The sequence below is a fragment of the Streptomyces sp. LaBMicrA B280 genome (assembly GCF_049222185.1).
Lineage (GTDB): Bacteria > Actinomycetota > Actinomycetes > Streptomycetales > Streptomycetaceae > Streptomyces > Streptomyces murinus.
Genome location: NZ_JBMJCT010000052.1, coordinates 1 through 114,827 on the forward strand (window position 1 = coordinate 1; position 114,827 = coordinate 114,827).

95 protein-coding genes and 3 pseudogenes (1 of these 98 running past the window's edge) are annotated in these 114,827 nt (G+C 71.5%); 42 read left to right on the forward strand and 56 right to left on the reverse strand.

Annotated features, from left to right (window positions below; genetic code table 11):
* On the reverse strand, positions 1–428 hold a 428-nt coding region (locus ACLF5H_RS30365), incomplete at its 3' end, for a helix-turn-helix domain-containing protein (protein ID WP_421679205.1).
* Between the two features lie 92 nt (positions 429–520).
* Here ACLF5H_RS30365 and ACLF5H_RS30370 point away from each other — a divergent pair.
* The gene (locus tag ACLF5H_RS30370) at positions 521–721 is read left to right on the forward strand and encodes a hypothetical protein (RefSeq protein ID WP_421678113.1); all 201 of its coding nucleotides are present in this window, start codon (positions 521–523) and stop codon (positions 719–721) included.
* Positions 722–834: 113 nt separating this feature from the next.
* Here the strand turns inward: ACLF5H_RS30370 and ACLF5H_RS30375 are convergent, their stop codons facing one another.
* The 5 genes and pseudogenes from ACLF5H_RS30375 to ACLF5H_RS30395 all read right to left on the reverse strand — a co-directional run bounded on the left by ACLF5H_RS30375 (position 835) and on the right by ACLF5H_RS30395 (position 3,768).
* Positions 835–1,323, reverse strand: coding sequence for a hypothetical protein (locus ACLF5H_RS30375; RefSeq protein ID WP_421679406.1), 489 nt, complete (start codon positions 1,321–1,323; stop codon positions 835–837).
* A gap of 18 nt (positions 1,324–1,341) precedes the next feature.
* Positions 1,342–1,686, reverse strand: a pseudogene (locus tag ACLF5H_RS30380) (chromosome condensation regulator); the annotation flags it as partial.
* A 60-nt stretch (positions 1,687–1,746) separates the two neighbouring features.
* Positions 1,747–2,496: an IS5 family transposase gene (locus ACLF5H_RS30385; RefSeq protein ID WP_421679206.1), complete on the reverse strand. Its 750-nt coding sequence runs from the start codon at positions 2,494–2,496 to the stop codon at positions 1,747–1,749.
* 68 nt (positions 2,497–2,564) lie between these two features.
* A pseudogene (locus ACLF5H_RS30390) lies at positions 2,565–3,155 on the reverse strand (transposase); the annotation flags it as partial.
* Positions 3,156–3,219: 64 nt separating this feature from the next.
* Positions 3,220–3,768, reverse strand: coding sequence for a GNAT family N-acetyltransferase (locus tag ACLF5H_RS30395; protein ID WP_421679207.1), 549 nt, complete (start codon positions 3,766–3,768; stop codon positions 3,220–3,222).
* A 283-nt stretch (positions 3,769–4,051) separates the two neighbouring features.
* On the opposite strand from ACLF5H_RS30395, the gene ACLF5H_RS30400 reads away from it, so the two are divergent.
* Both ACLF5H_RS30400 and ACLF5H_RS30405 read left to right on the forward strand, forming a co-directional pair.
* Entirely contained in the window at positions 4,052–4,588 is a 537-nt protein-coding gene (locus ACLF5H_RS30400) for a DUF4232 domain-containing protein (protein ID WP_421679208.1), read from the forward strand.
* A gap of 155 nt (positions 4,589–4,743) precedes the next feature.
* Complete coding sequence (locus tag ACLF5H_RS30405) at positions 4,744–5,112, forward strand: hypothetical protein (protein WP_421679209.1); 369 nt, start codon at positions 4,744–4,746, stop codon at positions 5,110–5,112.
* Positions 5,113–5,264: 152 nt separating this feature from the next.
* Here the strand turns inward: ACLF5H_RS30405 and ACLF5H_RS30410 are convergent, their stop codons facing one another.
* On the reverse strand, positions 5,265–5,639 hold the full coding sequence (locus tag ACLF5H_RS30410; protein WP_421679210.1) for a VOC family protein: 375 nt from the start codon (positions 5,637–5,639) through the stop codon (positions 5,265–5,267).
* A 285-nt stretch (positions 5,640–5,924) separates the two neighbouring features.
* Positions 5,925–6,287, reverse strand: a complete 363-nt coding sequence (locus ACLF5H_RS30415; RefSeq protein WP_421679211.1) for a hypothetical protein — start codon at positions 6,285–6,287, stop codon at positions 5,925–5,927.
* Between the two features lie 187 nt (positions 6,288–6,474).
* Here ACLF5H_RS30415 and ACLF5H_RS30420 point away from each other — a divergent pair, with 187 nt between their 5' ends.
* Both ACLF5H_RS30420 and ACLF5H_RS30425 read left to right on the forward strand, forming a co-directional pair.
* The gene (locus ACLF5H_RS30420) at positions 6,475–7,290 is read left to right on the forward strand and encodes a class I SAM-dependent methyltransferase (RefSeq protein ID WP_421679407.1); all 816 of its coding nucleotides are present in this window, start codon (positions 6,475–6,477) and stop codon (positions 7,288–7,290) included.
* Between the two features lie 517 nt (positions 7,291–7,807).
* Positions 7,808–10,657: a PKD domain-containing protein gene (locus ACLF5H_RS30425; RefSeq protein WP_421679212.1), complete on the forward strand. Its 2,850-nt coding sequence runs from the start codon at positions 7,808–7,810 to the stop codon at positions 10,655–10,657.
* A 162-nt stretch (positions 10,658–10,819) separates the two neighbouring features.
* On the opposite strand, the gene ACLF5H_RS30430 is transcribed toward ACLF5H_RS30425, so the two are convergent.
* Both ACLF5H_RS30430 and ACLF5H_RS30435 read right to left on the reverse strand, forming a co-directional pair.
* The gene (locus tag ACLF5H_RS30430; RefSeq protein ID WP_421679213.1) at positions 10,820–12,355 is read right to left on the reverse strand and encodes an AMP-binding protein; all 1,536 of its coding nucleotides are present in this window, start codon (positions 12,353–12,355) and stop codon (positions 10,820–10,822) included.
* A gap of 365 nt (positions 12,356–12,720) precedes the next feature.
* A complete protein-coding gene (locus ACLF5H_RS30435; RefSeq protein WP_421679214.1) occupies positions 12,721–14,109 on the reverse strand; it encodes an alpha/beta hydrolase family protein in 1,389 nt (462 codons plus the stop codon).
* Between the two features lie 474 nt (positions 14,110–14,583).
* On the opposite strand from ACLF5H_RS30435, the gene ACLF5H_RS30440 reads away from it, so the two are divergent.
* Positions 14,584–15,123, forward strand: a complete 540-nt coding sequence (locus tag ACLF5H_RS30440) for a hypothetical protein (RefSeq protein ID WP_421679215.1) — start codon at positions 14,584–14,586, stop codon at positions 15,121–15,123.
* Here the strand turns inward: ACLF5H_RS30440 and ACLF5H_RS30445 are convergent.
* The 4 genes and pseudogenes from ACLF5H_RS30445 to ACLF5H_RS30460 form a co-directional block, all read right to left on the reverse strand.
* The gene (locus tag ACLF5H_RS30445; RefSeq protein ID WP_421679216.1) at positions 15,082–15,525 is read right to left on the reverse strand and encodes a TraR/DksA family transcriptional regulator; all 444 of its coding nucleotides are present in this window, start codon (positions 15,523–15,525) and stop codon (positions 15,082–15,084) included. The genes ACLF5H_RS30440 and ACLF5H_RS30445 overlap by 42 nt on opposite strands.
* 83 nt (positions 15,526–15,608) lie before the next feature.
* Entirely contained in the window at positions 15,609–16,502 is an 894-nt protein-coding gene (locus ACLF5H_RS30450) for an SDR family oxidoreductase (RefSeq protein WP_421679217.1), read from the reverse strand.
* Positions 16,503–16,543: 41 nt separating this feature from the next.
* A pseudogene (locus ACLF5H_RS30455) lies at positions 16,544–16,969 on the reverse strand (NAD(P)H-dependent oxidoreductase); the annotation flags it as partial.
* Positions 16,970–17,269: 300 nt separating this feature from the next.
* Entirely contained in the window at positions 17,270–17,995 is a 726-nt protein-coding gene (locus tag ACLF5H_RS30460; protein ID WP_421679218.1) for a TetR/AcrR family transcriptional regulator, read from the reverse strand.
* A gap of 121 nt (positions 17,996–18,116) precedes the next feature.
* Here ACLF5H_RS30460 and ACLF5H_RS30465 point away from each other — a divergent pair, with 121 nt between their 5' ends.
* Both ACLF5H_RS30465 and ACLF5H_RS30470 read left to right on the forward strand, forming a co-directional pair.
* Complete coding sequence (locus tag ACLF5H_RS30465; protein WP_421679219.1) at positions 18,117–19,340, forward strand: saccharopine dehydrogenase family protein; 1,224 nt, start codon at positions 18,117–18,119, stop codon at positions 19,338–19,340.
* Positions 19,341–19,525: 185 nt separating this feature from the next.
* A complete protein-coding gene (locus ACLF5H_RS30470) occupies positions 19,526–21,040 on the forward strand; it encodes a class I adenylate-forming enzyme family protein (RefSeq protein WP_421679220.1) in 1,515 nt (504 codons plus the stop codon).
* Between the two features lie 56 nt (positions 21,041–21,096).
* On the opposite strand, the gene ACLF5H_RS30475 is transcribed toward ACLF5H_RS30470, so the two are convergent.
* The 3 genes from ACLF5H_RS30475 to ACLF5H_RS30485 form a co-directional block, all read right to left on the reverse strand.
* Positions 21,097–21,522: a PaaI family thioesterase gene (locus ACLF5H_RS30475; protein ID WP_421679221.1), complete on the reverse strand. Its 426-nt coding sequence runs from the start codon at positions 21,520–21,522 to the stop codon at positions 21,097–21,099.
* On the reverse strand, positions 21,519–22,691 hold the full coding sequence (locus ACLF5H_RS30480) for an aromatic ring-hydroxylating oxygenase subunit alpha (RefSeq protein ID WP_421679222.1): 1,173 nt from the start codon (positions 22,689–22,691) through the stop codon (positions 21,519–21,521). Before ACLF5H_RS30480 ends, ACLF5H_RS30475 begins: the two co-directional genes overlap by 4 nt.
* A 119-nt stretch (positions 22,692–22,810) precedes the next feature.
* Entirely contained in the window at positions 22,811–23,374 is a 564-nt protein-coding gene (locus ACLF5H_RS30485) for a TetR/AcrR family transcriptional regulator (RefSeq protein WP_421679223.1), read from the reverse strand.
* Between the two features lie 278 nt (positions 23,375–23,652).
* Here ACLF5H_RS30485 and ACLF5H_RS30490 point away from each other — a divergent pair, with 278 nt between their 5' ends.
* Positions 23,653–25,071: a purine-cytosine permease family protein gene (locus ACLF5H_RS30490; RefSeq protein ID WP_421679224.1), complete on the forward strand. Its 1,419-nt coding sequence runs from the start codon at positions 23,653–23,655 to the stop codon at positions 25,069–25,071.
* Positions 25,072–25,120: 49 nt separating this feature from the next.
* Here the strand turns inward: ACLF5H_RS30490 and ACLF5H_RS30495 are convergent, their stop codons facing one another.
* From ACLF5H_RS30495 to ACLF5H_RS30525, 7 genes are read right to left on the reverse strand one after another with little or no spacing between them, the layout of a single operon-like run.
* A complete protein-coding gene (locus ACLF5H_RS30495) occupies positions 25,121–26,062 on the reverse strand; it encodes an urease accessory protein UreD (protein WP_421679225.1) in 942 nt (313 codons plus the stop codon).
* Positions 26,059–26,769 (reverse strand): urease accessory protein UreG, encoded by a 711-nt coding sequence (gene ureG, locus ACLF5H_RS30500; protein ID WP_421679226.1) that lies wholly within the window; start codon positions 26,767–26,769, stop codon positions 26,059–26,061. The genes ACLF5H_RS30495 and ureG overlap by 4 nt, the downstream gene beginning before the upstream one ends.
* A gap of 51 nt (positions 26,770–26,820) precedes the next feature.
* Positions 26,821–27,507: an urease accessory protein UreF gene (locus ACLF5H_RS30505; protein ID WP_421679408.1), complete on the reverse strand. Its 687-nt coding sequence runs from the start codon at positions 27,505–27,507 to the stop codon at positions 26,821–26,823.
* Between the two features lie 39 nt (positions 27,508–27,546).
* A complete protein-coding gene (gene ureC / locus ACLF5H_RS30510) occupies positions 27,547–29,271 on the reverse strand; it encodes an urease subunit alpha (protein ID WP_421679227.1) in 1,725 nt (574 codons plus the stop codon).
* Complete coding sequence (locus ACLF5H_RS30515) at positions 29,271–29,681, reverse strand: urease subunit beta (protein ID WP_421679228.1); 411 nt, start codon at positions 29,679–29,681, stop codon at positions 29,271–29,273. Before ACLF5H_RS30515 ends, ureC begins: the two co-directional genes overlap by 1 nt.
* A 33-nt stretch (positions 29,682–29,714) precedes the next feature.
* A complete protein-coding gene (locus ACLF5H_RS30520; protein ID WP_421679229.1) occupies positions 29,715–30,020 on the reverse strand; it encodes an urease subunit gamma in 306 nt (101 codons plus the stop codon).
* Between the two features lie 4 nt (positions 30,021–30,024).
* Positions 30,025–30,975 carry an urea transporter gene (locus ACLF5H_RS30525; protein ID WP_421679230.1) on the reverse strand — a complete coding sequence of 317 codons (951 nt, stop codon included), beginning with the start codon at positions 30,973–30,975 and terminating at the stop codon, positions 30,025–30,027.
* Between the two features lie 507 nt (positions 30,976–31,482).
* Here ACLF5H_RS30525 and ACLF5H_RS30530 point away from each other — a divergent pair.
* Complete coding sequence (locus tag ACLF5H_RS30530) at positions 31,483–31,833, forward strand: hypothetical protein (protein ID WP_421679231.1); 351 nt, start codon at positions 31,483–31,485, stop codon at positions 31,831–31,833.
* An 808-nt stretch (positions 31,834–32,641) separates the two neighbouring features.
* On the opposite strand, the gene ACLF5H_RS30535 is transcribed toward ACLF5H_RS30530, so the two are convergent.
* Positions 32,642–33,064 (reverse strand): RidA family protein, encoded by a 423-nt coding sequence (locus ACLF5H_RS30535; protein ID WP_421679232.1) that lies wholly within the window; start codon positions 33,062–33,064, stop codon positions 32,642–32,644.
* Between the two features lie 61 nt (positions 33,065–33,125).
* The gene (locus ACLF5H_RS30540; RefSeq protein ID WP_421679233.1) at positions 33,126–33,800 is read right to left on the reverse strand and encodes an HD domain-containing protein; all 675 of its coding nucleotides are present in this window, start codon (positions 33,798–33,800) and stop codon (positions 33,126–33,128) included.
* Between the two features lie 71 nt (positions 33,801–33,871).
* Here ACLF5H_RS30540 and ACLF5H_RS30545 point away from each other — a divergent pair, with 71 nt between their 5' ends.
* Entirely contained in the window at positions 33,872–34,882 is a 1,011-nt protein-coding gene (locus tag ACLF5H_RS30545; RefSeq protein WP_421679234.1) for a GlxA family transcriptional regulator, read from the forward strand.
* 114 nt (positions 34,883–34,996) lie between these two features.
* The gene (locus ACLF5H_RS30550; protein WP_421679235.1) at positions 34,997–35,503 is read left to right on the forward strand and encodes an SRPBCC family protein; all 507 of its coding nucleotides are present in this window, start codon (positions 34,997–34,999) and stop codon (positions 35,501–35,503) included.
* Positions 35,504–35,590: 87 nt separating this feature from the next.
* On the opposite strand, the gene ACLF5H_RS30555 is transcribed toward ACLF5H_RS30550, so the two are convergent.
* The gene (locus tag ACLF5H_RS30555; RefSeq protein WP_421679236.1) at positions 35,591–37,024 is read right to left on the reverse strand and encodes a CoA transferase; all 1,434 of its coding nucleotides are present in this window, start codon (positions 37,022–37,024) and stop codon (positions 35,591–35,593) included.
* A 235-nt stretch (positions 37,025–37,259) separates the two neighbouring features.
* Here ACLF5H_RS30555 and ACLF5H_RS30560 point away from each other — a divergent pair, with 235 nt between their 5' ends.
* The 4 genes from ACLF5H_RS30560 to ACLF5H_RS30575 all read left to right on the forward strand — a co-directional run bounded on the left by ACLF5H_RS30560 (position 37,260) and on the right by ACLF5H_RS30575 (position 41,417).
* A complete protein-coding gene (locus tag ACLF5H_RS30560; RefSeq protein WP_421679237.1) occupies positions 37,260–38,408 on the forward strand; it encodes a CaiB/BaiF CoA transferase family protein in 1,149 nt (382 codons plus the stop codon).
* A 4-nt stretch (positions 38,409–38,412) separates the two neighbouring features.
* Entirely contained in the window at positions 38,413–39,546 is a 1,134-nt protein-coding gene (locus ACLF5H_RS30565; RefSeq protein ID WP_421679238.1) for an acyl-CoA dehydrogenase family protein, read from the forward strand.
* Complete coding sequence (locus tag ACLF5H_RS30570; protein WP_421679239.1) at positions 39,543–40,430, forward strand: acyl-CoA dehydrogenase family protein; 888 nt, start codon at positions 39,543–39,545, stop codon at positions 40,428–40,430. Before ACLF5H_RS30565 ends, ACLF5H_RS30570 begins: the two co-directional genes overlap by 4 nt.
* 90 nt (positions 40,431–40,520) lie before the next feature.
* Positions 40,521–41,417 (forward strand): LysR family transcriptional regulator, encoded by an 897-nt coding sequence (locus tag ACLF5H_RS30575; RefSeq protein ID WP_421679240.1) that lies wholly within the window; start codon positions 40,521–40,523, stop codon positions 41,415–41,417.
* Positions 41,418–41,437: 20 nt separating this feature from the next.
* Here ACLF5H_RS30575 and ACLF5H_RS30580 read toward each other — a convergent pair whose 3' ends face one another.
* Together ACLF5H_RS30580 and ACLF5H_RS30585 are read right to left on the reverse strand one after the other, a co-directional pair.
* On the reverse strand, positions 41,438–42,682 hold the full coding sequence (locus ACLF5H_RS30580) for a ThuA domain-containing protein (RefSeq protein WP_421679241.1): 1,245 nt from the start codon (positions 42,680–42,682) through the stop codon (positions 41,438–41,440).
* 54 nt (positions 42,683–42,736) lie between these two features.
* Positions 42,737–44,125: a ricin-type beta-trefoil lectin domain protein gene (locus ACLF5H_RS30585; RefSeq protein ID WP_421679242.1), complete on the reverse strand. Its 1,389-nt coding sequence runs from the start codon at positions 44,123–44,125 to the stop codon at positions 42,737–42,739.
* A gap of 391 nt (positions 44,126–44,516) precedes the next feature.
* On the opposite strand from ACLF5H_RS30585, the gene ACLF5H_RS30590 reads away from it, so the two are divergent.
* Positions 44,517–46,247, forward strand: coding sequence for a ricin-type beta-trefoil lectin domain protein (locus tag ACLF5H_RS30590; protein ID WP_421679243.1), 1,731 nt, complete (start codon positions 44,517–44,519; stop codon positions 46,245–46,247).
* A gap of 116 nt (positions 46,248–46,363) precedes the next feature.
* Here the strand turns inward: ACLF5H_RS30590 and ACLF5H_RS30595 are convergent, their stop codons facing one another.
* The 3 genes from ACLF5H_RS30595 to ACLF5H_RS30605 form a co-directional block, all read right to left on the reverse strand.
* Positions 46,364–47,113, reverse strand: coding sequence for a ricin-type beta-trefoil lectin domain protein (locus ACLF5H_RS30595; RefSeq protein ID WP_421679244.1), 750 nt, complete (start codon positions 47,111–47,113; stop codon positions 46,364–46,366).
* A 171-nt stretch (positions 47,114–47,284) separates the two neighbouring features.
* Entirely contained in the window at positions 47,285–47,737 is a 453-nt protein-coding gene (locus ACLF5H_RS30600; RefSeq protein ID WP_421679245.1) for a hypothetical protein, read from the reverse strand.
* 82 nt (positions 47,738–47,819) lie between these two features.
* Positions 47,820–48,767: a spherulation-specific family 4 protein gene (locus tag ACLF5H_RS30605; protein WP_421679246.1), complete on the reverse strand. Its 948-nt coding sequence runs from the start codon at positions 48,765–48,767 to the stop codon at positions 47,820–47,822.
* Between the two features lie 561 nt (positions 48,768–49,328).
* Between ACLF5H_RS30605 and ACLF5H_RS30610 the strand changes: the two genes are divergently transcribed.
* Positions 49,329–52,175, forward strand: a complete 2,847-nt coding sequence (locus tag ACLF5H_RS30610) for an AAA family ATPase (protein ID WP_421679409.1) — start codon at positions 49,329–49,331, stop codon at positions 52,173–52,175.
* A gap of 40 nt (positions 52,176–52,215) precedes the next feature.
* Here the strand turns inward: ACLF5H_RS30610 and ACLF5H_RS30615 are convergent, their stop codons facing one another.
* Complete coding sequence (locus ACLF5H_RS30615) at positions 52,216–53,028, reverse strand: DeoR/GlpR family DNA-binding transcription regulator (RefSeq protein WP_421679247.1); 813 nt, start codon at positions 53,026–53,028, stop codon at positions 52,216–52,218.
* 367 nt (positions 53,029–53,395) lie between these two features.
* On the opposite strand from ACLF5H_RS30615, the gene ACLF5H_RS30620 reads away from it, so the two are divergent.
* A complete protein-coding gene (locus ACLF5H_RS30620) occupies positions 53,396–55,609 on the forward strand; it encodes a hypothetical protein (protein ID WP_421679248.1) in 2,214 nt (737 codons plus the stop codon).
* A 32-nt stretch (positions 55,610–55,641) separates the two neighbouring features.
* On the opposite strand, the gene ACLF5H_RS30625 is transcribed toward ACLF5H_RS30620, so the two are convergent.
* On the reverse strand, positions 55,642–56,235 hold the full coding sequence (locus ACLF5H_RS30625; protein WP_421679249.1) for a TetR/AcrR family transcriptional regulator: 594 nt from the start codon (positions 56,233–56,235) through the stop codon (positions 55,642–55,644).
* 114 nt (positions 56,236–56,349) lie between these two features.
* Here ACLF5H_RS30625 and ACLF5H_RS30630 point away from each other — a divergent pair, with 114 nt between their 5' ends.
* Positions 56,350–56,745 (forward strand): nuclear transport factor 2 family protein, encoded by a 396-nt coding sequence (locus ACLF5H_RS30630; RefSeq protein WP_421679250.1) that lies wholly within the window; start codon positions 56,350–56,352, stop codon positions 56,743–56,745.
* 68 nt (positions 56,746–56,813) lie between these two features.
* On the opposite strand, the gene ACLF5H_RS30635 is transcribed toward ACLF5H_RS30630, so the two are convergent.
* Positions 56,814–57,494, reverse strand: a complete 681-nt coding sequence (locus ACLF5H_RS30635; protein WP_421679251.1) for a TetR/AcrR family transcriptional regulator — start codon at positions 57,492–57,494, stop codon at positions 56,814–56,816.
* A gap of 160 nt (positions 57,495–57,654) precedes the next feature.
* On the opposite strand from ACLF5H_RS30635, the gene ACLF5H_RS30640 reads away from it, so the two are divergent.
* The 6 genes from ACLF5H_RS30640 (at position 57,655) to ACLF5H_RS30665 (ending at position 62,340) form a co-directional block, all read left to right on the forward strand.
* The gene (locus tag ACLF5H_RS30640; protein ID WP_421679252.1) at positions 57,655–58,440 is read left to right on the forward strand and encodes an SDR family NAD(P)-dependent oxidoreductase; all 786 of its coding nucleotides are present in this window, start codon (positions 57,655–57,657) and stop codon (positions 58,438–58,440) included.
* 104 nt (positions 58,441–58,544) lie between these two features.
* Positions 58,545–59,309 (forward strand): glucose 1-dehydrogenase, encoded by a 765-nt coding sequence (locus ACLF5H_RS30645; protein WP_421679253.1) that lies wholly within the window; start codon positions 58,545–58,547, stop codon positions 59,307–59,309.
* Positions 59,310–59,458: 149 nt separating this feature from the next.
* Complete coding sequence (locus tag ACLF5H_RS30650) at positions 59,459–60,211, forward strand: SRPBCC family protein (RefSeq protein ID WP_421679254.1); 753 nt, start codon at positions 59,459–59,461, stop codon at positions 60,209–60,211.
* Positions 60,208–60,897, forward strand: coding sequence for a DUF4166 domain-containing protein (locus tag ACLF5H_RS30655; protein ID WP_421679255.1), 690 nt, complete (start codon positions 60,208–60,210; stop codon positions 60,895–60,897). The genes ACLF5H_RS30650 and ACLF5H_RS30655 overlap by 4 nt, the downstream gene beginning before the upstream one ends.
* Positions 60,894–61,544 carry a TetR family transcriptional regulator gene (locus ACLF5H_RS30660; RefSeq protein WP_421679256.1) on the forward strand — a complete coding sequence of 217 codons (651 nt, stop codon included), beginning with the start codon at positions 60,894–60,896 and terminating at the stop codon, positions 61,542–61,544. The genes ACLF5H_RS30655 and ACLF5H_RS30660 overlap by 4 nt, the downstream gene beginning before the upstream one ends.
* Before the next feature lie 346 nt (positions 61,545–61,890).
* Complete coding sequence (locus tag ACLF5H_RS30665; protein WP_421679257.1) at positions 61,891–62,340, forward strand: hypothetical protein; 450 nt, start codon at positions 61,891–61,893, stop codon at positions 62,338–62,340.
* Positions 62,341–62,429: 89 nt separating this feature from the next.
* Here ACLF5H_RS30665 and ACLF5H_RS30670 read toward each other — a convergent pair whose 3' ends face one another.
* Both ACLF5H_RS30670 and ACLF5H_RS30675 read right to left on the reverse strand, forming a co-directional pair.
* Positions 62,430–63,137, reverse strand: a complete 708-nt coding sequence (locus ACLF5H_RS30670; RefSeq protein ID WP_421679258.1) for a maleylpyruvate isomerase family mycothiol-dependent enzyme — start codon at positions 63,135–63,137, stop codon at positions 62,430–62,432.
* A 66-nt stretch (positions 63,138–63,203) separates the two neighbouring features.
* A complete protein-coding gene (locus tag ACLF5H_RS30675; protein WP_421679259.1) occupies positions 63,204–63,932 on the reverse strand; it encodes a GNAT family N-acetyltransferase in 729 nt (242 codons plus the stop codon).
* 134 nt (positions 63,933–64,066) lie between these two features.
* Here ACLF5H_RS30675 and ACLF5H_RS30680 point away from each other — a divergent pair, with 134 nt between their 5' ends.
* A complete protein-coding gene (locus tag ACLF5H_RS30680) occupies positions 64,067–64,651 on the forward strand; it encodes a sigma-70 family RNA polymerase sigma factor (RefSeq protein WP_421679260.1) in 585 nt (194 codons plus the stop codon).
* Positions 64,648–65,397 (forward strand): anti-sigma factor, encoded by a 750-nt coding sequence (locus ACLF5H_RS30685; RefSeq protein ID WP_421679261.1) that lies wholly within the window; start codon positions 64,648–64,650, stop codon positions 65,395–65,397. Before ACLF5H_RS30680 ends, ACLF5H_RS30685 begins: the two co-directional genes overlap by 4 nt.
* A 199-nt stretch (positions 65,398–65,596) precedes the next feature.
* On the opposite strand, the gene ACLF5H_RS30690 is transcribed toward ACLF5H_RS30685, so the two are convergent.
* Positions 65,597–66,244 carry a fasciclin domain-containing protein gene (locus ACLF5H_RS30690; RefSeq protein ID WP_421679262.1) on the reverse strand — a complete coding sequence of 216 codons (648 nt, stop codon included), beginning with the start codon at positions 66,242–66,244 and terminating at the stop codon, positions 65,597–65,599.
* 114 nt (positions 66,245–66,358) lie between these two features.
* A complete protein-coding gene (locus ACLF5H_RS30695) occupies positions 66,359–67,996 on the reverse strand; it encodes a molybdopterin-dependent oxidoreductase (protein WP_421679263.1) in 1,638 nt (545 codons plus the stop codon).
* A 402-nt stretch (positions 67,997–68,398) separates the two neighbouring features.
* On the opposite strand from ACLF5H_RS30695, the gene ACLF5H_RS30700 reads away from it, so the two are divergent.
* The gene (locus ACLF5H_RS30700) at positions 68,399–69,343 is read left to right on the forward strand and encodes a CapA family protein (RefSeq protein ID WP_421679264.1); all 945 of its coding nucleotides are present in this window, start codon (positions 68,399–68,401) and stop codon (positions 69,341–69,343) included.
* A gap of 105 nt (positions 69,344–69,448) precedes the next feature.
* On the forward strand, positions 69,449–69,940 hold the full coding sequence (locus ACLF5H_RS30705) for a hemerythrin domain-containing protein (protein ID WP_421679265.1): 492 nt from the start codon (positions 69,449–69,451) through the stop codon (positions 69,938–69,940).
* Positions 69,941–69,962: 22 nt separating this feature from the next.
* On the opposite strand, the gene ACLF5H_RS30710 is transcribed toward ACLF5H_RS30705, so the two are convergent.
* Complete coding sequence (locus ACLF5H_RS30710; RefSeq protein ID WP_421679266.1) at positions 69,963–70,976, reverse strand: YihY/virulence factor BrkB family protein; 1,014 nt, start codon at positions 70,974–70,976, stop codon at positions 69,963–69,965.
* 252 nt (positions 70,977–71,228) lie between these two features.
* On the opposite strand from ACLF5H_RS30710, the gene ACLF5H_RS30715 reads away from it, so the two are divergent.
* Positions 71,229–71,492: a GlsB/YeaQ/YmgE family stress response membrane protein gene (locus tag ACLF5H_RS30715; RefSeq protein ID WP_146464550.1), complete on the forward strand. Its 264-nt coding sequence runs from the start codon at positions 71,229–71,231 to the stop codon at positions 71,490–71,492.
* Between the two features lie 123 nt (positions 71,493–71,615).
* Here ACLF5H_RS30715 and ACLF5H_RS30720 read toward each other — a convergent pair whose 3' ends face one another.
* From ACLF5H_RS30720 to ACLF5H_RS30730, 3 genes are all read right to left on the reverse strand, one after another.
* Entirely contained in the window at positions 71,616–72,008 is a 393-nt protein-coding gene (locus ACLF5H_RS30720) for a DUF2267 domain-containing protein (RefSeq protein ID WP_421679267.1), read from the reverse strand.
* A gap of 74 nt (positions 72,009–72,082) precedes the next feature.
* Positions 72,083–72,580 (reverse strand): hemerythrin domain-containing protein, encoded by a 498-nt coding sequence (locus ACLF5H_RS30725; RefSeq protein WP_421679268.1) that lies wholly within the window; start codon positions 72,578–72,580, stop codon positions 72,083–72,085.
* 187 nt (positions 72,581–72,767) lie between these two features.
* Positions 72,768–73,814, reverse strand: a complete 1,047-nt coding sequence (locus ACLF5H_RS30730; RefSeq protein WP_421679269.1) for a LacI family DNA-binding transcriptional regulator — start codon at positions 73,812–73,814, stop codon at positions 72,768–72,770.
* Between the two features lie 218 nt (positions 73,815–74,032).
* Here ACLF5H_RS30730 and ACLF5H_RS30735 point away from each other — a divergent pair, with 218 nt between their 5' ends.
* The 9 genes from ACLF5H_RS30735 (at position 74,033) to ACLF5H_RS30775 (ending at position 86,955) form a co-directional block, all read left to right on the forward strand.
* On the forward strand, positions 74,033–75,319 hold the full coding sequence (locus ACLF5H_RS30735; RefSeq protein ID WP_421679270.1) for an extracellular solute-binding protein: 1,287 nt from the start codon (positions 74,033–74,035) through the stop codon (positions 75,317–75,319).
* A gap of 6 nt (positions 75,320–75,325) precedes the next feature.
* A complete protein-coding gene (locus tag ACLF5H_RS30740) occupies positions 75,326–76,270 on the forward strand; it encodes a carbohydrate ABC transporter permease (protein WP_421679271.1) in 945 nt (314 codons plus the stop codon).
* Complete coding sequence (locus ACLF5H_RS30745; protein WP_421679272.1) at positions 76,267–77,175, forward strand: carbohydrate ABC transporter permease; 909 nt, start codon at positions 76,267–76,269, stop codon at positions 77,173–77,175. Before ACLF5H_RS30740 ends, ACLF5H_RS30745 begins: the two co-directional genes overlap by 4 nt.
* 75 nt (positions 77,176–77,250) lie before the next feature.
* The gene (locus ACLF5H_RS30750) at positions 77,251–78,507 is read left to right on the forward strand and encodes a glycoside hydrolase 5 family protein (RefSeq protein ID WP_421679273.1); all 1,257 of its coding nucleotides are present in this window, start codon (positions 77,251–77,253) and stop codon (positions 78,505–78,507) included.
* Positions 78,504–80,522, forward strand: a complete 2,019-nt coding sequence (locus ACLF5H_RS30755; protein WP_421679274.1) for an endo-beta-N-acetylglucosaminidase — start codon at positions 78,504–78,506, stop codon at positions 80,520–80,522. Before ACLF5H_RS30750 ends, ACLF5H_RS30755 begins: the two co-directional genes overlap by 4 nt.
* A 54-nt stretch (positions 80,523–80,576) precedes the next feature.
* Positions 80,577–83,603 carry an alpha-mannosidase gene (locus ACLF5H_RS30760; RefSeq protein ID WP_421679275.1) on the forward strand — a complete coding sequence of 1,009 codons (3,027 nt, stop codon included), beginning with the start codon at positions 80,577–80,579 and terminating at the stop codon, positions 83,601–83,603.
* A 64-nt stretch (positions 83,604–83,667) separates the two neighbouring features.
* The gene (locus tag ACLF5H_RS30765) at positions 83,668–83,949 is read left to right on the forward strand and encodes a hypothetical protein (protein WP_421679276.1); all 282 of its coding nucleotides are present in this window, start codon (positions 83,668–83,670) and stop codon (positions 83,947–83,949) included.
* 304 nt (positions 83,950–84,253) lie between these two features.
* Positions 84,254–85,720 (forward strand): AMP-binding protein, encoded by a 1,467-nt coding sequence (locus ACLF5H_RS30770; RefSeq protein ID WP_421679277.1) that lies wholly within the window; start codon positions 84,254–84,256, stop codon positions 85,718–85,720.
* Positions 85,717–86,955, forward strand: a complete 1,239-nt coding sequence (locus ACLF5H_RS30775; protein WP_421679278.1) for a hypothetical protein — start codon at positions 85,717–85,719, stop codon at positions 86,953–86,955. Before ACLF5H_RS30770 ends, ACLF5H_RS30775 begins: the two co-directional genes overlap by 4 nt.
* On the opposite strand, the gene ACLF5H_RS30780 is transcribed toward ACLF5H_RS30775, so the two are convergent.
* A complete protein-coding gene (locus tag ACLF5H_RS30780) occupies positions 86,882–87,775 on the reverse strand; it encodes an NADP-dependent oxidoreductase (RefSeq protein WP_421679279.1) in 894 nt (297 codons plus the stop codon). The two genes, ACLF5H_RS30775 and ACLF5H_RS30780, sit on opposite strands and share 74 nt — an antisense overlap.
* Positions 87,776–87,845: 70 nt before the next feature.
* Here ACLF5H_RS30780 and ACLF5H_RS30785 point away from each other — a divergent pair, with 70 nt between their 5' ends.
* The gene (locus tag ACLF5H_RS30785; protein WP_421679280.1) at positions 87,846–88,451 is read left to right on the forward strand and encodes a TetR/AcrR family transcriptional regulator; all 606 of its coding nucleotides are present in this window, start codon (positions 87,846–87,848) and stop codon (positions 88,449–88,451) included.
* Between the two features lie 57 nt (positions 88,452–88,508).
* Here the strand turns inward: ACLF5H_RS30785 and ACLF5H_RS30790 are convergent, their stop codons facing one another.
* The 6 genes from ACLF5H_RS30790 to ACLF5H_RS30815 all read right to left on the reverse strand — a co-directional run bounded on the left by ACLF5H_RS30790 (position 88,509) and on the right by ACLF5H_RS30815 (position 95,152).
* Positions 88,509–89,159 carry a class I SAM-dependent methyltransferase gene (locus ACLF5H_RS30790; protein WP_421679410.1) on the reverse strand — a complete coding sequence of 217 codons (651 nt, stop codon included), beginning with the start codon at positions 89,157–89,159 and terminating at the stop codon, positions 88,509–88,511.
* A gap of 172 nt (positions 89,160–89,331) precedes the next feature.
* Entirely contained in the window at positions 89,332–91,056 is a 1,725-nt protein-coding gene (locus ACLF5H_RS30795; protein ID WP_421679281.1) for an acyl-CoA dehydrogenase family protein, read from the reverse strand.
* A 77-nt stretch (positions 91,057–91,133) separates the two neighbouring features.
* Positions 91,134–91,712, reverse strand: a complete 579-nt coding sequence (locus ACLF5H_RS30800; protein WP_421679282.1) for a PadR family transcriptional regulator — start codon at positions 91,710–91,712, stop codon at positions 91,134–91,136.
* Between the two features lie 78 nt (positions 91,713–91,790).
* Entirely contained in the window at positions 91,791–92,558 is a 768-nt protein-coding gene (locus tag ACLF5H_RS30805) for a thioesterase II family protein (protein ID WP_421679283.1), read from the reverse strand.
* Between the two features lie 116 nt (positions 92,559–92,674).
* Positions 92,675–94,285: a GMC oxidoreductase gene (locus ACLF5H_RS30810; protein ID WP_421679411.1), complete on the reverse strand. Its 1,611-nt coding sequence runs from the start codon at positions 94,283–94,285 to the stop codon at positions 92,675–92,677.
* A 234-nt stretch (positions 94,286–94,519) separates the two neighbouring features.
* On the reverse strand, positions 94,520–95,152 hold the full coding sequence (locus tag ACLF5H_RS30815) for a LuxR C-terminal-related transcriptional regulator (protein WP_421679412.1): 633 nt from the start codon (positions 95,150–95,152) through the stop codon (positions 94,520–94,522).
* A gap of 347 nt (positions 95,153–95,499) precedes the next feature.
* Between ACLF5H_RS30815 and ACLF5H_RS30820 the strand changes: the two genes are divergently transcribed.
* Positions 95,500–99,075 carry a BTAD domain-containing putative transcriptional regulator gene (locus ACLF5H_RS30820; RefSeq protein WP_421679284.1) on the forward strand — a complete coding sequence of 1,192 codons (3,576 nt, stop codon included), beginning with the start codon at positions 95,500–95,502 and terminating at the stop codon, positions 99,073–99,075.
* A 21-nt stretch (positions 99,076–99,096) separates the two neighbouring features.
* On the opposite strand, the gene ACLF5H_RS30825 is transcribed toward ACLF5H_RS30820, so the two are convergent.
* From ACLF5H_RS30825 to ACLF5H_RS30850, 6 genes are all read right to left on the reverse strand, one after another.
* Positions 99,097–99,291, reverse strand: a complete 195-nt coding sequence (locus tag ACLF5H_RS30825) for a ferredoxin (protein ID WP_421679285.1) — start codon at positions 99,289–99,291, stop codon at positions 99,097–99,099.
* Between the two features lie 44 nt (positions 99,292–99,335).
* On the reverse strand, positions 99,336–100,550 hold the full coding sequence (locus ACLF5H_RS30830; protein WP_421679286.1) for a cytochrome P450: 1,215 nt from the start codon (positions 100,548–100,550) through the stop codon (positions 99,336–99,338).
* Between the two features lie 70 nt (positions 100,551–100,620).
* Entirely contained in the window at positions 100,621–101,820 is a 1,200-nt protein-coding gene (locus ACLF5H_RS30835; RefSeq protein ID WP_421679287.1) for a cytochrome P450, read from the reverse strand.
* Positions 101,821–101,865: 45 nt separating this feature from the next.
* Positions 101,866–103,122, reverse strand: coding sequence for a crotonyl-CoA carboxylase/reductase (ccrA, locus tag ACLF5H_RS30840; RefSeq protein WP_421679288.1), 1,257 nt, complete (start codon positions 103,120–103,122; stop codon positions 101,866–101,868).
* Positions 103,123–103,180: 58 nt separating this feature from the next.
* Positions 103,181–113,224, reverse strand: coding sequence for a type I polyketide synthase (locus ACLF5H_RS30845; protein WP_421679289.1), 10,044 nt, complete (start codon positions 113,222–113,224; stop codon positions 103,181–103,183).
* A 46-nt stretch (positions 113,225–113,270) separates the two neighbouring features.
* Positions 113,271–114,827, reverse strand: partial view of a type I polyketide synthase gene (locus ACLF5H_RS30850; RefSeq protein WP_421679290.1) — the 3' portion only. 17,049 nt of this gene lie beyond the right edge of the window; only the last 1,557 of its 18,606 coding nucleotides appear in the window; the start codon falls outside the window, past its right edge; its stop codon occupies positions 113,271–113,273.

Consider the following 114,827-nt stretch of genomic DNA (forward strand, 5'->3'; position numbering starts at 1 on the left):
TGCCACGCCTTGCAGTCGTTGCGGTTGCCGGGCAACGGCCGGCCGACCGCGACGACCAGCCGAGTATCGGCGTCGATGACGACCTGGTGGTTGGTCGAGTAACCGTCCACGATCAGCACGGTGCCCTTGTGGAACCGCTTGCGTTGCTGGAGCGCGAGCGCGGGTCCGAGGTGGTCGATGATGCGGTCGGCTGCGGACTTGGACACCCCGAACAGCGGCGCCAGTTGGCGGAGGGTGAGGTTCGTTCGCCAGTACGCGGCGACCAGCAGCACGCGGTCCTCCACCGGCAGGCTCCACGGCCTGCCCTTGCGTACCGGATCTGCACCCTCGCGCCGGAGCGCAGTGATCAGCTTGCCGAACTGCCGCGGGCTGAGCCCGCTGAACGGGGCTGTCCAGGAAGGCTCCGATACTGTGATCACACCAGCCACAACAAGATCATCCTACGGTGGCCGGCCTGCTCAAGCACCTCGCAGTCTTCACTCGCTGATACATCTCGCGATCAAGCCCTACCATCGCCGCCATGACATTCGATGTCCTCGCCGAGGACCTCCAGCCCGGTGACCTCTTGGAGCTCTCGACAGAGTCGGGCACCGTGGTCCTCCGGCTGACCCACGTGGAGCGGCGTACCCGAGGCATCAAGTTCATGGGTCGCAATCAGCAGGGGTCCCTGTACTCCAGCGGCATGAAGTACGGCGAGTTGGCACGGTGCGTCAGGCCATAGACCGCTGCACGGACTGCCGGCGGCAGCTACGAGACAGCCCTTAGGACTGGAATCAGAATAAGGTCGGCTCGGGAATGACGACATGTCAGTTCGCGTTGGCGCGGCCCGGAGGCCTATGGAAGCTGGACTCCGGACCAGGCATCGACTTCGCACTGTCTGTCGGCATTGTTCCCTGCGGTCACGACTGTGCCGTTGGCACGCAGGCCAAGGGTGTGCATTGAACCGGCCGCCACGGCGACAATGTCGCGCCAATCGCCGACTTCGCACTGTCCGTAGCTGTTGTCTCCCGCTGTGAGGACCCGCCCGGACGCAGTGACCCCGACGGTGTGATAGCTGCCCGCGTCGAGCGCCACCACGTCTTCCCACTCATCGACCTCGCACGCTCCGGTTGCCCGGTCGCCGGTCGCTACTGCACGCCCGTCGGCTCTGAGGCCGACGGTGTGGAGATACCCGGCCGAAATGGCGACCAGGTCACGCCACTCTTCAACGCCACACTGCCCTCGTCGGTTGTTCCCCGCGGCCAGTGCAGAACCGTCCGACCGGACGCCGACCGAGTGCCAGTCACCACACGAGAGGACGATCACCTCGCGCCAGGACTTCACGTCACACTGTCCTTCTGAACTCCGGCCAATTGCTAGCACGCGGCCATTCGCGAGTAGCCCGAGCGTGCGGCGCCAGCCTGCGGCCACGGCCGTGACGCCTCGCCATCCGGCGACATCACATTGTCCATAACCATTCCACCCCGTTGCCAGCACCGTGCCGTCCGACCGGAGTCCCACCGTATGAGACCTGCCCGTGTTCGTGGCGGCATGGACGTTTCCGGCTGCCACCGCGACGACGTCTTCCCATCGCTCGACACGACATTCCGCGGCTGCGGTCCTGCCCACGGCGAGAACGGTTCCATCCCAGCGCCGTCCGACCGAATGACGCCTTCCGGCCGCCAGCGCCGACGAGTTAGCGAGCACGTGCGCCTCCTTGTGCTTGGCGCGTTCGCGACATGGGATCCACCTTACTGTCGCCTGGAATCAGAGCGTGGTCCTCAGTCGCCGCCAGCAGATGACGGCACAACCGAGTGTGATGAAGGCCTGGTGGATGTCGTCGCGGACCTCCCAGCGGATGCCGCGCCGGGCGATGTGCCGGGTGATTTCGAACCGCCGGACCTGGTCGCGGTAGCTCTCGTGGTCGTAGCCGCGGTCGGCGTAGAGGTGCTTCGGGCGGCGCAGCGGTTGGCCGCGTTTGCCTCGGATCGACGGGACGGCTCGTATCAGTGGGATCAGCTGGGTCACGTCGTTTCGGTTGCCGCCGGTCAGCGTGACGGCCAGCGGGATGCCGTGGGCCTCGACGATCACGTGGTGCTTACTGCCGGTCTTACCCCGGTCCACCAGGGACGGGCCGGTGACCGCACCACCTTTCATCGCCCGCAGATGGCTCGAGTCGACCGACGCCCGGGACAGATCCAGTATGCCGGCCGCCCGCAGTTCGGCCAGCAGCATCTCGTGCAGGCGCTGCCAGACCCCGGCCTCGTTCCACTCCCGCAGTCGCCTCCAGCAGGTCATCCCGGAGCCGAAGCCGAGTTCCTGCGGGAGGTAGCGCCAGGGGATGCCGGTGTAGAGCACGAACAGGATGCCGCACAGAACCCGCCGGTCATCGAGCCGACGACGCCCCGGGTACGGGAAGCGCCGCTCAATCACCGGCAACAGCGGCTCGATACGCTTCCACAGCCCATCGTCTACCTCCCACGGCTTGCGCCGACCACGAGTCTCGGTCGCGACCACCCCCTCCGGGCCGCATCAACGCGAACTGACGCGCCGTCATTCCCAACCCTCAGAGTCCTCATTCTGATTCCAGTCCTTAGTGCGACGAGGTGCGATTCGGCTGCGAGTAGGTCCAGCAGTGTCTCGCGCTCGTCGGCCTTGGCTCCGGTCAAGGCGAACGTGACGGGCAGGCCCTGGAGGGTGCACACCAGGTGCAGACGCAAACCCCAGAAGAACCGGCTGTGGCTGGCGCAGTAACCGTATTGGGCCCACCCCGCCAGATCGGAGCGTTTTACGGTTTCTCGGGAGCGGCCGCATTCCACGGGCGTGGAGTCCGCGATCCACACGTCGTCGTTCCACGTCGAGGTGCCGGCAGCCAGGATCCGGGTGACCTGACGGAGCAGCTCGGCTGCCTTGCGCAGTCGTTTGTTGTAGCCGGGTTGCTGCGGCAGGTACCGGAAGAGGTGCCGCAAGTGGGTCAGGGCGTACCGGACCCACTTGGCCTCGGAGGTGAACCCGAGCATGGACTGCATGGCCGCAAGGGTGACCAGTTCGGCGTCGGTGAGTTTCGGCGCGATCCCCATGGCAGGCCGCCATGGTGCCAAGTCCGGACGCGCCTTCAGCAAGTCGTCGGTTGCCACGAAGAGTGCTGTCGCGAGGGTGTCCAGGTCGTTCGTCACACAGCGATCTTGGACAGCCGCGTACTTGCCTCCACCAACACCCCAGGGAAGGGCATCCACGACGTCACGCGGGGTCCGCCCACTCCTCACGAAGCATGCCAAACAGCACGCTGTCGTAGCGCTCCCCCTCCACCAGCACAGCCGACCGGCGGCGGCCTTCCTCACGGAAGCCCATCCTGGTGAAGGCGCGCACGGCGCGCTCGTTGCCGCTCCAGGTGTCCAGCTCCAGCCGGTTCAGGCAGTACGCACCAAACAGGTGGCCCACGAGCAACCGCAGCGCGTCACTGCCGTAGCCGCGGCCCCAGAACTCCCGCTCGCCGATGGTGACTCCCAGCGTGGCCACTCCGGCGTAGGGGTCCAGGTCCCGATAGTCGGCCATGCCTATCACCGTCCCGCCTGCCAGGTCCTCGACCGTGAACACGGCCGACTCCCTCGGGATCAGTCGCAGCATGGTGTCGAAGCCGAGCTGGATCGCTTCCGCCGTGACCGGGCCGAACAACGGGTCACCGCCCGCGGCCCAACGCACCACCTCGGGGTCATTGCGCCACCGGAAATGGTGTTCAGCGTCCTCGGAGCGCAGCGCGCGCAGTCTTACAAGTCTTCCTTCGAACATTGAGCAACCCTAATCGATTGGAGGGATCACTCAGGACTGGCGGCGTATACGCGGGCGTCCACTGCTCACCCGCTCGCTCGGTTCACGCGGCCCCACTGCCCCCTTGGAATCGATCATCTAGACCTCGCCCAGAGGCTTCGACGTCGATTTCAGCGGGAGCGCCCTGCGGCTGTGAAGGACTGCCCTCCCCCACCGAACCTTCTCCGGTCTTCGTGCATCTTCAGGTGTGCAGGCGCGCATTGACCTCGCGCGCCGATTCGTAGTCGAAGGGGACCGAATCTTCATGAAGCACAAGCTGACCGCCGTGGCTCTGGCAGCCGTTGTCGTCGCCGGCACCGCCGCTGCCACCGTCCCGGCCTCGGCCGCGCCCGCCGCGCCGGCCCGCTGCCACACCGCCGACCTCAAGGCCGGCTTCGCCACGGGGGGCGACGCGAAGCCGGAGATGGGGCAGACCAAGAAGCAGACCCAGGCGTTCATCTGGTTCACCAACAAGAGCAAGCACGCCTGCACCCTGGCGGGCTTCGCCGGTGTCGACATGGTCGGCGCCCAGAAGACCGACGGCACCTGGTCGCTGGTGCGTTCCGCCAAGAAGCCCCCGAAGATGACCCTCCAGCAGGGCAGCACGGTCGACTTCAGCATCACGCTGCTCCCCGTCGCCAAGTCCACGGCCCCGAAGGAGAAGTTCGTCCCGGCGAAGTTCCTCGTCACGCCGCCGAACGAGACGACGCACTTCACTCTGAAGTGGCCGTTCGGCGGTCAGATCCTCAAGCAGGACGGCGCCACCCACCCGGGCACCTACATCAACCCGGTCGGGCTGTAACCGGCAGCGGACAGCCACAGGCCCGGGGTACCCCACTCCCCCGGGCCTGTGGCCGCTTCCGTACTCATCCCCCGGCGGTCGGCAGGCCGACGGGGTCGCGGTGAACCCCCGCTGTTGACGTCATGCCCATGATGCGCCCAGGCAGAATTGGTCGTGTGATCGTCTTTCACTGCATGAACTGTCAATGGCCTCTGACGGGCGAGGTGGAGTCCGGGGAGCCGACGAGAGACCCTGAGCGCCCGCCCGGCCACCAGATCGCTTCACCGCGGATGGCGCGGGGAACCTTCAAGGTCAACTTCGACGGTTCCCTTCTGATCCTTCACCCCGATGACGTTCCGGGGACGGCACTCCATTCCGATGCTCGCCGCCTCACCGGTTGCTGCGGCCTTGCGGGCCAGGACGGCCCCAACCTCGTCTGTTCCGGCTGCGGTCTCGAGGTCACGACGAAAAAGAGCGACTGCTGGACCGACAATCTGGTGGCCCTGGCCGCCACCGCGGTGAGTGAGGACCCCCAGGCGAAGTAGGCCATCGCGTCGCTCCCGACGCCGACCGCCGGGATCGTCAGCACTCAGATCCTGCCGTCGGCCCCGCTGTGGAGGTAGCGGTCGAGCGTGACCGTGCTGCCCTTGTCTGGTCGGGCGCCGCGTTTCGGGTGCCCGACCAGACACTCCCTCAGTTACAGGTACGGGCGAGTGATCAGCTCAATCGCGTGCCCGGCGGGGTCCTTGAAGTACACCCCTCGGCCGCCGTGCTCGCTGTTGATCTCGCTCGGGCGGCGCATCTGTGGATCGGCCCAGTGCTCGATGCCGCGGTCGCACAGCCGCCGATAGGCCCGGTCGAACAGCTCGTCATCGATGAGGAACGCGTAGTGCTGCATCTGGATCTCCACCGGCGGCTCGGCGAACTGAAGCAGTACGCCGTCGGGGAGCTGAATGTTGGTGAACGGGCCCCAGGACGGCGCTTCGGGGAGTTCCAACAGTTCGCGGAAGAACTGAGCCGACTCGTTGCGGTCTTTGGCCGCGATGATGGTGTGGTTGAACGTGACTGACATTCAGACCTCATTGTGTTCGACACGAAGAACGGACTCGCAGTGCACGAGCGTTGGGAGGTCCGCGTGCCGAACTGAGGGGGTGCCTTCTACGCACCCGCTGTGCGATCAGCCCTCCACCGGACAGCCAATCCGTGTGTGGCGTAGCGCCGGTCCGGTGTTCATGCGGGTGACCTTACTAGTAAACAACTCGTGGTGGGAGTTCAGGGCTGTCGACGAATGCGTACTCGGCGAACTCCGGCGCCATTGCCCTGGTGCGACAGGCCTCTGCGCGGGGCGTCTGACCGTTCATCGGTCGCATGCGCACAGAATTCGGTGTGCGTCGGGCAGGGTCCGAAGTTCGTCGCTCCACGAGCAGACCTCAAGCCGCGACAGGTACCCGTCCGTGACGAACACCAGTACCTCGCCGACGGTCTCCCCACCCGCGCCGAACAGTTCCATCTCAGCCAGCACTCGCGTGCCCGTGAGCGCAGGGGCAGGAGCAACAGCAGCCGCGTCGATACTGAAGTCCGCCGAACCGCAGCCGCATGCACAGTACGTCTGGACCCGGAGATGCCGCATCTGCAGAGAGAGTGCGAACCCCGGGTCGTTCACCATGCTCAGAATGGCGTCCAGCACGTGGGCAACGTCGGCAGGCAGGGCTTCGGTCATGAGTTCACCGTAGCTGACCTGGGCAGTTGCCAGATGGCTCCGTTCAACGGGCCGAAGCGTCCGGTCCGGGTGGGACCTCCGTACCGACGGCGTGGAGGAGCCGCGTTCAGGATCAGCTCCCAGGCACAGCCCATAGGCTGGCGCGGTGACTGATGAGCAGAAGCATGAGCGGGTGCGGCCGTCGGGAGTGTGGGCCACGGCGGTTGGGGTGGCCAGGGTGCGGGCGCTGGAGACCGAGCGGGAGAACGCGTTGTTCCGCGACCCACTGGCACAGGCATTCGCCACGGCCGGCGGTCTGGGGCCCTCCGCTCCGGCACTGCCCGGTGACGAGGCCGCGCGACGGCGTCGGTTGGGTGTGGCGTTCTCCATCGTCGTCAGGACGAAGTTCCTCGACGATCTGCTGCGGCAGGCCTCCGCGTCCGGGATACGGCAGGTCGTGCTGCTCGGCGCCGGTATGGACAGCCGGGCCTTCCGGATGGACTGGCCCGCGGGCACCCGGCTGTTCGAGGTCGACACCGCCGCGCCACTGGACTTCAAGGCTTCGGTGCTGCGCCAGGAGCGGGCCGTCGCACGCTGCGAGCGGATCACCGTCCCGGTGGATCTGCGGGAGGACTGGCCGGGCGCACTGGCCGCCGCGGGGCACGACCCGGCGGTGCCGACCGTGTGGATCGCCGAAGGGCTGCTGATCTATCTGCCCGAGGACGCGGTGGAGTTGCTGCTGGCCCGGATCAGCGCGCAGTCGGCGGCGGGCAGCCGGATGGGGCTGACCTTGGGCTCGCGCGGTGTGATCGAGCGCTTCGGCGCGGACGCCGCGCCGGGCTCGGCGGCGTCCATGTGGGTCTCGGAGATGCCCGACGATCCGGTGGACTGGCTGGCCGGGTACGGCTGGGCGGCCGACAGTCACACCCTGCGCGAGCGCGCCGCCGCCTACGGCCGCCCCATCAGTACTCCGCCGCAGCACGAGGAGCGACCGGGAGGGCTGATCTCGGCGGTTCGCCGGTAGAACGCCTCCTGGTTTGGCCATTTTCCAGTTGCGGACCGACTAGGCCTGGCGGCCACGGCATCGAGGACCTGGTCCAGGTCGGTCGCGAGGGACGTCCCCGGGGGGGGTCCGCGGTCTCGCCACCCCGTCCTGCACGTGCGGACGGTGAGGCCCGGAGAGGTGGCGTCAGTGTCTCGGCCACGTCTTCGGCTCGCCGTTCAAGTCGCCTTGAAACGCTGGTGACTTGAGGAAGGCAAGGTCGGATCGTGGCTGTTCCTTTGGAATAGTGCTGCGATCATGAAGGCCGTGTGCAGCCGCTGAGCGGAGCCGTCCGGGATCGGCAGGTCGTGCTTGCGACCCGACGCTCGCCCGCCCACCACACCATCGCCGCACGCGTCGTGGGCCGATGACCCGCGCACCAGGCCCCGGGCCCCGGTGCCGTCACCCGCACCCGCACCCGCACCCGCACCCGCACCCGCACCACCGATCCTTCCTTGGAGCTCAGATGCGAAGACCTCGCCCCGTATCCGGGGTGTCCGTGGCCGTTCTCGTGGTGGCCGGGGTGGTGAGCGGCTGGGGAACCGGTGAGGCGGCGGCGGACCCGAGCTCGGCCGGGACGCTGTATGTGAATCACGACGGAGCGTGCAGCGACACGGGAACGGGCTCGGCGAGCCTGCCCTTCTGCACGGTGCAGGCGGCGGCGGACGTGGTGTCGCCCGGGCAGACGGTTCGTATCGAGGCGCCGGACGAGCTGTCCTACGTCGAGTCCGTGACCCTGACCCGGTCCGGCACCGAGGACGCCCCCATCACATTCACCGGGGCCGCCCCCTCTCCTGGCGGCTCGCCGACGGTCCTCACACCGAAGGGCTCCGCACCGGCGCTGACGCTCAAGGCGGTGCACGACGTGCGCGTCCAGTCGCTGGGGATCGGATACCCGGGCGCGGACGCGGTGGCGGTGACGGGCTCCACGGGCGTCACCCTCGACCGGTTGTCCTTCCGTCGCCCGGTGCCGTCGACCGGTGGCACCGGTACGGCGGTCAGCGTGGACGGCGCGTCCTCGGACGTGACCGTGTCGCGCAACTGGATCCCGGACGGATACGCCTACGGTGTGCGGGCGCAGCCGGGAGCCTCGAAGGTCACCGTGACCACCAATGTGGTGACCACCCCGCGGCAGGGTGGGATCGCGCTGACGGGGACGTCCGGCGCGGCCGTGACCAGCAACACGGTCACCGCTCCGTGCGCCACCGGAATCTCGCTGGACGGCGCGAGCTCGGGGACCGTGGAGAACAATGTGGTCGCCTCCGCCCCGGCGAAGCAGTCCGACAGTTGCCCGGCACCCACGGCTCCGCTCTACTCCGTGTCCGCCGACTCCGCGGACCAGGTCACCAGCGACTACAACGCGGCGGCGAACGGCTCCGGTACCGCCGCCCGGCCGCGCCCCGAGTACGGGTGGGCCGACACCCCGTACAGCACCGCCGTATCGCTGCACGACGCGACCGGCCAGGGCGCGCACGACATCGACGGGCTCAATGTGCCCACCCTCACCGCGCCGCCCGAGCACTCCGCGCTCATCGACTCCGCCGATGCCGACGCACCGGGCGAGCTGCCCACCGACGTCGACGGCGCCCCGCTGGTGGACGACCCGCTCGTCGCCGACACCGGCACCGGCACGACGGGCCGCCCCGACCGAGGTGCCATCGAACGGCAGGACACCATCACCGTCCCCGGCGACGACATGCCGTCGCCGTCGAGGGGCGTCGCGCCGTTCGTCACCTCGGTGCGGACCGACGACGCCACCACTTCGTGGGGCAAGCCCATCGCGACGTACTCGGTCGACTTCGGGGACGGCAGCGCGCCGGTCACCCAGGCTCCGGGCGCCCCGATCACGCACACCTACACCGCGCCGGGCGTGTACGCCCCGGTCATCACGGTGACCGACGTCGGCGGGTCGAGCCGCACCGCCCGGCCCGCCGCCGTCGACGCGGGTACGACCGCGGCGCCGGCCACCTCGCTGTCCGGCGCCCTGGCCACCACCACCGACGGGCAGGTCGACGCCGGGGACGCGGTGTTCACCGTTCCGCAACCGGCGAACGCCTGGGAAGTCGCCCACCGGGTCCTGGCGTTCGGTGACGGTGACCAGGAGAGCCTGGCCGACGGCTCCCAGAAGACAGAGCACCAGTATCCGGCGGCGGGCTCGTACACCGCCACCCTGACGCAGACCGATCTGCTCGGCCGCACCACCACCGCCAAGGTGACCGTGCACGCCGCAGACGCCTTCCTGCCCGTCGCCGCTCGGTACGACGCCGAGCGGACGATCCCCGCCCACGGGGTGCTGAAGCTCTCCGCGGCCACCGTGCACGCCGACACCGACGGTGTGGACGCGGCGCGCCTGCGGGTCGTCGCCGGCGGTGCCAAGGCGAGCGGCACCCTCACCCTCTACGCCGACGGCACCCCCCGGCCGGGCACCTCGACCGTCACGTTCGGGCCCGGCCGGACGGTCAGCAACGAGGCGACGGTGAAGGTCACCCCCACCGGTGCGATCGACCTCTACAACAGCGGCTCCGGCCCGGTGACCGTCAACGTCGCCACGGTCGGCCTCCAGTCGCACGCGCAGTTCGGCCGCACCTACCATCCCGCCGCGCCGATCCGCCTGCTCGACACCCGCGGCGGCACCGGCGGCCACAAGGGGACGGTCGCCGGTGGCCACTCGCTCACCCTGACCGTCGCGGGCACCCACGGCGTCCCGGCCCAGGCGGACGCGGTGGTGCTCAACGTGGTGGCGACCACCACCAAGGGGTCCGGCAGCCTCACGGTGTCCCCCGACGGCATCCTCAACTCCGATGTGAGCGGCCCCTACTGGACCACCGGGCAGACTGTCTCCGCGCAGATCGTCGTATCCATGGTCTCGTCGGTCAGCGGCAAGGTCGTACTCCGCAACAACAGCAAGTCCTCGGCGAACCTCGTCGCGGACGTGGTGGGCTGGTACGGCCCGACCGCGAGCGGGTCGACGTTCCAGCCGGTCGGTGCCGTACGTATTCTCAACACCCGTACGGGGACCGGCGGGAAGGTCGCCAAGCTCGGCGCCCACGCCACGCTCAAGCTCAAGGTCACCGGCGCCCACGGGGTACCGGCGAGCGGGGTGAACGCGGTCGACCTCAATCTCACGGTGCCCTCGCCGACCGGCAGCGGCTACCTCGTCGCCTACGCCGACGGCACCGCCCGGCCGGACGTGCACTCGGCCGACTACACCAGCGGTCATCCCGCGGCCGGTGCCGCGCTGGTCAAGGTGGGCGCGGACGGCGAGATCGACCTGTACAACGCCGGCTCCGCCGCCGTCGACGTCGACACCGATCTCCTCGGCGACTACACCGTCGACACCGTGGGCTGACCGCGCGACAGGGACCGTCGAGTCCACCCGCGGATGCCCCGGAGTTCTCCGGGGCATCCGGCATCTCACGTCTCCCCGTCGTACCCGCTCGACCCGGCTTCCGGGCCGGGCCGGCGGTACGGCGGTACGGCGGTGACTGGCCGTCGGCTGTGTCGCGTGGCCTTACGGCCGGGCCGTGGCGCGGCGGCGCAGTTCCTTCTTGTCGGGCTTGCCCACGTCGGTGAGGGGCAGTTCGGCGGGGAAGGTGATGTCGGCCGGCTCGTACATCGCCCCGCGTTCGGCGCGTACGAAGGCACGCAGTCCGTCCGCGTCGACGGTGGCGCCGGGGGTGAGCAGCACGGCGGCGTGGACGCGTTCCGCGCGGTCCTCGTCGCGGACACCGAAGACGGCGCTCTGCCCGACCTGCGGGTGGCTGTTGAGCAGGTCCTCCAGTTCGGTGGTGTACACGTGGCCGCCGACCACCACGATCATGTCCTTCAGCCGGTCGACCACGGTCAAGTAGCCTTCGGCGTCCCGGAATCCGATGTCACCGGTGTGCAGCCAGCCGTCCTGGAGGACCTCCGCGGTGAGCCGCGGTTGCTTCCAGTAGCCCTCCATGACCATGTCCGAGCGCACCATGATCTCGCCGTGTTCACCGTCGGGGAGCACGTTGCCGTCCTCGTCCCGGATCTCGACGTCGACGCTGTCCAGGATCTTTCCCGCGCTGCGCAGCCGCTCGGGGTGGGTGTGGTCGTCCGCGGACAGGATGCTGATCAGGCCCGCCTCGTTCTGTCCGTACCCCTGGAGCAGTACGGGGCCGAGGCGGCGTACGGCGTCGGTCAGTCGTGCCGGGGACGCCTGGCAGCCGCCGTAGAGGACCTGGCGCAGTGTGGAGGTGTCGGTGTGCGCCATGCGCGGGTGGTCGAGCAACTGGTAGAGCAGGGGCGGCAGTAGCCACAGGTGGGTGATGCGCTCGCGCTCGATGGTCTCGAGCACCTGTCCCGGCTCGAAGTCGTCGAGCAGGACCACGGCGCCGCCGTACTCCAGCACGGCGTCCATGAGCATACCGGCGACATGGGCCATGGTGGTGGCGACGAGCTGGCGGTGCGTCAGGGCGGCGGTCTCGTCGACCGGGCGCGCGGAGCGCTGCGCGTGCACCTGCCGGTAGGTGGTGCAGATGCCCTTCGGGTGGCCGGTGGTGCCGCCCGTGTGCCGGATGGCGCATATGTCGTCCGGCTGCGCCTGGCTCGCGAAGGGCTCGTCGGGCTGGGTCGCGCAGAGTGCCAGCAGGTCCTCGCCCGTGTCGGTCGGGCCGAGCACCAGTACGGACTTGACCGGCACCGACTCGGTGATGTCAGCGGCGCGGTCGGTCATCCGCGGATCGACGACGAGCACCCGGCTCTCCACGTCGCGGACGATCGCGGCCTGTACGTCGGCGGCGAGCTTGCTGTACAGGTGATTGACGCGGGCGCCGATCAGATTGGCCGCATAGCGCACGGCCAGGGCCTCCGGCATGTTGCCGCTGAGCAGAGTCACCGTCTGGCCGCGCTCGACGCCCTGGGCCTGCATGGCCCAGGCCATCCGGCGCACCAGGGTGTGCAACTCGCCTGCGGTGACCCGCTGTTCGCCGTACACCAGCGCCTCGCGGTCGGGGTTCTCCCGCAGGGCGTCGAGGATGTCCTCCACATAGTTGCGGAAGCGTGGGGCGACATCGGACATGTGTGATCCTCCTGAGCCGGAACGCAGGGGTGCGCGGCCCGGCCTGATGGTTGTTCAGCTGTGGGGGGTGGGCAGGAGGCGTGCGCCTCATGACCTCGGTCGCGTGGGCGTCACTCCACGCGGGATGGCGGTACACCCGCAACAAAGGTTGCCTGGGCCAACCATGTGACGACTCTAGGCCGTTACGTCGATCAGCACGAAATTCGGCGGCCGCTCGGCGCGACAATCGGCCATTGCCTCGCGCGTGCCACATAGACCCTGGTCAGGGGTGGTTTTCGGTCATCTCGCGGGCACGGCGGGGGTCGGCCTGCCCTGGCTCGACTTCGCTCTCGTCTCTCCGCCGGAGGACCACGGGGTGTGTCGTCTCAGAGGGTCTCCTGGAGCCAGTCGAAGACCACCTCGCAGTGGAGTTGGGGAGCCATCGGCGAGCAGTGCAGTTGGGCGCCCTCGGCGGCGGTGAGTTTGACGTAGTCCTTCGGAGAGGTCAGCTTGTCGTACAGCTCGCGGGCCTGGCCGGGATAGAACTGCTCACCCTCGTAGTCGAGCACCAGCATCGGCGTCCTGATCCTGCTCACCACGTCCGTGACGGTGAGTGCCTGGACGGCTCGGGCCGGTGTGTAGAAGTCCGTGAACATCTTCCCCCGCCGGGCGGCGAGCATCGCCGGGACGGAGAACGGCTCGAAGCGTTTCTTCAGCGTCGCCGCGTCGGTTTCGGGCAGCTGCGGGACGACCTCCTTGTTCCAGATCTCGTTGGTCTCCGCCTTGCCCGGCCGCAGGATCTCCCGGATCTCCGGGGGAAAGCCCCGCCACGGTTCCACACAGCCGGGCATCGCGACGGCGGCGGCGAGCCGTGGCTCGAACGCGGCCGCCCGGGGCACCAGATCGCCCGCCATGCTCAGCCCGGTGAGCGCGATCTTCCCGGTGTCCACGTCCTGCCGCCGGGACAGCCAGTCGATCAGCGGCGCGACGACCTTCTCCCAGGTGGGCGTGAACGTCACCTGGTCGACGAACAGCAGCTGTCCCTGCCCGGGACCGTCGTAGACGAGCGCGTTCCAGCCCCGGTCCAGCGCCGCGGGCACTCCGTACGTCCACATGTCGACGTTCTGCCCGTCGCTGCCGTTGGTGAGGATGACCGTGGGCCGCCGTTCCCCGGAGCCGTCGGGCCGGAAGAACCACACCGGTAGCGGGGTGTTCCCGTACGGGACGCGGTCCGTCACCGGCGGCAGTTCGCACAGCGAGCAGAATTTGTCCCAGGCGGCGCGCCCCGCCCTGTACAGCCGCTCCTCGTCGCCGGGGGCGGCGGAGCCGAGGACGAAGAAGAGCGCCTGGCCGTAGTACTGCGCCGCGCGCAGGGCCCGGAAGCGTGTGGTCTGCCCGTCCGGTTCGCCGCCCTCCGGCGGGGCCATGAGCCGGTCGCCCAGTCGGCGGAACGTCGTGACGTACGACGGTGCGGACAGCCCCGCCTCGTTGATCGCGTTGACGGCGGTGAGCACCTCTCCGACCTCGGCCGCGCCCGCGCCGGACGCGCCGAGGGCGAGGAGCCCGTTGAAGTTGTACGACGGGTCCGTGAAGAGCGTCATCGCCGCGGGCGTCAGATCCGAGCCCGGGGCGGTGCCGGAGGGCGACGGGCTCGCCTGGAGGTCCGGGGCGGCCGCCAACCGGCTGCACCCGGTGGCGAGGACGGCTCCGGCGCCGACGGTCAGCAGGCTTCGCCTCGCGGTGCCCGCTGCCTGGCTGTTCGTTTCATGCGTCACACCGGCCGACAGTAGGAGCATCCGCGCCGGTGCCCGGCGCGCCGCACCCGGAGGTCCCCTCCACGGCTGTCCACCGCCCCACGGTCGGCCCAGTTGTGCGGACCGGACAAGTCCGGATGCTCCGCCATCGGTTCCGCGCCACCACCCGGCGGCCTACTGCCACTGCCAGGCATGGCGCCCATAGCCTTCAGGGCCTGGGGGCCGACCGGCTTCCGGGGGCGGACGGCACCGGCCCGACGTGATGCGGAGGCCACATCGGCCACATGAGAGGGTGGGCCGATCATGGATCTGAGGGGGAACAGACTGGTGCGCGCACATCATGTCGCGGTGGCCGCGGCCATCACGGCGGTCCTTGCCATCTCGGCTTGTTCGGCCGGCTCGTCGGCACGGCCGTCGTCCGCCTCGGTGCCGCCGCGGGGTCGGTTGCGTGACGGCCTGCTGACTCAGGCCCGGCTTCCACATGGCTTCAAGCTGATGACGGGACGGACCGACTCGACGACGACCGGCGCCCCGCACACCCCCTCCACCGTTCCGCTCACGTCGATGCCGTGCTCCCAGCTCACCGTCTCGTCCTTCATGACGGCTCACGCCCGCCCCGTCGAGGACGTGGCGGTCGCGGTGGAGCGGGAGCCCGTCGGCGGTGACGACTACGGCTGGTTCGGCCAGGAGTCCCTCGACCGGTACGCACCCGGCCGGGCGGCCGCGGTCATGGCCGCCGTCCGCGGCGTCGCGCGGCGCTGCACCACGTACACCGACGCCCTCGTCGACGGCACTCGCACGCGGAACACCGTGTCCGTGACGCGTGCCGATGCGAGGGCGGACGACAGCCTGGTGCTGCGGATCGCGTCGGCCTTCTCCGGTGATACGGACCCGTACATCACCGAGACGGGATTCGTCCGCGAGGGTGACGTGATCCTCATGGTGCAGAAAGTGGTCGAGAGGAAGCCGAAGTCCGGCGTGGAGACCGTCCTCTCACCGGCGGTCGCGGCGTACCGCGCGGCCGCGGCCGGGTGACGTACCCGTGCCCGCGGCCGGAGCGGCGCAGCGCACACACAGGGTGGCCGCCGGACGGATCTCCAGCCGTTCGGGAGGTATCGTTCCGCCGCAGCCTTCGCACTTCCCGTACCGCCCACGCTCGACTCGTTCCAGCGCTTGGTCGAGTTCTTCCAGGTGCTCGCGTGCACGCGCCAGCAGAGCGGCCACATGGGCCCGCTCGAAAGCGGTGCTGCCTCCCTCCGGGTCGTGTTCGTCATCGATCGCGACCAGGGCGTTCGCCGCGACGATCCCGTCGAATTCGCGGCTCAGCGCGGCCGCCCGTGCGAGCGTTTCGGCACGATCGGCCGCGAGGCGCGCGTAGGCCGCCGCGACGCCGGTGGCGCCGGGCTCGTCACGCCCGTACGAGGAGGGATCGCGCATGTTCCGGCAACGCCGATCGCCGGTCCGTGATTCCCCCCGAGCGCAGGAGGTGGCCGGCGGGCCGGACGTGCCCGTCGACCCTGTTACGGCAGAGGCGTGCCGCCCGTGGCGTTGACGATCTCTCCGGTGATGTAGCTGGCCTGCGGAGAGGCGAGGAAGACGTAGGCGGGCGCCATCTCGGCCGGCTGGGCGGGTCGGCCCAGCGGCGACTGCCCGCCGAATCCGCTGGTGTCCGGCATCGTCGCGGGGATCAGGGGTGTCCACACGGGACCGGGGGCGACGGCGTTGACGCGGATGCCGCGCGGGGCGACCGTCTGGGCCAGCCCGTGGGTGAAGGAGATGATCGCCGACTTCGTCATCGCGTAGTCCAGGAGGTGCGGGCTGGGCTGGAAGCCCTGGACGGAAGCGGTGTTGATGACCGATCCTCCGCGCGGCAGGTGCGCCAGCGCCCTGCGGGTCAGCCAGAACATCCCGTACAGGTTGGTCTTCATCACCCGGTCGAACTGCTCGGTGGTGATGGCCTCGATCCCGTCGGGCTGCGCCATCTGGTAGGCGGCGTTGTTGACGAGGATGTCGAGGCGTCCCCTCTCGTCCACCGCCCGGTCGACGAGGGCGTCGCACTGGTCCTCGTCCCTGATGTCGCAGGCGACGGCGAGGGCCTTACGGCCTGCGTCGCGGATGAGCCGGGCGGTCTCCGCCGCTTCGTCCGCTTCTTCGGGCAGGTGGGTGAAGACGATGTCCGCGCCTTCCCGCGCGAAGGCCAGGCACACGGCCCGTCCGATCCCGGAGTCGCCGCCGGTGACCAGTGCGGCCCGGTCCAGCAGCACCTCGTGGCCGCGGTAGGAATCCTCGCCGTGGTCCGGTCGCGGGTCCATCGCCTCGGTCGAGCCCGGATGGTCCTGCTCCTGGTCAGGAAGCGGCGAGCGGGGGTGTCGGGTGACCGGGTCGGGAGCGTCGGGGGTGTCGGACGCGGGCACGATGTCCTCCTGTCGGGGTGAGCGGGGGCGGTGCGGGTGTGTCAACTCGCCGGATACGGCGCGTCCTTGAGTCGGCGGGCGAGGTGGGCGCTGCTCGCCGCGAGCGTCTTGGTGGTGGCGGCGGTCTCCTCGGGGGTCTCGTCGAGGTCCTGGTAGTCGGTGCCCCGCATGGCCGCGCCGACCCGGTAGGTGACCGCGTTGGGGGCGAGGGAGGATCCGACGTCGTTCAGGCCCTGGAAGAGGTCGGAGCCGACCTTGTGCGCGCCGTCCTCGCTGCCGACGACGCATACGGCGGCGACCTTGCCGTACGTGAGCATGCGGCCCTCGTCGTCGCGCTCGCCGAGCTCCGCGTCGAGGCGTTCGAGGCGTTCGAGGACACGCTGGGCGATGCCGGAGGGGTGTCCGAGCCAGATCGGGCTGGCCAGGACCAGAATGCCGCTGCCCAGGATCTCGGTCCGGATCTCCGGCGGTGTGTGACAACCGGGACTCATGATGACCGGCTACCCGCGCCTCCGGCACCGATATCACCTGCGGTCCCGATTCATCCCCTGCGGCTCAGCCGTCCGCCCGAGCTGCCGGGCTGCGGCCGAGGAGTGGGCCGATCGGCCGGACGGGCTCGGTCGCTGGTGTGGGACCGGTCGCAGCCCTCTGGTCCAGCGGGGCGCTGTCCAGCATCGTGATGCCGTCGGCAGGTGGGGTGCCGCCGGTGCGCCGGGGGCGGCCCTCGTTCACGGTCCGCCGGTGTACCTGCGCACGTGCTGCGGGCCTCACGCGCTCTCGGCGGCCCGGTTTCGTGCGGCGGCCAGTCGTGCCTCGGCCTGGCCCAGGAGGGTGTCCAGTACGACCGGATAGGCGCTGTGGTTCATCCGGTCCGCCAGCAGGTGCGCGGTGGCGGCGATGTGCGGATGGGTCTCGGCGGGCAGTCGGGCGTACGTCGAGGTCCAGACCTCCTCGTCCGCCTCCCTGACCTCGTCCTTGATGGCGAGTGCGCCCGCGTCCAGGGCGGCGAAGGCCAGCGCCAGGTCGATGAAGGCGTGGTACACGCCGACGGCGTCCGCGTCGGCGAAACCCGCCCCGCGCAGGATGCCGAGGATCGTCTCGTCGACCGCGATCTCGCGGGGCCGACCGGTGACGCGGCTGGCGGTGAGCAGCGCGGCGTGCGGATGGGCGAGGTACGAGGCGTGGATGGCCAGGCCGAGGGCTCGCAGGTCGGCGCGCCACGTCCCGGTGGGCGTCCAGCTGTCCAGGGCCCTGCCCATCAGCTCCTCGCCGATCGCCCGGGTCAGTCCGTCCAGCCCGGCGAAGTAGCGGTACAGGGTGCTCGGGTCGGCGCCGAGAGCGGCGCCCAGGCGGCGGGCGGTCAGGCCGGAGGCTCCGTGTTCGTGCAGCATCCGCAGGGCCGTCCGCACGATCAGCCGCTCCGAGAGCACGGTGCCCTGCCGGGTCGGCCGCCGTCTGCGCCGTTCCGCCTCCGGAACCACCTTCTTGGGCACCGCGTCACCGCCTCGCGTTCCTTATGCCAACGCCGTAGACCTTAACAAGCCGCCTCGTGTTTCATCAGGTCACCTCCCGGGGCCCCCGCCCACGGGACCGTCTCAACGAATGGTGTGTGACATGCGCGTACTTCTCGTCGGTGCGGGCGGTGTCGGAACCGCCGTCACCCGTATCGCGGCCCGTCGCGGCTTCCTGGCCCACATGATCGTCGCTGATTACGACCTCGCCCGTGCCGAGGCGGCCGTCGCCGCGCTCGACGACCCCGACGGCCGCTTCAGCCCGTGCCGCCTCGACGCCTCCGACGAGGAGGCGGTACGGCGTCTCCTCGTGGCGCGGCGCTGCGACGTCCTGCTCAACGCGACCGACCCGCGCTTCGTGATGCCGCTGTTCAACGCGGCGCTCGCCGCGGGCACGCACTACCTGGACATGGCGATGTCGCTGTCCGCGCCGCACGCTACCGCCCCGTACGAGCAGTGCGGGGTGAAACTCGGCGACGAGCAGTTCGCCCGCGCCGGAGAATGGGCGGACGCCGGGCGCCTCGCCCTGGTCGGGATGGGAGTGGAGCCGGGCCTGTCGGACGTCTTCGCCCGCTACGCCGCCGACGAACTCTTCGACGAGATCGAGGAGCTCGGGGTCCGCGACGGAGCGAATCTCACCGTCGAGGGCTATGACTTCGCGCCTTCCTTCAGCATCTGGACGACCATCGAGGAGTGCCTCAACCCGCCCGTGATCTACGAGAAGGAGCGCGGCTGGTTCACCACGGCGCCGTTCAGCGAGCCGGAGGTCTTCGACTTCCCCGCGGGCATCGGCCCGGTGGAGTGCGTGAACGTCGAGCACGAGGAGGTGCTGCTGATGCCCCGCTGGGTGGACGCGCGCCGGGTGACGTTCAAGTACGGTCTGGGCGACGACTTCATCGCCAAACTCAAGACCCTGCACGCGCTGGGGCTCGACTCCACGGCGAAGGTCACCGTCCCCGGCGCGGACGGACCGGTCGAGGTCTCCCCGCGCGACGTGGTCGCCGCCTGTCTGCCCGACCCGGCCACGCTGGGCGAGCGGATGACGGGCAAGACCTGCGCGGGCACCTGGGTCAAGGGCACGAAGGACGGCGCCGCGCGCGAGGTGTACCTGTACCACGTCGTCGACAACGAGTGGTCGATGCGCGAGTACGGCTCCCAGGCGGTGGTCTGGCAGACGGCCGTCAATCCGGTGATCGCCCTCGAACTGATCGCGAGCGGTGCCTGGCGGGGCAGCGGCGTCCTCGGCCCCGAGGCGCTCCCGCCCCGGCCCTTCCTCGACCTGCTGATCGAGTACGGGACTCCGTGGGGACTGCGCGAGGAGCGCTGACCCCGCCCCCGGCGTCCTCGCGGCCGGACCCGCCGCCCCGGCCACCGTCGCGTCCCGGCCCGGAAATGCCCGCAGGTAAAGGGAGTTGAAGCTTCCCCGGGAGCATTGAACGATGATTCAATTCTTGCCGTGCCGACGGGCTCCCCCGGCACGGCAGCTCCCACCGGAACGCGGAGGACCCTGCGGTGAACCTGACATGGATGCTGGAGGCGTCGGCCCGCGGCTGCGGCGAGAAGCCGGCCCTCGTCTCCGATCTGGGGTCGATGACGTACGCCGAGCTGCTCGCGGCCTCCAAGCGGGCCGCCGCCGTGCTGCGGGAGCGCGGGGTGCGGCCGGGGGATCGCGTGGGGGTGATGACGTACAACACCCCCGCCTTCGCCGTGGCGGCGTTCGGGATCTGGCGGGCCGGCGCGGCACTGGTACCGGTCAATCACAAGCTGACCGCGCCCGAACTGGCGTATGTCGCACGGCACTCGAAGCTGCGCGTCGCCGTCGTCGCGGCGGAACTGTCCGGGCGCATGCGCGAGGGCGCCCCCGAGGTCGACGTCCTCACCACGGACGACACCGGCGGCGGGGCGTTCGACAGACTGGTCGCCGGAGCCCCCGAATGGGAGGGCGTGGAGGTCGGCCCCGAAGCCGTCGCGCAGGTGCTGTACACCTCCGGGACGACCGGCGCGCCCAAGGGCTGTCTGCACTCGCACCGCGGGCTGTCCGCCGTACCCGCGTACACCACGGCCGCCGCGGGGCTGCGGCGCGATGACCGGTTCCTGCTGGCCATGCCGATCTGGCACGCCTCGCCCCTGAACAACTGGTTCCTGTCGATGATCTACCTGGGCGGCACCGTCGTCCTGCTGAAGGAGTACCAGCCGCTCGCCTTCCTGGAAGCCGTGCGAAGGCACCGGGTCACCGCCTTCTTCGGTGCCCCCATCGCCTACCTCGCCCCGCTGAAGGCCCTGCCCGCGGCCGGGGTCGACCTGTCCGGCTTCGATCTGTCGGGCGTGCGGCTGTGGGCGTACGGCGGGGCGTCGCTGGGCGCCGAGACGGTGCGGACGCTGGAGGCGGCCTACGGCCCTGACCGCTTCTGCCAGGTGTACGGGATGAGCGAGATGGGGCCGGTGGGCGCCGTGCTCCGCCCGCGGGAGCAGCTCGCGAAGGCGGGGTCGATCGGGGCGGGCGGGATGCCGGGCGTGGACATCCGCGTGGTCAGGGACGACGGCGTGGACGCCGGGGCGGGCGAGAGCGGGGAGCTGTGGCTGCGCTCGGGGACCCGCATGCTGGGGTATCTCGATGACCCGGAGGCGACCGAACGCGCCTTCGAGGGCGACTGGTACAGGTCCGGGGATCTCGCGCGGGTGGACGAGGACGGTTACCTGTTCATCATCGACCGGATCAAGGACGTCGTGATCACCGGCGGGGAGAACGTCTACGCGCCCGAGGTGGAGGAGGCGATCCTCCAGCATCCGGCGGTCCGGGACGCCGCCGTCGTCGGGCGGCCGCACCCGGACTGGGGCGAGACCGTCGTCGCCGTGGTCGAGGCCGGCTCGGCGGTGACGCTGGAGGAGTTGCGCGGCTTCCTCTCCGCCAGGCTGGCCAAGTACAAGATCCCCCGGGATCTGGTGGTGGTGCCTTCGCTGCCGCGCACGCCCTCCGGCAAGGTGCAGAAGCATGTACTGCGCGAGCAGGTGCGGACCGGCCCCTGACACCTCTGGCGCCAAGGGCCGGTCGGCCGCCGGTCGTTCGACCGGCGGCCGGTGGATCAGTCCTCTTGTCTGCCCGCCCGTACGATCGTCCCCTGCGCCACGGCGACCAGGCGCTCCTCCCCCTGCTCCGAGACGACGTAGACCGAGCACTGGCACACGGCCTGCCGCCGGGTCGTGGCGGTCGCCCTGGCGCGTGCGACGACGAACTCGCCCACGGCAGGACGCACATAGTTGATCTTGTATTCGGCGGTGAGCGCGTCACCGCCGAGGGCGAGTCCGCCCGCGAAGGTCAGCGCGTTGTCGGCCAGATAGCTGAGCACTCCCCCGTGCACGAAGCCGTGCTGCTGCTGGATCTCGGGCCGGTTGGCCACGCGGATCTCGGCCGAGTCGGGCCCCGCGGCGGTGAGTTCGGCGCCCAGGAACATGCTGAACGGCTGGGCCTTGAAGATGCTCTGTGCGAAACCGGCGTGGTCCATGGTCATGCGTGCCGTCCTGATGCTCGGGGGGTGGTGGGGGTGTCCGTGCCCTGCTCGGTGAGCCGGTCGTCGATGTTCTGCTGGAACATCGCGAGCAGGCCCTCTGCCAGTCCCAGGACATGGTGGTCGCTGCCCCCGTGGGGCAGATGCCGCTGCACGTCCTCGGCGATGGCGAAGTCCTCCTGGTCGAAGACCGTGTCATTGGTGAACTCGAAGCGCTTGGCCAGCGCGCTCTGGCCCGCGGACCCGGCGAAGTCACCGTCGCGGTAGAGCATCTCGTGGGTCCAGATCGTGCGGTTCGCCGCCAGGGGCCAGAAGGTGTTGATGGACACGTAGTCGGGATGCAGGATGAAGAAGGTGTTGGGGAAGAGCGTGTAGTACACCGAGGCGTGGTCCAGGATGCGCCACTCCTCCTGCGGCTTCAGGGTCGTCTCGCCGATGTTGGTGCGCGCCGCGGACAGCCGGATGTGCGGCCCGTCCTCGTCGTGCGCGATCACCCCCTTCTTGAAGGCGAAGGCGAGGGTGTCCCGGTGCAGGTACGGGACGTGGTAGCCCTCCAGATACGTCTTGATCAGCAGCTTCCAGTTGGCCTCCTTGACCACCTTGGTCTTCTTGTACCGGACCAGCGAGGCCACGTCGAAGTTCACCAGGTCCTCGTGGAACGCCCCGAGGAATCCGGGGATGTCGAGCGTCTCTCCGGGCGTGCGGCCTACCCAGATCAGGCCGCCCGACTCCGCGGCGGGCAGTTCCACCAGGCCGTAGTCGCAGGTCTTGACGCCGGGGAAGTCATGCGCCCGGGTGATGCCCTTCAGGGCGCCGTCGAGCCCGTAGACCCAGCCGTGGAAGGGGCAGATGAAGTTCTGCACCACTCCCGTCGGCTGGTCGGCGAGGCGGGCCCCGCGGTGGCGGCACTGGTTGTAGAAGGCGCGGACCCGGCCGTCCTCGCCCCTGACGACGACATAGGGGAACTGGTCCCAGTCGCTGGTGAGATAGGCCCCGGGTTCGCCGAGTGCCGAGGCGTGCCCCGCGATCAGCGGGTAGCGGGAGAAGACCGAGGCGATCTCCCGCTCCAGGAGTGTCTCGTCGGTGTACTTGCTGACCGGAAGGGTGACAACCTCGTCGAGCATCTTCTCGTCACGGCGCGTCTCGCGCAGCGCGAGAAGACGCTTGATCATCGCCACTTGTTCACTGTGCCGCATGGGGTCCCCGTCGCAGTTCAAGCTCTGAATGCTCGTTCAATTGATGTTACGAAAGGTACGGGGGCGAGGCAATGGAACTTCCGGAGTACGGGCCGTCAGGAAGGTGCGCGGCCGAGGGCCCGGAGGCAGAAGTCGCGGATCTCCGCTACCAGTTGTTCGTCCGGCACCTCCGCCTGCTGCGAGACCTCCGGTGAGAGCCTGCCGACCAGCGCCTCGGAGATGGCGCCGATGACGGCGCCGGCCGAGACCCCCGCGTCCTGGGGCGCGAACAGAGCGGCCGCGACGCCCTCCCGAATGACACCCTCGCACAGCTGGGCGTACTCCCGCCGGTACACCAGCCGTTCACGCTCCACCACCGGCGAGACCGGCTCGAAGAGCAGGGACCATGCCAGCCGCCGGCCGCGCAGGGCACGCTCCGTGAACGTGTCGGCGAACGCCTTGAGCCGGGCCTCGGGGTTCGCGGGCGCGGCGTCCACCGCGGCGCGCACGGCGGCCAGTTCACGTCCCGCGGCCCGCCGGAAGACCCGGGCCAGCAGCTCGTCCCTGCCGCCGAAGTACGAGTAGAGCGAGCCCGCGCTCACCCCGCAGGCGCCGGCCACCGCGGCCACCTTCGCTCCGGCGAAGCCCTCCCGGGCCACCAACTCGTGAGCGGCACGCACGAAGGCCTCTTCCTTCGTCCGGGCGTGCCGCTCCGTGCGTTCCGTACGCCGATACACCATGGCGGGAGCTGGGCCTTCCGTGTTGCTGCCGGGAAGCACCAGTGAACCAGGAAACGCCCGCGGGGTGTGGGGTGGACCCCGCGCCCCCGTCGCCCCGCCCGCCGATTTCGATGGCCCACACACTTATTTTTCGCCAGAGTATTGACCTTTCATTCATTCGAACACATCCTGCATAGACGCATTCAGCCGGTGGGGTATCCACGGAAGAGGGCATCTGTATGGCAGGCATGGTCGAACAACGCTCGATCGACGTGGTTCCCGACGCCGAACGGCACGGCAGCGCGTTCAGCCAGTTCACGCTCTGGCTCGGCGCCAACCTCCAGATCACCGCGGTCGTGACCGGAGCGCTCGCCGTCGTCTTCGGCGGGGGCGTCCTCTGGTCGCTCATCGGCCTGCTGCTCGGCAATCTGCTCGGCGGCGCGGTCATGGCCCTGCACTCCGCCCAGGGGCCCCGGCTCGGTCTCCCGCAGATGATCTCCAGCAGGGCCCAGTTCGGCGTCCGGGGCGCCGTCGTTCCCCTGGCCCTGGTCATCGTCATGTACGTCGGCTTCTTCGCCAGCGGCAGCGTGCTGGCCGGTGAGGCCGTCGGTGAGCTCACGCACCTCGGCGACACCACGGGCATCGTGGTCTTCGCCCTGGTCACAGCGGTCACCACGGTCGTCGGCTACCGCCTGATCCACACCCTGGGCCGACTGGCCAGCATCGTGTGCGCGCTCGCCTTCGTCTACCTCGGGATCCGCCTGCTGGAGCGCGCCGACCTGACCGCCCTGCTGGCCGACCACTCCTTCCACCTGCCGCTGTTCCTGCTGGCCATCTCCCTCTCGGCGTCCTGGCAGCTGGCCTTCGGCCCGTACGTCGCCGACTACTCGCGGTATCTGCCCCGTGACACCTCTCCCCGCGCCACCTTCTGGTGGACCCTCGGCGGCTCGGCCCTGGGCTCCCAGTGGTCCATGACCTTCGGCGTCCTCGTGGCGGCCACGGCCGGCGGCGCCTTCCTCGACAACCAGGTCGGCTACGTCGTCGGTCTGGGCGGCACCGGCCTGATCGCCTCGTTCCTGTACTTCGTCATCGCCCTCGGCAAGTTGACGGTGAACGTGCTCAACACCTACGGCGGCTTCATGTCGCTGGTGACCGGCATCGGCGGCTTCCGCGAGCAGCGCACGATCTCCCCGCGCGTCCGTGCCCTCTACATCGCCGGAATCATGGTCGCGGGAACCGCGATCGCCCTGGTGGGCAAGGACAGTTTCCTGACCTCCTTCAAGGACTTCCTGCTCTTCCTGCTCACGGCCTTCACCCCCTGGTCCGCGATCAACCTGGTGGACTACTACCTGATCGCCAAGGAGCGTTACGACCTGCCCGCGCTGAGCGACCCGCACGGCCGCTACGGCGCCTGGCGCATCGGCGCCCTCGTCGTCTACGGCATCGGACTCCTCGCCCAACTCCCCTTCCTGGCCACCAGTTTCTACACCGGTCCGCTGGTCGCACCGCTCGGCGGTACGGACATCTCCTGGATCGTGGGACTGCTGGTCCCGGCCGCCCTCTACTGGCTCGTGGCCCGCCGGGACACCGGACACGTACCGGACCGCATGATCCTCTCCGCCGAGCCGGGGACGAGGACCGAGGCCACCGTCCACTGACGGCGGTGCGAGCGGGAGCCACCCGTCACCGCCGCCCGGTACGGCCCCTTTAGGTCTTGCGGAGATCCGGGGCGGGCGCGCCGATGAGCAGGCGGCGCACGGCGTCCCAGGCCGTGTGCGTGGCGCGGGTGAGCGCGGGTGGGTCACTGCCCAGGATCCGCGCCCACGCCCCGCAGTCGTCGGGCAGCGCGCTCACCCCGAAGTCCAGCCCGGTGGCCGACAGGGCCTCGTGCAGGGCGTCCGCGATCTCCGTCGCGGGCGCGAGCGGGGAGACGACGTAGAGCGTGGCCATCAGGTCGTACCCGGCGAAGACCGCGGGCCCGGTCACCGAGCCGGGCTCGCCCGGGTCGAGACGGACGGTGTCCACGGCCATGAGTTCCCCGTCGTCCCGGGTGATCTCCAGGTCGCTGAAGAGCATGCGGTAGGCGTGCCGTTCGCCCCGGGCCAGACGGCCTGCGGCGATCACCTCGCCCAGCAGCACGGTGGCCGTGGGGTGGACGCTCACGTGGGTGCGCTGGTAGAAGCGCGCGTCCCGGTAGGGGATCAGCGGGTCGGGCAGGTACTCGACGTAACTGCCCTCCCCCGCAGTGAGGTTGAACACCTGGGTGGCATGGTCGAACTCCATGCGGTGCAGTTTCGTCGCGGCCTGCGTCGTCAGGTGCACCGCGGTGCCCGGGCCGCAGTCGATGTCGACGCGGTTGCGGTCGGCCTGGACGATGCCGCCGCCCGTGGACATCAGATAGGTCACCGGCATGTCGGGCCGCAGCGGGTCGACGTACAGCGGACGCATGATCTGCAACGGCGACTTCTGGTAGCGGTCCACGAGTTCGGTACGGTCGCCGACCCGCGCGTAGCGCAGTTCGAGCAGGCCGACCTTGCCGGGGCGCCCGGCGGCCAGGGTGTCCGCCGTACCGGTGAGGTCGAGCAACCGGGCCGGTGTCCGCGGGGGTTCGTAGTGTGCGGGGTCCAGCCGCGCGGGCGCCGTCGTCATGCGGAAGCCGTCTTTGGGCCGGTGCCCCGGGCGGCCTCGTGGGACAGCACGAAGTCGGCGATGGTCTCCAGGCCCTCCCCGGTGAGGGAGTTGGTGAGCACCACCGGTCGTCCCTGCCGGACGTGATGGGCGTCGGACTCCATCACCGACAGGTCGCAGCGCACGTACCGGGCGATGTCGATCTTGTTGATGACGAGCAGCTCGCACTCGGTGATGCCCGGGCCCCGCTTGCGTGGCATCTTGTCGCCCTCGGCGGTGTCCAGCACGAACAGGAAGAGGTCGACGAGTGCCGGGCTGAAGGTGAGGGTGAGATTGTCGCCGCCGCTCTCGAAGAGCAGCGTGTCCACCTCGGGGAAGCGCTCCAGGATCTCGTCGGCGGCGGCCTGGTTCATCGTCGGGTCGTCCCGGACCGCCGTGTGCGGGCAGGCCCCGGTCTCCACGCCGACGATGCGGTCGGCGTCCAGGATCCCGGCGAGGGTGCGCCGTACATGGGCGGCGTCCTCGGAGGTGTAGATGTCGTTGGTGATCACCGCGGGGGTGCGGCCGCGCCCGATGAGCACGGGGACGAGCGCCTCGATCAGCGCGGTCTTGCCGGAGCCGACCGGCCCGGCGATCCCGACGCGCAGCACACCGTCGGCGGGGCGCTTCACGAACTCCGCGTGGTCGTGGTGGTGTCGGGAGCCCCGCACCTGTGTGGGGTCGTGCATGGTGTTCGTTCCTTTTCTCGTCTTCTCGTCGATGGGTGCGCGCGACGGCCGCTAGCTGGCGAAGAGCCGGGCCTCCGCGCGTTCGTGGCGGCCGGCCATGACGTCCGCCACGGGCACACAGCCGCCCAGGTCGGCCAGTTCGCGGTTCAGGGCCGCCTCGACGGTCTCCTCGATCACCGGGGCGGCGCCGTGCAGGACGACCTGGGCCCGGCGGTGGTCGGTGAGCCGCAGTCGCAGGGCGGCGCCGACGAAGCCGGCCGCGAAGGCGAACAGCTCGCAGGTGACCGCCTGCCGGGTGGTGAGTTCGCCCGCGGCGTGGACGACGCCGACGACGACCGGCTGGCAGCCGCGTACCGCGCCCTCGCGGTACAGCGAGCGGTAGCGCTCGATCGGCCGGGTGCCGTAGACCTCACCGGCCAGGTCGAGCAGTTGCCGGCCGGTGCGGACGGTGGCCTGCCGGGCCTCGCGGCCCAGTTTCGCGGCGTACAACCGCCGTTCCACGGCGACCACATGGTCCCAGTCGTCCGCGCCGACCGCGCGGTGGGTGAGGGCGAGGGCGGTCGCGTCGGCGGGCCCCACGCTGTGCCGGAGCAGGTCGTGCAGGAGGGCGGGCAGCGTGCGGGGCGTGACCGCGTGGGCCTGCTGGAAGCCCTCCAGGCCGTGGGAGAGGGTGTAGTAGCCGCTGGGGAAGGCCGAGTCCGTGAGCTGGAGCCCGGTCAGCAGCGCTTGTGTCGGCATCGGGTCGTGCACGCCGGGTCTCCGTTCGTGCCGGGCGGGTCAGACGATGTAGAAGAGCTGGTTGAGCGGGAGGCGTTCGGCCGGTTCGATGGTGGCGGGCTCGCCGTCGACGGTGACCTTGTACGTCTCCGGGTCCACCTCGATGCGCGGCAGCGCGTCATTGCGGACCATGTGCTGCTTGCCGACGGTCCGGCAGCGCCGCACGGGTTCGATCCGGCGCCCGAGGCCCAGCTCTCCGGGGACGCCGGCGGCGATGGCCGCCTGCGACATGAAGGTGACGGAGGTCCGCTGCCCGGCCCGGCCGTGGGCGCCGAACATCGGCCGGTAGTAGACCGGTTGGGGGGTGGGCAGGGAGGCGTTGGGGTCGCCCATCAGCGCCCAGTTCACCATGCCGCCCTTGATGATCAGCTTGGGCTTGGCGGCGAAGGAATGGATCGGCCAGAGCACGATGTCGGCGAGCTTCCCGGGCTCCAGCGAGCCGATCACATCGGCGGCGCCCACCGCGATCGCCGGGTTGATGGTGAGCTTCGCCAGATAGCGCAGGACGCGCGCGTTGTCGTTGCGCGAACCGTCCTCGGCCAGGGCGCCGCGCATCTCCTTGCAGTGGTGCGCGGTCTGGAAGGCGCGGGCGAAGGACTCGCCGACCCGGCCCATGGCCTGGGAGTCGGAGGAGAAGATGCTGATCACGCCGAGGTCGTGCAGCACCGTCTCCGCCGCGATGGTCTCGGCGCGCACCCGGCTGTCGGCGAACGACACGTCCTCGGGGATGTCACGGGACAGGTGGTGGCAGACCATCACCATGTCCAGCAGCTCGTCCACCGAGTTGATGGTGTACGGCAGGGTCGGGTTGGTGGAGGCCGGCAGCACGTTGGGCTCGCCGGAGACCCGCATGATGTCGGGGGCGTGGCCGCCGCCCGCGCCCTCGGTGTGGAAGGTGTGGATGGTCCGGCCGTCGATCGCGGACAAGGTGTCCTCGAAGAAGCCGCCCTCGTTGAGGGTGTCGGTGTGCACGGCGAGCTGCACGTCGTGCTCGTCGGCCACCCGCAGCGCGTTGTCGATGGCGGCGGGGGTGGCGCCCCAGTCCTCGTGCACCTTCAGGCCCGACACACCCGCTTCGACCTGTTCACGGAGCGCCTCGGGCAGGCTGCCGTTGCCCTTGCCGAGCAGACCGACGTTGACCGGCAGGTCCTCGGCGGCCTCCAGCATCCGGTGGATGTTCCAGGGTCCGGGGGTGCAGGTGGTGCCGTTGCTGCCGTCGGTCGGTCCGGTGCCACCGCCGAAGAAGGTGGTGATGCCGTTGGACAGGCCCTCCTGGGCCTGCTGGGGCGAGATGAAGTGGATATGGGTGTCGACCCCGCCGGCGGTGGCGATCAGGTGCTCGCCGGAGATCACCTCGGTGCCGGGCCCGATGACCAGCTTGGGGTGGACGCCGTTCTGCGCATGGGGGTTTCCGGCCTTGCCGACGCCGACGATCAGGCCCTCGCGGACGCCGATGTCGCCCTTGACGACACCGAGCACCGCATCGAGGACGACGACATTGGTGATCACCAGGTCCAGGGCGCCCTCGCGGTTGAGCGCGGCGGGGTCCTGCGCCATGCCGTCGCGGATGGCCTTGCCGCCGCCGTAGACGGCCTCGTCCCCGTAGGAGCCGGCGTTGTGGTCGTACTCGACCTCGACCAGCAGATTGGTGTCGGCGAGGTGGAACCGGTCGCCCACGGTGGGGCCGAACAGATCGGTGTACTGCCGGCGCGGGATGATCGCCATCAGTGGTCGGTCCCCTCGTTGTCGGTGGCGGAGTCGCCGCCGGTGGTGGCGAATCCCAGCTGCGCGGCGCGGCGCAGCGCGGCCCGCCGGGTATCCCCGGCGTTCAGTCCGCCGTTGACGAGTCCGGCGAAGCCGACGAGCCGCCGGGTGCCGCCGAAGGCGCACAGCTCGACCTCGCGGGTGTCGCCGGGCTCGAAGCGCACGGCGGTGCCGGACGGGATGTCCAGGTGCATGCCGTAGGCGGCCTCGCGGTCGAACCGCAGCGCGCGGTTGACCTCGAAGAAGTGGTAGTGCGAGCCGATCTGTACCGCACGGTCCCCGGTGTTGGCGACGGTGAGACTGACCTTGGCTCGGCCGGAGTTGATCTCCACGGGGTCGTCCCCGTAGAGGTAGTGGGCTCCACCAGACATCGTTGGTCCCCTCGGTGGTTCAGGAGGTGTGGTTCAGGCGCTGATCGGGTCGTGGCAGGTGACCAGCTTCGTGCCGTCCACGAAGGCCGTCTCGACCTGGAGGACGGTGAGCATGTCGCGCACCCCGGGCATGACCTCGTCGGCGGTGACGACCTTGCGGCCCAGTTCCATGCACTCGGCGACGGTGTGGCCGTCCCGGGCGCCTTCGAGCACGGCCTCGGTGATCAGTGCGGCGGCTTCGCCGTAGTTGAGCTTGGTGCCCCGGTCCCTGCGGCGCCGGGCCAGGTCCGCCACCACGTAGACGTGGAGCTTGTCGATTTCGCGTGGTGCGAGGTTCATCGCGTCACTTCGCTTTCTCGTACGGCATACCGGGCCGGTCCATCGCCGGTGCGGCCGCCAGGAAGAGCCAGGTCGTCACTACGAACGGCCAGGTGAAAGGTGATCCGCCGGACGGCTGGACAACGGCGGTCCAGGCGGTGGTGAGAGGGACCGAGGCCACGGCGGCGAGTACGGCGTAGCCGGTGGTCCAGCGAGTCGGGGTCAGGAAGGTGGCCGCCAGGGCGATGGCGACGAGCACCGCGTTGTAGCCGTAGAGCCCCTCGGCGATGCGGTCGGCGGGCAGGCCCATGGCCCAGGCGGTCAGGACCGCGACGGCGCTGCCGCAGGCGGCGACGACGGCCGCGCGCCAGGAGGTGACGAGCAGTCCGGCGAGGACGATCAGGCCCGCGTACCACTTGTCGAGGAAGAAGACCTGACCGATGTTGTCGCAGAAGGCGTGACCGAGGTCCGCCATGGACACTCCGGTGGCCGCGGCGACCGGCGTCGGGGCCGCCGCCGCGTTCGAGGGCAGCGCCATCGCCAGGACGCTCGCGACGAGGCAGTACGGCGCGGTCAGCACGGGCAGTTGGGCGAGCCCGAGGAGGCGGACGGCCGCGGCGGTCAGGATCGAGCAGACGGCGGCGGCGAGGACGACGAGCAGCGCGGTCCGCCATGAGGCGCCGAGCCGGACGAGCAGCGCGATGCCGACGAGGCAACCGCAGTACCCCTCCAGCCCCTGGCCGAGTCGGCCGTCCCGGGCGGTGCGCAGTGCGGCCGCCGCCCCCGTGGACACGAGCGTGCCGAGCAGTCCGTAGCCGCCGAGCCATCGGTCGTCGGCGAAGAGCGCGGCGAGGAACAGCAGTCCCGTCCATGGGTTCGCGCTGAGCGTGACCTGTGCGATGCCGTGCAGGGACGCCCGCCCGACAGCGATCGGTCCGGGGCCCATGGGCCGTACCGCCTGACCGGCTGCGGGCATGGGTATTCTCCCTGTTTGAGGACACGACGGAGCCATCAACGCCCCCTCGGACCGGGGGAGATGAGAACCGCTTCAACACTTTGTTGAACCCTACGCCCGGCCTCGGCCACCAAGATCGAACCCAGTTGGTGACCGCCTGGACACCAAGGGGAATCACCGCAGGCAGTGCGGCCGGGCCGAGGGCCGAGGGCGTCGCATCTTGACCTTGATCCAGCCAGTCGTTGAACGTCTCTTGGATTGATCGAGGCCAAGAGCTGACCGGCAGTCAGGGGTCGCGGTGGACGTCACCGCGGCTCCGCCAAGGCACCGGCCCGGCGGCCTGTGTCCCTCTTGTGAGCGAACGCGAACCGGACAGGATTCGCTGATCGGGAGCAAAGCGTTGACTGTGCGTCACTGGATGGAAATCCTGGTAAACGCACCAGAATCACCTTCCATGCACATGGGGGAAAGATGGTCCGGAAAAGTCATGCCCGGCGGATGGTCTGTGTGGCATCCGCCGCCGCACTCATGGGACTCGGGCTTGTCGGTACGGCCGCGGCGAGCGAGTCCCGTCCCGCGCGCCAGGCCGCGACCCACTGGTACATGACGCCCAACCCCGGCAACGACTGCGCTCTCAACATCCGCGACTCCGCGAGCGCCGGCGGCAAGATCGTCGGCCACCTGTCCGGCTGTAGCATGGGCGCCTGGTGCTGGTACCAGAAGTCGGACTGCGGTGCGTCGGTCAAGGGCGGTTCCTACACCTGCAAATACGCCGACGGAAGCAGCGGGTTGCGCGGCAATGAATGGGCGCGCGTGGCCGACAAGAACGGCAAGCTCGCCTACGTGGCCAGGTGGTGCGGTTTCGCTCAGCGGCTGTAGAGCCCGGCTGTAGGGCCCGCACAGGGCGAGCGGCTCGGCGCGTCGGAACACCTCGATGCCGGTTCCGGCTCCCTGGCGGGTAGTCCTGCGCGTGACGGCAGCCGGGGCAATTCCGGGCGCGCGTCGAGGTGTCCGCCGCCGCGCGAGCCACCGGGCCGAGTTCCACGACCCGCGACGCCGAGCGCCGCGGCTCTGGCCGCGGTCCGGGGTGAGGGGGTCTGGACAAGGCGACGGCTCCAGGTCGGCGCGGGCACCGTCTCTGTGTACGGCGATCTGTTCGCCCGGGGACGCACGCCGAGGTACTGCCCCCTCAGGCGCGCTCCGGCCGAGACCGGCCCGGCAACCGGCCCGGCCGGAGCGCGCTCCCCCGTCGCCGGTCCGGTGTTCACCGCACGGCGGCCGGGGCCGTACGGCGGATCGGCGGGTGCGCGGGCTGTCCGACGGATCGGCGAGGACGCGCCCCGACTGGCGGATCGGCAAGAGCACGGGCCGTACGGCAAACCGGCGAGTGCGCGGGCCGACCGGCGAGCCAGCGGGTGCGTGAGCCCTCCGGCAAACCGGCGAGGGCACGCCCCGACCAGCGGATCGGCAAGAGCACGGGCCGACCGGCAAACCAGCAAGCTCACGCCCCGACCAGCAAACCAGCGAGCGCGCGGGCCGACCGACGGAGCGGCGAGGGCACGTCCCGACCGGCAGACCGGCAAGAGCACACCCCCGACCGGCCGACCGGCGGGTGCGTGGGCCGTTCTGGAGGTCGGTCCGCGTCTTCAGTGCAGGGGCTCGTGGGCGGGCCCAGGAGCGGTGGTCGCTAGCGGGTCGCGTCGGGGTAGGCGGCCGTCGCGCGGATCTCGATGAGGAGGCCCGGGCTGGCGAGGCCGCTGACTCCGATGATCGTCCAGGTCGGGTAGGGCGCTTCGACGAGCCGCCGCTTGGCCTCGACGAAGCCGGGGAGATGGCGACGGATGTCGACGTGGTAGCTGGTGACATCGACGAGGGCGGACATGTCGAGGTCCTCCAAACGCAGGATCTCCTCGATCTTCCGCAGGGCGATCTCGGTCTGCTCCTCGATGGTGTCCGGGATGGTTCCGTCGGCGCGGCGACCGATCGTTCCGGCGATGAACAGGAGGCCCTGCGCGCGGACGGCGGCGGAATAGCCGAAGTCCGCGAAGGCGCTGGTGGTTTCTCCGAAGACCGGGTTGTCCTCGGGGACCTCGATGGTGCGGACGGTCATTGCGGTGTGTCCTTCTCTTTCTCTTTGTTCTCTTTGTCGATGGTTCGTACGGCCGGTGGAGTCAGTTGCCCCAGCGGGACGCGCGGTAGGCGTGCTCCAGCCGGGTCCGGCCGTAGGTCTCGCGTTCACGGAGCAATTCGCCGGGGACCGTGTGCCGGGGCGCGTTCTTCGGGTCCTTGGCCGCCTGCGCGACGATCGCGTCGGTGAGGGAACGGACCATGTCCAGGCGTGGATAGACGGCGTGCACGGCTTCGGCCTGCTCGTCCGTGACGACGCTGAGGTGGCCGGCGCCCACCGGGTCGTCGAAGTCGAGGCCCACTCCCTCGCGAACGAGCACGCAGAGCGTGCCGCGCCGCTCCGCGATGCCCGGCGAGGTGTGCAGGGCGATGGCCTGCCAGACCTGGTCGGCGTCGGCTTCGGGCACCGCGTGGTCGATGAGGAACGCGGCGGCCCGGTCGGCGCCTTCGACTTCGAACCGCTGGGTGTGCGGCCCGTCCGACGCCACACCGAGGTCGTGCATCGCGCACGCCGCGAACAGCAGGTCGTCGTCGTAGTCGCGGTCGGCCGCCAGCCCGCGCCGACCGGCGAGCAGCCGGGCGAACAGGTAGCTGCGGATGCTGTGGTGGAAGACGGACGGCGTCTCCACCGATCGGATGAGTTCGATGACGGCGTCGGCAAGTGGCGTGCCGGGCAGTGCGATCGGGTCGGCGGTCGCCTCGTGAGTAGGTCCGGTCATGCCTTCAGCCTGGCCGGGACGGCCGTGACCTGGCGAGCGGCAAAATTTCCATGCTTCGTTAGAATCTTGCCATGACAGTGCATCACATCGCGGTCCTGGCGCTGGACGGAGTCACCCCGCTCGACCTGGCGATCCCGACGCAGATCTTCACCGCCCGGCCGGAGACCACCTATGAGATGACCCTGTGCGCGCTGGACACGAAGGTGCGGACCACCGCGGGTTTCGCCCTGGTCGCCGACGGGGGCCTTGAGCAGGTGCGCACCGCCGACACCGTGATCGTGCCGGGGTTCGAACCGATCAGCACGCTGCCGGACGCCGTGCTCCAGACACTGGCCGAAGCCCGCGACCGGGGCAGGCGCGTGGTGTCGATCTGCACGGGTGCCTTCGCACTGGCCGCGGCGGGCGTACTGGACGGGCTGCACGCCACCACCCACTGGCAGCACATCGACGACTTCGAGCGGGACTTCCCGGCGGTCATGGTCGACCGTGACGTGCTCTACGTCGACGAGGGCGATGTGCTCACCTCGGCCGGGGTGTGCTGCGGCATCGACCTGTGCCTGCACATCGTCCGCCGGGACCTCGGCGCGGAGGTGGCCAACCAGATCGCCCGCGGTCTGGTCGCGGCCCCGCACCGGGACGGCGGGCAGGCCCAGTACGTGCCGGCTCCCGTCGCGGTGGCGGGCGAGGCGTCGCTCTCCGCTACCCGCGGCTGGGCCCTGCACCGGCTCGGCGAGCCGCTCACGCTGCGCGTGCTCGCCCGGCACGCGGGCCTCTCACAGCGCACCTTCATGCGCCGGTTCACCGAGGAGACGGGCACGACCCCGTTGCAGTGGCTGCTCGGCGCCCGGCTCGGCAGGGCGCGGGAACTGCTGGAGTCCACGGACCGGTCGGTGGACCAGGTGGCGCGGGACTGCGGACTGGGCACGGCGGCCAATCTGCGGCTGCACTTCCGGCGCACGCTGGACACCACCCCCACCGCCTACCGCCGCGCCTTCACCCGCCTGGCCTCGCGGGGCCCGGCCGGTCCGCCGACGGTCCCGATGGCGCGCACCCGCGCCGGTGACACGGCCGCCGCCCGTTGAAGAAGCCCTTGCGCGTACCGATGCGATCGACCGCTGAGGGCGGCGTGCCACAATCCCTTACTGGCCGGTAACTCCAAGCTGCCGACGTGTCGACGTGTCGAGGAAAGGTGCCCCATGGCCCGCGTGTTCACGGTGAGCGACAGCATTCATATCGACGTACCGCCCGAGGTGGCCTACCAGGCCATATGCCGTCCCGGTGACATGGGCCGCTGGAGTCCGGAGAATCTCGGCACCACGGAGGGCACGGGGCGCGCACCGGCGGGGGTCGGCACCACGTTCGTCGGGCGGAACAAGCGCGGCCGGTTCCGCTGGGTGACCCGGTGCACGGTCACGGCGGCCGAGCCCCGCCGCCGCTTCGCCTTCCGCGTGCACGCCATCGGCATCGGCCGACCGCGCCTGCGCGGCCCGATCGCCACCTGGGAGTACCGTTTCGAGCCCGCCGACGGCGGCACGCGGGTCACCGAGACCTGGACGGACGACCGCCGCGCCTGGCCCGACTTCGTGGCCGGCACCTTCGACCGGATCGCCACCGCGGGACACACCTTCGCCGCCTTCCAGACCCGCAACATCCGCGCGACGCTGCGCAATCTGAAGCGGGAACTGGAGACCGACGCGCACTGACGCCGGCCCGAAGGGACAAGAGCGCAATCGCGCCGGAGTCCTGGTGGCCCGAACGCGGCTGCACCGGCGGGGAGTTCGCGGGAGGGGTCACCAGGCCAGAGGCGAGGCGCCGAGCGGTTCGGCGGAGCGGTCGAGGCGCGGCCGCAGGGTCGAGTACGCGATACGGGTGGGCAGGTACCTGACCTCGCCGAAGGGCCCGTGCACGGTGGCCAGTTCGCCTACGGCGCGGGTGGGGTCGGGGGCGGGCAGCACGGCGACGTCGGCACGCGGGAACAGCCCCAGGTCCTGCACCCACATGCACACCTTCGCCAGGTCGATGTGCACCCGCCAGCCGCCCCCCTCGCGGGCCCGGCGGCGCAGCGCCTCGATCGCTCCGGCCGTACCGAGGATCGCCGCGAGGTAGTCGTTGAGCAGATAGGTCGGCGGCAGCCTCGGACCGTCGAAGGTGCCCTCCTCGGCGGCGAACCCGGTGGCCGCGCAGGCGAGTTGGTCGAAACCGCCACGCCGCGACCAGGGGCCGGACAGGCCCCAGCCGTGATAGTCGAGCACCACCAGACCGGGCCGCTGCTCGAACAACGCCTCGGGTCCAAAGCCCTTGGTGTCCAGGTTGAGGTAGTTGCTGACGTACACGTCCGCCCCGGCGAGCACCCGCCGGAAGGCCGCGGCCTGCGTGGGGTCGAGCAGATCGCAGAAGGCGGCGCGCTTGCCGATCCCGGTCTCGATGATCATCCCGATGGGGTCGGGATGCGCGGGCGAGGAGACGTGCAGTACGTCGGCGCCCAGCTCGGCGGAGATCCGCGCGGCGATCGGGCCCGCGATGACATGCGAGTTGTCCAGCACCCGCAGCCCGGTCAGCGGCAGGGCCGACGGCAGCTCCCCAGCGACCGGGAACGGCTCGGGCGCGCTCTCCCCCACCTTCTCCAGGTGGATCAGGGGCCGCCCGTCCAGCAGTCGGCCCTGCGGGTGGGCTCGCCACTCCTGCCGGGTGCGTACGGCGACCGCGGTGCCGCCGCGCGAGCAGATCGCCTCCTCCAGCTCGAAGGCGTCCCAGTGCGCGATCGCGTCCGCCATGCGCTGCCGGCCGGGCGGGCAGTCCAGCACCTCGCAGGCGATGTCGCGCAACTGCGGGTAGGAAAGCAGCACATAGACGTAGCGGCCGTCGCCCGCGCGGTAGAAGTCGCTGTTGCCCAGCAGGTTGGGGTCCTCGATCAGCTCGCTCACCGGCACACCGCTCGCCCGGGTGAGGAAGACCGCCATCAGCTGGTGGATCGCGGACTCGACGGAGACCGTCACGTCCTGCCCCTCCCCGTCCCGCTCCCGCCACAGCGCCGACACCTCGGTGCCGAGCGCCGCGAGGGCGGCGGCGCAGGCTTCGCCGATGCGGTGCACGGAGGGGGTCTGCGGGTCGGCGCCGGTGACGGTCACCTTCCCGCCGGTCTCCTCGCCGGTGATGCCGAGCTGGCGGTAGAGGTCCTGTAGTGCGTGGTACGCGGTCGTGTTCTCCGTCGCGCTCGCGGTCATGGCCCTCGTCCTTCCGTAGTGGCCGGGTTCGTATTTCCATGACAGCGCCGTGAATTGACGTACGTCCAATACCAACGGCGGCTGATAGCGATATGCAAACCCCTATACATCCCGCCTGACCTGCCGCTATATCCGGTTCGCTATCAGCCGGCCGGGCAGCTGGTATTGGACACGCCCTGTGGTGCGGGATTTTCTTGAAGGCGTCGCAACGAATGAGAGGAACGCAGTGAAAGGAATGCTTTCCGGAGTCCGCGTCGTCGAGCTGGGCAGCGTGATCATGGTCCCGTACGCCGCACAGCAACTCGGTGACCTGGGCGCGGACATCATCAAGGTGGAGCCCCCGGGCGGCGACATGACCCGCCATTACCCGCCCTCCCGTCACCCGGGGATGGGCGGCGCCGGACTCCATCTCAACCGCAACAAGCGCAGTGCGCTCATCGACCTCAAGGCGCCGCACGGCCGCGACGCGCTGCTGGCCCTGATCCGTACCGCGGACGTGTTCCTCACCAACGTCCGCCCGCAGGCCCTGGACCGGCTCCGGCTCGGGTACGAGGAGCTGCGGGCCGTCAACCCCGGCGTGGTGTACGTCAACGCGCAGGGTTTCCGCTCCGACTCGGCGCTCGGCACCCGCGCCGCGTACGACGACATCATCCAGGCCGTCACCGGGCTGGTGTGGCTCAATCAACGGGCGAGCGGTGAACCGCGGTTCGTGCCCAGCCTGATCGCCGACAAGGTCTGCGGACTGCAGATCAGCCAGGCCGTACTCGCCGCCCTGCTGCACCGGGAGCACGGCGGCGGCGGTCAGCACATCGAGGTGCCGATGGCCGACACCATGCTCGCCTTCAACCTGGTCGAGCATCTGGCCGGGGCGGTCATGGACGGCGAGTTCGGCGCGCCGCGCTCGCTCAGCCGCACCCGGCGGGCGCAGCGCACGGCGGACGGCTGGATGTGCGTCCTGCCCCACAGCGACCGCAACTGGCGGGACTTCTGCGCCTTCGCCGGCCGCCCGGAGCTCGCCGCCGATCCACGGTTCGCCGACCGCGCGCTGCGGGCCCGCAACGCCGACGAGATGTACCGCGTGCTGGACGAGATGACGGTGACTCACACGTGCGCCGAATGGCAGGAGTTCTGCGATGGCGTCGGCATCCCGGCCGCGCCCGTGCACAGCCTGGAGTCGGCCGTCGCCACCGCCTACGCCCGCGAGGGCGGTCTGCTGGCCGAGGCCGAGCACCCCACCGAGGGCGGCTACCGCTCCATCGCCCGTCCGGTGCGCTACTCCGCCGACCCCGAACCGACCGTGCGCCCCTGCCCCGCCCTCGGCCAGCACACCGACGAAGTGCTCCGCGAGGCCGGTTTCGATCCCGCCCTGCTCAATGAGGAGTAGTTTCATGACCGATACCACCGACACCCTGAAAGTGCGCCGGGAGGTGCGGGACTTCCTCGCCGAGGAGCGCGCCCGCGGTACCGTGCTCGGCCGCCCCGACTCCTGGCTGACCGGCTGGGACCCGGACTTCAGCCGCCGGCTCGCCGGACGCGGCTGGGTCGGCATGGCGCTGCCGCCCCAATACGGGGGCGGTGGGCGCGGATTCGCCGCCCGCGTCGTCGTGATCGAGGAATTGCTCGCCGCCGGGGCGCCGGTCTCCGCGCACTGGGTCGCCGACCGCCAGGCCGGGCCCTCGATCCTGGCCCATGGCACCGAGGGGCAGAAAGAGCGGTTCCTGCCCGCCATCGCGGCCGGGCGCTGCTTCTTCTCCATCGGCATGAGCGAGCAGGAGGCCGGCTCCGACCTGGCCAATGTGCGGACCCGCGCCGAACGGGTGCCCGGCGGCTGGCGGTTGACCGGTACGAAGAAGTGGACCGGCGGCGCGCATGTCAACGACTACGCGATCGTGCTGGCCCGTACCGGCGAGCACGAGGACCGGCACCAGGGGCTCAGCCAGTTCATCGTGGACCTGCGCGCCCCCGGCGTACGCACCGAGCCGATCCGCCTGCTGACCGGCGAGCACACCTTCAACTGGTTCCACCTCGACGGCGTCGAGGTCCCCGACGGCATGCTGCTCGGTCAGGAGGGTGACGGCTGGAAGCAGGTCACCGGCGAGCTGGCCTTTGAACGCAGCGGGCCCGAGCGTTACCTCTCCACCTTCCCGCTGCTGGTCTCGCTGACCCGCGAACTGCGCCGGGGCGCGGCCACTCCCGACCAGCAGGCCCGGCTCGGCGCCCTGCTCGCCCGGATCTCCGCGATACGGCAGCTCTCGCTCGGCGTCGCCGACGCGCTGGACGCGCAGCGCCCCGCCGATGTGCGGGCCGCGCTGGTCAAGGACCTGGGTACGCGCCTGGAGGGTGAACTCGTCCACGAGGTACGGCGCATCCTGCCCCGTACCGCCGACACCGGGGCCACGCCCGGCTCCTACCCTCACCACCTCGCCTACGCGCTGCTGCACAGTCCCGGCTACACCCTGCGCGGCGGCACCAACGAGATCCTTCGCGGCATCATCACCCGCGGTCTGGAGCGGCAGTCATGACCACCACCCTCGCCACCCGCGTCGCCGCCCTGTGCGAGGCCGGCCGCCTCGCCGGGCCGGGCCCCTTCACCGAGACCGTGGTCGGGCACCTCGGCGTCGTCCTCCCCGAGGGCCCGTCGGCCGTCGCGCTCGCCCACGGCCTCACGCTCGCCTACGCCCACCCCGCCGTCACCCGGGTCGGCCCGGTCGGCACCTCGGGCGAGGACGCCGCGCTCCGGGTCTCGGGCACCCTGCCCCGGGTGCCGTACGGGGCCACCTCCACGGTCCTCGTGCTGACCGAGGGGCCGGGCGGGCCCGTACTGTTCCCGGTCGACCCGGCCCGTACCACCGCCGTCCCCGGCACCAACCTCGCCGGTGAGCCCCGCGACACCCTCTATCTGCGCGACTACGCGGTGGCCGCCGTCGACGTCCGCCCGCTCACCCCGGCCGAACTCGCGCAGGCCGGGCTCCGTGCCGCCCTCGCCCGCGCGGCGCTCATCGCGGGCGCCGCCGAGCGCTGCGTCGAGCTGACGGTCCAGCACACCACCACCCGCACCCAGTTCGGCCGCCCGCTCAGCCGTTTCCAGGCCGTCAAACAGGAGGAGGCCCGGCTGATCGAGGAGTCCGCGCTGGTGCGCGCCGCGGTGGACGCCGCCGCTCGTGAGCTGTCGCTGGTCGGTGTGGCGGCCGCCAAGGCGCAGGCATCCGCCTCGGTCGCCGAGATCGCCCGCATCGCCCACCAGCTGCACGGCGCCGTCGGCTTCACCGAGCTCAGCGAACTGCGGTTCGCCACCACCCGGTTGTGGTCCTGGCGCGACGAGGACGGCGACGAGTCGTACTGGAACGCGCTGCTGGGCCGCGAGGCGCTCGCCGCGGACGACGTCTGGGCGCTGCTCGCCGTCTGACCCGCGCGTCCCACGGACCCCGGCCGGGCCGGGGTCCGTACGTCCGGCCTGGCACCGTTCACCGCCCACCACCCGATCTACGCTCACCTCATGGATCTCACGCCCCGCCTGTTGGAACAGTTCACCGTGCTCGCCGAGGAGAAGCATTTCGGCCGCGCGGCAAGCCGCCTGATGATGAGTCAGCCCCCGCTCAGCCAGGCGGTCCAGCGTCTGGAGCGGATCATCGGTACCCGTCTGTGCACCCGGAGCAGTCAGGGCGTCAGCCTCACGCCCGCCGGTGAGGCCTTCGCGGCCGACGCCCGGCGGATACTGGAGGCACAGGAGTCCGCCGTCGCCCGCGCCCGCCGGATCGCCCGCGGAGCGGAGGGTGAGCTGCGCGTCGGCTTCGTCAACAGCCTCGGCCACTGGCACCTGCCGCGCCTGCTCGCCGACGCCGCCGAGCAGCTGCCGGGTCTGCGCCTGCATGTGCGGCAGGGATCCACCGCCGCCCTGATCGACCTCGTCCGCAGCGGCACCGTGGAACTCGCGCTGGTACGCCAGCCCCCGCAAGACATCGACGACCTGACCGTCCACCGGCTCACCGTGGAACGCCTGGCCGCGGCCCTGCCCGTGGCGCACCGCCTCGCCGGGGCCGGCCGCGTCGCCCTGACCGACCTGCGCGAGGACTCCTTCGCCCTCGCCGGTGACGGGCCGCTCCAGCAACTGGCCCGGCGCGCGCTGCTGGCCTGCGACCGCGCGGGTTTCGTCCCCACCGTCCGTGCCCACGCCGACGATCTGCCCGGCCTGCTCAGCTACGTCGCCTCCGGCCTGTGCGTCACCCTCGCCCCCGAGCACACCGCCGCGCTCTCCTTCCCGGGCGTCCGCTTCCTCCCGCTCACCGACGAGGCTCCCGAACTCACCACCACCATCGCGGCCCTGCACCGGCCGCACGCCGACCCGGCCGTACGCTCGCTGCTGGCCCTCGCGGGCGCCTCGTTCGCGGGCTGACGGCCGGGCCGCGCGCGGGTTCAGGACGGCAGGGTCCAGGTCTGGTTGGCGGATCCGGTGCAGGACCAGATCTGCAACCGGGTGCCGTTGGCCGAGCTCTGGTCGGTGGCGTCGAGGCACTTGCCCGACTGGGGGTTCACCAGCGAGCCGTCGCCGCCCTGCCGCCAGACCTGGGAGCCGGTGCCGTTGCAGTCGTACAGCTGCACCTTCGTGCCGTTGGCGGTTCCGGCCGCCGCGACGTCCATGCACTTGCCCAGCGCGCGCAGCGTCCCGTCGGAGCCGACGGTCCATGTCTGGGCGCCGGTGCCGTTGCAGTCGTAGAGCTGGACGGCGGTGCCGTTCGCCGAGTTCGCGCCTGCGACGTCCGCGCACTTGCCGCCGATGCCCTTGATCGCGCCCGAGCCGCCGCCGGGCGGCGGGGTGACGGGGCCGGACGCGCCGCCGAGCCAGCGCAGCCCCTGGAGCAGCAGCTTGTTCTGCTCGGCGCTGCCGAACGTGGACGACAGCGTCGTGTTCGTGGCGTAGTCCATGGCGTTGTGGCCGAAGTTATTGTAGATCATCTTATAGTTACGGTTGGACCATACGATCGGGTAGTAACCGCTGTACCAGGACTGGTCGGGGTCCGTGCCGATCGGGAAGGTCGACTGGTCCATCGAGGCCAGGATGTCGATGTCCGGGTTCTGCCGCAGGTCGTACTGCCAGCTGTACCACTCGCTGACCGACGAGGTGATCGTCGACGGCAGGCCCGCCGTCGCCGGGTGGTCCGGGTCCTCGATCCTCAGCGTCTCGGAGGTCGGACCCCAGGTGTTGGACCGGAAGGTGCCGGTGCCGAGAAAGGTCTCGTGGTACCAGGACCAGTCGCTGGGCGTCTGGTCGTTGTACGCCGACACATGGAAGCCCATCCAGGCGCCGCCGTTGTTCATGTACGTCTGGAACGCGCTGCGCTGGGCCGTAGTCTGGGGATAGTTGTCCAGGAACATGACGACCTGGTATTTCGCGAGGTTCGCCGTGTTCAGCTGGTTCCAGTCGTTGGTCGCGGTGTACGTGTAGCCGTTCGCCGCCGCCTGCTGCGGGAACCACGCGTTGGCCTCGTGGACGAAGCTGATGTGCGCGGCGTCGTAGGTGCCGTCGTAGAACGCCAGGATCTTGAACGGCGTGGCGCCCTGGGCCCGGTGGGCGGGGGCCGCCAGGAGGCCGAGCACGACGGCCAGCAGGGCGAACAGGCGGATCATGGTGCGGGGAAGCCGGATGCTGGTTCTGCCCATGGGTCTTCCTTGTGTGGGGGGTCGGGGCATGGGGCGCCGGTGGAGGGGCGGGCGTCAGCCCAGCGTCCAGCTCTGGTTCGCGGTGCCGGTGCAGGTCCAGATCTGGAGCTGGTTGCCGTCGGCGGTGCTCCAGTCGGTGTCGTCCAGGCACTTGCCCGAACCGGTGTTGACCAGGCTGCCGTTCGAACCGGTCGTCCACGCCTGGGCGTTGGTCCCGTTGCAGTCGTAGAGCTGGACCTTGGTGCCGTTGGCCGTACCGGCCGCGGTGACGTCGAGGCACTTGCCCAGCGCGCCGAGGGTGTTGCCGCTGTGCGTCCACTGCTGTGCGTTGGTGCCGTTGCAGGTGTACAGCGTGACCGGGGTGCCGTTGGCCGAGTTGGCCCCGGCGACATCGACGCACTTGCCGCCGTAGCCGTGGATGGGCGTGGTGCCGCCGGTCGGGGGCGGGGTGGTGCCGCCGCCGGTGATGGCCTTGAAGATGGCGGTGAACTGGTGGTCGCTCTGGGCGGTGCCGCTGGCGCCCTGGTTGTCCCGGCTGAGCGCCCAGAAGGTCAGTTCCTGTATGCCGTTGCCGGCCGCGAAGGACTCCAGCTCCTGGGCGTCCTGGACGGTGAACACCTCGGCGCTGGTGTCGTTCACACCGATCATCGGGCAGTTGCCCTCCATGGCCCACAGCTGGGCGGAGGTCTTGGTGTTCCAGATCTGGCCGAGCTGGCTGTGCAGGCCGTTCGCGGCGCTGATCGCGGCCTGGCCCATGTCCATCGCCGGCCCGTAGTCCATGGTCATGATGTTGACCAGGTTGACGTTCAGATTGTGGCTCTTGGCGTTCTGCAGCAGGGCGACGCCGTTGGACTCCAGGCCGTTCGGGCTGACGGGCAGCGTGTAGTCCACGTCCAGCTTCTTGCCCTGGGCGGCGTAATCCTGCTGGAGGTTGGCGAGCGCCTGGTTGCGCCGGTCGTTGGCGGCGGTGTTGTCCAGGGTGCCGCCCTCGATGTCCAGGTCGACGCGGGTCAGGTTGAACTGGTCGATGACCTTCTTGTACTGGGCCTGCATGGCCGCGACCGTGCCGCATGAGGTGAGTTCGGAGCCGCTCGCACCGCCGAAGGAGGCGATGACGTCGCCGCCGGCCGCGCGCAGGCTGTTGATGGCGTTGTTCCAGCCGGAGTCGGTGACGGGGGTGTCACCGTTGATGGTGGCGTTGCAGGTGCCCTGGCTGATGACGAAGGCGAGCGTGTAGTACTTGTTCCCGGTCGCGTTGTACGCGTTCATCAGCGTCGAGGGGTCGTTCCACATCTCCGCGTACGGGGCGGAGTAGTGGGCCGGGAAGCCGGGGCCGGGGTTGGCGGCGGCCGATGCCGTCCCGGCGGTGGCGAGAAGGCCACCGGCGGCCAGCGGAAGGACGCAGATCGAGGCGGCCAACCATCTTCTGAGGGTTCGCATCATGGGGGGGTCCTCCTGGCACGGCTGTGTGGGGGTGTCCCGCGCTCGGGGCGGCTACGGGTAATTCGTCAGGTACGCCAGGCTGTTGCTCGGGGGCGCAGCGCTTGCCGGAGCCGGATGCCGCGCTCTGCCACGCTCGTCTCACCTCTTTTTACAAGCCGTGAAATTAGAGCCGGTCGACAATCTCCGTCAACCCCCGTGACATGGAGACAGCGGTCTTGACGGTATTGGTCTGCGCCAATACCGTCTGCTCGCACAGAAGTCCACATGGTTCAACAGCACGCCTCGTCAACGGAGTTGACGAGGCATCCGCCGGTTGGGGGCGAGAGCCCGGCCACACCGGAGGCGGCACGGCGAACAGACGCGATCATGTCCTTCTTCGGAGGCCAGACCTATGCAACTACCCCCAAGGGCACGCCGCGGCGGCTGGAAGAGAGCGCTCTCTCTGATTCCCGTCGTCGCGCTGACGACGGCGGCCGCCCTCACCACGACACCGAACGCCCAGGCGGCGGTGCCCCCCGCCCCTTCGGGCTTCACGCTCACCTGGAGCGACGACTTCAACGGCGCGTCGGGCACCGGCATCGATCAGAGCCTGTGGAAGTACGACACCGGGCCGGGCAGCAGCTTCGGCACCGGTGAGATCGAGACGATGACCAACAGCACCTCGAACGTCTACTACGACGGTCAGGGCCATCTGGTGCTCCAGGCCCTGCACTCGGGCTCCGACCCGCGCGGCGGATGGACCTCCGGGCGCGTGGAGACCCAGTCGGCGGGCTTCGGCGCCCCGGCGGGCGGCGTCGTACGCATCGAGTCCGTCCTCCAGCAGCCCAACGTCACCACCGCCAACGGCGCGGGCTACTGGCCGGCGTTCTGGATGCTCGGCGCGCCGCTGCGCTCCGGGGTGACCTGGCCGAAGTCCGGCGAGGTCGACATCATGGAGGACATCAACGGCCGCAGTTCCGTCTTCAGCACCCTGCACTGCGGTGTGAACCCGGGCGGGCCGTGCAACGAGTCGACCGGCATCGGCTCGGGTGAACGCGCCTGTTCGGGCTGCCAGACCGGTTTCCACGACTACGCGGCGGAGATCGACCGCTCCGTGTCGCCGGAGCAGATCAGGTTCTACCTCGACGGGAACAACTTCTACACGATCAACGCCAACCAGGTGGACGCCACGACCTGGTCCGACGCGGTCGACCACCCCTTCTTCATCATCTACGACCTGGCGATGGGCGGCGGCTTCCCGGACGCCTTCGGCGGGGGCCCGAACGCGGCCACGGTCTCCGGCGGCAAGCTGGTCATCGACTCGGTGGCCGTCTACAACAAGGCGCCCGGCTCCGGAGGCGGTGGCGGCGGCGGTTCGGTGAGCGGCCAGACGATCACCGGGCCCGGCGGCAAGTGCGTGGACGTCGCGGGCGACGACACCGGCGGCGACGGCACCGCGGTCCAGCTCTGGGACTGCCAGTCGGCGGCCAAGGACCAGCACTGGACCTGGAGCGGCCAGACCCTCCAGACCCTCGGCAAGTGCCTGGACATCGCCGGGGGCAACAGCGCCGCCGGTACGAAGCTGCAGCTCGCCACGTGCAACAGCGGCGGCTACCAGTCCTGGGTGCGGCAACCCGACGGCTCGTTGCGCAATCCGACCAGCGGCCGGTGCGTCGACTCTCCGTCGGGTGCCACCGCGAACGGCACCCGGCTACAGATCTGGGACTGCAACGGCTCCGGCGCCCAGCAGTTCGCCATCGGTACCCCGGTCTACGGACCGGGTGGCAAGTGCGTGGACGTGGCGGGTGACGACACCGGCGGCGACGGCACCGCCGTGCAGCTCTGGGACTGCCAGCAGGCGACGTCGCTCGACCAGAAGTGGACCTGGAACGGCCAGACCCTGCGCACGCTCGGCAAGTGCCTGGACATCGCGGGCGGTGTGAACGCGGCGGGTACGAAGCTCCAGTTGGCCAACTGCAACGGCGGCGGCTACCAGAACTGGGTGGCCAACTCCGACGGCTCGCTGTCCAATCCGACCACCGGCCGGTGCGTCGACTCACCGTCGGGTGCCACCGCGAACGGCACCCGCCTACAGATCTGGGACTGCAACGGCTCCGCCGCCCAGAAGTTCTCACTGGCCTGAGGAAGGACACCTCTGCCCGAGATGAGGCAGAGCAAGCCGGAGGGCCGCACCTCGATCGGTGCGGCCCTTCGGCGTGTCGTCGCTGCGCGGCCGTAGCAGCCGGACTCGGAGGGCCCTCAGCGGTAGTCGCCGGCCGGAGTCCACCACTTCTGCTGGGCCCCGCCCCAGCAGTCGAAGAGTTCGAGGTTCTTGTCGCCCCTGGTGTCGGAGGCGTTCGCGACCTCCAGGCAGCGGCCGGACGCGGGGTTGTAGATCTGTCCGTAGCGGCCCAGGACCCACTTCTGGTGCTGTCCCCCGTCGCACCGGTCGAGACCGACGGGCACCTTGTCGGCCGTGCCGTCACCGGACGCGCCCAGACACAGGCCGTGCACCTGGAGCGTGTCGTCCTGGCCCATGGTCCAGTCCTGCGCGTCGCCGCCGTTGCAGTCCCAGATGTCGGCGACGGCCGGCGGCTTCGTGGCGTTGCCGTAGTCGTCCAGGCACAGGGACTGCCCGTCGCCACCCTTGAGGCCGTACGTCAGAGGCGCGTGGACGGGCGCGTCCGGGGTCATCCGCGCGTCGACGTCGCTGACCGAGGCCGTCGTGGAGCTGCCCGTGTTGCTGCTGACGATCTGTACGCCGCGCAGCACGAAATCGGACTTCGGGAGGTGCTCGGGGTTGACGTAGTCGACGTACTTGTCGAACAGCTCGCTGAAGTCGTCGTCGATCGAAGCCCAGGTGGCGTCCTTCATCAGGTCGGGGCTGCGCACCATGACCCGGCAGCCGTCGGGGCAGGTCATCGTCGCGTCGTCCCTCGTGTACCAGACGACACCGTTGCTGTCGGGAGCCTTGAACGTGCCGGGATCGTAGTGGATGACGGAGATCACGTCAGGGTGTGCCGAACCGTGCTCGGAGTCCTCGAAGATGAGGTCCGTGGTGAGGAGCGCGCGCTTCTCGCCGCAGGTGAACGGCTTGGTCTGCTGGATCTTCGCACGGTAGGAGACGTCGATCCGGCCGTCCGCCGCGGTGCGGTACGCGCGGTCGGGCCCGGGCTTGAGCTAGGAGTCGGGGTAGGTGTAGCTGATGTTGGTCTCGTGCAGCCCGCAGACCCCGGAGGCGTCGTTCCGCATGCTCACCGTCCTGGCGGCGGTCTGGGTGGTGAACGAGTAGCCGGGTGAGGTGCCCCAGCTGGAGGTGTTCCATCCGTAGGTGCCGATGTCCCAGGTGGGGCGCTCGGGGCTCTTGCGGGTGAACTCCTCGGTCCCGGCGAAGGCACCGCAACCGGCGCTGCTGGTACGTCCGGGATCGGGTGTCGTGTTCTTGTCCGGCGGGTCCTCCACGACCAGCGCGTAGCAGTCGTGCGAGGGGCCGGGGTCGTACAGCAGTGAGAAGGAGCCGGGGTCGGCCGCCGCGGGCTGCGTCAGCCGCGGCCACAGGGCAGGTACGAGGAGGAGCAGTGCGGACAGTGCCAGCTGGGCGATTCTGCGGGGTGGGGCTGGTAGGGCCCTCATACAGGCGCTCCGGTGGGTGAGAGGGGGATGCAGACGATCTCCGGCGAGGGCAGCGGGGCCGGGGCCCCGGTCGCGGTCGCGGTCAGTGGACGGTGTTGACCTCGGCGGACCAGTACGACGGGAGGGTGTCCCACGGGTTGCCCCAGTCCTGGCCCTGGGGGCGGGAGTTGTCGTCGTCGGTGGCGTAGACGTAGCCCGCGTTGCGCTGCTTCGAGAGGGCGATGGCGTTCTGCATCCGCGCCTGGCTTCCCGTGGTGTGGATCAGGTGCCAGATCTTGGCGGGGTCGGCCGACGCCTCCCAGGATTCGCGGTCGTCGCCGTAGTGGTTCACATAGTCGTCGTAGGTGCCCTCGAAGGTGACCAGTGTGTCGGCGGCCCCGGTGTAGCACTGCTCGGGCGAGGCGCCCGGGTTGATGACGACCTTGGCGTCGGCGTCCTTCCCCTTCACATAGGACCGGAGCCGTTTGTAGGCGTCGACGAAGGCGTTGGCGTCGGATCGGGTGCCGCAAGCGGTGAGGCCGTCGTCGAAGAAGATCCCGCCCAGGCCCGAACCGCCGTAGTAGCCGTACCACTTGTCGACGTTGCGCTCCGCGCCTTCGACCCAGTCGTCGATGGACGTGCCGCCGTTGGGCGCGGCCCCGCCCTTGGTGCCGAGATAGCCGGAGTCGACGTATCCGATCACCATCGTCCCGGCGTCGTGCGCGGTCCTGATGGCGCTCGCGTAGTTGTCGTCCTCGCTGTCGCCGGGCCCGGAGTGCGGGTTGGCGACGGCCAGGCCCGCGCCGGGGGCCGGACTGGACAGCTGTGCCCACAGGTTGCCCTCACCCGAACCACCCGATTCACCCGATTCGCCCGGGTAGAAGTACGCCGGTACGGCCACCCGCTGCTTGATCCCGACGGCGGCGGACGCGTCGCCGACCGGGAGGGAGACCAGGGCGCCGAAGGCCAGACCCGCGCTCACGGCCGCCGCGCACAGGCGGCGCCTCCTTCCGGCGCCCGGACGACGGTCCACGTGACTGCTGTTTCTCATGGGGGCGTGCCTCCAATTTGTTTTTCTCCGGCGTACTGCCGAAATCGCTCGGCTTTCGCGTTGACTGTTTCGGCCGGCTCCGCGATGCGTTTTAGTCCCCGGCGCCGATTCACGTCAAGGCGCCGAATTGGCACGGGCGTTGGGGGATCCGGAGCCCCGGAACCGAACCGCCGGGCGCGCCTCCCCCACGACTCTCGGTCCGCTCCGAAGTCGTTCCATGGCGGAGTGACCAGCGGTGATCCCTCGGCGATGCTTCCGAACGACTCCGCGATGGCCTGGTCCGGGACGTCGTCCCGCTACGGCGGACCGGGACGGCCGGAGGCGATGACGACGGACCGGAAACGCTCACCGTTCGCGCACGGTCCGCTCGAACGCTTTCCCGAGGCATTGCCCGATTTTCTTTCGTTCCAACGGCTCGGCACAGGTGAATCGGATTCCGGCTGGTGGTGCGGAGACCACGCCGTCGCAATGGTCGGCGCCTCTCCGCCGTCGGGGGATCCGGCGTCCGTGGCATAGGCTGCCGTTCCGGAGTGCGGAGCCGAGGGCGGTGACTACGTGGAGATGTGCACGGGCCGCCCGAGTGAGTCACGGGCGCTGTGCGCCGCCGCCGACTCGGCCCGCGAGGGCACGGCCGCGGTCGTGCTCGTGCAGGGGCCGCCCGGCATCGGCAAGACGGCCCTCGTCCGCCAGTTCCTCGCCGGGCTGAGCGACTTCACCGTGCTGGACAGCGCGGCGACACCGTCCGCGGCGCCTTCCGACGTCGACTGCCTGTCCCGGCTGCTGCGGCAGGCGACGGCGCGGGTGCCGTACCACTCCCCCGCCGCCGCTTCGGGGCCGCGTGCGCTGCGGGAGTTGCTCGACATGTCGGCGGCGGCGCCCTGGGCCCTGTTCGTGGACGACGCCCAGTGGGCGGACAGCCCTTCGCTGACGGCGTTGCTGGAGGCCGCGCGCGAGGGCGGGCCCCTGTGCCTGGTGCTGGCCGCGCGGCACTCGCGTGGCTGGGACGAGGAGGTCCTGCACGCGCTGCACACGGTGACCCCCCTGACCCACATCGGTCTGGCCGAGCTGGGGGAGGCGGAGGCGGCGGCCCTGGTGTCCACCGCGCTCGGCGATCTCGCCGACGACGCGCTCACGCGTCGTCTGGTGCTGCGGTCCGGTGGCCATCCGCTGTACCTCAGGAGCCTGCTCGACGGCCACGGCACCGCGCGGCCCGGCGGCCCGCCCCGGCCCGCCCTGCCCGCGTCCGTGGTGCGGCGTCAGCTGAAGGGCGTGCCACCCGCGGGCGTGGCGGCGCTTGAGGCGCTGGCCGTGCTCGGCGGTTCCGCGACCGTGCCGACCCTGAGTGCCGTCCTGGGCGCCCCCGACTGCACCTCGGCGCTGGATCCGCTGGTCCACGAGGAGTTCATCACACGGACGGACGCCCACGTGCCCACCCTGGCCATCAGACACGGCGTGTTCCGGGACGCGCTGTACGACACCCTGCCGGCCGCGCGGCGCCGCGCGCTGCACGTCGCGGCGGTCGACGCGGTCGACGAACGGCGGGGGCTGGCGCACAGGGTGGCGGCGGCCGAGACCGTCGATGTCCGCCTGGCCGCCGACCTTTTGGAGACCGCGACCCACGAACTCGCCGAGGGCGGGCTCCTGCCCGCGGCACGGACGCTGCTGTCGGCGGCGTCCCTCTCGCACGCCGACGACCACCGGACCGACCATCTGCTCTACGGCGCCGTGCGGCTCCTCTTCTGGGCCGGTGCCGACGCGGAGCTGGCCCGGCACGGGCCCGCGGTGCGCACCCGTCGGCCGTGCCCCTGGCGGGACGAGGCGCTGGGCCTGGCCGAGTTCGCCGCCGGCCGCCTCGCCTCGGCACGGCGGCTGCTGGACCGGGCGCAGGAGTCACTGCGGGAGGCTCATCCCGGCCAGCGGGCGGTCGTCCGCACCGAACTGGCCCTGGTGCACGCGATCCTGGGGCAGGGGGAAGCCACCCGGCACCACGCCGACGAGGCCCTTCGCCCGGCTCCCCCGGCGGGCGGGGCGCGGCTGGACGGTCCCGTCGGACATCGCCCGGGAACCGACCCGGACCCGGCCGTAGCCTGTTCGGCGCCGGGCGGGCCCGCCGACGCCCGGCCGCCGTCCGGTGGAGTCCCGGACGTCTGCGCACAGGCGCCGTACGTCGTCGTACCCCCGGGGCTCCGGCAGGCGGCGCGGGCTCTGGCCGCCTACGGTACGGCGCTGCGGCAGGGCCCCCGAGCCGGGCTGGACCTCTTGGCCGACCTGCCCGAGGACGCGGACCTGATCGGTGAGGAGGACCTCCCGGCCCTGACCGTGCGGGGCATACTCCGGCTCGCGGACGCTCAACTGTCCTCCGCGACAACCGACTTGACGATGGTCACGGCCCGCCGCCGCTCCGGCGCCGCCCGGCTCCTCGGTACGAGCGCCTCGGTGCACCTCGCCATGTGCCATCTGCTGGGCGGCGACTGGAACCGGGCCGCACGGGACGTGGGGGCGGGGCTCGACGACGAGCAGGGACGCTGTTTCGACGGGCCCGCCCTGTGGTCCCTGCGCTCGGTCCTCGACGCGTTCCGGGGCCACGACCCGGCGTCCGAGGCAAGTCTGAGCCAGGCCCAACTCCTGGCCAGGGCGCTGGACTTCGGGGGGCCGCAGTACCACACCGCCATGGCCCGGGCCATGCGGGCACGGGCGCGCGGGGACCACCGCGGTGTGGTGGACGCCCTCCAGATGCTGGCCGAGCGTTCCGCGCACTCGGAGCGTGTGCGCATCGTCTCCACGAGCTGGCTGCCCTTCCTCGCCGAGTCGCTCGTCTCGTGCGGTCTCGCCGACCTCGCGGGTGCGGCCATGGAGGAGCTGAAGTCCACGGGCGACGCCTCGAACCCGCACCTGCGGGTCGCCGACGCCTGGCTGCACGGCCGTACGGCGGAGGCGGCGGGCGCGCACGAGACCGCGCTCGGCCGGTACACCGAGGCGGTCGGACTGCTCGGGCCCGGCCGGGACATCCCGCTGGTGCGAGGGCTGCTGGAGATCTCACGCGGGCGGGTGGCGGCGGCGCTCGGCAGGACGGGCTCCGCGACCGCGTACTTCGACAGCGCCGAGGACGTGTTCACCCGCCTGGGCGCGCGGCCGTTCCTTTCGGAGTGCCGGGCCGAGCGCCGGGCCTGCGTGCCCGAGCGCGGGGACACGGCGGCCCTGGACCATCTGCTGACCGGACGGGAGCGCGAGGTGGCCCGCCTGGTGGGGCTCGGCTGCACCAACCGGGAGATCGCCGACGAGCTGACGCTCAGCGTGAAGACGATCGAGTACCACCTGCGGAGCGTGTTCGTGAAGCTGGGGATGCGCAGCCGCAGGGAACTGCGCCGACGGGTCCAGGAGGCGGGCGGCAAAGACGGTCACCGGTGAGCCGTACGCGGAACTGCCCGGGCCGCGGCGACCGCGGGTGTCAGGAGGACCGGCGGCGGTGGGGCCGTACGGACGAGGGGATGACCACGAGGACCATGTCCAGGCCGGTCCCGCGCAGCCGGGCGACCATGTCCGGGTTCGCGTACGAGTCCGTGACCACGGTGTGGACCGCGTCGATGTCGGCGACCTTGGCCCGGTGCGCCTGACCCAGTTTCGAGCTGTCGGCCACGACGATCCGCCGCGCCGCCTGCTCCAGCATGACCCGGTCGATCTCCGCTCCGTCGGCGCTGTACTGGGTGAACCCGGCCGCCGGGCTGATGCCGTCGGCACCCACGATCGCGTAGTCGAAGCGGTAGGAACGCAGTGTCCTCTCGGCGGGTCTGCCGACCAGATCGTTGGACAACGGCCGTGCGGTGCCGCCGGTGACCACCACCTTCGCCGCCTGACGCTCCGTCAGGATGGTGGCGGTGTCGAGCCCGTTGGTGACCACGGTCAGGTCCGATCGGCCGGCCAGGCTCCTCGCCACGAAGCCCGCCGTGCTGCCGCCGCTGATGGCCAGGGTGAGCGGGCGGCCGGGCACGAGGGAGGAGGCGAGCGCACCGATGCGGCGCTTCGCCTCGGTGTTCTGCGACCGCCGCAGGCTCACCGGCAGTTCGGCGCTGCGCCGGGCGGCGGCGATCCTCCCGTACGACCGCCGGATCATTCCCCGCTCCTCCATGGCGGCGAGGTCCCGGCGCACGGTGGGTCCGGAGACGCCCAGGACGGAGGGCAGCAGACGGACCGGAAGCTCCGCGCGCTGCGTCAACAGGGTCAGGATGGTCGAGATGCGGGTGTCACGCGGCGCCTCGTTCATCCGCGTCTCCGTTCCGGTATGCGAACCGAGGTACGAGCCGGGTAGATGTCCGCGGAGTGGTGCCACTCCCCCGCTCCCCGAGCCTCACCGTTCCGTGCGTGCGGCGGCCCTCCCGGACCGGCCGTCGCATGTGTCAAGGAATGCAAACTTCGAAACTCCGCTCATGATCCGTCCCGTCGCTGACCGCCAGCTTCTCCGAAGCGCGTCCCGAGCGGATCAGGGAAAGTTCCTAGGGTTTTACGCGGCCGGTCGGGGTCGAGTGGAACGAACTGCTCATTCCTGCTGAGCAGTTCGGGCGAGGGGCGGCCGGTGGGCGCGAGATCCCCGTAGAACTGTGCCGCACATCCGAGACCGAAGGGACATGCGCATGGGCACGCGCGGCAGGACAGTGAAGCGAAGACTGGCCGTCACCACGTCGGTGATGGCGGTGGGGGCCGTGACGGTGGTCCCGGCGGCGGCGAGCACGGCACCGGCGAGGGCGTCGGCCGGTACGGCGTGGAGCGAGCCCGCGGCGGTCATCGGAGCGGGTTCCGGCACGGCCGCTCCGGCACCCGCGGACATCGCGCTGGGTTCGTGGATGGACCAGCTGCGCGGCACGATCGGCGATCGCCCGATGAACCAGGTCGTGATCCCCGGCAGTCATGACGCGGGCACCGCGGGGATCACCGGGGACAGCGGCATGTGCGACGCCGGTGACACGGTCGGCACCGCCCGCAAGTGGCCGGCGCTGGCGGCGAGTATGTCCCGCACCCAGAGCGGTTCCCTGGTCCAGCAGCTGGACGGCGGCTCGCGCTATCTCGACCTGCGCCTGTGCAAGCAGGACGGGAAGTGGTTCAGCTATCACGGCGGACCGCTGGGGCGGCTGTTCTTCGACGCGCCGGACGGCAAGGGCGGGGTGATCCCGGGGCAGGCGCGGGAGCTCGCGGACTGGATCCAGGCGCATCCCAAGGAGATCGTGATCCTGCGGGTCACGGCCACCGGTCCCGCGGCGACGCTCCAGCAGGACCGGCGCGAGGCCATCACCGAGCTGGGTGATCTGGTGGGCGGCGGCGCGGGCCGTCCGGCCATCGCCGACGGCTCCTTGCGCCCGACGTCGACGTACGACCAGTTCATGGCCGCGGGCAGGCACGTCGTCATCGTCGACGACACGGACAGCACGGCGTACCCCTGGGCCTGGCACCAGCCGGACGTGCAGGACTACCGCGGCAGTTACGTCGGGGTGAGCACCGCGTGGCAGGACATTCTGAAGGCGGCCCTCGATCCGAAGCTGTCGCAGAAGACCTTCGACGCGGTGCTCCAGCGGGGTGACGAGGTACTGGGACGTGCGCCGGGCACGGCGGCGGACAAGTTCTTCGTGCAGCAGGGCATCATCGATCCCACCGACTCCATCCCGGAGGCGGCGATCACCCAGATCCTGGCGGCGCTCAAGCTCACCTCCGCCTGGAAGGCGGACAACTTCCTGCTCAGCCTCGAGGACGAGCTGAACCGGCAGTTGCTCGCGAAGCTCCGGACCTCCTGGAACAACACCAACGTCACGGACAACATGAACATCGTCATGCACGACGATGTGAACCAGAACCGCAACGGGGTCGGATCCGGAGACCTGGAGCGGGAGATCATCTCCAAGAACCTGCCGCAGCCGGTCACTTCGCACACGTTCTACGACATGGCCCGCGCGGCGGACGGTACGTGGACCGCGCCGAGCCCGCTTGCGGGTGCGGGCGACGCGTTCCGGTTCGCGGGGAGCCGGGAGGCTGTCGCCGCTCTGCCCGACGGCAGCGTCCAGGTGCTGGGCATCGGGCTCGACGGCAATGTCTGGCACAACGTCCTTGGGGCGGACGGCGGTTGGCAGGGCTGGCACGCTCTGGCGGCGGCGGACAACAAGAGGACGGGGTTCGCGGCCAAGGACATCGCGATCACGGGCATGCCGAACGGCGACTCCCAGATCACGGCGATCGGCAAGGACGGGTACGCGTACCACAACATCCGTCACGCCGACGGTTCCTGGCAGGGCTGGGCCGCCCTGGCGGGCGACGACTCGGGGCTGGTGAAGGCCACCAAGGTCGCGATCGCGGGGATGCCGAACGGTTCCTCCCAGGTCCTGGTCTACGGCGCGGACGGCCGGATGCGGCTGGACTCCCGTGCCGCCGACGGTGGTTGGAGCGGCTGGTCGGTCGTCTCCGGGGTCGGCGCGCCGGACTTCGCCGGGCCCGCCCTGTGCATCGCCGCCCTGCCCGACGGGGACAGCCAGATCGCCGCCATCGGCCTCGACGGCGATGTCTGGCACAACGTCCGCCGGGCGGACGGCAGTTGGACGGGCTGGGGCAGTCCGTCCGGACCGGCGGGCGGACCGATGGGGGCCTCGGCGGTCGCCGTCGCGGGCATGCCCGACGGGGACAGTCAGCTGGTCGCCGTCGGACTGGACGGGAACGTGTACCACGCCGTCCGGGGCCGGGACGGAAACTGGACGCCCTTCCGGGCGGTCGGCGGACTCCGGGGCGCCGGGACCTTCGCGGGGGATCAGGTCGGCATCGCCGGCCTGCCCGACGGATCGAGCCGGATCCTGCTCACCAGCCGCTGAGCGGGTCCGGGCCGCCTATCGATGTGCGGGTCTCAGCGGAGCCCGACCTCCGGGTGCTGCCACGCCCCGCTGAACAGGTCGGCCACCAGGGCGCGGGCGTAGGTCTCGTCGGTGTCCGGCACGGAGAAGACGACGCGGAAGTAGAGCGGGGCGACGATCCGGTCCAGCAGCCGCTCTGGCGGAGGCGGTGTCTCGCCCCGGCCGCGGGAGGCTTCGAGGACCGTGTCGAGGCCGGCCGTGGCGCGTTGCAGGCACTCCCGCAGACCGCTGCGGCGCTCGTCGATGTCGGGAGAGACCTCCGCCCGGAAGAACGCGATACCGCCGGGCCGGGTCAGATCGGCCAGGGTCCGGACCGCGTACTCCTCCAGGTCCGTGCGGAGGTCGCCGCTGGAGGACGGCGGGATCTCGGTCCCGTGCACGGCCGCCACCTCGGCGAGCAGGGCCTGCAGCGTGCCCCAGCGCCGGTAGACGGTGGTGGGGTTGACCCCGGCGCGCTCGGCCACCGCGGGAATCGTCAGCTGGCTCACGTCGCGCTCACCGGCCAGGTCGGCGACCGCCTGATGGACGGCCGCCCGGACGCGGGCGCTGCGGCCGCCGGGACGCTTGGCGAGGGGTTCGGCATTCACGCGCCCAGACTAACGCAGATCGGGTTGCGTTTAGCGGCTGGAGGGCGCTAGCGTCACTAAAGCCAATTGATCTGCTTTAGCTGGGCCATCGCCCGCGCTCCGAAGGGGACCGCCATGACCGCCACCGCCCACAACCCCGATGCTCACGATCTCGGCCGACGCTTCCACGCCGCGCTCGTCTCCGGCGACTGGCCGGCCATCCGGTCGATGCTCCACGACGACGCCACCTGGACCCTGCCGGGCGACAACACCATCAGCGGCACCGCCGTCGGCGCGCCCGCCGTGATCGAGCGCGCCCAGCTGATCGCCTCCTACGGGCTGTCCTTCGAGCTGCTGCACGTCCTGGTCAGCCGCGAGAACATGGCCCTGTCCCTGCACAACACCGCCCAGCGGCCGGGCGCGATCCTCGACGAGTACCTGAGCACCGTCTGCCGCCTGCGCGACGGCAGGATCGCCGAGATCGAGACCTATCTGTCCGACGTTCCCGGCATGAACGCCTTCTTCGTCTGACGAGGACCCAGGTTCCGAACACGTAGGGCAGGGCATCACCGTCGCCCCGCACGATCGGCACTCGGCCATCACTCGGACGGCGACCCCGCGCGGTCACCACACTGGATCCGGTCGTCCCGCTCCCCCAACGGGGGCATTCCGCTGACGAGTTGGCGCAGACAGCGCGTCGCCAGCTCGGCGGGTGAACCCGGGCCCTCGGCGCCGGCCTCGGTGTCGGCCCAGGTCTCCAGCGCGATCCGGATGGCGTCGGTGGCGGCCGCCGCCGCGAGCCGCACCTCCAGCTGCCCGGCGGGCCGGGCGGCGAGCCGGGCGATGACGGGGACCAGGCGCTCCTCCGACTCCTGGTTCACCCGGTACCAGACCGCCCGCAGCGCGGGGTCGTCGGCCGCGGCCCGCAGCAGTCCGCGCGTGCGCAGCAGCGCCTGGACGGACTCCTCGTCCGGCACGGACAGCGCCTGCTCGACCGCGGCCTCCAGCGCCCGGGGCAGTGCGGTGCCGGGCTCCGTCGCCTCCAGCAGCGCCCGCCAGCGGTCGGCGCCCGCGGCGAGCAGCGGGGTCACCGCGTCCTGCTTGGAGCGGAAGTACCGGTAGAAGGTCCGCAGCGCGACGCCCGCCCGCCGGGCGATGTCCTCCGCGGTCGTCCCGTGCGGGCCGTGGACGGCGAAGAGCTCTGCCGCCGCGTGCGCGATGTCGAGCTGGGTGGCGGCCTTGCGGCGCTCGGTCAGGGAGGTGGACGGGTTGCTGCTCACCTCGGAAGCCTACGCCCTGCGGTCACCCTTTGGCATGCCGTGACGAAATGGCAAACCGTGCCACCTAGGCGTAACGTGAACGCATCGACAGCGCCGGTGCGGCAAGAGGGCCGGTGCCACAGGGCCGCGTCGGCGACCGACGGGCCGGGTTGGAGAAGACATGAACCGCTATGCAGGCCGTCGCGTGCTGATCACGGGCGGCGGCTCGGGCATCGGCCAGGCCACCGCGCTGCGCATCCTCGCCGAGGGCGGCACGGTCGTGGCCGCGGACATCAGCGAGCAGGGCCTGCGGGACACCGTCGAGAAGGCAGGTGCCGATGCCGGGCGGCTTTCCACGCGCGTCGTCGACATCGCCGACGAATCATCGGTCCGCGACGGTGTCGCCGCCGCGGTCGCCACCCTCGGCGGACTGGACGTACTGGTCAACGCGGCGGGCATCCTGCGCTCCTCGCACACCCACGAGACGAGCCTCGACGCCTTCACCCGCGTCGTCCAGGTCAACCTCGTCGGCACCTTCCTGGTGATCCGCGAGTCCATACCGGCGCTGCTCGCGGGCCGGGACGCGGCGGTCGTCAACTTCAGCTCGACCTCCGCGACGTTCGCCCACCCCTACATGGCGGCGTACGCGGCGAGCAAGGGCGGCATCCAGTCCATGACGCACGCCCTCGCGAGCGAGTACGCCAAGCAGGGCATCCGCTTCACCTCCGTACAGCCCGGCTCCATCTCCTCCGGCATGACCGACGGCAGCGGCGCCAGCGGGCAGAGCATGGGCCCGGGGCTGCCCGCGGACGCCGACATGGGTCTGTTCGCGAAGCTCTCCCCCGCGCTCGGGCAGGGCTTCGCGGGCCCGGAGACGGTGGCGTCGGTGGTCGCGATGCTCGGTTCCGAGGACGGCAGGTTCATCACCGGCACCGAGGTCCGCGTCGACGGCGGCACCCACTTCTGACGGCCGGCTTCCGGCCCACGCACCGCGTGGGCCGGTCCGACCGCCCCACCCTCGGCAGCACCCGCACGCGCCCACCGAATCCACCCGCACCCAAGGAGCACACCATGAACGCCCTCACCGGCAAGACCGTCGTCATCACCGGCGGCGCCCGCGGCCTCGGCGCCGAAGCGGCCCACCAGGCGATCGGGGCCGGAGCCCAGGTGGTGATCACCGACGTCCTGGACGACGAGGGCGAGGCCACCGCCGCCCAACTGGGCGCGAACGCCCGCTTCCTGCACCACGACGTCACCTCCGAGCAGGACTGGCAGCGCGTCGCCGACTTCACCCTCGCTCAGTTCGGCGCCCTGCACGGCCTGGTCAACAACGCGGGCATCTCGACGGGGCAGCTGCTGGAGTCGGAATCCGTGGAGCGCTTCCGCAAGGTGCTCGACATCAACCTCACCGGCGTCTTCATCGGGATGAAGACCGTGATCCCGGCGATGCGGGAGAACGGCGGCGGCTCCATCGTCAACATCTCCTCGGCGGCGGGCCTGATGGGCCTGGCGCTGACCGCCGGATACGGCGCCTCCAAGTGGGGCGTGCGGGGGCTGACGAAGATCGGCGCGGTGGAACTGGGCACCGCGCGGATACGGGTGAACTCGGTGCACCCCGGCATGACGTACACCCGGATGACCGCGTCCGTCGGGATCGAGAGGGGCGAGGGGAAGTACCCGAACACACCCATGGGGCGGGTCGGCGAGCCGCACGAGATCGCGGGCGCCGTCGTGTACCTGCTTTCCGACGCGGCGTCCTATGTCACGGGCGCCGAGATCGCGGTGGACGGCGGCTGGACCACCGGGCCGACCGTCAAGTACGTCATGGGGCAGTGAACACCGGCAGAACCCCGGCCCCGGGTACGGCAGTTCCCGGATCCGGGGCTTTCCGACTCCGGCGTTGAGCGATCGCTCAAAGAGGTGTAGTTTCCCTCCCGGGCGGTTTGAGCGATCGCTCAAACACCGATGGACCGTGGGGGAACACGATGGGTCTTTACGTAGAGGCACATATCCGCGCCGACTTGGACGAGCTGTGGTCGCGCACCCAGGATCCCGCTCAACACCGGCGCTGGGACCTGCGGTTCACGGAGATCGACCACCTCCCGCGCGCGGAGGGCGAGCCCCAGCGCTTCCGTTACGCCGTGCGCGTCCCGCCGTTCCTCACGGTCTGGGGCACCGGGATCGCCGCCGGTGAGCGGGAGCGCCCCGACGGCACTCGTACCTCCGCCCTGCGCTTCGCCTCCCCGCACCCGCTCTCCCCGCTCGCCCGGGGCAGCGGCTACTGGCGCTACGTGCCCGACGCGCACGGCGTGCGCTTCCTCACCGGGTACGACTACCGGCCCCGCTGGGGCGGTCTCGGCGCGTTCGCGGACCGGCTCGTGTTCCGCCCCCTGATGGGCTGGGCGACCGCCTGGTCCTTCGACCGGCTGCGGCTGTGGCTGGAGCGGGACATCAGCCCCGAGCGGGCCAGGGTCAACTGGCTGGCCGAACTCGCGGTCCGGGCGCTGCTGTTCACCGGGTGTGCGATCGGCCTGGGACTGGAGTCCGCCATGGGCGTCTTCGGGCGGTTCGGGGCCGACGCGGCCTCCCTCTGCCCGCTCCTGCTGGTGGCCGTGATGGCGCTCGCCCTCTTCAAGGCCCCCCTCGCCCGCACCCCCGCCGCCCGCAGGTGCCTGCGCGCCCCGGCGGAGCGGCCCCGGATCCCCCGCGTCCTGCGCACCCTGGAGAAGCTCGGATGACCACGCCCGCCTCGATGTTCCGCACCGTGCTCGGCGACGACTTCGACCGCCTCCACCCCGAGCTGCGGCGCCGCTTCTCCGTGGGCCTCGCGAGCGGGGAGGCATGCACCGGGCGGGGCGTCATGGGCCGGATCTGGCACGGCCCGGCGTACGTGAAGCCGTTCCTCGCCCTCGGCGCCATCCGCAACATCCTGGTCCCGCGGGCCGGCCGCGACATCCCGTTCGTGATCGAGAACGTCCCGTACACCGACACCTTCGGCCGTGAGACGGTGAGCTTCGTGCGCACCTTCGACCTGCCCGGCCGCCCCCGCCGCTTCGACGCGCAGATGGTGCTCAGCCCCAAGGGCGACCGGATCCTCGACTATCTCGGCACCCACCAACACCTCGCCAGCGAGCTGCACTTCGCGGCCGAGCGGGACGGCTCGCTGCTCATCCGCTCCGGCGAACACCGCTTCCGGGAGGGCCCGGTGGATGTGCGCGTACCGGAACTCCTCGGCGCCACGGCCGAGGTGCGCGAGTCCTTCGACGACACCACCGGACGCTTCCGGGTCCGGGTGAGGGTGGTGAACCGCCGTTTCGGGCCGCTCTTCGGCTACGAGGGCTCCTTCACGGTGTCGTACACGGACACCGGTTCCCGTGGGACGAGGCCGGGACTGCGCCCGGTGCGTGAGGAGGTGCGCGCATGAGCCCGGACACGGCGAAGTCCAAGGAGACGAAGACCAAGCTCCTGGAGGGCGCCCTGCGTACGCTCACCGAGCAGGGCATCGCCAAGGCCTCCGCCCGTACGGTCGCCGCGGCGGCCGGTGTCAACCAGGCGCTGGTCTTCTACCACTTCGGCTCCGTGGACGAACTGCTCGCCGCAGCCTGCCGGTACGGCGCCGAGACGACCGTGGCGAAGTACCGCACCCGGCTCGCCGCGGTCGCCTCCCTGTCCGAACTGCTCGCGGTGGGCCGGGAGATCCACGAGCGGGAACGGGCCGGCGGCCATGTCGCCCTCCTCGGACAGCTGCTGGCCGGCGCGCAGACCCACGCCGCCCTCGGCCCGGCCACGACCGCCGGTCTCGATCTGTGGATCGGCGAGATCGAGCAGGTGCTGCGCAGGGTGCTCGCCTCGACCCCGGTCGACGGGTTCGCCGACCCGGCCGGTCTCGCCCGCGCGGTGGCGGCGGCGTTCGTCGGCATCGAGCTGTACGAGGGCGTGGACGAGGCGGGCGCGCACGCCGCACTGAGCGCGCTCGAACAGCTGGGCGGCCTGGTCGCGGCCCTGACCGAACTGGGCCCGGTCGCCCAGCGGACGGTCCGCCACCACCTGCGCCGCGCGGCGCGCGGCTGAGAGGGGCCGAGAGGGGCTGAGAGGGGCTGATCAAGCGCGGGGCCAACTCCGCTGGCAAGTCGGGCGGTTGAAGCAGGTCCACAGCACCCGTGACGGCACCGCACGGGCGCATGCGCGATCGGCTACGGCCGACGGCACGAACGGGGGTGACGATATGCGTGGCACCCGCTTCTGACCGGGCCGACGACCACGATCGGGGCGCCGCCCGGTCGGCCGAGGGCGACTGATCTCTCGTGGTCTGCTCACCGCCGTCACGGAACAGGGCCCGGCAGCCCTCGGGCACGACCATCCCGCGGGCAGGGGAACCCGGGCAAGAGCTTCCCCGCCCCCTGGATATCGTGAGGACGTGTTGAGAGCGACCCATGGGATCGGCCGCAGAATCGCCGCCGCGGCTGTCCCCCTTTTCCTGCTGACCGCCTGCGGCGGGGAGCACACCGCGAAGGTGGCGGTCTCCGGCGTCGTCGGCAGCTGGCGGGGACCGGGCTCGGACCGGATCACCCTGTCCCGGGACCACACCTTCGTCTCCCACGGCCTGGGGAAGAGGTCCGACCACTGCCCGGCCGGTCGCGGCGGCGGCACCTGGGGCTTCTTCGTCGACGACGGCGAGAGCGGTGCGGCCGTGTCGCGCAAGGCGGCCTCGGGCGAGCGGATCGGGCTGTCCTTCGACGGCGACGACAGCCGGGAGTTCCCCTGCTTCGTCGACCTGGCCGTGGTGGACGGCGGGAAGAGCCTGTGCGAGAGCACCGACCCCGACGACCCGTGCGACGTCGGGGTGAAGCTCACTCGCGAGAAGTAGCCGGTCACGGGCTGCTCGCCCGAGCAACGGGCGCCTCCGCAGGACCAGTTCACCGGGGGCCGTGGCGCCGACGCGGCACGGCTGCGGCCTCAGATCCAGAAGGGTGCCGCAGGGATCTCGTCGGCGCCGGAGGCGGTGAGCCCTGTGCCGGGGGAACGGCCGCTGAGCCAGGCCAGGATGTCCGCCTGCCGCCCCCTGACGGTCAGGCCGTCGGCCCCCAGGGCGTGGACGAGGCCGGTGTCGGTCGACTCCAGACGCAGCGGAGGGGCCTCCGGGCGCCGGGCGAGTGCTTCGACGATGTCGTCGATGATCCATCGCGCGGCGTCGACCGGTATGTCCGAGAAGCCGTAGCCGGCGTCCAGGTCGGCGTGGTGGATCTCCAGTTCGCGCAGCCGGGCGAGGATCAGGGTCGCCGGTGTGCGCAACTCGCCGGTGCGCATCCGCACTTGGGTGTGCCAGGCCGCCGCGGGCAGGGTTCGCACCGTCTCCTCGAAGCGGGCGGCGGTGTCGCGGACGTCGGCGACCAGGTCGGCGACCGGACGCCGTGCCCCGGCCTCGATCTCGGCGGCACGGGCGGCCATGCTCGCGTACTGCGGCGTTTCCACACCGGTACGCGCCCAGGCGAGCAGTCGGCAGATGCTGTCCGTGGCGCGTGCGACATGGGTGATCACGTGGCCGCGGGTCCATGGGGGTACGAGCGTGTCGCCCGCGACCTCAGCGTCGGTGAGGGAGGCGACGGTCGCGACGAACCGGTTCGTGGACGCGGTGATCGGGGCCAGAGCTCCGGGATCCTGCATGGAACCTCCCTGCTTCTATCCACTCTACGGAACTGCCTAACCGTATTATGGAAACAGGGGGCTTCGTCAGCGTTCCGGATTCTCACCGGCAGCACGGACGGCGGACAGGGACCGCTTCTGTCGGCCTTCCGTGTCGAAGTTGTCGGGCGAGAGCCACTCCCGCAATGCCTTGCCGACGCGCGGCCACTCGGAGTCGGTGATGGAGTACCACGCGGTGTCCCGGCTGCGCCCCTTGTAGACGACGGCCCGGCGGAAGATCCCTTCGAAGGTGAAGCCCAGCCGCAGAGCCGCCTTTCGCGAGGGCGCGTTGAGGCTGTCGTACTTCCACTCGTAGCGGCGGTAGCCGAGTTCGTCGAAGACGTAGGACATGAGCAGGAACTGCGCCTCCGTGGACACCGGAGTCCGCTTCAGCAGGGGCGAGAAGGCCACGCTGCCGATCTCGACGACTCCGTTGGACGGATCCTGGCGCATCAGGCAGAGGGTGCCGACCGCCTTGCCGGTGCGAGAGTCGACGACCGCGTACGGCAGGGGGTCGTCCACCCGGGTCGCCCTCGTCACATAGGCGCGGTAGTCGGCGGGGGTGCCGAAGGGGCCGACCGTCATGTACGTCCAGCCCGCGCCGTCCTCGGCGAGCGCGTAGGCGGAGTACAGGTCGTCGGCGTGACGGTCCGCGTCCAGGGGCTCCACCCGGCAGAAGCGGCCCTCGATGGTGACCCGGGCGGGCGCGGGGCGCGCCGTCCAGTCGGGCACAGGGTCGCCGACGGGCTGGCCGTATTCATTGAGACGTGCGGACATGCTCTTCTCCTGATGCGTGCCGATGCCTGGCCAGTGCCAGACTAGGCACTTTCGCACGGGAGCAATCCGCAGCTCGCGTGGCCCCGGATTACACGTGTTGTTCCGCTCTGTGACGGCCACGGGAGAGAGCCACTGTGAAGGAACTAGCGCATATCAGTACGAACCCCTCTGCGAAACCCGACCTGCAACACCTGCTGCACGAGGTGGCGCTGGGGGACCAGGAGGCTTTCGCGGCGGTCTATGACACCGTCGCCGGTTCCGTCCTCGGAGTCGCCCGCGCGGTGCTGCGCGATCAGGCGCAGTCGGAGGAGGTGGCGCAGGACGTCCTGGTGGAGGTGTGGCGCACGGCCCCGCGCTACCAGCCCGAGCGCGGCAGCGCCCTCAACTGGATCCTCACCCTCGCCCACCGGCGGGCCGTGGACCGGGTCCGGTCGGTGGAGGCGGCGGCGGCCCGGGACACCAAGGTCGCGCTGCTCGACCATCAGCCCGCCTACGACGAGGTGACCGAGCAGGTCGAGAGCCGACTGGAGCACGAGCAGGTACGGCGCTGTCTGCGCACCCTGACCGAACTCCAGCGCCAGTCGGTCACCTTGGCCTACTACCGCGGCCTGACCTACCGTGAGGTCGCCGACGCGCTCGCGTTGCCGCTCGGCACGGTCAAGACCCGGCTGCGCGACGGACTCATCCGGCTCCGGGACTGCCTGGGGGTGACGGCATGACCACGACCGATCCGCACGCCCTGACCGGCGCGTACGCGGTGCACGCGGTGGAGGGTGAGGAGCGCGCCGCCTTCGAGCGTCATCTGGCCGACTGCGCCGCCTGCGCGCAGGAGGTCGCGGAGTTCACGGCCACCGCCGGGCGCCTGGCCCTGGCCGCCACGGTGCGCCCGCGCCCCGGTATGCGGGAGCAGGTCCTCACCCGCATCACCACCGTGCGGCAGGTGCCACCCGCCGCCGCGCCCGCGGAGCGGGTACGTCGCGGTGTACGGCGTGGACGGCACCTGCCCCGATGGGCGCTGGCCGCCAGCGTGGCCGCCGCGGTCGCGTTCGGCGGAACCGCCGTATGGCAGTACGAGCGTGCCCAGGACGCCCGCCATCAGGCGGCCGAGGCCGAACGGCATGCCGAGGAGATCGCGGGGGTGCTGGGCGCGCCGGACGCGCGGACGCGTTCGGCGCGGGTGGCGGGCGGTACGGGCACCGTGGTGGTCTCGGCCCGACGGGACCGGGCCGTGTTCGTGACCGCGGGCCTGGCCGAGCCGCCCCGGGGCAAGGTCTACCAGTTGTGGTTCGCCGTCGGCGGGACGATGCGTTCGGCCGGGCTCATGAGCCCTGACCGTGCCAGTCAGACCGTGCTGATGCGGGGCGGGGTGGCCGGGGTCTCGGGTGTCGGGATCACGGTGGAACCGGCCGGTGGCTCGCCGCGGCCGACCAGTACGCCCATCGGCCTGCTGGCGATGCCGTCCTGAACCGGCGGACGCGTACGTCCGCGTATCAGGGGCCGTTCCCCGGCCACCCCGAACAGTCCGATCGGCCCTGGGAGGAGGGGCACCCGCGCGCCCTGCCGGTCGGGCGGTCGCGGATGCCCCGTGAGGGGGACGCGCGCCGCCGGGATCGCCTCCCGTCAAGGCGTCCGGGCGGGGCGCGCGTCCCCGGTCCTGTGCGGTGTCAGCTCTTGGGCATGAGGACGGTGTCGATGATGTACACGTTGGCGTTGGCGGTCCTGACGTTGCCGCAGACGACCTTGGCGGCGCCGTCGACCGTGTAGGACTCGCCCGAGCCGGTGGTCGTCACCTTCGACTTCTCCAGCGTGTCGAAGGCGCCGTTCTCCAGGTCCTTCGGCGTGAGCTTCTGGCCGACGACGTGGTAGGTGAGGATCTTCGTCAGCTGCGCCTTGTCGTTGAGGACCTTGTCCAGGGTGGCCTTCGGGATCTTGGCGAAGGCGTCGTCGGTGGGCGCGAACACGGTGATGTTCCGGGCGTTGTTGAGGGTGTCGACCAGGCCGGCCTTCTTCACCGCCGTCACGAGGGTGGACAGGGCCGGGTTGTTGGAGGCGGCGGTGGCCACCGGGTCCTTGGCCATGCCGTCGAAGGAGCCGGCACCGTTCTTCGGCACGGTCGAACAGGCCGGGCCGAACGGCTGGTCCATGCTGCTCATCCCGCCCCCGCCCGTGGTGGCGGAGGCCGACGCCCTGCCGGAGGAGTCGGACTTGCCCGAGTCACTGCCGCTGTCGCTGCCGGAACAGGCGGTCAGGACCAGGGGCAGCACGGCGGCGGCGGTGAGGAGACCGGTGGTACGGCGGATACGGGTGTTCATCATCTTCTCCTGTGGAAAGGTGCAGCACTCTGCTGCGTCCGGGGTGTTACGGAAAGGTGGTTCGGGGCGGGCCGGAGGCCCGATGTCACGGCGCAGAGCGGTCAGTCGGCGCGGTCAGTCGACGGTCACGACGACGGAGTGCCATCCGCTGGCGCCGTCCGGGATCGTGCGGGTCCGTCTGTCGGTCTGCACGGTGCCGGTGCGGTCGGTGGCGCGGACGGTGAGGGTGTGGCCGCCGGTGGTCGCCCGCCAGGGAATCGACCACTGGCGCCAGGTGTCGCGGCTGTACTCGGCGGCCAACCGGGCTTCCTGCCAGGGGCCGTCGTCGATACGGACCTCGACCTTGTCGATGCCCCGGTGCTGGGCCCAGGCGACCCCGGCGATCATCACCGCCCCGGCCCTGGGACGGGCGAACGGCTTGGGGGTGTCGATACGGGACTGCGTCCTGACCGGGGCCCGGCGGGCCCAGCCGCGCTTGACCCAGTAGGGGTCGTAGGAGTCGAAGGTGGTGAGTTCGAGGTCCTCGATCCACTTGCAGGCGGATACGAAGCCGTACAGGCCGGGGACGACCATCCGGACGGGGAAGCCGTGTGCGAAGGGCAGCGGCTCGCCGTTCATGCCGAGCGCGAGCATCGCGTCCCGGCCGTCCATCAGGTCCTCGACCGGGCTGCCGATCGTCATGCCGTCCACCGAGCGGGCCACCAGCTGGTCCGCACGGCCGCCCCGGGACGGGGGCTTCACCCCGCACTCGGCGAGCAGGTCGGCCAGTCGGACGCCGGTCCAGCGGGCGTTGCCCACGTACGGGCCGCCCACCTCGTTCGACACACACGTCAAGGTGATGTCCCGCTCGATCAGCTCCCTGCGCAGCAGATCGTCGAAGGAGTAGGTGGCCGGGCGGCGTACACCTTTGCCGTGGATCCGCATCCGCCAGGCGTTCGCGTCCACCTTGGGCACCACCAGCGCGGTGTCCACCCGGTAGAAGTCCTGGTTCGGGGTGACGAACGGGCTGATCCCCTCGACCCGCGGCCCGGCCCCCTTCGGCACCGGCCGCGCCGGTGAACCGGGACGAGGGAGAACGACCCTCTCCCGCGAGGCGACCGCACCCCGGCCGCTGGAGCCGTCCAGCGAGCGGCCGACCGCGCCCGCCACGGCGGAAGCGGCCGCGGCAGACGCGGCCGCGAGGACGAACCCCCGCCGGTCCCATGCCTCGGACGCAGGCTGGCCGCCTGCCGGTTCCGCGCTCACGGTCATGGCACCGGACTCCCGCGCCGTCGGTCGAGCGGGCGCGGTGAGGCGCCCCACCAGGCCGTACAGGAGCAGGGCCCCGGCGACGGCCCCCGCGACGGAGGGCAGCGCGTCCATGAGGCCGACGGAGTCGGGGCGGTTGAGGGCGGCCGCCGCCCCGACGGCCCCGAAGAGAAGGACCCCGGCGGCTCCGGCCCGCCGGAACCGCGGCGCCAGCGCGCCCAACGCCAGAGCCGACACCGCCAGCACGGCCAGGATGCCGAGTTGGAGCACGAGCTTGTCGTCGGTGCCGAAGTGGCGGATCGCCCAGTCCTTGACCGGCGCGGGCGTCGCGTCGATGGAGGCGCCGCCCACCACGACGATCGGACCGGACCGCGGACGCACCGCCGCCGCGACCAGCTCGGCCACCGCCAGCGCGGCGAGACCGGCCAGCGCCCCGCTCAGCGCACCGAGCGCCAGGCGTGGCGGACCCGGTCGGCCCCTTCGGTCCTTCTCTTCGTCCCTCACGCAGGGAATCCGGTTCCGGCCGCCCCGCGGATTGGTCGGGGACCCGATCGAGTGAAAAGAGATTCCGGACCGATCCGCCGGGCGCTCGGCAACGGATGAACCACGTCGCGCTGTCCCGCGCGGAATCAGCGGAACACGCCGGTGACCCTGCGTGAAGGGTGGATGTCCGCTTCGTAGCATGATCCGGTGATCACGTCCGGCGGGCAGTGTCCTCAGCAGCGGCGTTCGCGGCGCGGGTCGGTCCGGCGCCGTCTGCTCGCCCTCTGCGCGCTCGGGGCCGGTGTGATGGTCGTCGCGGGGTGCGTGTCCCGTGGCGGATCCGGGCCTTCGGCCTCCGGCGGCCCGGCCCGGACACCCGTGGGGAGGGCCGGGGCCACGGCCGCGCCGCACCCCAGGGGAGATGTGCGGATCGCCGCCGTCGGGGACGTCGTCCTGGGCACGCTGCCGGACAGCCTGCCGCCGGACGACGGTGCCTCGTTCTTCGACCCTGTCCAAGACCTGCTCACCGGGGATGTGGTGCTCGGGAACCTGGAGGGCACGCTGACCACCGGCGGCTCCAGCAAGTGCGCGTACATCGAGGGCCCGAACTGCTTCGCGTTCCGCGCCCCGCCGTCGTACGCCCACCGGCTCGCGCAAGCCGGGTTCACGGTCATGAACGCGGCGAACAATCACATCGACGACTTCGGGGCGCAGGGGCGGCGCGACACGTTCGCCGCGCTGCGCTCCGCGAACGTGCGGTACACCGGGCGGCTCGGCCAGATCACCGTCCAGCGGGTGCACGGCATCCGGGTCGCGCTGATCGGGTTCGCGCCCGACCGGGGGGCGAACGACCTGACGGACATCCCCGCCGCGAAGCGACTCACCGCCCGCGCCGCGAAGCTGGCGGATGTCGTGATCGTCACGATGCACGCCGGCGCGGAGGGCTCGGACCGCACCCATGTGGAACCCGGCACCGAGTACTTCCTCGGTGAGGACCGGGGCGACAGCTACCGGTTCAGCCACGCGGTGATCGACGCCGGAGCCGACCTCGTCGTGGGCAGCGGCCCGCATGTGATGCGGGGCATGGAGTTCTACAGGGGACGGCTGATCGCCTACAGCCTGGGCAACTTCACCGGCTACAAGGTCCTCGGACTCGGCGGCACCCTCTCGACGAGCGGCGTGCTCCAGGTCGCCCTCCGCGCCGACGGCACCTATGTGTCCGGGAACTTGCGCCCGACCCGGATCGTGCCGCCCGGGACACCGGAGCCGGGCGGCGAGGCGATCGACCTCGTCTCCGGCGTGTCGGAGGAGGACTTCGGCGCGCAGGCCGCCCGCATCTCGGCGGAGGGGGCGATCCGGCGACCGTAGCCGTGCATGGCCCGGTTCACTCACCTGCCTCACCTGAGTCATCAACGCGGCCGGCGAGGGTAGGCGGGAGGCTCCCATCGTTCACAGGAAAGTGGTGCCACTGCCATGGCCGAGACCCAGGACGTCGTCGAGCTCATCCTCAAGGACCACCGGCGCATGGAGGATCTGTTCCACCTGATGCGCAGCGTCGAGGCCGACCGGGCGGCCGCGCTCCGGGAGTTCGCGGCCCTGCTGATCGCCCACGCGCAGGCCGAGGAGGCCGAGGTCTATCCCGCGCTGAAGCGGTACAAGCACATCGACGACGAGGAGCTGGAGCACGGCGAGCACGAGCACGACGAGGGCAACCGGGCCCTGCTGGACCTCCTGGAGGTGGCGGAGGTCGGCTCCGAGGAGTGGGACGCCAAGCTGGAGGCGCTGGTCGAAGCCGTCAATCACCACACCGACGAGGAGGAGCGCACCATCCTCAACGGCGCGCGCGAGAACGTGGCGATGGAGCGCCGCGAGGAGCTGGGAGCGGCGTTCCGGGAAGAGCGGGGGCGTCAGCTGAAGGGCGACTGCGGCTCGGTCGACCAGGTGCGCCGCGTCGTTCACCCCTGATCGCCCCGGCACCTCCGGTCCTTCAGGGCGTGTCGTCCGGTGATTCCTCGTGCCGGGGCTCGGGGGGCCGGTCGAACCGCACGCTGACCTTCTGGAACCCCTTGAAGGACTCGGTGGCGGCGTACGACCGGTAGGCGCGGCGGTCCGCCGCGCTCAGCCGCACCCGGTCCGTGAACGGCGTCAGCAGGCTGCGGGGCCACAGGCGCATCACCCGTACGGCACCGGCCTCGGCCGCCGCGATGAAGATCAGGGCTCCGACGTAGAGCCAGGCGAGCAGGCCCAGGACGATGCCGAACATGCCGTAGGTGGCGGTGGCCCCGCGCAGCACATGGCTGACGTAGTAGGAACCCACCCACTGCAGCGCCTGCCACGCGAGGGCGCCGCCCAGCGCCACTCCGACGAGTCGGCGCAGGGGCAGTGTGCGCTGTGTCAGCAGCCGGTAGCTCAGAAGCAGCAGAAGGGTGTTCAAGCAGACCGACCCCGCGCTCGCGGCGATCCAGCTTCCGCCCCTCAGCCGCACGCCGAACAGGTGGGTCTGCGAGGCCGCCACGGACAGCAGGGCGGACGCGCACAGTCCGACCGCGAGGAGCAGCAGGAACACCAGTCCCTTCAGCCGCGAGCGGAGTGGATCCGGACGGGCGTGCCGGGGGACGGCCCAGATCTTGTTGAGGGCGTACTGCGCGGCCTGGGCGACGCCGAGCGAGCCGTAGACGCTGCCCACGATGCCCGCGGCGAGTGCGATCCCGCTGCCGTGGAAGGAGTGGATGTTGTGTCCGAGCTGGTCGCCGATGACCGGGAACTGGCTCAGTGCCGAGTCCATGACACGTTGTTGCACAGCCGGATCGCCGCTGAGGAAGGTGCCCAGGACGGCGACGAGGATCAGGAGCAGCGGGAAGAGCGAGAGGAAGCCGTAGTAGGCGAGCAGGGCGGCGAGGTACACGGCCTGGTCGTCGTAGAACTTGTAGACGACGGCGAGCGGCAGGCCCACCCAGTGGTGCCGTCGCTGGAAGCCGTCGACGCGCTCAAGGAATGTCATGGCCTGTGCTCGGGTCGGGCCGGGGTCTTGCCCCGGATCCGGATAGCGGCTGCATGGGAACCACCTCAGTGTGAGGAGTCTCCCTCCGTCCGGCCTCGAAACGGGTCTGCGGCGGCTCCCGTCCCTCTTTCGCGTGGACACGGGAGGAAGTGGGGACCATTGGTCCCGCATATGCCGCTCCATGTGGGATATGCGGAAGCATGTGAGGGCCCCGCTCAGGGGGTCGCGCAGCGGAACGGAAGGAACATCCTCGTGGGCATCATCGCCTGGATCCTGATCGGCCTCATCGCGGGCGCCATCGCGAAGGCACTGACCCCCGGCAAGGACCCGGGCGGCTGCCTGGTGACCATGCTGATCGGCATCGTGGGCGGGCTGCTGGGCGGCTGGCTGGGCAAGGTGATCTTCGGTGTCCACTCGATCAACGGCTTCTTCAGCCTGTCCACCTGGATCGCCGCGATCGTGGGGTCCGTGATCGTGCTGCTGCTCTACCGGCTGGTGACAGGGCGCTCGCGCTGACGGCGCACGCGAGAGGCGGCGAGAGGCGGCTCCCCGTGGGGCCGCCTCTTTTCGCGACCGTCTCCGCGCCTACGGCGCCCGGGCCCCGCCCCGCCCCGCCCGTCCAGCCGGTCGGCCAACCCGTCAGCCGGGGTCCGTGCAGCCGAAGAGGCCGGCGTGCCCCGGGGGCAGTTGGGTGAGCAGCCGGCGCAGCAGGGCGTGGTCCGCGGCGTCGGCGAGGGTGGGCAGTACGGCGTCGATCTCGCGCCTGGCCTCGGCCACGTCCTCGTTGCTGTGGTCGGCCACGGCCTGGACGAACGACGCGGGTGACAGTGGTTCGCTGGCCGGCTCGGCCGCGGTCAGCAGCGGCCCGCATCCCTCGGGGAGCAGGGCGGCCAGGTCCGTGCGGTCGTCGCCGACCAGGTGGGCGCCGAGGACCTCCAGCACGTTCCGTACGGCTCTGGCGCCCTGCTGCGGTCTGTCGTAGCGTGCGCGTTCGGTGACCTGGGTGATGAAGGTGTCCAGGCTCCATTGCATGGCGGCTCCTGTCGTAGGTCTGTCCCCCGCGGCGGTCCGTCTGGTCCGGCCGGTGGGGCCGGGTCGCACCGGCGTCACACGGGGGCGGCGGTCCGCACCATGCGGTGCACATTGGCGACGCTGCCGCAGCGCGCGGTCAGCAGGTCGGCTTCCGTCCGGGCGAAACCGGCGCCGAGTTCCTCCCGGCAGTGCCGACTGAGGCTCTCCCGCACCCTGTTGACCAGCGTGCGCTCCTCCTCGTCGGTGTGGCGGGCCGTGGCGGAGGCCAACTGCTGGAGCCGCCGGTCCCATTCGGCCGAGCCGATCTCCCGCACCCGCAGCAGCGCGTAGAGGACCTTGACGGCTTCCAGGTGTGCGTTCTCGATGTGCTCGACGGTGTCCGCGTCCTCGAAGGAGGCGAGGACGGGGTGCACCGAGGCCCCCTCGGCCTCGCCGTGGGCGATCATCAGGTGCGCGAAGTCATGAAGCGCGCTCTGGCGATCGGCCTCCGTGCTGCGCATGAGGCGGAGCAGGTCCTCCATCGTCCGGTGATCCTCGAGGATCATCTCGACGACATCCCGAGTCGGTGTCATGCGATGCGCCTCCCAACTGGAGTGGCTTTCACCTCCCGCTACCCGCGGCGTTGCCAGAGATTCCCTGATATAACCCGTTTGCCCAGTCCGCCCAGGTCAGACGAGGTCCGGGACCGACGCCTGCCGGTCCGTCGCTCAAGGGGAGCTGTGCGGAGCCGACATGACGGGCCATCAGGTCACCAGGGAGTCACGCCTCGCGCGCCGCCCCCGTGCTCTCCCGCTCGATCAGCCGGGGCACCGGCACCCTGACCGTCCTGGCCGGGCCGCCGTCGAGCAGCGCGGTCAGCTCGCGGGCCGCGGTGCGGCCGAACTCCATGGTGTCCCGGGACAGGGCCGACAGCCATGGCCTGACCATGCGGCACAGGGCCGAGTCCTCCCAGGCCACCACCGACACGTCGGCCGGTACGGAGAATCCGAGTTCGGTGGCGGTGGCGACGCCCGCGAGGGCCATGACGTCGTTGTCGTAGATCAGGGCGGTCGGCGGAGCGGCCGAGCCGAGGACGCGGCGGGTGACGGCGGCGCCCTCCGCGTCCGAGTAGTCGGTGGTGATCGACTCCACTCCGGTCAGTCCGCGCCGCCGGGCCTCGGCCCGCAGGGTCCGGATCCGCCGCTCCGTGTGGGCGAGGTTCGACAGCCCGGCGATGTGCACGATCCGCCGGTGGCCGAGGGCGTACAACCCGTCCACCACCGAGGCCATCGCGCCCGCGTCGTCGGCCCACACCGTGGACAGCCCGGGGTGCCGCTCGTCCGGCGCGCCGCCGATCACCACGGCGGGCAGGCCGAGTTCGTCGAGCAGGTCCGGGCGCGGGTCGTCGGTGCGCGGGTCCACCACCAGGACGCCGTCCACCCGGTGCTCGGCCCACCATCTGCGGTAGACCGCGCACTCGTCCGGCACGTCCTCCACCACCTGGAACAGCAGCCCCAGATGGCGCTCCGCCAGCACTTCCTGGATGCCGGAGACGAGTTGGAGGAAGAAGGAGTCGACACCGAGGGTGTCCGCGGGCCGGGCCAGCACCAGCCCGACCGTGGCCGCGCCCTCGCCCGACAGCGCGCGGGCCGCCGTACTGGGCCGCCAGCCCAGTTGCTCGGCGACCCGGCGCACCCGCTCGCGGGTGACCTCGGAGACACCCGGCCTGCCGTTGAGGGCGAAGGAGACGGCGCTCTCCGAGACACCGGCGCGGCGCGCGATGTCCTTCATCGTCGGCCGGCGTGCCGGGGACCGCTTGGCCGGCATGTTCGCCTCTTTTCTCGGCAGTGATCGCTAAAGCGCTTGAGTGGAAGCAGCCTAAAGCGCTTTAGTGCGGCTGACAAGTCCCTCTTGACACCACTCTGACCTGTACTAATGCCCCCATCTCGACTTTAGCGCTTCCAAATCCATTGACTTTCCCCGAAGTCGGCGTGCATGGTCCTTTCCGAAACCAGCCGCAGACGCCGCAAGGGAGCAGTGTCACCGTGCCCATATCCCGCAGAGCACTCGCCGCCGCCGTCACCGCCCTCGTCCTGCCGCTGAGCGCCTGCGGCTCCGGCGGTGGTGGCGGCTCGACGGACGCCTCCGGCAAGGTCGAGGGCGACATCACCTTCCAGACCTGGAACCTGCGCGCCAACTTCAAGGGCTACTTCGACGGTCTGATCGGCGACTTCGAGAAGAAGTACCCGGGCACCCACGTCAAGTGGGTCGACCAGCCCGCCGAGGGCTACGCCGACAAGATCAGCGCCGACGCGGCCGGCGGCACCCTGCCCGACGTCGTCAACGTCTCCCCCGACCTGGTCGCACCGCTCGCCAAGGCGGGCCTGGCCATGGACCTCGACAAGGCCGCCGGGAAGTACAAGGGCGAGTACCTGCCGGGCGCCTGGGCGAGCCATCAGGTCCCGGGCATGACGGGCACGTACGCCTTCCCCTGGTACCTGAACACCGGCCCGATGTTCTACAACAAGGCCCTGTTCAAGAAGGCCGGACTGGACCCGGAGCAGCCGCCGAAGACGTACGACGCGCTCTTCACCGACGCGGTGCGGATGGCGCGGACGTCGGGCGGCAAGGTGGCGACCCTCGCCAACATCCCCACCATCGAGGACTTCGGCCGCTACGGCGCCTCCCTGATGGACAAGGACGGCACCGGCTTCACCTTCAACGACGCCAAGGGGGTCGAACTCCTCACCAAATACAAGGAGTTGTACGACGCCAAGGGGCTGGACGCGCAGGCGCTGAACGCCACGCCGGAGTCGGCCGGGAAGGACTTCCTGACCCAGGCCGTCGCCATGAACCCGGGCAGCGCCCTGGACCTGGACAACTTCAAGAAGCAGGCGCCGAGCCTGTACAAGAACATCGGCATCACCGACCAGATCACCAACACCGGCCACGTCAACATGTACGTGATGGGCGTGATGGTGAACTCCCGGACGAAGAACACGCCCGCGGCCGTCGCCTTCGCCCACTATGTGACCGACGCCGAGCACCAGATGTCCTTCGCCAAGAAGGTCGCCATCTTCCCGTCCACCGCCGGATCCCTCGACGACCCGTACTTCACCAAGGAGGACGGCACCGACGAGACCCGGGTGCGCGTCGCCGCAGCCAAGTCGCTGAAGAACGCGGTCAACTACACGCCCGTGCTGTTCAGCGACCAGATGAAGACCGCGCTGCGCAACGAGGTCGGCAAGGCGCTCCAGGGAAAGCAGAGCCCCAAGGCCGCTCTCGACAACGCTGTCACGGCGTGTGACCGGCTTCTGAAGCAGCAGGGATAGCGCACCATGGCCACCTCGACCGTCTCCCGGACGCGCCCGTCGCGTCCGGCGCGGCGCCCCGAGCGGCGCCCGGCGATCCGGATACGGCGCCAACTGCCCACCAGCCCCTGGCTGTTCGCGGCACCGGGACTGCTGATCACCGGCGTGTTCATCCTCTACCCGTTCGTCTCGACGGTGTTCAACGCCTTCACCGACCGCCGCACCCTGGTCCCGGGACAGTTCGTCGGGCTCGCCAACTTCCGTGAGCTGCTGCACGACGACATGTTCTGGATCGGCCTGCGCAACAGCGCGTTGTACGTCGTCGGTGTCGTCCCGGCGCTGGTGCTGCTGCCGCTGCTGCTCGCCCTGCTGGTGCAGAAGAACATCCCCGGCATCACCTTCTTCCGGTCCGCCTTCTACACCCCGGTCGTCGCCTCGATCGTGGTGGTGGGCCTGATCTGGGTGTGGCTGCTGGACGAGCGCGGACTGGTGAACTCGCTCCTGGAGACGATCGGGGTGGGCAAGGTCGGCTTCCTCAGCGACCAGTGGCTGCTCCTGCTCAGCGCCATGGCCGTCACGGTCTGGAAGGGCCTCGGCTACTACATGATCATCTATCTGGCGGCGCTGGCGAACGTGCCGCGGGAGCTGCACGAGGCCGCCGCCGTGGACGGCGCGGGACCGGTCCGCCGTTTCTTCACCGTCACCGTGCCGGCCATCCGCTCCACCATGGTCCTGGTCGCCGCGCTCTCCTCGGTCTCCGCCTTCAAGGTGTTCTCCGAGGTGTATCTGCTGGCCTCGCCGAGCGGCGGCCCGGCGGGCGAGGACACCACCCTGGTGATGCTCGTCCAGCGCACCGGCACCGGTCTGACCGGCCGGGTCGGCTACGCCTCCGCGATCTCCCTGGTCGTCTTCGCCGTCACCGTCGTCCTGATGCTGCTCGTCCTGCGCGCCGACCGGAGGGAGGACGCGTGAGCGTCGCCGAGAAGGCACCGGAGACCGGCACCCGGCCGGTCCGTGCCCGCGCACCCCGCTTCACCGACGAGAACGGCCGCCGCGTGGGGGTGTGGGAGCTGGTCCTGCGCTATGTGCTGCTGATCGCCGTCCTCGCCCTGACCGTCGGCCCGTTCGTGTGGCAGCTGTCCACCTCGTTCAAGGGCCCCACCGAGGACATCTTCAGCTCCCCGCCGAAGTTCCTGCCGGGCCATCCCACCCTGCACAACTACGAGCGGGTCTCCGAGACCATCCCGGTCTGGGACTACGCCCTCAACTCCCTGAAGGTCGCGACCGCCAACGTGGTCACCAACTGCGTCGGCTCCGCGCTCGCCGGATACGCCCTGGCCCGGCTGCGCTACCGGGGCCGCCGGGTCGCCGCCCTGGTCTTCGTCCTCGCGATGCTCGTGCCCGCGGAAGGCATCATCATCGCCCAGTTCACGACCATGCGGGAACTCGGCCTGAACAACACGCTCATCGGTGTCGTGCTGCCCGGCTCCATCGGCGCGATGAACGTCCTGCTGATGCGCAACGCCTTCCTCAACCTGCCCTACGAGATCGAGGAGGCCGCCTACGTCGACGGTGCCGATGTCTGGCAGCGGTTCCTGCGGATCGCGCTGCCCTCGGTCAAGGGCACCCTCGCCGTCGTCGCGATCTTCGCCTTCATGGGCGCCTGGGACGACTTCCTGTGGCCGCTCATCGTGCTCAGCGACCCGTCCAGGTTCACCCTGACCATCGGCCTCAACTATCTCCACGGCACCTTCGCCAACGACGAGCGCCTCGTCGCCGCCGGCACGATCATCGCCGTGGCACCGCTGATCGCCCTCTTCGCCTGCCTCCAGCGCTACTTCTTCCGCGGGGTCGGCGAGGGCGCGGTCAAGGGCTGATCCCGGACCCCTCCCGACCCCGCGAAGGGCCGGCCCCGGGCCCCCTCCCGACCCCACCTCCGCAAGGACCCCCGTATGCCTGCTGCCGTGCGCTTCGGCGTCAACTACACCCCGAGCCAGGGGTGGTTCCACCACTGGCTCGACTTCGACCTCGACGCCGTACGCGCCGATCTGGACTCCGTCGCCGCGCTCGGCCTCGACCACCTCCGGGTCTTCCCGCTGTGGCCGTACTTCCAGCCCGACCGCGCGCTGATTCGCCCGCGCGCCGTGGAGGATCTGGTGCGGCTGGTCGACGCCGCCGCCGAACGCGGGCTCGACGTCAACGTGGACGGTCTGCAAGGGCACTTGTCCAGCTTCGACTTCCTGCCCGCGTGGACTCGCACCTGGCACCGGCGCAACCTCTTCACCGACCCCGCGGTGCTGGACGGCCAGGCCGCCTATCTGCGGGCCCTCGCCGCCGCCCTCGCCGACCGGCCGAACTTCCTCGGCATGACCCTCGGCAACGAGGTCAACCAGTTCTCCGCCGGTCCCCACCCCGATCCCGACCGGGCCACCGCCGACCAGATCGACGCCTGGCTCGAGCGGATGCTCGCCGCCTGCGAGCAGGGCGCCCCCGGGAAGCTGCATCTGCACGCCGAGTACGACGCCACCTGGTACCAGGACGACATGCCGTTCACCCCGGCGCAGGCGGCCCGGCGCGGCGCCCTCACCGCCGTCCACTCCTGGGTCTTCAACGGGACCGCGCAGCGCCACGGCCGCACCTCGGTGGCGTCCGAGCACCACGCCGCCTACCTGATCGAGCTGAGCAAGGCCTGGGCCGAGGAACCGCACCGGCCCGTCTGGCTCCAGGAGGTCGGCGCCCCGGCCCCGCTCGTCCCCGCCGAGCACGCCGCCGCCTTCACCGAGGCCACCGTCGCGAACGCGCTGGACTGCCCCGACCTGTGGGGCATCACCTGGTGGTGCTCCCACGACGTCTCCCGCGACCTCGCCGACTTCCCCGAACTCGAGTACAGCCTGGGCCTGTTGACCAACGACCGCCGGCCCAAGGACCTCGCCCGCGCCCTGTCCCGCGCGGCCCGCGAGCACACCTGCGCGCCCGCTCCGCGCACCACCGCCCTCACCGTCCCCGCCGATCCGGCCGCCCGCTCCCGCTGCGCCCCCGGCGGCGATGTCTTCGAGGCGTTCTTCCAGCTGACCGCCGACGGCGCCCGCCCCACCACCGTCCTCGACACCCGGGCGGCCGACCGGGACCATCTGGCCGCCCGCGCCGTCACCGAAGTCGTCACGCCCGACCAGGTACTCCGCACCCCCCGAGGAGGAACCCGCTCGTGAACCCCACCAGACGCACCGTCCTGCTCGCCGGCGCCGCCGCCGCGTTCCTGCCCGCGCTGCCCACCGGCACCGCCCAGGCCGCCCCGAAGGCGACGGCCGCGCTCCAGCCGTACGCCTCCTACTGGTACCCGGACTCCCTGCCCTCCGGCAGCCCCGGCCCCGGCATCACCTGGCGCGGCCTGAAGTCCTGGCGTGCCGCCACCGACACCGATCTGCCCTTCAACGCCGCCTCCGTCCCGCTCGCGCCCCGCTTCACCCCGACCCCGGTGAACACCACCGCCCGCGCCGGGCAGGCCCGGATCCAGTCCCTGGTGTCGTTCGGGCCCACCTCGTCCAACCCTTCCCAGGGCTCGGCCACCGCCGACTACTACGCCCTCACCCACTGGGCGTACATCGACGAGCTGGTGTTCTGGGGCGGCTCCTCCGGGGAGGGTCTGATCCTCGCCCCGAACGCCCCCGTCGTGGACGCCGCCCACCGGCACGGCGTGCCCGTCCTCGGCAACATCTTCCTGCCGCCCGCCGCCTACGGCGGACAGCTCACGTGGACCCGCGACCTGGTGCGCAAGGACGCGTCCGGACGCTGTCCGCTCGCCGCCCAGCTCGTGGCGGTCGCGTCGGCATACGGCTTCGACGGCTGGTTCGTCAACGCCGAGACGGGCGGCGGCGACAGCGCGCTCGGCGCCGACATGCTCGGTTTCGTCAAGGAGCTGAAGCGGCTCGCCACGGCCGCGGGGCAGCGGATCACCTGGTACGACGCGATGACCGTGAACGGCTCGGTCAGCTGGCAGGGCGCGCTGAACGGGCAGAACCAGTCCTTCTTCCAGGCCGCAGACGACATGTTCGTCGACTTCCGCTGGAGCGCGTCCTCGCTCGCCTCCTCCGGGCAGAAGGCCGTACAACTGGGGCGCGACCGCTACGCGTTGTGGGCAGGAGTCGACGTGGAGTCGGGCGGCTGGAACACCTCGGTGGACTGGGACGCGATCGTGCCCGCCGACCGGGCGCACCTCGCCTCCCTCGGCCTGTACCGGCCCGAGTGGACCCGCGGACAACTGCCCGCCGGCCACACCCCGGAGGACTTCCACGCCGCCGACGACCGGTTCTGGACCGGCCGTTCCCTCGATCCGTCCCGTCCCGACACCGCCGACGGCTGGCGGGCCCCGGCCGTGTCCGTCGCCGACCGGTCGACCGTCGCCGCGCTACCGTTCGCGACCGTCTTCAACACCGGCCACGGACTGCGCTGGTACGAGGACGGCCAGGTCGCCTCCGACGCCCCCTGGAACCACCTCGGGCTCCAGGACCGGCTGCCCTCCCGGCGCTGGGTGGTGCGCACCGAAGGCCAACGGCCCGCCGTCGCCTTCGACTTCGGGGACGCCTGGCGCGGCGGCAGCAGCGTCCTCGTGGCCGGGGCGCTGGACCGTCCCGCCGAGCTGGACCTGTACGCGACCCGGCTGCCGATCGGCCCCGACACGGTCGTCGAGCTGACCCACCGAACGGACACGGGGGCGGTCAGCGTCGAACTGGCCGTGGCGACCGCCGAGCCGGACGCGGCCGGGGCGGCGCCGACGTACACGTACCTGCCCGTGCCGGTCGGGCCGGGTGACGGCTGGCACACCTCGGCCGTACGGCTCACCGGCCTGTCCGGGACCGTGCACGCCCTCGGCGTCCGGCTCGCTGCCACCGGCGGGGGCCCGGTGAGCTGGCGGCTCGGCGGTCTCGCCGTCCACGACGGCACCGACACCCCGGCCGCCCCCTCCGGCCCCCGGATCACCGCCGCGTCCGGCGGCGACCTGCGCCTCGCCTGGGAGCACCCGGCGCCCGGCACGGTACGCCACTACACCCTGCACCGGGTGCTGCCCGACGGGACCCGCCGCTTCCTGGGCGGCACCGGCCAGCGGGCGTACTTCACGGCCGGACAGACGCCCGCGCCGGGCGAGCCCGCCCTACGGATCGAGGTTCGGGCGGTAGGAGAGCTGTACACCTCGTCCGCCCCCTCGACCGTCACCCACCCCTGGTGACCGTCCGCCGGTCCATCCGCCGACCCACGTTCTACGACCTACGGAGCATCCCGTATGCATGACGACCGCAGTCTGGTCGAAGCCCGGCTCAAGCGCGTCCTCGACGAGCGCATCCGGCCCGCCGTGTACCCCGAGTCCGTCCCCCTCGACGTCGCGGTGTGGCACGCGCCCGGCGAGCCCGTGCCGGTCGCCGAGGGGCTGGCCGCCGAGCCGGAGCCGGTCCAGGTGGGCGCCCGGTGGGGTGCTCCGTGGGGCACCAGCTGGTTCCGGGTGACCGGTACCGTGCCCGGACAGTGGGCCGGGCGGACCGTGGAGGCGCTCCTCGACCTCGGCTTCGACGAGAACATGCCCGGCTTCCAGTGCGAGGGCCTGGTCTACCGTCCCGACGGCACCCCGGTGAAGGGCCTCAACCCGCGCAATCAGTGGGTGCGCGTCGGCGCGCCCGTCGCGGGCGGCGAGGAGGTCCGGCTGCACATCGAGGCCGCCTCCAACCCCGTCATCCTCGACTACCACCCCTTCCTGCCCACGCCGTTGGGCGACAAGGAGACCGCGGGCAGCGCGCCGCAGTACACCCTGACCCGCATGGATCTCGCGGTCTTCGACGAGACCGTGTGGCAGCTGGTGATCGATCTGGAGGTGCTCGGCGAGCTGATGGCCGAGCTGCCGGTGGACTCCCCGCGCCGCCACGAGATCCTGCGTGCCGTGGACCGGGCGCTCGACGCCGTCGACCTCCAGGACGTGGGCGGCACGGCGGCCCGCGCCCGCGAACAGCTGACCGGTGTCCTGTCCGCGCCCGCCGTGCCCTCCGCGCACCGGATCAGCGCCGTCGGGCACGCGCACATCGACTCCGCCTGGCTGTGGCCGCTGCGCGAGACGGTGCGCAAGGTGGCCCGGACGACGTCCAACATGACCGCCCTGCTGGAGGACGAACCGGACTTCGTCTTCGCCATGTCCCAGGCGCAGCAGTGGGCGTGGGTGAAGGAGCACCGGCCCGAGGTGTGGGCGCGGGTGAAGAAGGCGGTGGCGGACGGGCGGTTCGTGCCGGCCGGTGGCATGTGGGTGGAGTCGGACACCAACATGCCCGGCTCGGAGGCGATGGCCCGGCAGTTCGTGCACGGCAAGCGGTTCTTCCTGGACGAGTTCGGCATCGAGAACGACGAGGCGTGGCTGCCCGACACCTTCGGCTTCGCGGCCGGGCTGCCGCAGATCATCAAGGCGGCGGGCGCCACCCGGCTGCTGACGCAGAAGATCTCCTGGTCGCAGACGAACACGTTCCCGCACCACACCTTCCAGTGGGAGGGCATCGACGGAACGCGTATCTTCACGCACTTCCCGCCCGTCGACACCTACAACTGCTCGATGAAGGGCAGCGAGATCGCGCACGCCGCCCGCAACTTCAAGGACAAGGGGTTCGCCCGGCACTCGCTCGCCCCCACCGGCTGGGGCGACGGGGGTGGCGGCACCACCCGCGAGATGGTCGCCAAGGCCGCCCGGCTGCGTGACCTGGAGGGCTCGGCACGGGTGGTGTGGGAGACCCCGCGGGCCTTCTTCGACAAGGCGGAGGCCGAGTACCCCGAGCCGCCGGTGTGGGTCGGCGAGCTGTATCTGGAGCTGCACCGCGCCACCCTCACCAGCCAGGCGGGGACCAAGCAGGGCAACCGGCGCAGCGAACACCTGTTGCGCGAGGCCGAGTTGTGGGCGGCGACGGCGGCCGTACGGACCGGACTCCCCTACCCGTACGTGGAGTTCGACCGGATCTGGAAGACGGTGCTGCTCCACCAGTTCCACGACATCCTGCCGGGCTCCTCCATCGCCTGGGTGCACCGCGAGGCACGGGCGACCTATCGGCGCGTCGCCGGGGAACTGAACGGGATCATCGAGGCCGCCCAGCGCGCGCTGGCGGGCGAGGGCAGCACGCCGCTGGTCTTCAACGCGGCCCCGCACGCCCGCGCGGGCGTACCGGCCGGCGCCGCGGCCACCCCCGCCACCGAAGGCCGTACCGGTCTGACGGGCCGCGAGGGCGGCGGGCACGTCCTGGACAACGGCCTGCTGCGCATCGAGGTCGACGGCCGCGGCCTGGTCGTCTCGGCGTACGACATCGAGGCCGACCGGGAGACCATCGCGCCCGGCGGGGCCGCGAACCTCCTCCAACTGCACCCCGATTTCCCGAACATGTGGGACGCCTGGGACGTGGACGAGTTCTACCGCAACACCGTCACCGACCTCACCGACGCCGAGTCGGTGACGCCCGGCGAGGACGGCGCGTCGGTGCGGATCGTCCGGTCCTTCGGTTCCTCCCGTGTCACCCAGGTGCTGTCGCTGGCGGCGGGTGAGCGGCGGCTGGTGCTGGACACGGAGGTGGACTGGCACGAGACGGAGAAGTTCCTCAAGCTCGCCTTCCCGCTGGACGTGCACGCCGAACGGTACGCGTCCGAGACCCAGTTCGGGCACTTCCACCGGCCCACCCACACCAACACCTCCTGGGAGGCGGCCCGGTTCGAGGCGTGCAACCATCGCTTCGTCCATCTGGAGGAGCCGGGCTGGGGCGTGGCGGTCGTCACCGACTCGACGTACGGCCACGATGTGACCCGGGCCGTCCGCTCCGGCGGCGACCGGGGCACCACCACGACGGTCCGGGTGTCGCTGCTGCGCGCCCCGCGCTTCCCCGACCCGGAGACGGACCAGGGCGTGCACCGCTTCCGGCACGCGCTGGTGCCGGGCGCGGGCATCGCCGACGCGGTGCGCGAGGGCTGGCGGATCAATGTGCCCGAGCGGGTGGCGACCGGCGCCGGGCAGGTCGCGCCGCTGGTGTCGGTGGACGAGGACGCGGTGGTCGTGACGGCGGTGAAGCTGGCCGACGACGGCAGCGGCGATGTGGTGGTGCGCTTCCACGAGGCCCACGGCGGCCGGGCGCGGGCCACACTGACCGCCGGGTTCGAGGTCGCGGGGGCCACGGTGACCGACCTGCTGGAGCGGCCCCTGCCCGAGGCGGCGGCACCCCGGCGGGACGGTGACCGGATCGCGGTGCGGCTGCGGCCGTTCGAACTGATGACGCTGCGGCTGCGGCGCCGTCCCGTGTGAACCACCCGCGCCGGATCCTCGTCTTCCTCTGCGACCTTCACCAGCTGCGAATCGGAGAACCACCGTGTCAGACAGGGGCGTTGAGCGGAGCGACGACGAGGGTCACGGCCCGGTGCCCTGGTGGGCGGACCTCGGGGTGTGGGGGGCCGTCGCGCTGATCGCCTTCGGCGGTCTCGCGGCGGTATGGGTCTCGTTGCGGCTGCCCGGCACCCCGACGGAGCTGGCGAGCGGCTACTACGGGGCCGCCAGGGTCGTCGCCATCGGTCTGGTGATCGTGGGAAGCAGCCTGCTGAACCGGTGGCGCGCCCGCTCCGCGGCCGTCGGGGAGTCGACCGGGGCGGACTAGGGCCGTGCGCGGCCCGTTCGTGCCCGGTGCGGACGCCGAGGTTCAGCTTCAGCGTTCCCATTGAGCACCCAACTCCCTTGGCTTAGCCTCTAGTTCATCGAACGGCTGCTCTAGCCGGAAGTGCACCATCGGGAGCCCGGCCGTCCTCGCGGCGGCCTGGAAAAGGGAGATCCATCATGGTCAAGCACTACATCAAGTACGCCTTCAGCACGCTCACCGCGGCGATGTTCGCCAGCATGGCCTGACGATCGGTCCCGGCCTGGACCGGGAGTCGGATTCCCGGTCCAGGAACCAGGAGGCGTACTTGTTCGGCACGGCTTTCAGACAGCTGCGTTACAGCACGGCGATCCTGCGCAACCGGCGGATCCGTCCGGGGGACCTCGAACGGATCGCCCGCGATCTGATCGAGACCCTCGCGGAGTTCGGCGAGCCGGGAGAGGACTCGGTGCTGCTGCCCGGGCAGTCCGGGGCCGTCGATCCCGATGTGCGCCGCACCGTCACCGCACGCAGTCTGCGGGCCACCGCTCGCGCCGCCGTCCGCCATACCCCTTACTACCGCCGGGTGTTCGAGGATCTGGGCCTCGATGCGGCCACGCTCACCCCGGAGACCTGGGAACAGGTGCCGGTCACTCCCAAGTCCGCCCTGCGCGGGCTGCCCGCCGCCTTCGTCTCCGCCGCGTCGGTGCCCTCGCTGATGGCGCTCACCACCGGGACCAGCGGGACCCCGACCAGTGTGTGGTTCTCGCGGGCGGAGCTGGAGATCATGGTCGCGATGAGCACCGTGTCCGCCGTGCTCGGCATGGGGTTACGGCCCCGGCACGGCATGGCCTACGCGGGCTGCTCCCGGGCGACGCTGCCGCTGCTCAACGTGGCGGAGTCGGTCACCCGGATCGGCGCGGCGTTCGTGCCGATCGGCACCGTGGACCCGGCGGTGACGCTCGACCGGCTCGCGGCACCGCTCGGGCTGCGCGGCAAGGCCCCGCAGATCACCCACCTCACGGTCGCGGCGTCCTATCTGTCCGCCCTGGTCGAGGAGGCGGAGCGGCACGACTGGCAGGCGTCCGACTTCGGCCTGGAGTCGGTCGGCGTCGGCGGCGAGGTGCTCTCCGAACCGCTGCGCGAGCGGGCGGAGGCGGTCTTCGGGGCCCGGATCACGAGTTCGTACATGATGACGGAGACGGTGCCGTCCGGCGGCACCGTCTGCGGCGCGGGGCATCTGCACCACACCACCGAGTTCGGGCATCTGGAGGTGCTCGACCCCGAGACGTGGGAGCCGACACCGCCGGGCGGGGTGGGCGTCATCGTGCAGACGCCGTACGTCCCGTACCGGGAGTGCACCCTGCTGCTGCGCTACGACACGGGCGACCTGGTCCGGCGGCCCGAGACCGCGCCGGAGTGCGAGCTGGCCCACATGCCGGCGACCTCGCTCGTCCTCGGCCGCTGGTCGGGGCCGGTCAGCCGGGCGGTGACCACCCGGTCGCTGCTGGACCTGCTGGAGGCCGAGCCCGACATCCCGCTGCCCGCCCGCTACGCCCTGGCGGAGGGGTCCGGGGGCCCGCTGCTGCACGTCCTGGCCCGCCGCCGGGCCGGTGCCGGTCTGCTCGGGAGGCTGGAGGACCGGGCCACCGCCGCGGGCCTCGCGCTGGGCGGCATCGTGCTCCACGACGACCCGGCCGGGATGCCGCCCACCGGACCGGTCCGCGCCGACCTGCGCGAGCACACCTTCGAATCGGTCCGCCCGGCCGCCGCGACGCTCGGCAGCCCGGCATGAGCGCCCCCGCCCTGGTCGGCCTCAACTGCTGTGTCCTCGCGGCGATGGTGGCGAGCGCCGTCTACTTCCACCGGGTGCGGATGCCGCGCCCCCCGGTGGGGCGCTACGAGCTGCCGGACATCGCCGTGATGTGTGTCGTGGTGGCGGCGGCTCCGCTGCTCTATCTGTTCCTGCCGCGCGCCGCGGTGGCGACCGTGTTCGGCCTGGTGCTCTGCACGGCGCTGCAGTTCACCCTCGCGCCACTGTCTGGCGCCGGCCGGGCCTGGCTGATCGCGCTGGCCGCGGTCGCCGCCGACACCGTACTGGCCCTCCTCGGCCGCCCGCTCGCCGTGCTGGCGCTCACCGATGTGCTGCTTGTCGTGGCGGTGGCGGGGGTCGCCACCATGTGGGCGCAGAGCGGGATGCGGTCCGCGCAGGCGGCGTGGTTCGCGGGCGCGCTCGCCTGCTACGACCTGGTGGCCACCGGGCTCACCTCCGTCATGGACCGGTTCGCGGCCGAGGTCATGGGGCTGCCGTTCGCCCCGCTGCTCGCGGTGACGCGCGGGACGCCGCCGGTGGCGCTGGGCCTGGGTGACCTGCTGCTCCTGGTGCTCTTCCCGCTGACGGCGGTCAAGGCGTTCGGGCGGGCCGCCGGAATCCTCGCGGCCGCGGTCGGGCTCGCGGTCTCCTGCGCGGTCAGCGTGCTGTTCGCGCGGGGAGTGCTGACCGGTGCCTTCCCGCTCCTGACGGTGCTGGGACCGCTGATCGTGGTGCAGCACCTGGTATGGAGGCGGGTCCGGGGCGGCGAGCGCACCACCGCCGAATGGCGGGCGGGCCGGCCCCGGCCGACACCGCCCGCCGCGGCCGCGGAACCCGACCCCGCGATCCTCCGGGCGCTGAGGCCGTCCGGTGTGACGGAGCCCGCGCAGGGCGAGTGGCTGGCAGTCGCCGACGGCCGGGTGGTGGGCGCCGGGGCGTCCCCGGGCCGGGCCCACCGGGGCGTCCCCGGGCCGGGCCCACCGGGACGCCCGGCGCCGCGGCTGCGAGTCCGTACCCGTGGTCCGGCGGGCGTAGCGACCGGCACGGATCCCGTCGGGCCGGGCCCGCGACCGGGGGCTCGGGCCCGCCTCACTCGGCCTGCTTTCAACCGGGGGCTCGGGCCCGGGCTCACCCGGCCGGCTTTCAGACGACGATCACCCTGCGCCCGCGCGCGTGGCCCGCTCGGCTGTCGACGTGCGCCGCCGCGGCCTCGGTGAGCGGGTACGACTTCTCGACCGGGATGTGGAGCTTTCCCCGCGCGATGAGGTCGGCGGCCACGGCGAGCGCGTCCGGCACGCTCCCGGCCACGCCGGAGAACCGGACACCGAACTCCGGCGCCCCGAGATCGGCGATGGTGACGACCTTCCGCGGGTCGCCGACCAGGTCGACGAGCTCGCGGAGCACACCCGAGCCGGCCAGGTCGAGGGCCGCGTCGACACGGCCGAGCCTCCGTACCCGCTCGACCCAGCCCGCGCCGTACGTCGTGGCGAGGGCGCCCAGGCCGCGCAGATAGTCCTGGTTCGCGGGCCCGGCCGTGCCGATCACCGTGATGCCGCGGTCGCGGGCGATCTGCAGCACCGCCGAGCCGACTCCCCCGGCCGCGCCGCTGACCAGCAGCGTCTGGCCGGGCCGCACACCGACCTCGCGGACGACGCGCAGCGCGGTCTCCACCACGGAGGGGTATCCGGCCGCCTCCTCGAACGTCAGGCCCTCGGGCATCCGGGCCCAGGCCGACAGCACGGCGAACTCGGCGTAGGTGCTGGAGCCTTCGCCGAACACACGGTCGCCGACCTCGACCCCTTCGACGCCCGCGCCGACCTCGTCCACCACCCCGGCGGCGTCCAGCCCTACCCCGGAGGGCAGGACGGTGGGATGAGCCCCCAGTTTCTGGCCCTCCCGGATCCTCCAGTCGACGGGGTTCACACCCGCCGCCCGCACGGCGATGCGTATGCGGCCGGGGCCCGCGTGGGGCTCCTCGGCGTCGATGAGGCGCAGCACGTCGGGTCCGCCGAATTCGGCGAAGCTCACTTTCTTCATGCGGCCGACCGTAGCACTAACGGTTAGCGTTTTGGAATTGGTTCGGGTTCGCATCTGATAGCGTCACCGCATGACCGCCCCGCCCGGACGCCGTGAACGCAAGAAGGCCGCGACCCGTCAGAAGATCGCCGACACCGCTCTCCGGCTCTTCCTGGAACGCGGGTACGAGGCGGTGGGTATCCGTGATGTGGCCGCCGAGGCCGACGTGGCCGTCACCACGCTCTTCTCGCACTTCGCCTCGAAAGAGGCCCTGGTGTTCGAGCGGGACGACGACTTCGAGCAAGGTCTCTCGCGGGCGGTCACCGACCGGGCGCCGGGCGAGCCGCTCGTCCCCGCGCTGCGCCGCGAGGTCCGGTCCATGGTCCGGCATTGCACGGCGGACGGCGCCGCGCCGATCTGGCGCATGATCGACGGATCCCCCGCCCTGCGGGAGTACGAGGAGTCGATGCGGCTGCGGCACGGGGAGTCGCTGGCCGCGGCCATCGGCGCCGATCCCGTTCTCTCCCGGGGCACGACGGCGGACCGGGCGATCGCGAGGTTCGTGATCGACGCCTACGCGCTGGCCCGTGCGGCGTCCGACCCTGACGCCGCGCTGGACGAGATCTTCCGGATGATCGAAGCGGCCTGGGCCGTCGCCCGCCCCTCCGGCGACACCACCGGCGAGGCGGGACTCTAGTCGGGGCTCGGCCCCGCGCCCACCCGTCCGTCAGGCCGCCGGCGGGGGCGTACGGCTTCAGCGCAGTCGTCGGGCGCGCAGCACCAGGTCGTCGGAGTGGTGTGCGCCGGCGCCGCTGTCGGGTGCCACGCGGGGGCGCTGCTCGTCCACTTCCACCTCCCAGTCGCCGTCGAGCAGAGCGGTGACCGTCGAGGGCCAGACGTAGTCGGCCGGGTCGAAGCCGTTCTCCCGCGCCTGCCGGGCGTCCACCCCCGCGTGGTGCACGAACAGCAGCACACCACCGGGCGCCACCGCCGCGAGCAGAGCGCGCTCGGCCGCGGCGCCGGGGGTGCGCAGCAGGGCCGGGTACTGCGCGGAGACGAGGTCGAAGGAGGCCGGTGGGAGTGCGGCCTCGGTGAGGGCCGCGTGGACCCAGCGGACGGTGAGGCCGGCGTCCCGCGCGTGCCCGGCCGCTCGCTCCAGCGCCACGCCGGAGACTTCGAGCGCGGTCACGTCCCAGCCCGCGCGCGCGAGCCAGACGGCGTCCGCGCCCTCGCCGCAGCCGACGTCGAGCACCCGCCCCGGGGTGAGCCCGGCGGCCTCGGCCACGAGCGCGCCGTTGGGCCGGCCGCTCCACAGCTGTGGCCGGTCGGCGTACCGCTGGTCCCACTCCGCCCGCAACGCGGGGTCTCCGAGGTACTGGCCGAGGGGCGCGGGAGCGTCGGACATGGGCGAGTCTGCTGCGATGTCGTTGGTCACGGGCCCACCGTCGCCCACCGCGTAGCGGTCGCACCACTTCTGTTGCCGGTCCGGCAAAACGGCGTTCCGGGACCCGCCGGACATGGGGCGACCGCCGCGCCGAGGGGGCGCGGCGGTGCCAGGGCGCTCGGGTGGAGCCGGTCTACGGGGCCATCTCGTACCACCCGGACAGCGCCTCCACCTGCTGCCAGACCCGGGCGGTGCGGTCCTGGTCGGTGACGGGGCGGCGGATCGCGTCGAGGGCCCAGGCGCGCTGTTCCTCGGTCGCCGAGTCCTTGCCGTGCAGTTCGACGGCCTGTGCGGAGAAGTCGCGGACGAGGACGGCGAAGAGTTCGTCGAGCACGTCCGGGTCGAGCCCGGTCAGGGCGGCCTGTTCCAGGACGAGCTGGCCGTGCACGACGAGGGCGAAGAGCTGGCCGACCGCGAGGACGAGGTCGAGGTCGCGGCTCTGCTCCTTGTCGGGAGCGGCGGTGGCGACGAACGCGCAGAGCGCGTCGGCCTGTTCGCGGAAGCGGCGCACGTTGGGCAGGTGCGCGTACGCGTCGAAGGCGGGCCGCCAGTCGTGGAAGCGCACCGCGCCCAGGCCGCGGGCGGGGCCCTGCCGGAACAGGAAGTCGTCGTCCGCCGCGTCGTGGCGGGTCGGTACGGCGGGGAAGTCGGCGGGGTCGAGGAGGTGGCTGCGCAGGAACTTGAGGATCAGCGCCAGGTTGACGTGGACCGTGCCCTCCAGCTTCGGCAGGCTGCGGATCTCCACGGCCGCCTGGGCGAAGTAGTTGTCCTTCTCGAAGCCCTTGGCGGCGATGACGTCCCACATCAGGTCGATGACCTTCTCGCCCTCCGTGGTCACCTTCATCTTCGTCATCGGGTTGAAGAGCAGGTAGCGGCGGTCGTCGGGGCCCGCGGTGCGGAAGTAGTCGACCGCGCGGTCGCTGAACGCCTTCATGCCGACGAGCCGGACGTACGCGTCGGTCAACTCGCGCCGTACGTGCGGGAAGTCGGTGACGGGGCGGCCGTAGAGGACCCGGTTGTGGGCGTGGGTGACGGCCTCGTACATCGCGTGCTCGCAGATGCCGATGGAGGCGGTGCACAGGTTGAACTTGCCGACGTTGACGGTGTTGAGGGCGGCGTCGAAGGCGGCACGGCCCGTGTGCAGGACGTCCTCGGCCGCGACCGGGTAGTCCTCCAGGCGGAACTCGCTGACGAACTTCGAGGAGTCGACGACGTTCTTGACCAGGTGGTAGGCGGGGTGGCGGCTGTCGGCGGCGAAGAAGACGTAGCCGTCGGGCCCCTCGACGTCGGTGCGGCGGCCGAAGACGGAGACGAGTCCGGCGGCGTTGCCGTTGCCGATGTAGTACTTGGAGCCGGTGGCCCGGAAGCCGCCGTCGGCCGCGGGTTCGAGCAGCATGTCGGTGGAGTAGATGTCGGCGCCGTGGGTCTTCTCGGAGAGGCCGAAGGCGAACACCTCGCCCTGGTCGAGGAGTTCGGCGGCGCGGGCGCGGGCGTCGGCGTTGCCGCTCTGCCAGACCGGGCCGAGGCCGAGGATGGTGACCTGCCAGGCGTACCAGTAGTCCAGGCCGTAGAAGCCGAGGATCTCGTTGAGCGCCGCGATCCGGGCGGTGTCCCAGCGCTTGTCCGGCTCGCCCTCCCCGGCGGCGGACGAGGGGGTGAGGAAGGTGGCGAACAGGTTCTCCTTCGCCGCGAAGGCGAGGAAGTCACCGAGCCAGGCGCGGCTGCGGTAGTCCTCGATCAGCCGCCGCTTCCCGCGCTCCTCGAACCAGTCGACGGTGGCCCGCAGCAGGCGGCGCGTCTCGGGGTCGAAGTGCGCGGGGTCGTATGTGCGCGGGTTGAGCAGCAGCTGGTCAGCCATGGGTGAGGGCGCCTTTCGGCTGGTGGGCGGTTGGGGTTCGGGTGGCCTGGCGGCGAGCGGGGTCGGGCAGGCGGGGATCAGCGGTGCGGACCGAACCGGGCCAGCGTGGCGAGCACGTCGTCCAGCCAGCCGATCATCATCCGCTCGTACGCGATGCCGCCGCGCAGTACGGCGTGCTGCAGCTCGCGCTCCGCGTCGGGCGGCGCCTGGGGTCCGGCCGGGCGGGCCGCGGGCCCGGGCTCCGTGAAGTCCCGTTCCTGGCCCGCGAGATAGTGCGTCAGCCGGTCGCGGTGCGCCTGGCGGTGCCGCTCCACCTCGCGGATCAGGGCGGCCGGATCGTCGAAGGCGGCGCCCCGGATCTTGACGGCCAGGTCGTGGCGGACGCTCTCCGGCTCGATCGGGTCGTGCAGCCAGGAGGACAGCGCGGCGCGGCCGAGGTCGGCGACGCTGTACTCCCTCTTGTCCGGCCGGCCCTGTTGCGGGACGTCCCGGGCGTCGACCCAGCCGTCGTTCTCCATGCGCTTGAGCACGCGGTAGATCTGCTGGTGGGTCGCGGTCCAGAAGTAGCCGATGGAGCGCTCGAAGCGCCGGGCCAGCTCATAGCCGGAGCCCGGCTTCTCCAGGAGCGACACCAGGATCGCGTGTTCGAGCGCCATGCCGTCGATCCTTCTATGCAACTCGTTGCATAGCAACCCCTGCCCGCCCCGATGCGACGCGGGTCACCCCGGCCGCCCTCAGGGCAGGGCGGGCGCCTCCAGCCGGGCGGTGATGAGGCGGATGATCTCCGGCTGGTGTGCGGCGAGGAAGAAGTGGCCGCCGGGGAACACCTGCAGGGCGAAGGGTCCTTCGGTGTGCTCGGACCAGGCGGCGGCCTCGGCCACCGTGACCTTCGGGTCGTCGTCGCCGACGAGGCAGGTCACCGGGCAGCGCAGCGGCGGTCCGGGTTCCCAGGCGTACGTCTCGGCCGCGCGGTAGTCCGCCCGGATCGCCGGGAGGATCATGCGCAGGATCTCCTCGTCGCCCAGCAGTTGGGGGTTGGTGCCGCTGAGGGCGCGCATCTCGGCGACCAGGCCGTCGTCGTCGCGCAGGTGGACCGTCTCGGCGCGGTGCCTGGAGGGTGCGCGGCGGCCGGAGGCGATGAGGGCGGCGGGCACGATGTCCCGGTCCCGTTCCAGGCGGCGGGCGACCTCGTAGGCGAGGGAGGCGCCCATGCTGTGGCCGAACAGGGCGAGGGGCCGGTCGGTCCAGGGCAGCAGCGCCTCGTGGACCTGGTCGGCGAGCGCCGGTACGGAGTCCACGAGCGGTTCGGCACGGCGGTCCTGGCGGCCGGGGTACTGCACGCACAGCACGTCCACGTCCTCGGGCATGGACCGGGAGACGGGGAAGTAGAAGCTGGCGGAGCCGCCCGCGTGGGGCAGGCAGACCAGCCGGACACGGGCGTCGGGGCGGGGATGGAACCTGCGGATCCAGAGCCCGTCGGCATCGGTGGGCGGGGAGTTCACTGAAGCGTTCCCTTTCGGTCGGGGTTCGGCCGCCCACCGCGCGGGGCGTGTGTCGCGGGGCGAGGAGGCGGGGCGAAGGAGGGGCGGGGCGCGCGTCGCGCCCCGCCCGCCGCTCGTCAGGAACCCGCGATGTCCTCCTTGATGACGCGCTCGACGTTGCGCTCCGCCAGCGCCGTGATGGTCACGAACGGGTTGACGCCGATGCTGCCGGGGATGAGCGAGCCGTCGGTGACGTAGAGGTTCTTGTACCCGGACACCCGGCCGTAGTTGTCGGTGGCCTCGCCGAGGACGCAGCCGCCGAGCGGGTGGTAGCAGAAGTCGTCGGCGAACGCCTTGATCTGCTTGCCGAAGAGGTCGTAGCGGTAGATGGTGGTGTTGGCCTTGTTGATGCGGTCGAACAGCGACTTGGCGGCGGCGACCGCGGGCGCGTTCTGGTCCCGGGTCCAGCGCAGGTCAGCGCGGTCCTTGGCGGCGTCGTAGACGAAGGTGCCGCGCTGCGGGTTCTTGGTGATGGCCAGGTAGAGGCTGACCCAGGTCTCCAGGCCCGCCGGCATGGGGGCGATCTCGGCGAAGACGGGGTTGTCGGGGTTGTCCCAGTCGTCGATGCCGAGGGCGGGGATCGACGACTGCTTGCTGCCCGTGGGGTTCCACACATGGTTGGCGCGGGCGGTCATGATGTTGCCGTTGGGGCCCCAGCCGCCGCCGATCGCGGAGCTGAGGGCGGGGAGGGTGCCGGTCTCCCGGGCGCGCAGCAGCAGTTCGGTGGAGCCGAGGCTGCCGGCACCCAGGAAGAGGTGGCGGCAGGAGATCTCCTTGGTCGCGAGCAGCTTGCCGTCGGGGTCCTTCTGCTCGACGGTCAGCAGGTAGGTGCCGTCGTTCTGCTGACGGATCGTCTTGACCTGGTGCAGGGTCTCTATGGTGACCTTGCCGGTGCCGAGCGCGGCCGCCAGGTAGCTCTTGTCGAGGGAGACCTTGCCGTGGTTGTTGCCGTAGATGACCTCGGCGGCCAGCGCGGACTTGGGCACGGTGCCGTCCGCCTCACCGCGCATGTAGTCCCAGTCGTAGACGTTGGGCACGAAGGTGGTCTTCAGACCGGCGCTCTCGGCCTGCTGGCGGGCGACGCGGGCGAACTGGTACCACTCGGTCTGCTCGAACCAGTCCTTGTCGATGTTGTTGACCCGCAGACCGGAGTTCGCGCGCGGGAAATACGTGCCGTACATCTCGTCGGCGTCGACCTGGGGCAGCACCTCCTGGAAGTAGGAGCGCCGGGGGGTGACGGCCATGCCGCCGTTGACGAGCGAGCCGCCGCCGACCCCGCGGCCCACGTACACGGACATCTGGTCGAAGTTGACCCGGTCCAGTACGCCCGCGTAGGGGTCGATGTCCCGGTTGGCGAGGTCGAGCCACAGGAAGGAGCCGAGCGGGGCCTCGGTCCGGGTCTTGAACCAGCTGGAGCGCTTGTCGGGCTTGAGCATCCCGCAGAAGGTGTTGCCGTCCGGGCCGGGCTGGTTCCACAGCTGGCCCATCTCCAGCATCAGGGTGGAGACCCCGGCCTCGCCGAGCCGCAGGGCGGAGACGGCCGCGCCGTACCCGGTGCCGACCACGACGGCGGGCACGAACGTGCTGCCTGAGCCGTCGGCGGCGGTGGCCGCGGCCGCGCGGGGGGCCGCGCTGATCATGGTCTGCCCGGTGAGTGCGGCGGCGCCCAAGGCGGCCAGGCCGAGCATGCGGCGGCGCGACAGAGGCTGGTGTGCGTTCACGCTGTTGCTCCTGAGCTTCGAGAGGGGATTCAGGGGTATTGGGGGGCCGGCCCGGGGAGGCTCGGCCTGGGGACTGTCGGGGAGTTCGGCGGACGTCGGGCCCGAGCGGGGTCGGGTCACCGGGTGTGCGGAAGCGGCCGTGCGGGGCGAACGCGGGCGGGGGGCCCGCTCACTTCACGAAGTCCGCGGGCGGGGACCCGCTCACTTCACGAAGTCCTCGACGACCTCGGGGGGCCAGGCGCCGACCTTGAGCACGCCCATGGAGTAGGCGCGGGAGACCAGTGCGGCGCGGTTGGGGACCTTCAACTTCCGCAGCAGACAGGTCACGTGGTACTCGACGCCCTGCCGGCTGAGGTAGAGGCTCGCCGCGAGGGGGATGGTGGAGACACCGGCGGCGATGCCCTCCAGGATGCGGGCGTCCATCGCGGAGAGGATCTTCTTGCGCCTGGACACCACGCGTGCTCCCTCGCCGTCCCCGGCGGTGGGCATCATGACCAGGATCGCGGTCGTGTCGGGCACTCCCCCGCGCACCGCGACCGCGGTGAGGGGGACGGTGAAGGCACTCTCCTCGCCGGGCCCCACCGCGAGGACGGGGGTGACGAATCGCTGGTGCTTGCCTTCCAACAAATTGGCGAATTGGCGCACCAACGGCTGCTGCGCGCTCGGGTGGACCACGTCGCGGAAATTGCGGCCGCATAGGTCCTCGGACGAGCCGTTGAACTGCCGGAAGAACTCCTGGTTCGCCTGCTGGATGGCCAGTGTTTTATCGAGGCTTGCCACGCACAGGCCCGGAGCTGCAGGTGCTGGACTCAGCAAGAATGTGCTCCCTGTCAGAGACTTGAGCGCGAAATCAATTCGGAGGCTGGTGGGCGGCCGTGGGGACCGTCGGCAGGGGCGTCATCGGCCCTGGACCAGCAGTATCTCCAGACCCGGACATCCTGCGTCACCGACCTTGCGGGGTCCTGGACGAGTCGCTGACGTCCACTTGCCGTCCGCTGCCGTCGTTTTCAGGACCCCTTGTCGAAATCCTTGCCCAACACCTTCCGCTTTCTTGCCAATCGACGGAACGCCAGCTCAGCAGGTGCTTTCGCTATGTCATGATCGGTAGCGGACGCCCTGCGACAGCCCCTGCTCGAAGCCGTCCGTCAACCCGCCGTACCCGTAAGAGATTGGGGACCGTCATGTCCACGCCTAAGACCGTGAACGCGACACCCATGACCACCGGCCCGGCCGAACCCTTCCTGAGCGTTCTGGGGCCCATGTCGGCGCGGCTGGACGGGCGCGACCTCCCGCTCGGCCCGCCGCGACGGCGCACCCTGCTCGCCCTGCTGCTCATCCGGCTGGGCCGGGTGGTGCCCACCGAACTGCTCGTGGAGGAACTGTGGGGCGACGGCGCGCCCCGGCATGCCGTCGCGACCCTCCAGAGTCATGTGTCCCATCTGCGCCGTACCCTGGACACGGCGCAAACGGGCCAACTTTCCGTGCTTCGGCATCGGACGCCCGGGTATGTGCTGGAACTCGATCCCGAACACGTCGACGCCTGCCGGTTCGAGCGTCTGGTCACCGACGGACGGCGGCTGCTGGAGCAGCACGATCCGCGTACCGCGCACGCCCGGTTCACCGAGGCCCTCGGGCTGTGGCGCGACTCACCGTACGCGGAGTTCGACGGCCATCCGCCGCTCAGCGACGAGTGCGCCCGGCTGGAGCAGATCCGGCTCACCGCGGTGGAGTCCTGCGCGGAGGCGCGGCTGACCCTCGGCGCGGCCGAGGAGGTCGCCGCGGATCTGGACGGGGAGGCGCGCCGCCATCCCACGCGGGAGCGGCTGGTCGGCCATCTCATGACGGCCCTGTCCCGGCTCGGGCGGCAGGCCGAGGCACTCGAGGTGTACGAGCGCACGCGCAGTCATCTCGTGGAGGAGTTCGGCGTGGACACCGCGGCCGAACTGCGCGAGGTCAGGAACGCGATCCTGCGCCAGGAGCCGGGGGCGAGCACCCCGCCCGGGAAGTTGTCCCCGGAGCACACCGCGGTGTCCGTCGTCGCGCGCGCACCGGAGGAGGCGGGTGCGGGCGCGTTGTCGGACGGCGCCGGTTTAGCGGGTTTACCGGGGTTATCGGACGCACAGCGCGCGGGCGGCGGGACCATCACCGCTCCGACGCACGAGGGAGTGGCGGCGGCCGACGGCACCGGCGGAACGGGTGGGTCGAGCGCGGGCGCCGAACACGAGGAGCACACGGGAGCCGGCGGGCGCCCGCAGGGGCGGGCCGATGTGCCGCCGGGCGCCGGGACGGACGCCGTCGGGCCGCGGGCCGGGACCACTCAACACCCCGTACCCGGGCCGAAGGACGATCCGGTGGCGGCCCAAGAGGCGGGCGGGTTCCCGGAGTTCGCGTCGGAGTGGGCGGCCGCCCCGTCGCCGTTCACCGGTCGCTCCCAGGAACTGGACCGGCTGACGACCGGCGCCGCGAGCGCGGTCATGGGGCACGGCCATGTGGCCGGTGTCCTCGGCCCCCCGGGCGTCGGCAAGACCCGGCTGCTGCTCGAACTCGCCGCGCGTCTGGAGAACATGGACGCGCGCGAGGAGGGCTCCCGGCTGGAGGTGGTCTGGAGTCACTGCTTCCCCGGTGAGGGCGTCCCCGCCTACTGGCTGTGGACCCAGATCCTGCGGCGGCTGTCCGTGACCCGGCCGGACGCCTTCCGCGCGGCGGCACAGCCGTACGGCGCGCTGCTCGCCCCGCTGATGCCCGAGCGGTCGACGGCCCGGACCGACGGCCCGACCCCGTCCTCCGACTGGTGCCAGGCCCGCTTCCTCGCCCATGACGCGGTGTGCGAGGTGTTGCTCGCCCTCGCCGCGCGCCATCCCCTCGTACTGCTCCTCGAAGACCTCCAGTGGGCGGACACCGCCTCCCTCGATCTGCTCAGGCTGCTGAGCACCCGCTGCCAGGGCCATCCGCTCGCCGTCGTGCTCACGGCCCGGGAGTTCGAGGCCGAATCGGACGCGACGCTGCGCCGGGTGGTCTCCGACGTGCTGCGCGGGCCGAGGACGGACACGCTGCGGCTGCGCGGGCTGTCCCAGGGGGCCGTCGGCGCGCTGGTCGAGGCGCACGCGGGGCCCGGGGTGGACCCGGAGGTGGTCGAGGTGCTGCACCGGCGCAGCGAGGGCAACCCGTACTTCGTGATGCAGTTGCTGTCCCTCGTGAGCGACGCGCGCGATCTCCAGCGCCCGGACGCGGTCGATGTGTTGCTGGCCCACATTCCCACCGGCGTACGCGAGGCGCTGCGCCAGCGGTTCGCCGCGTTGCCTGAGCCGGTGCTGCGGGTGCTCCGGCTGTGCGCCGTCATCGGTGCCGAGGTGGACACGGATCTGCTGCACCGGACCGCCACGCCCGACGAACCGGTCATCGCCGGCCTGGAGTCGGCCATCCGCGCCGGTCTGCTCGCGGAGGACCCGCATCATCCGGGGCGACTGCACTTCGCGCACGCCCTGGTCCGGGAGGCGCTCGTGGAGGAACTCCCCCGCGCCGACCGCCATCGTCTGCACGCCGGTATCGCCGAGGCGCTGCACGCCCGCCACCGGGGGCAGATGGGCGACGAGGAGATCGAACGGGTGGCCCACCACAGCTGGCACGCCAAGAGCGCGCTGCCCGCCGCGGAGGTACTGCCCCGGCTGCTGCTCGCCACGGAGCACGCCGAGCGGGCCATGGCGTACGAGCAGGCGGAGATCTGGCTGCGCCGCGCGGTGCACCTGATCGGCTTCCTGCCGCCGGAGGCCGCCGCCACGGTACGGCTGGAGCAGCGGCTGCACATCCAGCTCGGCCAGATCCTCGCCACCACACGCGGCTACGGCCACCGCGAGGCCGAGACGGCACTGGCCCGCGGGCGCGCCCTGAACGCGGCCACGCAGGCGCCCGAGGACCCGTCGGTGCTGTGGGCGCTGTGCGCGTCGCGCCTGGTCACCGGCCGCTACGACGCCTCACGGCAGTTGTCGGGGCTGCTGCGGGACATCGCGCGCCGGACCCGGGAGCCGGTGGCGGCGCTCGGCGCGGCGTACGGCGAGGGCATCGTGCTGCATGTGCGCGGGATGCTGCCGCAGGCGCTCGCCGAGCTGGAACGGGGCGTCGGTCTGGCGGACCGGCTGGCCGACGAGGGACATGCGCTGGCGCGCACCTTCCAGCACGACCCGCGGGTCTCCTGCCGCTCCTACGACACCTTCACCCACTGGCTCCTCGGGAACCGGGAGGCCGCCGGGGAGCGACGGCGTGAGCTGCTGTCCCTCACGGAGTTCGAGAGCAGGCCGTCCGACCGCTCGTTCGCGCTGTACGTGGACGGGGTCGTGGCGGCCTGGGAGGGTGACACCCGCACCGCGCTCGCGTCGAGCGGCGAGGGCGTGCGCGTCGCGGGCGAGCACGGGCTGCTCTACTGGAAGGCGATGCTGGGGGTCGTCAAGGGGTGGAGCCTCGCCCACTCCAGGGACCGGGACGACGGTCTGGCCCTGATGCACGCCTCGCTGGCCGAGCTGGGCCGGTCCAGGACGTGCCTGCGCCACCCGCTGCACCTGGGTCTGCTGGGGCAGGCCCAGCGGCACGACGGGCGGACCGAGGAGGCGCGCGGCACCTTCCGGGCGCTGCTGGCCGCGGTGGAGCAGCGCCGTGAGCGCGTGTACCTCCACCCGGCCCTGCCGGCGACCCCGTTGCTGCGCGAACTGCTGGGCCTCGATGACGACGACGTGCGTGACGCGTACGGTCCGGTGGCCCCGTAGTCCCCCGCACGCCGCCGCCGCTCAGTCCTCGGTGATCACGATGGCCTGGACCGGACAGGCCAGGGGGACGTCACGGACCCGGGGGTCCCCCGCGCCGTCCTCCCCTCCCGGGACCAGGGCGACCAGTGCCTCGTCGTCCTGGGTGAAGACACCGGGTGCGGTCATGACGCACTGGCCGGAGCCGATGCACCGGTCACGGTCGACGGTGATGCGCAAGGCGTGGCCCGCCCCCCTTCGTTCGGTTTCCGCGGCCCGTGACATCACCAGGTGACGGGCAGTTCGATCGGGCCCTGGGCGTCGTGGCCGGCCTTGAGCGGCACCTCGTCCAGGGGTACGGCCAGGCGCAGGCCGGGGATGCGGGTGAAGAGCGCCCCGAGGGCGATCTCCAGTTCGGCGCGGGCGAGGTTCTGCCCCAGGCACTGGTGGATGCCGTGGCCGAAGCCGACGTGGTGCCGCGCGTTGCGGCGGGCGTCGAAGACGTCGGGGTCGTCGTACGCCTGGGCGTCCCGGTTCATCAGCGTGATGGAGACCAGTACGGCGTCCCCGGCCTTGACGGTCGTGCCGCCGACCTCGATGTCCTCCTTGGCCATCCGGACCATGTAGTCGGAGACGGAGGTGAACCGCAGCAGTTCCTCGACCACGCCCGGCACCGCGGCCGGGTCCGCCAGCAGCACCTCGATCTGCTCGGGGTGCTGCATGAGGGTGAGGGCGCCGAGGGCGATGGCGTTGACGGTGGTCTCGTGGCCGGCCACCAGCAGGACCAGCGCGATCATGACCACCTCGTTGTGGTCCAGTTCGCCCTCCTCCAGCTGGCGGGCGATCAGCTCGTCCAGGAGACCGTCCCCGGGCTCGGCCTGCTTCGCGGCGACCAGGCCGTGCAGGTACTGGTAGAGCTTGGCGAAGGCCGCGTCGGCTTCCCCGGAGGTGGCGGCGCCCACGAAGTCGCGGGAGCACTCCTCGAAGAAGTCGTGGTCGCCGTAGGGGACGCCGAGGAGTTCGCAGATCGCCATGGAGGGCACGGGCAGGGCGAAGGCCGACACCAGGTCCGCGACCGGCCCCTTGGCCAGCATGTCGTCCAGGAGCCGGTCGACCAGGCCCTGCAGGCTGGGCCGGATGGCGTTCATGCGCTTGACGCCGAAGCTGGGGATCAGCATGCGGCGCTGCCGGGCGTGCAGCGGGTCGTCCACGCCGATCAGCGGGAAGGCCAGTCCGCCGCGGTCCTCGGTGCGCTGGACGACGACGGGGAAGACCGGGTGGCCCCAGTCGGAGGACAGCCGGGGATCGGCGAGCAGTGCCCGTCCCTCGGCGTGCCCGGTGATCAGCCACGCCGGCCGCCCGTCGAACAGCGTGACCCGTGTCAGCGGGCTCTCGCCCCGCCATTCCGTGTAGGCCTGCGGCGGCTGGTACGGGCAGGTCCGGTCCTGGGGGAAGGCCGGGGCCTCGGACCCGGTGTGGCGAACGTCGGTCTCGGTCATGTCGTGCCTTTCGGACGATCGGCGGTGCGGTGGTTCGGCGATGCGGGAACGGCCCCGGCAGGCGGGGGCGTCACCAGGTGACGGGCAGCTCGTGCACGCCGTAGAAGACCATGTCGTCGCGGAAGCGGAGTTCCTCGACGGGCTTGGCCAGGCGCAGGGTCGGGAAGCGGCGGAACAGCGATTCGAAGGCGATCTGCAGCTCGATCCGGGCGAGTTGCTGGCCGATGCACTGGTGGGCGCCGAAGCCGAAGGCCAGATGCGGCGCGGGGCGGCGGGTGATGTCGAAGCGTTCCGGTTCCTCGACGAAGGCGGGGTCGAAGTCGGCGGCGAGGACGTGCGCGACGACCTGCTCGCCCTCGGCGATGCGGACGCCGCCCAGTTCCACGTCCCGGGTGGCGACGCGCTCGCCGCCGAACTGGCCGATGGTGAGATAGCGCAGCAGTTCCTCGACCGCGTTGCCGATCAGCGACGGGTCCTCGCGCAGCAGGGCCAGCTGGTCGGGGCGGTCCAGGAGCAGGGCCGCGCCGAGGCCGATCATGCAGGCGGTGGTGTCGTGGGCGGCGATCAGCAGGGTGCCGGCCGCGTTCATGAGGAACATGTCGTCGAGGACGCCGTCGGGGTCCTCGGTGGTGGTCAGCGCCGAGATCAGGTCGTCGCCGGGGCTGGCCCGGCGCTCCTGGACGAGCTGGTAGAGCAGGCCGCCCAGGCGCATACCGGCGGCCTCGGTGGCGGCGGCGTCCTGGTCGACCCGCATCATCGCCTCGGCGATCTCCTGGAACTCGGGCCTGCGTTCGACCGGGACGCCGAACAGGTCGGAGATCACCATGGCGGGCACCGGGTTGGCGAAGGCCTTCACCAGGTCGACGGTGCCGCCCTGGGCCGCGATCGCGTCGAGGCGCTCGTCCACGATGCGCTGGATGTTCGGGCGCAGCGCCTGCATGCGCCGGACGGTGAACTCCTTGGCGAGCAGCTTGCGGTCGGCGGTGTGCTCCGGCTCGTCCTGCCACAGCAGGCTGCCGCGGCCGGGCTTCTGGGTGACGACGCCGTCCTGGGTGTGCAGGGCGTGCGGCACCTGGACGCTGAAGGAGGGGTCGCGCAGCAGGGTGCGCACCTCCTCGTAGCCGGTCACCAGCCAGGCCTCGTGGCCGCTGGTGAAGGTGGCCCGGGTCACCGGGGCGGCCGCCCGGACCTCGGCGATGCCGTCCGGCGGCAGGAACGGGCAGCTGCGGGCCTTGGGGACGGCGGGTGCGGCGCCGGTGGGCTCGGACATGACTCTCCTTGCGCTGGGGGTGAGGGGTGGGCCGTGCGACGCGGGTCAGGCGGCGGGGAGTTCGAGGGTGCTCTCGCCGCGCCGGGGCGCGTTCACGAGGACGGCCATGTTCCCGGAGGGGTGCACGTTGTCGTGCATCATCTGGTGCATGCGCCCGACGTCCTGGAAGGTCTCGCAGGCGGACAGGCAGGGGTCGAGCATGCCGGCGCCGACGAGCTCGATGACCTCGCGGCACTCGCGGGTGTCGGCGTAGTGCGAGCCCTGGAGGCGCTTGGAGCGCATCCACAGGTGGCGCAGGTCGACGTCCCCGTTGTAGCCGGAGGTGCCGCCGCAGATCACCACCATGCCGGCGTTGTCGCACAGGTACATCGAGGTGGGCAGGGTGTCCTGGCCGCTGTGCTCCAGGACGATCCGCGGGGACCTGCGCTCGCCGAGGATCTCCCAGATCTTCTTGCCGATCCCGCGGGCGCCGCGCAGGAAACGCGCCGATGCCTCGGCGTCCCCGACGTCGGGCAGCCGGCCCCAGTGGTCGAAGTCGCGGCGGTTGATGGTGCCCGCGGCGCCGAGGCGGCGGCAGTACTCGGAGCGGTCCTCGCTGGAGACCATGGCGATCGGGATGCCGCCGGCCAGCCGGACCAGCTGGATGGCCATGGAGCCGAGGCCGCCCGCGCCGCCCCAGATCAGCACGGGGTCGCCGGGGCGGACCGTGTTGCCCTGCCAGCCGAACAGCTGCCGGTAGGCGGTGGGCCCGGTGAGCAGGAAGGCCGCCGACTCCTCCCAGGTCAGCCGGGCGGGCTTGGGGTGGCACTGGTACTCGTCGACGCGGCAGAACTGGGCGAAGGAGCCGTAGTTGGTCTCGTACCCCCAGGCCTTGATGCTCTCCGAGACCAGCGGGTCCCTGCCGAGCCGGATGTCCTTGGCGGTCTCGTCCCACTGGCCGCTGGTGAGCAGCACATGGTCGCCGATCTTGACGTGGCGGACGCCCTCGCCGACGGCCCAGACCACGCCGGAGGCCTCCGAGCCGCCGATGTGGAAGTCCTCGGGCTCGCCCTGGCGCTGCCGCATCCCGATGACGTCGACGGGCTGGCCCAGCGAGGACCACACGTTGTTGTAGTTGATGCCGGCGGCCATCACATAGACCAGCACCTGTCCCCGGCCCACCGCCGGGGTGTCGACGACCTCGGTGCGGAACGCCTGCTTCGGCTCGCCGAAGCGGCTCTGGCGGATGACGGAGGCGTACATCCGCTCCGGTACCTCACCGAGCGGCGGCGTCTCGCCGATCTCGTAAAGAGCCTTGGTCATGGTTTGTCTCCCACGTCTGCGCGGTTGGTGTCCTGGGCTCGCGGTGGCCGCGGGCCGGTCATGCGGTGGTCGTGTCCTCGGATGCGGTGGGGCGGGTCGCCTCGGTGACGACGTCCGCCAGCCAGGAGTGCACCGCCGCGGCGGTGGTGCCGGCGTGGTCCTCCAGCATCGAGTAGTGGTTTCCGGCGACCTCGACGGTCGTGTCCATGTGCTCGGGCGGTGCCGCCCGCCCGCCGCCGTCCGCGGCGGCGGCCGGTACGGGCTCGCTCGCCCGCACCAGGAGGGTCGGCGCGGTGATCTCCGGCGCGGCCCAGTCGTCGAACAGGCGCATGTAGCGGCCCATCGCGGTGAGTTGCTCGCCGCCGGACCTCATGAAGTCCAGGCGCTCCGACTGCGCCTGGGCCATCGCGTTGAGCACCTGGCGGTCGAAGGGGATCGCGCGGCTGAAGCTGTCGACCATCACCACGGCCGCGGGCCGCTCCCCCATGGCCTCCAGATGTGCGGCGACGCCGTGGGCGATCCAGCCGCCCGAGGAGTAGCCGAGCAGGACGACCGGCTTTCCGCCCGCGCACTCGCGTACGGTCCTGGCGTGCAGCCGGAGCACGGCGTCCGGGTCGGCGGGGACCGGTTCGTCCTTCTCGTAGCCGGGGTTGACCAGCGCCCACATGTCCAGCCGGTCGCGGAAGGGCGCGGCGAACCGCGCGTACTGGTGCGCCCCGGCCGGTACGACGTACGGCGAGAAGCACATCACCGTGTACGGGAGGTCGTCGCCCTGGGACAGCCGTACCGGTGCGGGGAGTTCGGCCAGGTCCTCGGGGTTCTCGAAGGAGGGCCGGAAGCGGGCCGCCTCCATCAGCATCCCCATGGCCTCGGCTGCCGTACCGGTCCGGCTGGCGTGCCGGTAGAGCTGGACCAGCATGTCGGTGGGCCGCTCCTGCGCCGCGCCGCCGCCCGCGCCCTGGAGGAGCGTCAGCAGGTGCCGGGCGAGCCGGGCGGGTGTGGGGTGGTCGAAGGCCAGTCCGGCGGGCAGCCGCAGACCGGTCGCGGCGGACAGGCGGCGGCGCAGGTCGATCGCGGTGAGCGAGTCGAAGCCGAGTTCCAGGAAGTGCGCGGTGGGCAGGACGTCCTCGGCGGAGGCGTGCCCGAGGACCACGGCGCTCTGGGAGCGGATGTGCTCCAGCAGTCGCTCCTCGCGTTCGGCCGCGTCGAGCCGGGCCAGTTCGGTGGCCAGTGCCGCGCCGCTGCCGGTCTCCTCGACGGCGGCCTGCTCGGCCTCCAAAAGCCGCTGTACGTCGGGGAGTTCGGCCAGCAGCGGGCTGGGCCGTCCCACGGTGAAGGCGGGCAGGAACTTCTCCCAGTCGATCGGGGCGACGGTGAGGGCGGCCTCGTCGTGGTCGACGGCCTGGCGCAGCGCGGAGATCGCGAGTTCGGGGGGCATGACGCCGAGGCCCCGTCGCTCGCCGCGCTCGCGCACCGTGTCGTCGACCATGCCGCCGCCCGCCCAGCCGCCCCAGGCGATCGAGGTGGCGGTCAGGCCGCGGGCCCGCCGCCGCAGGGCGAGGGCGTCGAGGAAGGCGTTGGCGCTGGCGTAGGAGGCCTGGCCGCCGCTGCCCCAGACGCCCGCGCCGGAGGCGAAGAGGACGAACGCGTCCAGGGCACGGCCGTCGAGCAGTTCGTCCAGATGGACGGCGCCGGTGACCTTGGCGGCGGCGGCTTCGGCGAACTCCTGGAGGTCGGCGTCGGCCAGCAGGGAGGACCGTGCCGTACCGGCGGCGTGCAGCACCGCGGTGAGCGGGTGCCGGGACTCGATGCCGTCGAGCAGTCGGGCGAGCGCGTCGCGGTCGGCGATGTCGCAGGCGGCGATGGTCACTTCGACGCCGAGGGCGGTCAGCTCCGCGCGCAGTTCCGCCGCGCCGGGGGCGTCGGGTCCGCGCCTGCTGGTCAGGACCAGGTGCCGGGCGCCCGCACCGGCGAGCCAGCGGGCGAGGTGGCGGCCCACACCGCCGGTGCCGCCGGTGACGAGGACGGTGCCGCGCGGCTGCCACGGTGTGGCCGGCTTCGTGTCGGCGGGCCGCGCCCGGAGCAGGCGCCTGCCGTAGACGCCGTCGGCGCGTACGGCGAGCTGGTCCTCTTCGTGCTGGGCCAGCACTGCGGCCAGCCGCCGCAGCGCGTGCTTGTCGACCGTGTCGGGCAGGTCGACGAGGCCGCCCCAGCGCCGGGGCAGTTCGAGTGCGGCGACGATGCCCAGGCCCCACAGCTGTGCCTGGCCGACGTCGTGCAGCGGGTCGGTGGGCCCGGTGGAGACGGCGCCGCGGGTCGCGCACCACAGGGGTGCCCGCACGTCCAGGTCGCCCAGTGCCTGGATCAGGGTGAGGGTCATGGCGAGGCTCGCGGACAGCGCCGGATGGTCCGGGTGGACACCAGGGGCGAGGCCGAGCAGGGAGAGGACCCCGGTGGGCTGTTCGCCGTCGAGTTCCTCGGCGAGCAGCCGTGCCGTCCGCGCGCGGTCGCTGTGGGCGGGGATCTCCACGACGCGCACCTTGGCGCCGTGGGCGCCGAGCACGCCGACGACGCAGGGCGGCCACTGTCCGTCCGCCAGACCGGTGGGCAGGACGGCGAGCCACAGCCCGTCCAGGCCGGGCGCCGGGTCGTCGGCAAGCCGCCGGAAGGAGACGCGGTAGCGCCAGCCGTCCACCGTGGACTTCTCGCGGCCTTGCCGGCGCCAGGCGGAGAGCACCGGCAGCGCCGGGCCGACGAGGGCGGCGTCCTGTGCCCCGAACCGGTCGGTGAGTGCGGCGAGGTCCCCGTTCTCCACCAGCTCCCAGAACCCGGCCTCGACCGGGTCGACGCCCGCGGGGGCCGGGTCGGCGCTGTCCAGCCAGTACCGGCGCCGCTGGAACGCGTACGTCGGCAGGTCCACGCGTCGTACCGGATGCCCGGCGAAGGGAACCGCCAGATCCACGGGCACGCCGCTGACATGCAGTTCGGACACGGAGCGCAGGAAGCGTTCCATGCCGCCCTGGTCCCGGCGCAGCGAGCCACCGGTCACGGCCTCGGCCTCGGCGTCCTCCGCGATCTCCTGCACCGCGTCGGCGAGCAGCGGGTGCGGGCTGCATTCGACGAACACCCCGTGCCCGTCGGCCAGGAGCGCGCGTACGGTCCGTTCGAACTCCACCGTGCGGCGCGCGTTGCGGTACCAGTACTCGGCGTCCAGGGTGGCGGTGTCCTGCGCGGCGCAGGTCACCGTGGAGTAGAAGGGGATGTCCGCGGTGGCCGGGGTGACCGGGGCCAGCAGTTCGAGCATCTCCGCGCGCAGGCTCTCGACCTGGGCGGAGTGTCCGGCGCCGGTGGCGCCGCGGACCTTGCGCACGCGCACGCCCTCGGCCTTGAGTTCCGCGAGGAGGGCGTCGACGGCGTCGGGCTCTCCGGAGACGGTCAGGGCGGCGGGCCCGTTCACGGCGGCGACGGACAGCCGGTCGCCGTACTTCTCCAGGCGGGCGCGCACCCGGTCGGCGGGCAGGGCGACCGCGAGCATCGCGCCCTTGCCGATGAGTTTGGTCAGGCAGCGGCTGCGCAGGGCCACGATCCGGGCCGCGTCGTCCAGGGTCAGCGCGCCCGCGACGTACGCGGCGGCGACCTCGCCCTGGGAGTGGCCGACGACGGCGGCGGGTGTCACCCCGTGCGAGCGCCACAGCGCGGCCAGCGACACCATCACGGTGAACAGCGCGGGCTGGGCGACCTCCACCTCGGCCAGGTCCGGTGCGCCCGGTGTGGCGCGCAGCACGTCGAGCAGGGACCAGTCGAGGTAGGGGGCGAACGCCTCGGCGCAGGCCGTGGCCTGTGCGGTGAACACCGGGGAGGTGTCGAGGAGTTCGCGGGCCATCTCCGTCCACTGCGAGCCGTGGCCGGGGAAGACGAAGGCCACCTTGCCACAGGCGGTGGCGGTGCCCTGGATCACGTGGTCCGCCGGGGTGCCGGCGGCGAGCGCGGCGAGTCCGTTCCGCATGGCGTGCCGGTCGCGGCCGACGATCACGGCCCGCTGCTCCAGCCGGGTCCGGGTGGTGACGAGGGCGCGGCCGATGTCGGGCAGGGCGAGCCCTTCGTCCCTGTCGAGGTGGGTCAGGAGTCGGCGGGCCTGTTCGCGCAGGGACCCGGCGGTCTTGGCGGACAGCGGCCAGGGGCAGACGTCCCCGGGCGTGGCGGGGGGCTGTTCGTCCGCCGCGGGGGGTGCGGGCCGGGGGGCTTGTTCGATGATGGTGTGGACGTTGGTGCCGCTCATCCCGAAGGAGGAGACGGCCGCGCGCCGGGGCCTGTCCCGCTCGGGCCAGGCCCGCTGCTCGGTGAGCAGGCGTACGTGTCCGTCGGACCAGTCGACGTCCGGGCTCGGTTCGTCGATGTGCAGCGTCCGCGGGAGGACGCCGTTGCGGATCGCCATCACCATCTTGATGACACCGCCGACGCCCGCGGCGGCCTGGGAGTGGCCGATGTTGGACTTCAGCGAGCCCAGCCACAGGGGCCGGTCCTCGTCGCGCTCCTTGCCGTACGTGGCCAGCAGTGCCTGGGCCTCGATCGGGTCGCCGAGCCGGGTGCCGGTGCCGTGGCCCTCCACGGCGTCCACCTCGTCCGGGGTGAGCCGGGCGTTGGCCAGTGCCTGCCGGATGACCTGCCGCTGGGCCCTGCCGCTGGGCGCGGTCAGGCCGTTGGAGGCACCGTCCTGGTTGATGGCGCTGCCCCGGACGACGGCCAGTACCTCGTGTCCGTTGCGGCGGGCGTCGGACAGCCGCTCCACCAGGACCAGGCCCACGCCCTCGGCGAAGCCGGTGCCGTCGGCGGACGCGGCGAACGCCTTGCAGCGGCCGTCGGCGGACAGGGCGCGCTGCCGGCTCGACATCGTGAACGCGGACGGTCCGGCCATCACCATCACACCGCCGGCCAGCGCCATGGCGCATTCGCCGCCCCGCAGGGCCTGTACGGCGAGGTGGAGGGCGGTCAGCGAGGAGGAGCAGGCGGTGTCGACGGTGACCGAGGGGCCCTGGAGGCCGAAGGTGTAGGAGAGCCGGCCGGAGATCACGCTGGCCGCGTTGCCGCTGGGCAGGTAGCCCTCGACGCCGTCGGGGACCTTGAGCGGGCGGCCGGTGTAGTCCTGGTAGCCGGAGCCGACGAAGACGCCCGTGGCGGTGGCGCGCATCGTGTCGGGGGCGATCCGAGCGCGTTCGAAGACCTCCCAGGTGGTCTCCAGCAGCAGGCGCTGCTGCGGGTCCATGGCGATGGCCTCGCGGGGGCTGATCCCGAAGAGCGCGGGGTCGAACTCGTCCGCGTCGTGCAGGAATCCGCCTTGTGTGGTGTACGTCGTACCGGAGTGGTCGGGGTCCGGGTGGTAGAGGGCCTCGATGTCCCAGCCTCGGTTGCCGGGGAAGCGGGTGATGGCGTCGCGGCCTTCGGCGACCAGCTCCCACAGGTCCTCGGGCGAGCGGACGCCGCCGGGGTAGCGGCAGGCCATGCCGATGATGGCGATCGGCTCGTCCAGTACGGCGGCGGCCGCCGAGGCGGTGGTCATGTCGTCCTGGTCGCCGGTGAGTTCGGCGAGCAGGCGGGCGGCGAGGTCCGCGGCCGTGGGGTGGTCGAAGACCAGGGTGGTGGGCAGGGTGAGGCCGGTGGCCTCGTTGATCCGGTTGCGCAGTTCCACCGCGGTCAGGGAGTCGAAGCCGAGGTCACGGAAGGGCCGGTCGGCCTCGACGGCGCCCGCCGTGCGGTGGCCGAGCACGGCGGCGGCGTGGGTGCGCACGAGGTCCACGAGGGCGCGTGCGCGGTCCTCCGCCGACAGCCCGGCCAGGCTCTCGGCGAGCGCGCCGGTGCCGGGGCCCGGCTCGGGGGCTTCCTCGGTGAGGGCCGCGCGGACCTCGGGGAGGTCGCCGAGCAGCGGGCTGGGCCGGCCGAGGGTGAACGGCACGATGAAGCGCGCCCAGTCCACGTCGGCCACGGTCAGCAGGGTCTCGTCCCGGTCGAGGGCGCGCTGGAGGGCGCCGATCGCCGCGGCGGGGGTCATCGCGCACAGGCCGCGGCGGCGCAGCCGCTCCTCGTCGGCGCCGTCCTCGACCATGCCGCCGTCGGCCCAGGGGCCCCAGGACACGGCGGTCGCGGTGCGGCCCCGGGCCCGCCGGTGGTGCGCGAGGGCGTCGAGGAAGGCGTTGGAGGCGGCGTAGGCGGCCTGGCCGCCGCTGCCCCAGACGCCGGAGATGGAGGAGAACAGCACGAAGGCGTCCAGTTCCTGGTCGCCGAGCAGTTCGTCCAGGTGGGCGGCGCCGTCGGCCTTGGCGGCGAGCGCGGTGGCGAAGGCGTCCGCGGTGGTGGCGTCCACCATGCCGGAGTCGGCGACCCCGGCGGTGTGCACGACGGCGGTGAAGGTGTGCTCCCCGAGCAGGGCCGCGACGGCGTCCCGGTCGGCCATGTCGCAGGCGGCGAGGGTGACATGGGCGCCGAGGGCCGTCAGTTCGTCGCGCAGTGCGGCGGCGCCCGGCGCGGTCGCGCCCCGGCGGCTGGTGAGGACGAGGTGTTCGGCGCCGCCGCGGGCCAGCCAGCGGGCGACGTGGCCGCCCAGTGCGCCGGTGCCGCCGGTGACGAGGACGGTGCCGCGTGGCTGCCAGCGGCGGGTGGCGGCGCGTGCCGGCGCGTGGACGAGCCGCCGGGCGAAGACCCCGGAAGCGCGGACCGCAAGCTGGTCCTCCGCCGACCGGCCCGTCAGCGCCCGCGTCAGTACGTCGGCGAGGCGTGCGGCGGTCCGGTCGTCGAGGGTCTCCGGCAGATCGAGCAGACCGCCCCAGCGGCGGGGCAGTTCCAGGGCGGCGGTGCGGCCCAGTCCCCAGACCTGGGCGTGCCGGGCGTTCCGTACGGCGTCGGAGCCGCTCACGGCCACCGCGCCCGAGGTGAGGCACCACAGCGGGGCGTCTTGGCCCGCGTCGCCCAGGGCCTGGAGGAGCCGCAGGGTGGGGAGCACCGGGTCGCCGGTGAGGAGCAGGGAGAGCACGCCGTCGACCGGTCCGGTCCCGGCCAGTTCCGCGGCCAGCGCGGCGCGGTCGCTCACGGCGCCGACGACCAGCGTCCGCAGGGTGGCGCCACGAGCGGTGAGCGCGGTGCGGATCGCGTCGGTCCGCTCGTCCTCCTCCTCGGGGACGGCCAGCAGCCAGGTGCCGCCGGTGCCGTCCGGGGCGGGGTAGGTCAGGCGCTGCCACGACTCGTGATAGCGCCAACTGTCCACGGCGGACTGTTCTTTGCGCTGCCGTCGCCATGCCGACAGTCGTGGGAGTACGTCGCCGAAGGTGTCGCCCGCGTCGATGTCCAGGGTCTCGGCGAGGGCGCGCAGATCCTCGCGCTCCACCGTCTCCCAGAACTCGGCGTCCACCGGGTCCACCACCGTGTCGGCCACGGCCTGCGGGGCGTCCACCCAGTACCGCTCGTGCTGGAACGCGTACGTCGGCAGATCGACCCTCCGCGCACCCGCGAAGAACACACCCCAGTCCACCGCCACGCCGTACGTGTGCAGTTGAGCCAGAGCGGTGACCAGCGCCAGCCGCTCCGAACGCTCACCACGCAGCACCGGCACCGTCACGGCCCCGTCCAGGCACCCCTGCGTCATACCACTGAGGACACCACCAGGACCGACCTCCACGAACGTAGTCACACCCAGGTCGCGCAAGGTCCGGACACCGTCGGCGAAGCGGACCGCCTCGCGCACGTGCCGCACCCAGTACTCCGGGGTGTAGGTCTCGACGGGCCGGCCCGTGAGGTTGGAGACGACGGGGAGCTGGGGCTTCTCGAAGGCCAGGCCCCGGACGACCTGGGCGAACTCCTCCAGCATCGGGTCCATCAGGGGCGAGTGGAAGGCGTGGCTGACCTTCAGCCGGGACGTCTTGCGGCCCTGTTCGGCAAAGGCGGCGGCGATCGCCAGAGCCGCCCCCTCGTCACCGGAGACGACCACCGAGGAGGGGCCGTTGACGGCGGCGATGCTCACGGCGTCGGTGAGGTGGGGCAGGACCTCCTCTTCGGTGGCCTGTACGGCGACCATCGCGCCGCCCGTGGGCAGCGCCTGCATCAGCGCGGCGCGGGCCGAGACCAGTCTCGCCGCGTCGTCCAGGGAGAGCGCGCCGGCCACGTGCGCGGCGGCGATCTCGCCCACAGAGTGACCCATCACGAAGTCGGGGCGCACGCCCAGGGATTCGAGGAGCCGGAAGAGGGCCACCTCGACCGCGAACAGCGCGGGCTGTGTGCGTCCCGTCTGATGCAGGGACTCGGAGTCGACGTCGACGGGCATGTCGAGCCGTGCGCAGACCTCGTCGTAGGCGGCGGCGAACACGGGGAACGCTGCGTACAACTCGCCTCCCATGCCCAGGCGTTGCGATCCCTGCCCGGAGAAGAGGAAGCCGGTCCTCCCTCCGGACGGGCGGCCCAGCAGGACCCGGGACGAGGGGGCCCCGGTCGCCAAGTCCTCCAGTCCGAGGAGGAGTTCGGCTTGGTTCTCGCCCACGACGGCGGCCCGGTGGCGCAGGGCCGTGCGGGTGGTGGCCAGCGAGAGCGCGATGTCCTGCGGCCGGGCCGCGCCGCGTGCGAGGGGCAGCAGCCGGGCCGCCTGATCCCGCAGCGCCGCGTCGCTCTTGGCGGAGAGCACCCATGCCAGCGGGCCCTCGGCGGTGGTGTCGGCGGTGGGCTCCTCGTCCTGGGCCGGTGCCTGTTCGATGATGGTGTGGGCGTTGGTGCCGCTGACGCCGAAGGACGAGACAGCGGCGCGGCGCGGGCGGTCCGACGCGGGCCAGTCCACGGCCTCGGTCAACAGCCGTACCGCGCCCGCCGACCAGTCCACGTGCGGCGTCGGCTCGTCCACGTGCAGGGTCCGGGGAAGCACGCCGTGGCGCATCGCCATGACCATCTTGATGATGCCGCCGACACCGGCGGCGGCCTGTGAGTGACCGATGTTGGACTTCAGCGAGCCCAGCCATAACGGCCGGTCCTCGGGGCGCTCCCGGCCGTAGGTGGCGAGGAGGGCCTGCGCCTCGATCGGGTCGCCGAGCGTGGTGCCCGTGCCGTGCGCCTCCACGACGTCGATCTGGGCGGGAGACAGTCCGGCCGACGCCAGGGCCTGGTGGATGACGCGCTGCTGCGCGGGGCCGTTGGGCGCGGTCAGGCCGTTGGACGCGCCGTCCTGGTTGACGGCGCTGCCACGGACGACGGCCAGTACCTGGTCCCCGTTGCGGCGGGCGTCGGAAAGGCGCTCCACCAGCAGCATGCCGACACCCTCGGCCCAGCCGGTGCCGTCCGCACCGGCGCCGAACGCCTTGCAGCGGCCGTCCGGGGCCAGTCCGCGCTGGCGGCTGAACTCCACGAACGGGGTGGGTGTGGTCATCACCTGCACGCCGCCGGCCAGTGCCATGGAGCACTCGCCGCCGCGCAGCGCCTGGATCGCCCAGTGCAGGGCCACCAGCGACGACGAGCACGCCGTGTCAACGGTGACCGCAGGACCCTCAAGCCCGAAGGTGTAGGAAATACGACCGGACATCACGCTGGCGGAGTTGCCGGTCCCAAGGTGGCCGTCGGACTCGCCGCCCACGCCGACGAGGAGGTTGACGTAATCCTGGTAGCCGGAGCCGACGAAGACTCCGGTACGGCTGCCGCGCACCGACTCCGCGTCGATACCGGCCCGCTCGAACGTCTCCCACGTCGTCTCCAGCAGCAACCGCTGCTGCGGATCCATCGCCACGGCCTCACGCGGCGAGATCCCGAAGAAACCGGGGTCGAACTCCCCCGCGTCGTACAGGAATCCACCATGGCGCGCGTACGTCTTACCGGCCGCCTCCGGGTCCGGATCGTAGATGCCGTCCACGTCCCAGCCGCGATCCGCCGGGAACTCACCGACCGCGTCACCACCGGAGGCCACCAGCCGCCACAGGTCCTCGGGCGAACGCACCCCGCCCGGGTACCGGCACGCCATGCCGACGATCGCGATGGGTTCCTGGTTCTTCTCCTCGACTTCGCGCAGGCGCTCCCGGACCTGGCGAAGGTCCCCGGTGACACGCTTGAGATATTCGAGAAGCCTGTCTTCGTTGCTGCTCATCCGCCTCATCCGTCCTCGGCTGTCGTCAAAGGTAGAGCGCCAAGAACTAGGAATTTTCTAGATCTTGATCGATCAGATCGAAGATGTCGTCGACCGTCGCGTCCTGGAGCTGCCGCTGTGCGTCGGCCGCTCCGGAGTGCTGCTCGCCGGCGGTGTTCATCAAGGTCAGCAGCTCCTGGAGCCGCCTGCGCACGCCCGACCGGACCGTCTCCTCCGCGGTCGCGGCCGCCCCGATCACCGACTCCAGCCGGTCGAGTTCGCCGAAGACCGACACCTCGTCCGGGCCCTGCCCGCCGGTGAGTCGGCTTCCCAGATGGCGGGCGACCGCCTCGGGGGTCGGGTGGTCGAAGACCAGGGTCGCGGGGAGGGTGAGTCCGGTGTCGGCGGTGAGCAGGTTGCGCAGCTCCACCGCGGTCAGGGAGTCGAAGCCGAGGTCCCGGAACGCCAGGTCCGGTTCCACCGCCGTGGCGCCGCTGTGGCCGAGTACGGCCGCCGCGTGCGCGCACACCGTGTCCACGAGCAGGCGTCGCCGTTCGTCCTCGGACAGCGTGGCCAGCTTCTCCCGCAGCGCGGACGGCTCCGCGCCCTGCCCGGCGGGCCGCCGCTCCGCGAGGGCGTCCCTGACCTCGGGCAGGTCGCCCAGCAGCGCGCTTGGCCTGCTGACGGTGAACGGGACGACGAACCGCGCCCAGTCCACATCGGCCACGGTGACCGTGCTGTCCGCGCCGCTCAGCGCGCCGTGCAGCGCGGAGATCGCCCGGTCCGGCCGCAGGGTGGCGAGGCCGCGGCGGCGCAGCCGCTCCTCGTCCCCGGTGTCGGCGACCATGCCGCCGTCGGCCCAGGGGCCCCAGGCGACGGCGGTCGCGGTGAGGCCGCGGTCCCGCCGGTGGCGCGCCAGGCCGTCGAGGAAGGCGTTGGCGGCGGAGTACGCCGCCTGTCCGCCGCCGCCCCATACGCCGGAGATCGAGGAGAAGAGCACAAAGGCGTCCAACTCCCGTTCGCCGAGCAGTTCATGGAGGTGCAGGGCGCCGAGGGCCTTCGCGGCGACCGTCGCCGCGAAGTCGCCAAGGCTCGTCTCGGCGAGCATGCCCGCCTCGGCCGTGCCGGCCGCGTGGACCACGGCGTCGACGGGGTACCCGGCGAGCAGCGCGGCCAGCGCCGCACGGTCGGCGACATCGCACGCGACGACACTCACCCGTACGCCCGACTCCTCCAGCTCCGCCTTGAGAGCGGCGGCTCCGGGCGCGTCGAGACCACGACGGCTGGTCAGCACCAGCTGCTCGGCCCCCGCACCGGCGAGCCACCGCGCCACATGCCCGCCCAGCGCACCCGTACCACCCGTGATCAGCACCGTGCCACGCGGCGACCACGAACGGTCGCTCCGCGCCGCGGGCAGCCGTGACAGGCGCCGCGCGAACACCCCGCGCTCACGGATCGCGACCTGGTCCTCGGCCGGCTGTCCGAGCACCGCGACCAGACGGCCCGCGATCCGGTCGTCGACCGTGCCGGGAAGGTCCACGAGACCGCCGAAGCGCCGCGCGTGCTCCAGCGCCGCCACACGGCCCAGCCCCCAGACCTGAGACTGGTGGGGGTCCGCCACCGT

Bases quoted from the DNA above. Each gene is read 5' to 3' on its own strand.
- ACLF5H_RS30370 (WP_421678113.1), top strand. From the start codon at position 521: ATGACATTCGATGTCCTCGCCGAGGACCTCCAGCCCGGTGACCTCTTG.
- ACLF5H_RS30395 (WP_421679207.1), bottom strand. From the start codon at position 3,768: ATGTTCGAAGGAAGACTTGTAAGACTGCGCGCGCTGCGCTCCGAGGAC.
- ACLF5H_RS30400 (WP_421679208.1), top strand. From the start codon at position 4,052: ATGAAGCACAAGCTGACCGCCGTGGCTCTGGCAGCCGTTGTCGTCGCC.
- ACLF5H_RS30410 (WP_421679210.1), bottom strand. From the start codon at position 5,639: ATGTCAGTCACGTTCAACCACACCATCATCGCGGCCAAAGACCGCAAC.
- ACLF5H_RS30415 (WP_421679211.1), bottom strand. From the start codon at position 6,287: ATGACCGAAGCCCTGCCTGCCGACGTTGCCCACGTGCTGGACGCCATT.
- ACLF5H_RS30430 (WP_421679213.1), bottom strand. From the start codon at position 12,355: ATGTCCGATGTCGCCCCACGCTTCCGCAACTATGTGGAGGACATCCTC.
- ACLF5H_RS30440 (WP_421679215.1), top strand. From the start codon at position 14,584: ATGACGGGACGGACCGACTCGACGACGACCGGCGCCCCGCACACCCCC.
- ACLF5H_RS30445 (WP_421679216.1), bottom strand. From the start codon at position 15,525: ATGCGCGATCCCTCCTCGTACGGGCGTGACGAGCCCGGCGCCACCGGC.
- ACLF5H_RS30465 (WP_421679219.1), top strand. From the start codon at position 18,117: ATGCGCGTACTTCTCGTCGGTGCGGGCGGTGTCGGAACCGCCGTCACC.
- ACLF5H_RS30475 (WP_421679221.1), bottom strand. From the start codon at position 21,522: ATGACCATGGACCACGCCGGTTTCGCACAGAGCATCTTCAAGGCCCAG.
- ACLF5H_RS30480 (WP_421679222.1), bottom strand. From the start codon at position 22,691: ATGATCAAGCGTCTTCTCGCGCTGCGCGAGACGCGCCGTGACGAGAAG.
- ACLF5H_RS30490 (WP_421679224.1), top strand. From the start codon at position 23,653: ATGGCAGGCATGGTCGAACAACGCTCGATCGACGTGGTTCCCGACGCC.
- ACLF5H_RS30495 (WP_421679225.1), bottom strand. From the start codon at position 26,062: ATGACGACGGCGCCCGCGCGGCTGGACCCCGCACACTACGAACCCCCG.
- ureG (WP_421679226.1), bottom strand. From the start codon at position 26,769: ATGCACGACCCCACACAGGTGCGGGGCTCCCGACACCACCACGACCAC.
- ACLF5H_RS30505 (WP_421679408.1), bottom strand. From the start codon at position 27,507: ATGCCGACACAAGCGCTGCTGACCGGGCTCCAGCTCACGGACTCGGCC.
- ureC (WP_421679227.1), bottom strand. From the start codon at position 29,271: ATGGCGATCATCCCGCGCCGGCAGTACACCGATCTGTTCGGCCCCACC.
- ACLF5H_RS30515 (WP_421679228.1), bottom strand. From the start codon at position 29,681: ATGTCTGGTGGAGCCCACTACCTCTACGGGGACGACCCCGTGGAGATC.
- ACLF5H_RS30520 (WP_421679229.1), bottom strand. From the start codon at position 30,020: ATGAACCTCGCACCACGCGAAATCGACAAGCTCCACGTCTACGTGGTG.
- ACLF5H_RS30525 (WP_421679230.1), bottom strand. From the start codon at position 30,975: ATGCCCGCAGCCGGTCAGGCGGTACGGCCCATGGGCCCCGGACCGATC.
- ACLF5H_RS30530 (WP_421679231.1), top strand. From the start codon at position 31,483: ATGGGACTCGGGCTTGTCGGTACGGCCGCGGCGAGCGAGTCCCGTCCC.
- ACLF5H_RS30535 (WP_421679232.1), bottom strand. From the start codon at position 33,064: ATGACCGTCCGCACCATCGAGGTCCCCGAGGACAACCCGGTCTTCGGA.
- ACLF5H_RS30540 (WP_421679233.1), bottom strand. From the start codon at position 33,800: ATGACCGGACCTACTCACGAGGCGACCGCCGACCCGATCGCACTGCCC.
- ACLF5H_RS30545 (WP_421679234.1), top strand. From the start codon at position 33,872: ATGACAGTGCATCACATCGCGGTCCTGGCGCTGGACGGAGTCACCCCG.
- ACLF5H_RS30550 (WP_421679235.1), top strand. From the start codon at position 34,997: ATGGCCCGCGTGTTCACGGTGAGCGACAGCATTCATATCGACGTACCG.
- ACLF5H_RS30555 (WP_421679236.1), bottom strand. From the start codon at position 37,024: ATGACCGCGAGCGCGACGGAGAACACGACCGCGTACCACGCACTACAG.
- ACLF5H_RS30560 (WP_421679237.1), top strand. From the start codon at position 37,260: ATGCTTTCCGGAGTCCGCGTCGTCGAGCTGGGCAGCGTGATCATGGTC.
- ACLF5H_RS30565 (WP_421679238.1), top strand. From the start codon at position 38,413: ATGACCGATACCACCGACACCCTGAAAGTGCGCCGGGAGGTGCGGGAC.
- ACLF5H_RS30570 (WP_421679239.1), top strand. From the start codon at position 39,543: ATGACCACCACCCTCGCCACCCGCGTCGCCGCCCTGTGCGAGGCCGGC.
- ACLF5H_RS30575 (WP_421679240.1), top strand. From the start codon at position 40,521: ATGGATCTCACGCCCCGCCTGTTGGAACAGTTCACCGTGCTCGCCGAG.
- ACLF5H_RS30580 (WP_421679241.1), bottom strand. From the start codon at position 42,682: ATGGGCAGAACCAGCATCCGGCTTCCCCGCACCATGATCCGCCTGTTC.
- ACLF5H_RS30585 (WP_421679242.1), bottom strand. From the start codon at position 44,125: ATGATGCGAACCCTCAGAAGATGGTTGGCCGCCTCGATCTGCGTCCTT.
- ACLF5H_RS30590 (WP_421679243.1), top strand. From the start codon at position 44,517: ATGCAACTACCCCCAAGGGCACGCCGCGGCGGCTGGAAGAGAGCGCTC.
- ACLF5H_RS30600 (WP_421679245.1), bottom strand. From the start codon at position 47,737: ATGAGGGCCCTACCAGCCCCACCCCGCAGAATCGCCCAGCTGGCACTG.
- ACLF5H_RS30605 (WP_421679246.1), bottom strand. From the start codon at position 48,767: ATGAGAAACAGCAGTCACGTGGACCGTCGTCCGGGCGCCGGAAGGAGG.
- ACLF5H_RS30610 (WP_421679409.1), top strand. From the start codon at position 49,329: ATGTGCACGGGCCGCCCGAGTGAGTCACGGGCGCTGTGCGCCGCCGCC.
- ACLF5H_RS30615 (WP_421679247.1), bottom strand. From the start codon at position 53,028: ATGAACGAGGCGCCGCGTGACACCCGCATCTCGACCATCCTGACCCTG.
- ACLF5H_RS30620 (WP_421679248.1), top strand. From the start codon at position 53,396: ATGGGCACGCGCGGCAGGACAGTGAAGCGAAGACTGGCCGTCACCACG.
- ACLF5H_RS30630 (WP_421679250.1), top strand. From the start codon at position 56,350: ATGACCGCCACCGCCCACAACCCCGATGCTCACGATCTCGGCCGACGC.
- ACLF5H_RS30640 (WP_421679252.1), top strand. From the start codon at position 57,655: ATGAACCGCTATGCAGGCCGTCGCGTGCTGATCACGGGCGGCGGCTCG.
- ACLF5H_RS30645 (WP_421679253.1), top strand. From the start codon at position 58,545: ATGAACGCCCTCACCGGCAAGACCGTCGTCATCACCGGCGGCGCCCGC.
- ACLF5H_RS30650 (WP_421679254.1), top strand. From the start codon at position 59,459: ATGGGTCTTTACGTAGAGGCACATATCCGCGCCGACTTGGACGAGCTG.
- ACLF5H_RS30655 (WP_421679255.1), top strand. From the start codon at position 60,208: ATGACCACGCCCGCCTCGATGTTCCGCACCGTGCTCGGCGACGACTTC.
- ACLF5H_RS30660 (WP_421679256.1), top strand. From the start codon at position 60,894: ATGAGCCCGGACACGGCGAAGTCCAAGGAGACGAAGACCAAGCTCCTG.
- ACLF5H_RS30670 (WP_421679258.1), bottom strand. From the start codon at position 63,137: ATGCAGGATCCCGGAGCTCTGGCCCCGATCACCGCGTCCACGAACCGG.
- ACLF5H_RS30675 (WP_421679259.1), bottom strand. From the start codon at position 63,932: ATGTCCGCACGTCTCAATGAATACGGCCAGCCCGTCGGCGACCCTGTG.
- ACLF5H_RS30685 (WP_421679261.1), top strand. From the start codon at position 64,648: ATGACCACGACCGATCCGCACGCCCTGACCGGCGCGTACGCGGTGCAC.
- ACLF5H_RS30690 (WP_421679262.1), bottom strand. From the start codon at position 66,244: ATGAACACCCGTATCCGCCGTACCACCGGTCTCCTCACCGCCGCCGCC.
- ACLF5H_RS30705 (WP_421679265.1), top strand. From the start codon at position 69,449: ATGGCCGAGACCCAGGACGTCGTCGAGCTCATCCTCAAGGACCACCGG.
- ACLF5H_RS30710 (WP_421679266.1), bottom strand. From the start codon at position 70,976: ATGACATTCCTTGAGCGCGTCGACGGCTTCCAGCGACGGCACCACTGG.
- ACLF5H_RS30720 (WP_421679267.1), bottom strand. From the start codon at position 72,008: ATGCAATGGAGCCTGGACACCTTCATCACCCAGGTCACCGAACGCGCA.
- ACLF5H_RS30725 (WP_421679268.1), bottom strand. From the start codon at position 72,580: ATGACACCGACTCGGGATGTCGTCGAGATGATCCTCGAGGATCACCGG.
- ACLF5H_RS30730 (WP_421679269.1), bottom strand. From the start codon at position 73,814: ATGCCGGCCAAGCGGTCCCCGGCACGCCGGCCGACGATGAAGGACATC.
- ACLF5H_RS30740 (WP_421679271.1), top strand. From the start codon at position 75,326: ATGGCCACCTCGACCGTCTCCCGGACGCGCCCGTCGCGTCCGGCGCGG.
- ACLF5H_RS30750 (WP_421679273.1), top strand. From the start codon at position 77,251: ATGCCTGCTGCCGTGCGCTTCGGCGTCAACTACACCCCGAGCCAGGGG.
- ACLF5H_RS30760 (WP_421679275.1), top strand. From the start codon at position 80,577: ATGCATGACGACCGCAGTCTGGTCGAAGCCCGGCTCAAGCGCGTCCTC.
- ACLF5H_RS30775 (WP_421679278.1), top strand. From the start codon at position 85,717: ATGAGCGCCCCCGCCCTGGTCGGCCTCAACTGCTGTGTCCTCGCGGCG.
- ACLF5H_RS30780 (WP_421679279.1), bottom strand. From the start codon at position 87,775: ATGAAGAAAGTGAGCTTCGCCGAATTCGGCGGACCCGACGTGCTGCGC.
- ACLF5H_RS30785 (WP_421679280.1), top strand. From the start codon at position 87,846: ATGACCGCCCCGCCCGGACGCCGTGAACGCAAGAAGGCCGCGACCCGT.
- ACLF5H_RS30790 (WP_421679410.1), bottom strand. From the start codon at position 89,159: ATGTCCGACGCTCCCGCGCCCCTCGGCCAGTACCTCGGAGACCCCGCG.
- ACLF5H_RS30795 (WP_421679281.1), bottom strand. From the start codon at position 91,056: ATGGCTGACCAGCTGCTGCTCAACCCGCGCACATACGACCCCGCGCAC.
- ACLF5H_RS30800 (WP_421679282.1), bottom strand. From the start codon at position 91,712: ATGGCGCTCGAACACGCGATCCTGGTGTCGCTCCTGGAGAAGCCGGGC.
- ACLF5H_RS30810 (WP_421679411.1), bottom strand. From the start codon at position 94,285: ATGCTCGGCCTGGCCGCCTTGGGCGCCGCCGCACTCACCGGGCAGACC.
- ACLF5H_RS30820 (WP_421679284.1), top strand. From the start codon at position 95,500: ATGTCCACGCCTAAGACCGTGAACGCGACACCCATGACCACCGGCCCG.
- ACLF5H_RS30830 (WP_421679286.1), bottom strand. From the start codon at position 100,550: ATGACCGAGACCGACGTTCGCCACACCGGGTCCGAGGCCCCGGCCTTC.
- ACLF5H_RS30835 (WP_421679287.1), bottom strand. From the start codon at position 101,820: ATGTCCGAGCCCACCGGCGCCGCACCCGCCGTCCCCAAGGCCCGCAGC.
- ccrA (WP_421679288.1), bottom strand. From the start codon at position 103,122: ATGACCAAGGCTCTTTACGAGATCGGCGAGACGCCGCCGCTCGGTGAG.
- ACLF5H_RS30845 (WP_421679289.1), bottom strand. From the start codon at position 113,224: ATGAGCAGCAACGAAGACAGGCTTCTCGAATATCTCAAGCGTGTCACC.